The sequence below is a fragment of the Pseudomonas sp. B16(2017) genome (assembly GCF_002113205.1).
In the GTDB taxonomy this organism is placed as follows: Bacteria; Pseudomonadota; Gammaproteobacteria; order Pseudomonadales; family Pseudomonadaceae; genus Aquipseudomonas; species Aquipseudomonas pharyngis.
Window position 1 is genome coordinate 1 of the sequence record NZ_NEKA01000008.1, and the last position, 113004, is coordinate 113004.

General features: G+C 61.0%; 108 protein-coding genes, 6 tRNA genes and 1 pseudogene (1 of these 115 only partly in view). 87 read left to right on the plus strand and 28 right to left on the minus strand.

What is annotated here, in order from left to right; all coding sequences use genetic code 11:
• Positions 1–334 precede the first annotated feature (334 nt).
• From xopAW to CAG25_RS15240, 3 genes are all read right to left on the minus strand, one after another.
• Positions 335–1192, minus strand: a complete 858-nt coding sequence (xopAW, locus tag CAG25_RS15230; RefSeq protein WP_085612101.1) for a XopAW family type III secretion system calcium-binding effector — start codon at positions 1190–1192, stop codon at positions 335–337.
• A gap of 110 nt (positions 1193–1302) precedes the next feature.
• Positions 1303–2352, minus strand: coding sequence for a cell wall metabolism sensor histidine kinase WalK (locus tag CAG25_RS15235; protein WP_085612102.1), 1050 nt, complete (start codon positions 2350–2352; stop codon positions 1303–1305).
• The gene (locus CAG25_RS15240) at positions 2352–3101 is read right to left on the minus strand and encodes a response regulator (protein ID WP_064600917.1); all 750 of its coding nucleotides are present in this window, start codon (positions 3099–3101) and stop codon (positions 2352–2354) included. Before CAG25_RS15240 ends, CAG25_RS15235 begins: the two co-directional genes overlap by 1 nt.
• Before the next feature lie 295 nt (positions 3102–3396).
• Between CAG25_RS15240 and pyrF the strand changes: the two genes are divergently transcribed.
• Positions 3397–4095, plus strand: coding sequence for an orotidine-5'-phosphate decarboxylase (gene pyrF / locus CAG25_RS15245; RefSeq protein WP_007960372.1), 699 nt, complete (start codon positions 3397–3399; stop codon positions 4093–4095).
• 52 nt (positions 4096–4147) lie between these two features.
• Here pyrF and CAG25_RS15250 read toward each other — a convergent pair whose 3' ends face one another.
• Positions 4148–5152: an NADP-dependent oxidoreductase gene (locus tag CAG25_RS15250; RefSeq protein WP_085612103.1), complete on the minus strand. Its 1005-nt coding sequence runs from the start codon at positions 5150–5152 to the stop codon at positions 4148–4150.
• Between the two features lie 228 nt (positions 5153–5380).
• Here CAG25_RS15250 and CAG25_RS15255 point away from each other — a divergent pair, with 228 nt between their 5' ends.
• From CAG25_RS15255 to CAG25_RS29130, 4 genes and pseudogenes are all read left to right on the plus strand, one after another.
• Positions 5381–6142: an SDR family oxidoreductase gene (locus tag CAG25_RS15255; RefSeq protein ID WP_007917441.1), complete on the plus strand. Its 762-nt coding sequence runs from the start codon at positions 5381–5383 to the stop codon at positions 6140–6142.
• Between the two features lie 196 nt (positions 6143–6338).
• Positions 6339–7739, plus strand: coding sequence for a PLP-dependent aminotransferase family protein (locus tag CAG25_RS15260; RefSeq protein WP_085612104.1), 1401 nt, complete (start codon positions 6339–6341; stop codon positions 7737–7739).
• A 147-nt stretch (positions 7740–7886) separates the two neighbouring features.
• Positions 7887–8951, plus strand: a pseudogene (locus CAG25_RS29125) (HAMP domain-containing protein); the annotation flags it as partial.
• On the plus strand, positions 8949–9812 hold the full coding sequence (locus tag CAG25_RS29130; protein ID WP_371855248.1) for a methyl-accepting chemotaxis protein: 864 nt from the start codon (positions 8949–8951) through the stop codon (positions 9810–9812). The pseudogene CAG25_RS29125 and the gene CAG25_RS29130, both read left to right, overlap by 3 nt.
• Positions 9813–10453: 641 nt before the next feature.
• Here CAG25_RS29130 and CAG25_RS15270 read toward each other — a convergent pair.
• Positions 10454–11212, minus strand: coding sequence for a hypothetical protein (locus CAG25_RS15270; protein WP_011335462.1), 759 nt, complete (start codon positions 11210–11212; stop codon positions 10454–10456).
• A gap of 388 nt (positions 11213–11600) precedes the next feature.
• Here CAG25_RS15270 and CAG25_RS15275 point away from each other — a divergent pair.
• The 6 genes from CAG25_RS15275 to CAG25_RS15300 all read left to right on the plus strand — a co-directional run bounded on the left by CAG25_RS15275 (position 11601) and on the right by CAG25_RS15300 (position 12227).
• Positions 11601–11676: transfer RNA gene (locus tag CAG25_RS15275), tRNA-Glu, on the plus strand.
• A 2-nt stretch (positions 11677–11678) separates the two neighbouring features.
• Positions 11679–11754, plus strand: a tRNA-Gly gene (locus CAG25_RS15280).
• Positions 11755–11858: 104 nt separating this feature from the next.
• Positions 11859–11934: transfer RNA gene (locus tag CAG25_RS15285), tRNA-Glu, on the plus strand.
• Positions 11935–11937: 3 nt separating this feature from the next.
• A tRNA-Gly gene (locus CAG25_RS15290) sits at positions 11938–12013 on the plus strand.
• 60 nt (positions 12014–12073) lie between these two features.
• Positions 12074–12149 (plus strand) — tRNA-Glu (locus CAG25_RS15295).
• A gap of 2 nt (positions 12150–12151) precedes the next feature.
• Positions 12152–12227, plus strand: a tRNA-Gly gene (locus CAG25_RS15300).
• Between the two features lie 124 nt (positions 12228–12351).
• On the opposite strand, the gene CAG25_RS15305 is transcribed toward CAG25_RS15300, so the two are convergent.
• The 4 genes from CAG25_RS15305 to CAG25_RS15320 form a co-directional block, all read right to left on the minus strand.
• Positions 12352–14091, minus strand: coding sequence for a dipeptidase (locus CAG25_RS15305; protein WP_085612106.1), 1740 nt, complete (start codon positions 14089–14091; stop codon positions 12352–12354).
• Positions 14092–14285: 194 nt separating this feature from the next.
• Complete coding sequence (locus tag CAG25_RS15310) at positions 14286–14924, minus strand: LysE family translocator (RefSeq protein WP_011335460.1); 639 nt, start codon at positions 14922–14924, stop codon at positions 14286–14288.
• A gap of 1 nt (position 14925) precedes the next feature.
• Positions 14926–15696: a 2OG-Fe(II) oxygenase gene (locus CAG25_RS15315; RefSeq protein WP_064598593.1), complete on the minus strand. Its 771-nt coding sequence runs from the start codon at positions 15694–15696 to the stop codon at positions 14926–14928.
• A 90-nt stretch (positions 15697–15786) separates the two neighbouring features.
• Complete coding sequence (locus tag CAG25_RS15320; protein ID WP_085612107.1) at positions 15787–16413, minus strand: hypothetical protein; 627 nt, start codon at positions 16411–16413, stop codon at positions 15787–15789.
• A gap of 90 nt (positions 16414–16503) precedes the next feature.
• Between CAG25_RS15320 and CAG25_RS15325 the strand changes: the two genes are divergently transcribed.
• On the plus strand, positions 16504–17499 hold the full coding sequence (locus CAG25_RS15325) for a LysR family transcriptional regulator (RefSeq protein WP_085612108.1): 996 nt from the start codon (positions 16504–16506) through the stop codon (positions 17497–17499).
• 57 nt (positions 17500–17556) lie between these two features.
• On the opposite strand, the gene CAG25_RS15330 is transcribed toward CAG25_RS15325, so the two are convergent.
• Positions 17557–17964 carry a PA2817 family protein gene (locus CAG25_RS15330; RefSeq protein ID WP_007950758.1) on the minus strand — a complete coding sequence of 136 codons (408 nt, stop codon included), beginning with the start codon at positions 17962–17964 and terminating at the stop codon, positions 17557–17559.
• Positions 17965–18038: 74 nt separating this feature from the next.
• The gene (locus CAG25_RS15335; RefSeq protein WP_085612109.1) at positions 18039–20486 is read right to left on the minus strand and encodes an acyl-CoA dehydrogenase; all 2448 of its coding nucleotides are present in this window, start codon (positions 20484–20486) and stop codon (positions 18039–18041) included.
• Between the two features lie 248 nt (positions 20487–20734).
• On the opposite strand from CAG25_RS15335, the gene CAG25_RS15340 reads away from it, so the two are divergent.
• The 4 genes from CAG25_RS15340 (at position 20735) to CAG25_RS15355 (ending at position 23903) form a co-directional block, all read left to right on the plus strand.
• A complete protein-coding gene (locus tag CAG25_RS15340; protein WP_085612110.1) occupies positions 20735–21394 on the plus strand; it encodes a transglutaminase family protein in 660 nt (219 codons plus the stop codon).
• 43 nt (positions 21395–21437) lie between these two features.
• A complete protein-coding gene (locus CAG25_RS15345; RefSeq protein WP_085612111.1) occupies positions 21438–22061 on the plus strand; it encodes a glutathione S-transferase family protein in 624 nt (207 codons plus the stop codon).
• Positions 22062–22194: 133 nt separating this feature from the next.
• The gene (locus CAG25_RS15350) at positions 22195–23127 is read left to right on the plus strand and encodes an ABC transporter ATP-binding protein (RefSeq protein WP_085612257.1); all 933 of its coding nucleotides are present in this window, start codon (positions 22195–22197) and stop codon (positions 23125–23127) included.
• Positions 23124–23903: an ABC transporter permease gene (locus CAG25_RS15355; RefSeq protein WP_085612112.1), complete on the plus strand. Its 780-nt coding sequence runs from the start codon at positions 23124–23126 to the stop codon at positions 23901–23903. The genes CAG25_RS15350 and CAG25_RS15355 overlap by 4 nt, the downstream gene beginning before the upstream one ends.
• 54 nt (positions 23904–23957) lie before the next feature.
• Here the strand turns inward: CAG25_RS15355 and CAG25_RS15360 are convergent, their stop codons facing one another.
• The gene (locus tag CAG25_RS15360) at positions 23958–24476 is read right to left on the minus strand and encodes a DUF2062 domain-containing protein (RefSeq protein WP_085612113.1); all 519 of its coding nucleotides are present in this window, start codon (positions 24474–24476) and stop codon (positions 23958–23960) included.
• Positions 24477–24612: 136 nt separating this feature from the next.
• On the opposite strand from CAG25_RS15360, the gene CAG25_RS15365 reads away from it, so the two are divergent.
• The 12 genes from CAG25_RS15365 to CAG25_RS15420 all read left to right on the plus strand — a co-directional run bounded on the left by CAG25_RS15365 (position 24613) and on the right by CAG25_RS15420 (position 36065).
• Positions 24613–26856 (plus strand): DNA internalization-related competence protein ComEC/Rec2, encoded by a 2244-nt coding sequence (locus CAG25_RS15365; protein ID WP_085612114.1) that lies wholly within the window; start codon positions 24613–24615, stop codon positions 26854–26856.
• Between the two features lie 78 nt (positions 26857–26934).
• Positions 26935–27570: a MotA/TolQ/ExbB proton channel family protein gene (locus CAG25_RS15370; protein ID WP_163976130.1), complete on the plus strand. Its 636-nt coding sequence runs from the start codon at positions 26935–26937 to the stop codon at positions 27568–27570.
• Positions 27567–27995: a biopolymer transporter ExbD gene (locus tag CAG25_RS15375; RefSeq protein ID WP_039770694.1), complete on the plus strand. Its 429-nt coding sequence runs from the start codon at positions 27567–27569 to the stop codon at positions 27993–27995. Before CAG25_RS15370 ends, CAG25_RS15375 begins: the two co-directional genes overlap by 4 nt.
• On the plus strand, positions 27995–29005 hold the full coding sequence (gene lpxK, locus CAG25_RS15380) for a tetraacyldisaccharide 4'-kinase (RefSeq protein WP_085612115.1): 1011 nt from the start codon (positions 27995–27997) through the stop codon (positions 29003–29005). Before CAG25_RS15375 ends, lpxK begins: the two co-directional genes overlap by 1 nt.
• A gap of 24 nt (positions 29006–29029) precedes the next feature.
• On the plus strand, positions 29030–29215 hold the full coding sequence (locus tag CAG25_RS15385) for a Trm112 family protein (RefSeq protein ID WP_003179363.1): 186 nt from the start codon (positions 29030–29032) through the stop codon (positions 29213–29215).
• Positions 29212–29976, plus strand: a complete 765-nt coding sequence (kdsB, locus tag CAG25_RS15390) for a 3-deoxy-manno-octulosonate cytidylyltransferase (RefSeq protein WP_039770692.1) — start codon at positions 29212–29214, stop codon at positions 29974–29976. The genes CAG25_RS15385 and kdsB overlap by 4 nt, the downstream gene beginning before the upstream one ends.
• Complete coding sequence (locus CAG25_RS15395) at positions 29976–30440, plus strand: low molecular weight protein-tyrosine-phosphatase (protein WP_085612116.1); 465 nt, start codon at positions 29976–29978, stop codon at positions 30438–30440. The genes kdsB and CAG25_RS15395 overlap by 1 nt, the downstream gene beginning before the upstream one ends.
• Entirely contained in the window at positions 30437–31456 is a 1020-nt protein-coding gene (gene murB, locus CAG25_RS15400; protein ID WP_085612117.1) for a UDP-N-acetylmuramate dehydrogenase, read from the plus strand. Before CAG25_RS15395 ends, murB begins: the two co-directional genes overlap by 4 nt.
• Positions 31457–31703: 247 nt before the next feature.
• The gene (locus CAG25_RS15405; RefSeq protein ID WP_039770687.1) at positions 31704–32174 is read left to right on the plus strand and encodes a (2Fe-2S)-binding protein; all 471 of its coding nucleotides are present in this window, start codon (positions 31704–31706) and stop codon (positions 32172–32174) included.
• Positions 32171–34492 carry a xanthine dehydrogenase family protein molybdopterin-binding subunit gene (locus CAG25_RS15410; protein ID WP_085612118.1) on the plus strand — a complete coding sequence of 774 codons (2322 nt, stop codon included), beginning with the start codon at positions 32171–32173 and terminating at the stop codon, positions 34490–34492. The genes CAG25_RS15405 and CAG25_RS15410 overlap by 4 nt, the downstream gene beginning before the upstream one ends.
• Complete coding sequence (locus CAG25_RS15415) at positions 34492–35472, plus strand: XdhC family protein (RefSeq protein ID WP_085612119.1); 981 nt, start codon at positions 34492–34494, stop codon at positions 35470–35472. The genes CAG25_RS15410 and CAG25_RS15415 overlap by 1 nt, the downstream gene beginning before the upstream one ends.
• Positions 35469–36065 (plus strand): nucleotidyltransferase family protein, encoded by a 597-nt coding sequence (locus CAG25_RS15420; RefSeq protein WP_085612120.1) that lies wholly within the window; start codon positions 35469–35471, stop codon positions 36063–36065. The genes CAG25_RS15415 and CAG25_RS15420 overlap by 4 nt, the downstream gene beginning before the upstream one ends.
• Positions 36066–36132: 67 nt before the next feature.
• Here CAG25_RS15420 and rne read toward each other — a convergent pair whose 3' ends face one another.
• Positions 36133–39366 (minus strand): ribonuclease E, encoded by a 3234-nt coding sequence (gene rne, locus CAG25_RS15425; protein WP_085612121.1) that lies wholly within the window; start codon positions 39364–39366, stop codon positions 36133–36135.
• Positions 39367–40065: 699 nt separating this feature from the next.
• On the opposite strand from rne, the gene rluC reads away from it, so the two are divergent.
• From rluC to sppA, 3 genes are read left to right on the plus strand one after another with little or no spacing between them, the layout of a single operon-like run.
• The gene (rluC, locus tag CAG25_RS15430; protein ID WP_039770677.1) at positions 40066–41028 is read left to right on the plus strand and encodes a 23S rRNA pseudouridine(955/2504/2580) synthase RluC; all 963 of its coding nucleotides are present in this window, start codon (positions 40066–40068) and stop codon (positions 41026–41028) included.
• The gene (locus CAG25_RS15435) at positions 41015–41677 is read left to right on the plus strand and encodes an HAD-IA family hydrolase (protein WP_085612122.1); all 663 of its coding nucleotides are present in this window, start codon (positions 41015–41017) and stop codon (positions 41675–41677) included. The genes rluC and CAG25_RS15435 overlap by 14 nt, the downstream gene beginning before the upstream one ends.
• Positions 41678–41701: 24 nt before the next feature.
• Positions 41702–42691, plus strand: coding sequence for a signal peptide peptidase SppA (sppA, locus tag CAG25_RS15440; RefSeq protein WP_085612123.1), 990 nt, complete (start codon positions 41702–41704; stop codon positions 42689–42691).
• A gap of 46 nt (positions 42692–42737) precedes the next feature.
• Here the strand turns inward: sppA and CAG25_RS15445 are convergent, their stop codons facing one another.
• Entirely contained in the window at positions 42738–43316 is a 579-nt protein-coding gene (locus tag CAG25_RS15445; RefSeq protein ID WP_085612124.1) for a nucleoside triphosphate pyrophosphatase, read from the minus strand.
• 106 nt (positions 43317–43422) lie between these two features.
• Between CAG25_RS15445 and CAG25_RS15450 the strand changes: the two genes are divergently transcribed.
• From CAG25_RS15450 to CAG25_RS15580, 27 genes are all read left to right on the plus strand, one after another.
• A complete protein-coding gene (locus CAG25_RS15450; protein WP_003204262.1) occupies positions 43423–43950 on the plus strand; it encodes a YceD family protein in 528 nt (175 codons plus the stop codon).
• Between the two features lie 13 nt (positions 43951–43963).
• Positions 43964–44146 (plus strand): 50S ribosomal protein L32, encoded by a 183-nt coding sequence (gene rpmF / locus CAG25_RS15455; RefSeq protein WP_003179396.1) that lies wholly within the window; start codon positions 43964–43966, stop codon positions 44144–44146.
• 4 nt (positions 44147–44150) lie between these two features.
• Positions 44151–45161, plus strand: a complete 1011-nt coding sequence (gene plsX / locus CAG25_RS15460) for a phosphate acyltransferase PlsX (protein WP_085612125.1) — start codon at positions 44151–44153, stop codon at positions 45159–45161.
• A gap of 125 nt (positions 45162–45286) precedes the next feature.
• Positions 45287–46225 carry an ACP S-malonyltransferase gene (fabD, locus tag CAG25_RS15465; RefSeq protein WP_007950787.1) on the plus strand — a complete coding sequence of 313 codons (939 nt, stop codon included), beginning with the start codon at positions 45287–45289 and terminating at the stop codon, positions 46223–46225.
• A gap of 16 nt (positions 46226–46241) precedes the next feature.
• Positions 46242–46985 carry a 3-oxoacyl-ACP reductase FabG gene (gene fabG / locus CAG25_RS15470; RefSeq protein WP_007950790.1) on the plus strand — a complete coding sequence of 248 codons (744 nt, stop codon included), beginning with the start codon at positions 46242–46244 and terminating at the stop codon, positions 46983–46985.
• 196 nt (positions 46986–47181) lie between these two features.
• Positions 47182–47418, plus strand: coding sequence for an acyl carrier protein (acpP, locus tag CAG25_RS15475; RefSeq protein ID WP_003175607.1), 237 nt, complete (start codon positions 47182–47184; stop codon positions 47416–47418).
• A gap of 108 nt (positions 47419–47526) precedes the next feature.
• Positions 47527–48771, plus strand: coding sequence for a beta-ketoacyl-ACP synthase II (gene fabF, locus CAG25_RS15480; RefSeq protein ID WP_041475396.1), 1245 nt, complete (start codon positions 47527–47529; stop codon positions 48769–48771).
• Complete coding sequence (pabC, locus tag CAG25_RS15485) at positions 48771–49586, plus strand: aminodeoxychorismate lyase (RefSeq protein WP_085612126.1); 816 nt, start codon at positions 48771–48773, stop codon at positions 49584–49586. The genes fabF and pabC overlap by 1 nt, the downstream gene beginning before the upstream one ends.
• Positions 49587–49589: 3 nt before the next feature.
• The gene (gene mltG, locus CAG25_RS15490) at positions 49590–50771 is read left to right on the plus strand and encodes an endolytic transglycosylase MltG (RefSeq protein ID WP_085612127.1); all 1182 of its coding nucleotides are present in this window, start codon (positions 49590–49592) and stop codon (positions 50769–50771) included.
• A 19-nt stretch (positions 50772–50790) separates the two neighbouring features.
• Positions 50791–51423 (plus strand): dTMP kinase, encoded by a 633-nt coding sequence (gene tmk / locus CAG25_RS15495; protein WP_007950797.1) that lies wholly within the window; start codon positions 50791–50793, stop codon positions 51421–51423.
• Complete coding sequence (locus CAG25_RS15500; RefSeq protein WP_085612128.1) at positions 51416–52399, plus strand: DNA polymerase III subunit delta'; 984 nt, start codon at positions 51416–51418, stop codon at positions 52397–52399. The genes tmk and CAG25_RS15500 overlap by 8 nt, the downstream gene beginning before the upstream one ends.
• 42 nt (positions 52400–52441) lie before the next feature.
• On the plus strand, positions 52442–52798 hold the full coding sequence (locus CAG25_RS15505) for a PilZ domain-containing protein (protein ID WP_039770657.1): 357 nt from the start codon (positions 52442–52444) through the stop codon (positions 52796–52798).
• 15 nt (positions 52799–52813) lie between these two features.
• On the plus strand, positions 52814–53599 hold the full coding sequence (locus CAG25_RS15510) for a TatD family hydrolase (protein ID WP_085612129.1): 786 nt from the start codon (positions 52814–52816) through the stop codon (positions 53597–53599).
• Positions 53600–53940: 341 nt separating this feature from the next.
• Positions 53941–54579: a TetR/AcrR family transcriptional regulator gene (locus CAG25_RS15515; protein WP_007950805.1), complete on the plus strand. Its 639-nt coding sequence runs from the start codon at positions 53941–53943 to the stop codon at positions 54577–54579.
• 138 nt (positions 54580–54717) lie between these two features.
• Positions 54718–55686 carry a GTP 3',8-cyclase MoaA gene (locus CAG25_RS15520; protein WP_039770652.1) on the plus strand — a complete coding sequence of 323 codons (969 nt, stop codon included), beginning with the start codon at positions 54718–54720 and terminating at the stop codon, positions 55684–55686.
• Between the two features lie 121 nt (positions 55687–55807).
• On the plus strand, positions 55808–56413 hold the full coding sequence (locus CAG25_RS15525; RefSeq protein WP_085612130.1) for a DUF4823 domain-containing protein: 606 nt from the start codon (positions 55808–55810) through the stop codon (positions 56411–56413).
• A 15-nt stretch (positions 56414–56428) separates the two neighbouring features.
• A complete protein-coding gene (locus tag CAG25_RS15530; RefSeq protein WP_085612131.1) occupies positions 56429–56989 on the plus strand; it encodes a DUF1285 domain-containing protein in 561 nt (186 codons plus the stop codon).
• A 102-nt stretch (positions 56990–57091) separates the two neighbouring features.
• A complete protein-coding gene (locus tag CAG25_RS15535; protein ID WP_007950814.1) occupies positions 57092–57808 on the plus strand; it encodes a FadR/GntR family transcriptional regulator in 717 nt (238 codons plus the stop codon).
• 25 nt (positions 57809–57833) lie between these two features.
• Complete coding sequence (locus CAG25_RS15540) at positions 57834–58709, plus strand: SMP-30/gluconolactonase/LRE family protein (protein ID WP_085612132.1); 876 nt, start codon at positions 57834–57836, stop codon at positions 58707–58709.
• Between the two features lie 270 nt (positions 58710–58979).
• Complete coding sequence (locus CAG25_RS15545; RefSeq protein ID WP_011335425.1) at positions 58980–59798, plus strand: SDR family oxidoreductase; 819 nt, start codon at positions 58980–58982, stop codon at positions 59796–59798.
• A gap of 144 nt (positions 59799–59942) precedes the next feature.
• On the plus strand, positions 59943–60947 hold the full coding sequence (locus tag CAG25_RS15550; RefSeq protein ID WP_064598531.1) for a substrate-binding domain-containing protein: 1005 nt from the start codon (positions 59943–59945) through the stop codon (positions 60945–60947).
• Positions 60948–61003: 56 nt separating this feature from the next.
• A complete protein-coding gene (gene araG / locus CAG25_RS15555; protein ID WP_085612133.1) occupies positions 61004–62548 on the plus strand; it encodes an L-arabinose ABC transporter ATP-binding protein AraG in 1545 nt (514 codons plus the stop codon).
• 12 nt (positions 62549–62560) lie between these two features.
• Positions 62561–63529, plus strand: a complete 969-nt coding sequence (gene araH, locus CAG25_RS15560; protein WP_011335422.1) for an L-arabinose ABC transporter permease AraH — start codon at positions 62561–62563, stop codon at positions 63527–63529.
• A 118-nt stretch (positions 63530–63647) separates the two neighbouring features.
• Entirely contained in the window at positions 63648–64361 is a 714-nt protein-coding gene (locus CAG25_RS15565) for a GntR family transcriptional regulator (RefSeq protein WP_085612134.1), read from the plus strand.
• Entirely contained in the window at positions 64358–65356 is a 999-nt protein-coding gene (locus CAG25_RS15570; protein WP_085612135.1) for an ADP-ribosylglycohydrolase family protein, read from the plus strand. Before CAG25_RS15565 ends, CAG25_RS15570 begins: the two co-directional genes overlap by 4 nt.
• 218 nt (positions 65357–65574) lie before the next feature.
• Positions 65575–67041, plus strand: coding sequence for a cytosine permease (locus CAG25_RS15575; protein WP_085612136.1), 1467 nt, complete (start codon positions 65575–65577; stop codon positions 67039–67041).
• Positions 67034–67963: a PfkB family carbohydrate kinase gene (locus CAG25_RS15580; protein WP_085612258.1), complete on the plus strand. Its 930-nt coding sequence runs from the start codon at positions 67034–67036 to the stop codon at positions 67961–67963. The genes CAG25_RS15575 and CAG25_RS15580 overlap by 8 nt, the downstream gene beginning before the upstream one ends.
• Positions 67964–68023: 60 nt before the next feature.
• Here the strand turns inward: CAG25_RS15580 and CAG25_RS15585 are convergent, their stop codons facing one another.
• From CAG25_RS15585 to CAG25_RS15600, 4 genes are all read right to left on the minus strand, one after another.
• Positions 68024–68404 carry a Rho termination factor N-terminal domain-containing protein gene (locus CAG25_RS15585; RefSeq protein ID WP_085612137.1) on the minus strand — a complete coding sequence of 127 codons (381 nt, stop codon included), beginning with the start codon at positions 68402–68404 and terminating at the stop codon, positions 68024–68026.
• 88 nt (positions 68405–68492) lie between these two features.
• Positions 68493–68747, minus strand: coding sequence for a hypothetical protein (locus CAG25_RS15590; protein ID WP_011335416.1), 255 nt, complete (start codon positions 68745–68747; stop codon positions 68493–68495).
• Positions 68748–68799: 52 nt separating this feature from the next.
• A complete protein-coding gene (locus tag CAG25_RS15595) occupies positions 68800–69144 on the minus strand; it encodes a hypothetical protein (protein ID WP_085612138.1) in 345 nt (114 codons plus the stop codon).
• Positions 69145–69226: 82 nt separating this feature from the next.
• Complete coding sequence (locus CAG25_RS15600; RefSeq protein ID WP_143492939.1) at positions 69227–69889, minus strand: HD domain-containing protein; 663 nt, start codon at positions 69887–69889, stop codon at positions 69227–69229.
• Between the two features lie 117 nt (positions 69890–70006).
• Between CAG25_RS15600 and CAG25_RS15605 the strand changes: the two genes are divergently transcribed.
• From CAG25_RS15605 to CAG25_RS15645, 10 genes are all read left to right on the plus strand, one after another.
• On the plus strand, positions 70007–70486 hold the full coding sequence (locus CAG25_RS15605) for a GNAT family N-acetyltransferase (protein ID WP_041475599.1): 480 nt from the start codon (positions 70007–70009) through the stop codon (positions 70484–70486).
• A 159-nt stretch (positions 70487–70645) separates the two neighbouring features.
• Positions 70646–71308, plus strand: coding sequence for a hypothetical protein (locus CAG25_RS15610; RefSeq protein ID WP_085612140.1), 663 nt, complete (start codon positions 70646–70648; stop codon positions 71306–71308).
• Positions 71305–71799, plus strand: a complete 495-nt coding sequence (locus CAG25_RS15615; RefSeq protein ID WP_085612141.1) for a PAAR domain-containing protein — start codon at positions 71305–71307, stop codon at positions 71797–71799. The genes CAG25_RS15610 and CAG25_RS15615 overlap by 4 nt, the downstream gene beginning before the upstream one ends.
• A gap of 7 nt (positions 71800–71806) precedes the next feature.
• Complete coding sequence (locus CAG25_RS15620) at positions 71807–72547, plus strand: alpha/beta fold hydrolase (RefSeq protein WP_085612142.1); 741 nt, start codon at positions 71807–71809, stop codon at positions 72545–72547.
• The gene (locus CAG25_RS28405) at positions 72540–73034 is read left to right on the plus strand and encodes a hypothetical protein (RefSeq protein ID WP_143492941.1); all 495 of its coding nucleotides are present in this window, start codon (positions 72540–72542) and stop codon (positions 73032–73034) included. Before CAG25_RS15620 ends, CAG25_RS28405 begins: the two co-directional genes overlap by 8 nt.
• A gap of 168 nt (positions 73035–73202) precedes the next feature.
• On the plus strand, positions 73203–74192 hold the full coding sequence (locus CAG25_RS15625; RefSeq protein ID WP_085612143.1) for a 2-dehydro-3-deoxygalactonokinase: 990 nt from the start codon (positions 73203–73205) through the stop codon (positions 74190–74192).
• A 19-nt stretch (positions 74193–74211) separates the two neighbouring features.
• Positions 74212–74832, plus strand: a complete 621-nt coding sequence (locus CAG25_RS15630) for a 2-dehydro-3-deoxy-6-phosphogalactonate aldolase (protein WP_085612144.1) — start codon at positions 74212–74214, stop codon at positions 74830–74832.
• Between the two features lie 48 nt (positions 74833–74880).
• A complete protein-coding gene (dgoD, locus tag CAG25_RS15635; RefSeq protein ID WP_007950849.1) occupies positions 74881–76029 on the plus strand; it encodes a galactonate dehydratase in 1149 nt (382 codons plus the stop codon).
• A 208-nt stretch (positions 76030–76237) separates the two neighbouring features.
• A complete protein-coding gene (locus CAG25_RS15640; protein ID WP_085612145.1) occupies positions 76238–77548 on the plus strand; it encodes an MFS transporter in 1311 nt (436 codons plus the stop codon).
• Between the two features lie 60 nt (positions 77549–77608).
• Positions 77609–78412 carry an IclR family transcriptional regulator gene (locus CAG25_RS15645; RefSeq protein ID WP_007950852.1) on the plus strand — a complete coding sequence of 268 codons (804 nt, stop codon included), beginning with the start codon at positions 77609–77611 and terminating at the stop codon, positions 78410–78412.
• 4 nt (positions 78413–78416) lie between these two features.
• On the opposite strand, the gene CAG25_RS15650 is transcribed toward CAG25_RS15645, so the two are convergent.
• Positions 78417–79469 carry an NAD(P)-dependent alcohol dehydrogenase gene (locus CAG25_RS15650; RefSeq protein ID WP_011335405.1) on the minus strand — a complete coding sequence of 351 codons (1053 nt, stop codon included), beginning with the start codon at positions 79467–79469 and terminating at the stop codon, positions 78417–78419.
• Positions 79470–79660: 191 nt separating this feature from the next.
• Between CAG25_RS15650 and CAG25_RS15655 the strand changes: the two genes are divergently transcribed.
• Positions 79661–80551, plus strand: coding sequence for an AraC family transcriptional regulator (locus tag CAG25_RS15655; RefSeq protein WP_085612146.1), 891 nt, complete (start codon positions 79661–79663; stop codon positions 80549–80551).
• A gap of 66 nt (positions 80552–80617) precedes the next feature.
• Here CAG25_RS15655 and CAG25_RS15660 read toward each other — a convergent pair whose 3' ends face one another.
• Entirely contained in the window at positions 80618–82282 is a 1665-nt protein-coding gene (locus tag CAG25_RS15660; protein WP_085612147.1) for an electron transfer flavoprotein-ubiquinone oxidoreductase, read from the minus strand.
• Between the two features lie 525 nt (positions 82283–82807).
• Between CAG25_RS15660 and CAG25_RS15665 the strand changes: the two genes are divergently transcribed.
• From CAG25_RS15665 to CAG25_RS15710, 10 genes are all read left to right on the plus strand, one after another.
• On the plus strand, positions 82808–83557 hold the full coding sequence (locus CAG25_RS15665) for an electron transfer flavoprotein subunit beta/FixA family protein (RefSeq protein WP_007950859.1): 750 nt from the start codon (positions 82808–82810) through the stop codon (positions 83555–83557).
• Between the two features lie 2 nt (positions 83558–83559).
• On the plus strand, positions 83560–84504 hold the full coding sequence (locus CAG25_RS15670; protein WP_085612148.1) for an electron transfer flavoprotein subunit alpha/FixB family protein: 945 nt from the start codon (positions 83560–83562) through the stop codon (positions 84502–84504).
• A gap of 79 nt (positions 84505–84583) precedes the next feature.
• Positions 84584–85420 (plus strand): ABC transporter substrate-binding protein, encoded by an 837-nt coding sequence (locus CAG25_RS15675; protein ID WP_085612149.1) that lies wholly within the window; start codon positions 84584–84586, stop codon positions 85418–85420.
• 9 nt (positions 85421–85429) lie between these two features.
• A complete protein-coding gene (locus tag CAG25_RS15680; RefSeq protein ID WP_172829501.1) occupies positions 85430–85786 on the plus strand; it encodes a DUF4398 domain-containing protein in 357 nt (118 codons plus the stop codon).
• Complete coding sequence (locus tag CAG25_RS15685; protein WP_064598489.1) at positions 85783–86595, plus strand: OmpA family protein; 813 nt, start codon at positions 85783–85785, stop codon at positions 86593–86595. The genes CAG25_RS15680 and CAG25_RS15685 overlap by 4 nt, the downstream gene beginning before the upstream one ends.
• A 201-nt stretch (positions 86596–86796) precedes the next feature.
• Positions 86797–88236 carry a PLP-dependent aminotransferase family protein gene (locus CAG25_RS15690; RefSeq protein WP_039770612.1) on the plus strand — a complete coding sequence of 480 codons (1440 nt, stop codon included), beginning with the start codon at positions 86797–86799 and terminating at the stop codon, positions 88234–88236.
• 74 nt (positions 88237–88310) lie between these two features.
• Positions 88311–88784 carry a translation initiation factor 2 gene (locus CAG25_RS15695; RefSeq protein WP_085612150.1) on the plus strand — a complete coding sequence of 158 codons (474 nt, stop codon included), beginning with the start codon at positions 88311–88313 and terminating at the stop codon, positions 88782–88784.
• A 166-nt stretch (positions 88785–88950) separates the two neighbouring features.
• On the plus strand, positions 88951–89205 hold the full coding sequence (locus tag CAG25_RS15700) for a YkgJ family cysteine cluster protein (RefSeq protein WP_085612151.1): 255 nt from the start codon (positions 88951–88953) through the stop codon (positions 89203–89205).
• A 41-nt stretch (positions 89206–89246) separates the two neighbouring features.
• The gene (locus CAG25_RS15705; protein ID WP_085612152.1) at positions 89247–89852 is read left to right on the plus strand and encodes an START domain-containing protein; all 606 of its coding nucleotides are present in this window, start codon (positions 89247–89249) and stop codon (positions 89850–89852) included.
• 313 nt (positions 89853–90165) lie between these two features.
• Positions 90166–92259: an LTA synthase family protein gene (locus CAG25_RS15710; RefSeq protein ID WP_064598484.1), complete on the plus strand. Its 2094-nt coding sequence runs from the start codon at positions 90166–90168 to the stop codon at positions 92257–92259.
• A gap of 61 nt (positions 92260–92320) precedes the next feature.
• Here CAG25_RS15710 and CAG25_RS15715 read toward each other — a convergent pair whose 3' ends face one another.
• On the minus strand, positions 92321–92479 hold the full coding sequence (locus CAG25_RS15715) for a DUF3309 family protein (RefSeq protein WP_169432680.1): 159 nt from the start codon (positions 92477–92479) through the stop codon (positions 92321–92323).
• Positions 92480–92735: 256 nt separating this feature from the next.
• Between CAG25_RS15715 and CAG25_RS15720 the strand changes: the two genes are divergently transcribed.
• The 3 genes from CAG25_RS15720 (at position 92736) to csrA (ending at position 94272) form a co-directional block, all read left to right on the plus strand.
• The gene (locus CAG25_RS15720; protein ID WP_064598482.1) at positions 92736–93551 is read left to right on the plus strand and encodes an SDR family oxidoreductase; all 816 of its coding nucleotides are present in this window, start codon (positions 92736–92738) and stop codon (positions 93549–93551) included.
• A 64-nt stretch (positions 93552–93615) separates the two neighbouring features.
• A complete protein-coding gene (locus CAG25_RS15725; RefSeq protein WP_007950874.1) occupies positions 93616–93948 on the plus strand; it encodes a YnfA family protein in 333 nt (110 codons plus the stop codon).
• Between the two features lie 138 nt (positions 93949–94086).
• The gene (gene csrA, locus CAG25_RS15730; RefSeq protein ID WP_039770603.1) at positions 94087–94272 is read left to right on the plus strand and encodes a carbon storage regulator CsrA; all 186 of its coding nucleotides are present in this window, start codon (positions 94087–94089) and stop codon (positions 94270–94272) included.
• 6 nt (positions 94273–94278) lie between these two features.
• Here the strand turns inward: csrA and CAG25_RS15735 are convergent, their stop codons facing one another.
• The 4 genes from CAG25_RS15735 to CAG25_RS15750 form a co-directional block, all read right to left on the minus strand.
• Positions 94279–94506: a YheU family protein gene (locus tag CAG25_RS15735; RefSeq protein WP_003192759.1), complete on the minus strand. Its 228-nt coding sequence runs from the start codon at positions 94504–94506 to the stop codon at positions 94279–94281.
• 59 nt (positions 94507–94565) lie between these two features.
• A complete protein-coding gene (locus CAG25_RS15740; RefSeq protein WP_007950879.1) occupies positions 94566–95756 on the minus strand; it encodes an osmoprotectant NAGGN system M42 family peptidase in 1191 nt (396 codons plus the stop codon).
• A 61-nt stretch (positions 95757–95817) separates the two neighbouring features.
• Positions 95818–97563, minus strand: a complete 1746-nt coding sequence (gene ngg / locus CAG25_RS15745) for an N-acetylglutaminylglutamine synthetase (RefSeq protein WP_085612153.1) — start codon at positions 97561–97563, stop codon at positions 95818–95820.
• Between the two features lie 3 nt (positions 97564–97566).
• On the minus strand, positions 97567–99339 hold the full coding sequence (locus CAG25_RS15750) for an N-acetylglutaminylglutamine amidotransferase (RefSeq protein ID WP_085612154.1): 1773 nt from the start codon (positions 99337–99339) through the stop codon (positions 97567–97569).
• Between the two features lie 296 nt (positions 99340–99635).
• Between CAG25_RS15750 and CAG25_RS15755 the strand changes: the two genes are divergently transcribed.
• Positions 99636–104462 carry an NEL-type E3 ubiquitin ligase domain-containing protein gene (locus CAG25_RS15755; RefSeq protein ID WP_085612155.1) on the plus strand — a complete coding sequence of 1609 codons (4827 nt, stop codon included), beginning with the start codon at positions 99636–99638 and terminating at the stop codon, positions 104460–104462.
• 18 nt (positions 104463–104480) lie between these two features.
• Here the strand turns inward: CAG25_RS15755 and mnmC are convergent, their stop codons facing one another.
• Positions 104481–106460: a bifunctional tRNA (5-methylaminomethyl-2-thiouridine)(34)-methyltransferase MnmD/FAD-dependent 5-carboxymethylaminomethyl-2-thiouridine(34) oxidoreductase MnmC gene (gene mnmC, locus CAG25_RS15760; RefSeq protein ID WP_085612156.1), complete on the minus strand. Its 1980-nt coding sequence runs from the start codon at positions 106458–106460 to the stop codon at positions 104481–104483.
• A gap of 172 nt (positions 106461–106632) precedes the next feature.
• Between mnmC and pap the strand changes: the two genes are divergently transcribed.
• Together pap and CAG25_RS15770 are read left to right on the plus strand one after the other, a co-directional pair.
• Positions 106633–108147, plus strand: coding sequence for a polyphosphate:AMP phosphotransferase (pap, locus tag CAG25_RS15765; RefSeq protein WP_085612157.1), 1515 nt, complete (start codon positions 106633–106635; stop codon positions 108145–108147).
• Between the two features lie 102 nt (positions 108148–108249).
• The gene (locus CAG25_RS15770) at positions 108250–109434 is read left to right on the plus strand and encodes a thiolase family protein (protein WP_085612158.1); all 1185 of its coding nucleotides are present in this window, start codon (positions 108250–108252) and stop codon (positions 109432–109434) included.
• 109 nt (positions 109435–109543) lie between these two features.
• Here CAG25_RS15770 and CAG25_RS15775 read toward each other — a convergent pair whose 3' ends face one another.
• On the minus strand, positions 109544–109738 hold the full coding sequence (locus CAG25_RS15775; protein ID WP_064598468.1) for a DUF6316 family protein: 195 nt from the start codon (positions 109736–109738) through the stop codon (positions 109544–109546).
• Between the two features lie 214 nt (positions 109739–109952).
• Here CAG25_RS15775 and CAG25_RS15780 point away from each other — a divergent pair, with 214 nt between their 5' ends.
• Complete coding sequence (locus tag CAG25_RS15780; protein ID WP_085612159.1) at positions 109953–110912, plus strand: DMT family transporter; 960 nt, start codon at positions 109953–109955, stop codon at positions 110910–110912.
• A 122-nt stretch (positions 110913–111034) separates the two neighbouring features.
• Here CAG25_RS15780 and CAG25_RS15785 read toward each other — a convergent pair whose 3' ends face one another.
• The gene (locus CAG25_RS15785) at positions 111035–112429 is read right to left on the minus strand and encodes a class II fumarate hydratase (RefSeq protein WP_074688044.1); all 1395 of its coding nucleotides are present in this window, start codon (positions 112427–112429) and stop codon (positions 111035–111037) included.
• A gap of 193 nt (positions 112430–112622) precedes the next feature.
• Between CAG25_RS15785 and CAG25_RS15790 the strand changes: the two genes are divergently transcribed.
• Positions 112623–113004: the 5' portion of a DUF2059 domain-containing protein gene (locus CAG25_RS15790; RefSeq protein ID WP_007950895.1), read on the plus strand. The gene runs 137 nt beyond the window's last position; 382 of the gene's 519 nt are visible here — the first part of the coding sequence; it begins with the start codon at positions 112623–112625; the stop codon falls past the right edge of the window.

Here is a 113004-nt window from a genome sequence, read left to right on the forward strand (position 1 = left end):
TGTCGTAGCGCTTGCCTAAATTGGACATTGTTATGCACCTTCACCCTCTTGAATGAACGAGTCAATCAACAAGGGCGACAGGTAGCCTGACACAGAGGGAGCGCCTAAAAAAGTAAGCAAAAAACGCTCGCCCCGGCGTTCGGCCCTCGCAGGCTCGGGTTCCTTCGCTCCGGCGTCCTTCCGGGGGCATCGACTTCGTCGATGAGTTCGGCTTCGCCAAACGGCACTGCGTGCCAATCCCCGGATGAACACCTCCACTCAGCCTTCCGAAGGGGCGGGTGGATCAAGATCAAGAGCTTTGTCGAGCTAACGCTCATCCTGGTTTTGGATTACCTCAAGTCGCCACATTCAAATACTTGCCCACCGACGCGGTGCTTTCGAGCGAGTACTGCTTGCTCAGATTGGCAATCATCCGGTTCAGCGCTTCGGTGGTGGTTTGAGTATTGCTGGCGGTCTGTTCGTCATCCGGGCGTTCGCGACCTGCATGCAGTGCAGCTTTCAGTTCGTCGCTGCTGACGCCTGCGCTGCTGTCGCTGTCCAGAACCTTGAGCAGAGCGGCGGCGGTGTCGGTGTTGTTCGATGAGTTGCTGTCGCTGGCTTGCAACGCACTGCTCAACTCGGTGGCGGTGACGCTGCCGTCGCCGTCTGCATCGAGTTGGCTGAAGAGTTCGTCGCTGGAGGCTTGTGGGGGCGGGGGTGGCGGTGGGGTGAGGCTGGCGGCGAGTTCGTCCTGGCTGACGACGCCGTCTTCGTTTTTGTCCAGGGCCGAGAAGATTTTGCTGCTGTCGGCGGTGCTGCCGGCGCTGGTCAGGCCGTTGCTCAGTTCGTCGCTGCTGATGGCGCCGTCGCCGTCGGCGTCCAGGGCGCTGATCAGGGCGTCGGCCAGTTCGGTGTTGGGGGCCTGGTCGCCTGGGGGGGGTGGCGGTGGGGCCATGGCGGTCATTTCTTCGGCGCTGAGGCTGCCGCTGGCGTCGCTGTCCAGATCGCCGAATTGTTTGCTCAGACTGACCAGCAGGCCGTCGTTGGACTTTTGCGACAGGGCGCTGCCCAGTTCGTCCTGATCCACCGCGCCGTCGCCGTTGCTGTCGAGCTTGGCGAACAGTTCCTTTTGCAGCTGCTGGCTGCGGGCGTTCTGGGTGGAGGTGCTGCTGGTGCTGGTATAGCTCGTGTAGTTGCTGACGCTACCGATCATCGGGCTCACTCCTTGGACTGGAAAACCGGTGGGTGTACCGGCTTATGCAGCCTCAAGGTGCAAGGTGTCGTGGGTATGTGAGGTTTGTACCGGCCGGTACACAGTCAAACTCAGTGGCGAGGCAGTTGGATCACGGCGGTCAGGCCGCCGCCGGGGGTTTCTGCCAGGGTCAGTTGTCCGCCCTGGCGCTGCGCCGCTTCCCGGGCGATGGTCATGCCCAGGCCGACGCCGCCGGAGTTGCGGTTACGTGAGCCTTCGAGGCGGAAGAACGGTTCGAACACGGCTTCACGCTTGTCCGCCGCGATGCCCGGGCCGTGGTCGATGACGCGGATCAGCAGTTGTTCGCGCTGGTCTTGCAGTTCGATGTGCGCTTGGCCGGCGTAGCGCAGGGCGTTGTCCATCAGGTTGTTGATGCACGAGCGCAGGGCCATCGGTTGTACCTGCAACGGGGCGCAGTGGCCGCTGACCTGAACGTCGGCGCCTTGATCTTGGGCGTTTTCGCACAGTGATTCGACCAGCGCCTGCACGTCCATCAACTGCAAGGCCTCGCTGGTGCGCTGTTCGTGCAGGTAGGTGAGGGTGGCGTCGAGCATGCCGATCATGTCGTCCAGATCCTGGCGCATCTGGCCCTGCAGTTTGTCGTCGCTGATATTTTCCAGACGCAGTTTCAGTCGCGACAGCGGGGTGCGCAGGTCGTGGGAGACGGCGCCGAGCATCCGCGCCCGTTGCTGCACCTGTTCGCGGATGCGCTGCTGCATCAGGTTGAAGGTGTACGCAGCCTGCCGTGCTTCCCGGGGGCCGGTTTCGTCCAGTGGCGGGCTGTCGAGGTCTTCGCTCAGGCGCTCGGCCGCATCGCTCAGACGCTGGATCGGTCGGGTCAGCAGCTTGGCGCCGTACCAGGCGGCGATGATCAGCGAGATGAACTGGAAGGTCAGCGGCACGATCGGCCCGCCGAACCAGGGGCGCGGTGGACGGGGCGGGTAGCGTGGATCCTGAGCCGGCTGTTGACCGTCGAGGTTTTGCGAGAACTCCGGCGGCGGTGGCGGGGGCGGTGGGCCGTAGAGGCGGAACCAGGCGAAGGCCAGCAGGTGCGCCAGGACGATCGCCACCAACAGCATGCCAAACAGGCGGCCGAACAGCGTGTCGAAGCGCGCCCGCATCAGCCGATGTCCCGGGCGTCGAACAGGTAGCCTTCACCACGTACGGTCTTGATCAGTTGCGGGGCTTTCGGGTCGTCGCCGAGTTTTTGCCGCAGACGCGAGACCAGCAGGTCGATGCTACGGTCGAAGGCTTCGATCGAGCGGCCACGGGCGGCGTCCAGCAACTGTTCGCGGCTGAGCACCCGGCGCGGGCGTTCGATGAACACCCAGAGCAGGCGGAATTCAGCGTTGGACAGCGGCACCACCAGACCATCGTCGGCGATCAACTGGCGCAGGACGCTGTTCAGGCGCCAGTTGTCGAAGCGAATGTTCGCACGCTGTTCGCTGCGGTCGTCGCGCACCCGACGCAGAATCGTCTGGATCCGCGCCACCAGTTCCCGGGGTTCGAACGGTTTGGCCATGTAATCATCGGCGCCCAGTTCCAGGCCGATGATCCGGTCGGTGGGTTCGCAGCGGGCGGTGAGCATCAGGATCGGGATGTCCGATTCAGCGCGCAGCCAGCGGCACAGCGACAGACCGTCTTCGCCGGGCAGCATCAGGTCGAGCACCACCACGTCGAAATGTTCGGCCTGCATCGCCTGGCGCATGGCCGCGCCGTCGGTGACGCCGCTGGCGTGAATGTTGAAGCGGGCCAGGTAGTCGATCATCAATTCACGGATCGGCACGTCATCGTCGACGATCAGCGCGCGGATGTTCCAGCGCTTGTCGTCTTTCTGTTCGTCGTTCACGGAGGCTTGGGAGTTGTGCATGAGGCTGTTCATCTGCCAGTAGGCCGCCAACCACAAAGATAGGCTGCGAGGTTGTGGTTTCAGCATAGGCGTCCGGCCGTGAGGCGGGAAGGGCTGCTGTAAGGACTTGTTGCGGCTGGCGAGGCTAGCGCGGGCGCATGTTGTCGGCGTGTCGGTTGTGTATCGGGTTCGACACAATACCCTGCAAGGCTATGCTGATCACGGTTGGCGCGACGATTTACCGATCATCGGGTGCCGCGCCGCCGCCGGTTCCGCTACAATGCGCGCCGATTTCGACTTGCCTGAGAGCCCATCCATGTCCGCCTGCCAGACTCCTATCATCGTCGCCCTGGATTTCCCTACCCGTGACGCCGCACTGAAGCTGGCCGACCAGTTGGACCCGAAACTGTGCCGGGTCAAAGTGGGCAAGGAACTGTTCACCAGTTGCGCCGCGGAAATCGTCGGCACTCTGCGTGACAAGGGTTTTGAAGTATTCCTGGACCTGAAATTCCACGACATTCCCAACACCACGGCGATGGCGGTCAAGGCCGCGGCCGAGATGGGCGTGTGGATGGTCAACGTTCACTGCTCCGGCGGCCTGCGCATGATGGCGGCCTGCCGCGAAGAGCTGGACAAGCGCAGCGGTCCGCAGCCGTTGCTGATCGGCGTGACCGTGCTGACCAGCATGGAGCGTGAGGATCTGGCGGGTATCGGTCTGGACATCGAGCCGCAGGAGCAGGTGCTGCGTCTGGCGGCGTTGGCCGAAAAGGCCGGGATGGACGGTCTGGTGTGCTCGGCGCTGGAAGCCACTGCGCTGAAAACCGCGCATCCATCGCTGCAACTGGTGACCCCGGGAATTCGTCCGGCGGGCAGCGCCCAGGACGACCAGCGTCGCATCCTGACCCCGCGTCAGGCGCTGGATGCCGGTTCCGACTATCTGGTGATCGGCCGTCCGATCAGCCAGGCGGCGGATCCGGCCAAGGCACTGGCCTCGGTGGTTGCCGAACTGGCCTGAGCGAACAGCTGAAGAAACAATGAAGGGAGCCCGATGGCTCCCTTCATTGTTTTCAGACCTTCAACACCAGCTTGCCGAAGTTCTCGCCGCTGAACAGTTTGCCCAGGGTCTCGGGGAATGTTTCCAGGCCTTCAACGATGTCTTCCTTGCTCTTGAGTTGACCTTTGGCCATCCACCCGGCCATCTCCTGGGCGGCACTGGCGTACTGCGCGGCGTAATCCATCACCACGAAGCCTTCCATCCGCGCGCGGTTGACCAGCAGCGACAGGTAGTTGGCCGGGCCTTTGACCGCTTCCTTGTTGTTGTACTGGCTGATCGCGCCGCAGATCACCACGCGTGCTTTCAGGTTGATACGGCTGAGTACGGCGTCGAGGATGTCGCCGCCGACGTTGTCGAAATACACGTCCACGCCTTTCGGGCATTCGCGTTTGAGACCGGCCAGCACGTCTTCGCTCTTGTAGTCGATGGCACCGTCGAAGCCCAGTTCATCGACCAGGAATTTGCACTTGTCCGCGCCGCCGGCGATGCCGATCACCCGGCAGCCTTTGATTTTGGCGATCTGCCCGGCGATGCTGCCGACCGCGCCCGCGGCACCGGACAGCACCACGGTGTCCCCGGCCTTCGGCGCGCCGACATCGAGCAGGGCAAAGTAGGCGGTCATGCCGGTCATGCCCAGTGCGGACAGATAAACCGGCAGCGGTGCCAGTTTCGGATCGACCTTGTAGAAACCTCTTGGCTCGCCGAGGAAATAATCCTGCACGCCAATGGCACCGTTGACGTAGTCGCCGACGGCAAACCCCGGATTGTTCGACGCGACGACTTTACCTACGCCCAACGCGCGCATGACTTCGCCCAGACCCACCGGCGGAATGTAGGACTTGCCTTCGTTCATCCAGCCGCGCATGGCCGGGTCGAGGGACAGGTATTCGTTCTTGACCAGAATCTGCCCTGCCGCCGGCTCGCCGACCGGTACTTCCTGATAGGTGAAGGTCTCGCGGGTGGCGGCGCCCACTGGGCGTTTGGCGAGCAGGAACTGGCGATTGGTCTGGTTGGTCATGACAGGCACTCGAATTGAATGAAGCCTTGTTGATAGACCTTCATGAGCGATGCCGCAAGGTTGGCTCACGGGGCGAATGCAGGCTGATCCAGTACGGTGATAGTGCAGGCCTGGGTTTCATCACTGCGATTCATGCAAGCCTAACCGGCCTTCTGATAGTGCTGACGTCACTCAGGCCCCTGTGGCTATGCTGCCTTCATCCATTCCCCCGCATTCGAGGACATAACAATGAGCATGACGTTTTCCGGTCAGGTAGCCGTCGTCACTGGCGCGGCCAACGGCATCGGCCGCGCGACGGCCCAGGCATTCGCCGCCGAAGGTCTGAAAGTGGTGGTGGCTGATCTGGATGCGGCCGGGGGCGAGGGCACCGTGGCGCTGATTCGTACAGCCGGTGGCGAAGCGACCTTCGTGCGCTGCAACGTGACCGTCGAAAGCGAAGTGAAAAATCTGATGGACGAGGTGATCAATACCTACGGCCGTCTCGACTATGCCTTCAACAACGCCGGGATCGAAATCGAGAAGGGCAAACTGGCCGAAGGCTCGATGGACGAGTTCGACGCGATCATGGGCGTCAACGTCAAGGGTGTCTGGCTTTGCATGAAGTATCAGTTGCCGTTGCTGCTGGCGCAGGGCGGCGGGGCGATCGTCAACACCGCGTCGGTGGCTGGATTGGGTGCCGCGCCGAAGATGAGCATCTATGCCGCCTCCAAGCACGCGGTGATCGGTCTGACCAAGTCGGCTGCGATCGAATACGCCAAGAAGAAAATCCGCGTCAACGCCGTCTGCCCGGCGGTGATCGACACTGACATGTTCCGTCGCGCCTATGAAGCGGACCCGAAAAAAGGTGAATTCGCCAACGCGATGCACCCGGTCGGGCGCATTGGCAAGGTCGAGGAAATCGCCAGCGCCGTGCTGTATCTGTGCAGCGACGGAGCGGCTTTTACCACCGGCCATTCGCTGGCCGTGGATGGCGGCGTGACCGCCTTCTAAGGTGGCGTCGACCGAGACAAAAAATGACCCGCCCACCGGCGGGTTTTTTTTCGCCTCGGGAGCGGTTCCGTGAGTCCGCTAAACAATGTGTTTCAAATGGTGAGAACGGAGGCTTTTGGCGGTTTTGTCGCACAGCCTCAAGGGCGTGGCTGTGATTTACTGCCGCCAGCAAAAACGGACAGGAGTTTGCGTGCTCATGGAATTGAGAATTGACCGACAGGCAATGGTGCCGGTCGTACAGCAGATTGTTGACGGGTTGACCGAGTGGATCATGCAGGGGCAGGTGCCGCCGACGACGCGTCTGCCCTCCGTGCGCGAGATCGCACGGTGCAATCTGCTCAGCCAGTCCTGCGTCATGGAGGCTTGCGAGCGGCTGGTGGCGCAAGGGGTTCTGGCCTCGCGTCAGGGCTCGGGATTCATGGTGGCGGCTTCGTCGCCTGGTTGCTGCAAGGCGATCGATGGCTCCGGGTGTGAGGGGGATCGCACCGGGGGCGATCCGGCCCTCCGATGGCGCGGCGGTTTGACGCTGGGGAGTGGCGTCCTGCCAGAGAGTTGGCGCGAGCCCGATGATCTCGGCTATGCGATCCGCGAGGTGACGCGCGCCGACATGGCCAGCCTGTTCAACTACAGCACGCCTCTTGGGCTGCCGGCGTTGCGCGAACAGATTGTCAGGCGCCTCGGATTGCTGAATATCAAGGCTGCTGACGAGCAGGTGATGACCACCGCCGGCGCCAGCCACGCACTCGACCTGATCGTGCGGACCTTGTTCAAGGCCGGTGATTGCGTCGTGGTAGAAACCCCCGGTTATGCGCCGCTGTTCGATCTCCTGCGCTTGCATGGCGTGCGCATGCTGGAGGTTCGCCGCATGGCGGGCGGGCCGGATGTCGAGGCCCTCGAGGCGTTGCTGCAGCAGTTCCGACCCTCGGCGCTGTTCATCAACAGTCATCATCACAATCCCACGGGCAGTTGCCTGGTGCCGGCGGTCGCCCGACGCATCCTGCAGCTGAGCAGGATCTACGACCTGCGGCTGATCGAAGATGATGTCTACGCTGACTTGCACAACGGCAGCGGCACTCGCCTGGCAGCGCTGGATGACGAGGGGCGGGTCATTTACGTCGGCAGTTTTTCCAAGACCCTGAGCAGCTCGCTACGGGTGGGTTTCGTGCTGGCCGATGGCGAGCTGGTCGAGCGGATGGCGCGGGTCAAGATGATCAGTTGCATGGGGACCCCAAGGTTCTGCGAGGCGGTGCTGGCGGGGATGCTTGCCAGTGGTGCCTATCGAAAACTGGTACAGCGTCAGCGTCAGCGGCTTTCCACTGATCGTGCGGCCGCTCTTCAGGCGCTGGAAGACGCTGACTGGGAGGTGTTCGGCAAACCCACGGGCGGCCTGTTCATCTGGGCACGTTCGCCAGTGGCCGATGAGGCGCGCCTGCGCAGGCATGCTCTGCGATGCGGTGTGCAGTTGTCCTGCGCAACGTCGTTCAGTCCCAGTGGCGAAGCCTGCGACTGGCAGCGGATCAACGTGGCTTACGCCTGCGATCCCCGGGCACGGCAGTTTTTTCGCGATACAGCCATGGATCGACCTCGAACGTTCTGAAAACGACGCGTGCGTAGCTTTTTGCCATTATTCCGACGCCAGAGACTTGTGCTGGTTCAAGGCCGTTGCGAATCTTCGACAACAGACTATGGCAGGGGACTACGCGCAATGATTTCGGCCGTGCAAGGACGTTTTGCCAACCTCGGTATGGCAAAAAAACTGGGTATCGGGTTTGTGCTGGTGTTGCTGCTGACCGCACTGGTAGCTGCCATTGGCGTCTGGTCCCTGCAAACCATCAGCCAGCGCTTCGATGGCCTCAAGCAGATGTCATCGCTCAACAGTGGCCTGCTAAAGGTGCGGCTGCTGGAGCAGGACTACGCCTTGCACGGCAACCCGAAAACCGTCGAGGCCTTGCACGAAGGTGTCGACGGTCTGATCGCCATGGCCAATGGGCTCAAGGCGCAATCGGCGGCGAACGTGCCGGTGATGAGCGACGTCGAACAATCACTGATTGCCTATCGCAAGGCGTTCGATGAGTTCGTCTCGTTGTCCCAGGCCAAGGACCTGGCGCTGGAAATGGCCAGTTGGTCGGTGTCCAGCGTTGCCAACAATCTCGATGTGTTGCAGGCCGGTCTGGCCGACGACGGCGCGTACACCCTGAAAGACAGCGAGGGCAAAGACGGGGCGCAATTCATCGAGCAGGCCGGCCAGGTCAGTCAGGTCTCACGGTTGATGTTGCAGGCGATGAACGAGGCGCGGGTACGCCTGGATCAAAGCCGCAAGGGCGATGACAGCGCAGGTCAGGGCAATATCGAGCAGGCTGCGCAAGCCCAGGCGCAAGCCGAGCAGCTCAAGTCCACGGTCAAGGACGAAGGCTATCTGACGGTGCTCAATGAAGTGTCCGGGCACATTGCCGGTTTCAGCGACAAGCTGGCCGAGTACACCGGGTTGCTGGCCCAGGAAAAGACCGTCTATCAACAGCTGCACCAACGGGCCGACGAAGTCGTGGCGCGGGTCCAACAGGCCTATGTTGCGCAAGACGGCGCCATGCAGAGCGAACTGAAAAAGAATTCGGTGCTGATCATCGGCTCATCGGCGCTGGCGTTGCTCGTCGGGCTGATTGCGGCGTGGGTGATCACCCGGTTGATCGTTGCACCGTTGCGCAGCGTGATTCACGTGGCGCAACAGATTGCGGCCGGTGATTTGAGCGCAACGATCGAGGTATCGCGCCGTGATGAAATCGGTCAATTGATGCTGGCCATGCAGCAGATGGGCGCGGGCTTGAGCACGATTGTCAGCGGGTTGCAGGCGGGTATCGAACAGTTGGCCAGTTCGGCGCAATCGCTGTCGGCGGTGACCGAGCAGACCAACCTGGAGGTCAGCAGCCAAAAAGAGGAAACCGAACAGGTGGCGACGGCGATGAACCAGATGACCGCCACCGTTCACGATGTGGCGCGTAATGCCGAAGAAGCGGCGCTCGCGGCGCAGACCGCTGATGGCAAGGTCGAAAGCGGCCAGCAGGTGGTGCGCCAGAGCATGGCGCGGATCGAGCAACTGGCGGATTCGGCGACCTCGGCCAGTTCGAGCATCGAAAGTCTCAGTGCGGAAATCCAGAACATCGGCACGGTGCTGGAAGTGATCAAGAGTGTCGCCGAGCAGACCAATCTGCTGGCGCTCAACGCGGCGATCGAAGCGGCGCGGGCGGGCGAGCAGGGCAGGGGCTTTGCGGTGGTCGCCGATGAGGTGCGGGCGCTGGCGCGGCGCACGCAGCAGTCGACCGAGGAAATCGAGCGGCTGGTCAGTGCCTTGCGTTCGGCGGCGCATTCGTCGGTGCAGCAGATTCAGAGCAGTGGCGAACTGGTGAAACTGGCGGTGAGCGATGCGTTGCAGACCGAAAGCGCCCTGGGGAGTATTGCGGCGGCGGTTTCGTTGATTCAGCAGATGAACCAGCAGATTGCGGCGGCGGCCGAGGAGCAGAGTTCGGTGGCCGAGGAGATCAATCGCAGTGTGACGAGTATTCGGGCGAGTGCGGATCAGTCTTCGATTGCCATGCGCGGGAATGCGGCTTCCAGTGTTGAGCTGGCGCAGTTGGGGAGTGAGCTTCGGGGGATGGTGGGGCACTTTCGGCTTTGACCTTGGCGGCCTTTGGGCCGACCAGGTTCCCGTTTTATTGCGTTCATATCCGTTTCTGCGGGTGCTGCCGCTGGCGGTTTCGCCCTTACGGCGACTCCCTTTGGCAAACGCCCCAAAGGAAGCAAAGGTCTAGGCCCCGGCGTTCGGCACCTCGCTGTGGCTCGGCGTTCCTTCGTTCCGGGATTCATCCGGGGGCATCGCCTACGGTTTGCTTCGCTGCACCTCCTCTCGATGCATGCGGCTTCGCCGCACGGTCGCTGCGCTCCCACCCCCGGATGGATCCCTCCACTCAGCCTTCCGATGGGGCCGGCACGTCAAAAGCCTTACTCGAGCTAACGCTCATCGTGTTGAGTGGTGGGAAGCCAAAGCCAAAGCAGAAGCAAGAGTAGAAGAAGCATAGGATTCAGAAGGTGCAGCAGGTGCAGCAGGTGCAGTAGAGTGAGTTGAGTTGCATGCGTTTCAACCTGAGTGCGACTCGGTATTTCACGTCGGCGTATCTCCCCCAATCACCTCGGTCAGTCCGCTCTCACTCCGGGCGGTCCGACGTTTCGGGAGGGCTAGGGTGAGGGCGCTTTTGATTTTGATCTTCTCCGCGGGCAATAAAAAAGCCACCTCCCGGTGGCTTCTCTCTCCGACTGCACTCAGTCGTAAATCACTTTCTTCTTCCAGTCCGCATCAGCCTCGACATCTTTGAGGCCGGCAGTCAGTTGGTTTTCTTCGCCTTCGACCGGGGCGATCTTGTCCATGACCTGGGCGTTGGCGCGGGCCAGGAGTTTTTCCAGGTATTGGAGTTGTTCGGCGTAGATTTGCGGGTCCTGCTGTTTGCGCAGGTATTGCACGCCGCGTTCGAAGGCGAGGCGGGCCTGGCCTGGCTGGTTTTGCTGGAGGGCGTGTTGGCCGAGGTTGTTGAAGAACTCGATGTGCAGCAGCACGAGGATGTGGCGTACTTCGCGGATCCAGTGTTTGGCTTCGTTCGGTGGCAGGAAGCCGTCCTGCGCGGCGCGGGTGATCTGGCCGTGGAGGGCTTCGAGGAGGAAGCGGACGTCCTTGGCCTTGGCTTCGGTCTGGATCGGTGCCGGCGGGTTGTTGACCGGGATCGATTCGCCCTGGGCGACCAGGGCGCTCAGTTCGGTGATGCGGGCCTTGGTGGTGGCGCTGGTCTTTTCCAGGTTCAGCAGGCGCTGGCAGACGTTCAGCTCGAGGCGAGTCAGCAGCAGTTTGAGGGCCGGGGTCATGAACTGGCCGGGGAAGGTTTCGGTCAGTTCGCCGCAACGGCGCAGGCGGTCGTTGAGTTCGACCTTGGTGCGGGCCTTCTCCAGTTTGGTGTTTTCCACCACATGGTTCATGTAGCCAATGGCGATCAAGATTGCGATCCCGGCTATGACTAGCAGGGTGATCATGAGTGGTGTCACCGGTAAGACCTCTTTATAGGGTTCGCGTGCGAGTGTAGTGGCTTGGCATACAGGAGCCTAGCGCCGCTCGACGGGTTTGGATCGGCGAAGCTGAATCTGTATCGGCCAGGAACCGGCTTATATAAATGCTGGCCCTTGGGGTGCAGATTGCCATCACCTGTGCCGTGGACTATAACGCCTTGGCGAGTGTCGGAATATAGGCGTCAATCGCCGGGCGATGCAAAAGCCGGAAACGGTGCGTAAAGCAGGTCGAAGTCATTGATTTAAATAAATTTATATCTGGGGGTTGACGACCTTTCAATCCATCCATAGAATGCGCGCCACTTGCAGCGTAAAGCACACAGCGAAACGCGGCAGGGAGTGAATGTTGTAGTGTGTCCCCTTCGTCTAGTGGCCTAGGACACCGCCCTTTCACGGCGGTAACAGGGGTTCGAGTCCCCTAGGGGACGCCAATGCGGGAATAGCTCAGTTGGTAGAGCACGACCTTGCCAAGGTCGGGGTCGCGAGTTCGAGTCTCGTTTCCCGCTCCAATTTTAAACAGCAACGCTTTCGGGCGGTGCTGAGTGAAACCAGAACCCAATCTTCGGAGGCGGATCTGGACACCGAAACACACACCATGTGTTCCGGGTAGCGTGTCCCCTTCGTCTAGTGGCCTAGGACACCGCCCTTTCACGGCGGTAACAGGGGTTCGAGTCCCCTAGGGGACGCCATTTGCGGGAATAGCTCAGTTGGTAGAGCACGACCTTGCCAAGGTCGGGGTCGCGAGTTCGAGTCTCGTTTCCCGCTCCAAATTCAAAAAGCGCCGCTTTGCAAAGAGCGGCGTTTTTATTAGTGAAAGTTGTAGCCTGTGTCCCCTTCGTCTAGTGGCCTAGGACACCGCCCTTTCACGGCGGTAACAGGGGTTCGAGTCCCCTAGGGGACGCCATTGCGGGAATAGCTCAGTTGGTAGAGCACGACCTTGCCAAGGTCGGGGTCGCGAGTTCGAGTCTCGTTTCCCGCTCCAAATTCACAAAAACGCCGCTCAGTGATGAGCGGCGTTTTTGTTTGTGCGGTTTTTGTCAGGCAATAGAAAAGGACCTCGCGGTCCTTTTTTGTGGGCCCGCCAATGTGGCGAGCCCGGTACGCGATCAGAGCTTCGGCAATTGCCCGATGCGTCCCATCATTTCGGTGACGATCTGCAGGTCCAGCAGGAACTGGTCAACGGTCTTGAATTCGCCATCGGTGTGACCGGTGTACTTGACCTCAGGTCGCGCCAGGCCGAATTGCACGCCGTTCGGCAGTTCATGCACCGAGGTGGCGCCGGCCGAAGTGCCGAATTCGTGTTTCATGCCCAGGTTTTCGGTGGCCACGGCCAGCAGCGCCTTGACCCACTCACCTTCTGGATTGCGGTACATCGGTTCGGCGATCGAATAGTCGAAGTTGACCGCGACATGGGTCTTCTTGCTCCAGGCCGCCAGTTTGTCGGCGATTTCGCGCTTGAGCACTTCCGGCGACTTGCCCTTCGGCACGCGTAGGTTGACCGCGAGTTTGAAGGTTTTGTCGTCCATGCCGACGTAGGTCAGGGACGTGGTCAGCGGGCCCATGAAGTCATCGGCGAAGCCGACGCCCAGCTTGCCACCCTTGTAATCCAGGCCCCAGTTGTCGGCGGCGTAGTGGGCAGCGTCGGTGATGTGGTTGTGCTTGAAGGCGATCTTGCCGTCCACGCTGTGGATGAAGTCGAGCATGCGCGCGACCGGATTAACGCCGGATTCTGGCTCGGACGAGTGCGCGGAAACACCGGTCACGGTGAGTTTGACGTCTTTGCCATCGACGTTGGCGTTCACTTCGAAATCGCCGCCATTGCGCTTGGCGTATTCAGTGCCGGCCTTTTGCAGGCTGGCCGCCAGCTCGGCGGGTTTGTCAGTCACCAGCGTGACGACCGAAACCGATGGAATCTGGTTGGTCGCCAGGCCTCCGGTCATCGAGGCGATTTCCGCGCCTTTACCCTCGGCCTTGCGCTTGGCGAACTTGGCCATGACGGTGCCGTAGCCTTTTTCCGCAATCACTACGGGATAGCCGCCATCCAGTGCCAGGTTGTACTCGGGCGTCGGGTTGCGTTCGAAGTAGTAGGGAATCGCGTCACCGGTAGTTTCTTCGGTGGTGTCCACCAGCAGTTTGAAATTGCGCGCCAGTGGCAGCTTCTCTTCCTTGATCACCTTCATGGCATACAGCGTCACGACGATGCCGTTTTTATCGTCCTCGGTGCCGCGGCCGTACATGCGGTCGCCGATCAACGTGACCTTGAACGGGTCGAGTTTGGTGCCGTCCTTCAGCACCCAGTTTTCCGGCGTTACCGGCACCACGTCGGCGTGAGCATGAATGCCGACGACGTCCTTGCCGCTGCCGTCCAGGGAGATTTCGTAGACGCGGTTGTCGATGTTGCGGTAGTTCAGGCCGAAAGACTCAGCCAGATCCTTGATCTTGGCGGCGATCTTGATGAATTCGGGGTTGTCGTGCTGATCGACACCGTCCTTGCGGAAGGTCGGGATTTCCACCAGTTCGCGCAGGGTTTCCAGCGCAGCTTTGCCGTACTTCACGCGGGTGTACAGACCGAGCAGGCGATGGATTTCGTTTTGCTGTTCGGCGGTCAGCGTCTTGTTGTCGAGGAAGGCGCTGATGGCAGGGCGCAGATCGTCGGTCTTGCTCAGGTCGTTCTTGGCCAGATCACCGAGAAATGCTCTGAAGTCACTGACCTTTGCCTCATTGAAGGTCTTGAGAATGGTCGCGCTCTGCTGCTCGGTTAGGTTGGCTTGGGCTGGCAGCGTGACGGACGAAAGGCTGGCCAGAATCAGCGTCGACGCGGCCAGTTGCTTGAGTGAAAAATCCATTGCTAAGGGCATTCCTTTGCAGGCGATGAGAAGGAGTTGTCTGACCGATGCGTCAGACGGTCTCGCAAACTACCACCACACGAGCGTGCCCGGGAGCCCCCGGAGTGGGACGCGTCGCACAGAAATGCAAAAGCGGCGCAGAATCGAAAAAGCCCGTCCAATCTGTCTGAATCGGGCTTCTCCGATCAGCATGCTTACATCGACAGCACCAGACGCCCGGCAAACAGGATCAGAATCACCCCCATGCTGCGCTCGAACCAGTGGCCCATGCGCATGAACAGCACGCGCACTTTGCTGCTGGAAAAGAACAGCGCGACGATCACGAACCACAACGCATTCACCCCGCACATCCACAACCCGTACAGGGCCTGGATTTGCAGCGGCGTGCTGGCGCTGATGATCGTGGTGAAGATCGCCAGGAAAAACAGCGTGGCCTTGGGGTTGGTGGCGTTGGTCAGGAAACCGGTGGAAAACGCCTTGAACAGCGATTGCTCGACCAGTGGTTCGTCACTGGTCTTTTCGCCTTCCATTGTCGTCTTGGGTTTGCTGCGGATCAGGCTGACGCCCAGATAAAGAATGTAAGCACCGCCGACCACTTTGGCGACGGTCAGCAACCACGGCGTGGTGTGCATCAAGGCGCCGACGCCCAGCAGGGTGTACAGCACGTGCACGGAAATCCCCGCGCCGATGCCCAGTGCCGTGCAGATGCCGACCAAACGACCGAAGCGCACACTCTGGCGGATGGTCACGGCGAAGTCCGGGCCGGGAGCGACCACGGCCAGAAAGTGGATGGTGGCCAGCGCCAGAAACTCGCCCAGATAATTCGATGTCATTTCAGCTCCAGAAAGTCAGGGGTGAGGCATTGCCGCGATAGCCGACAAAAAACGAAAGGCTCAAGCGCGGATCGGCCACGCCCGGCGTTACCGAGTGCATGCGACGCGAATTGAACATGATGAAATCCCCCGGTTCCGGGCGAACTTCGAGGGCGGGCGGGCCGAGCAGTGCCGGGTCGATGCCGTAGCTGTCGCCGCGCATTTCGTCGAAGCGGTCCGGGGAAATGTCGTCTTCCCACATCTGCAACGCGCCGCCTTCGGTCGGCATGTTGAGGTAGACGTTGCAGGCAAACTGCGCCTCCAGGCTGCGGGCCTGAAAACTGTCCGGGGCGTCCTTGGCGAAGATGTCGTGGTGGGCCAGAAAGCACACTCCCGGTTTCACCACGCGGGACAGGCCGACGTACATCTTGCGACCGTAGAGGTTTTCCAGGTGGGCACCCGCCGGCCAGGATTCGTCGAGCATGCAGCGCAAGGTATCGACCGGCGACGAGTAGGGTGCGCAACGGTTACGTAGTTCGGCGATGTTGCTGGTGGCGCGCTCGAAATAATCTTCGATCAGCAGCGGCTGGTTTTCCGCCTCGTAGAACGCCATGCCGATGCGGCCGATGCTCGGCGCGTTGATGTAGCCCTCGAAGCCGGGGGCGAGGATCTTGTCGCCAATCTGGATTGCCTGCGCCTGGGGCAGAAAGCCTTTGAAGCGGATGGCGAGGACTTCTTCGTTGGCCAGTTTTTTTATGCACGTCTCATCGAGACGCTCGACGTCAAGCATCATGGTTTCAGGTCCATCTATCGAATAGTCAACGGAACCGGCGAACGCGGTTCCCCCGGCGTCGGACGCTGCATCTGGCAGCGTCCGAAATCCTCAATCCACGCTGTAGTGGACGGACAACGTGCCTTTCTTCTGCGAAAGGGACGCGATCGTGACTGTGCCCAAATCCTTCAGGCTGCGTACATGGGTGCCACCGCAGCCATAGGCTGGCAGTTCACCGAAACCGATTTCCCGCGCGCCTTCGCGCAGGGACGTCAGGCGTGGCAGGTCGTGTTCGATCCATTGCCCGATGCCGTATTGAACGGTTTGCGCATCGACTTCCTGGGCCGAATCTCCGGGTTTGAATTGAACCCGGCCCTCGTCCGGCCAGTGGTGCGCCTTGATCGGCATCCAGCCCATGGCCTGGACGAAGTGGCCGATCAAATGTCCGGCAGAGTGCATGCGGGTGTTGAAGCGGCGGCGTTCTTCGTCGACGCGAATCTGGGTCATGCCCAGTGGCACCGGCTGATCGACAAAATGAATGATCCGGTCCGGTTCCTGGACGACGCGCAGAACCTTGCTTTCGCCAATCCAACCGGTATCGCAGGGTTGGCCACCGCCCTGGGGATGGAAAAGCGTGGCGCGCAACACAACGGCGAACTCGTTCTGGTGGGGCGTGCAGTCGAGGACTTCCACATTGGCCTTGAGGTCATCACTATGGAAAAAGAGGCGAAGCGTCATATTCCATGCCCTTATTAAAGTTTCTTTTTTAATTATATGAATCGTGCAATAACGTGATAATCCGTTCAAACATCAAAGGACTGTTGCGCTGTGAGCATAAATCTTCCCCTGCCGCTGCTTGGTGAGATGGCGATTTTCGTCAAAGTCGTCGAGACCGGCAGTTTCTCCGAAGCCGCTCGCCAGTTGGGCTCATCGCCCTCGGCAGTCAGTCGCAGTATTTCCCGGCTGGAGAAAGCGCTGGCCACGCGGCTGCTGCAACGCACCACGCGCAAACTGCGCTTGAGCGATGGCGGGGAAGAGGTGTTCAAGCGCTGCCAGGAAATGGTCAGCGCCGCCAAGTCGGTGATGGAGATCAGCGGCCAGTTCACCCACGAAGCCGAAGGTCTGGTGCGGGTCAGCGTGCCGAAAGCGGTTGGGCGCTTCGTGATTCATCCGCACATGCCGGAATTTCTGCGGCGCTATCCGAAGGTCGACGTGGAGCTGTTGCTGGAGGACCGCCAGGTCGATCTGATCGATGACCATGTCGACCTGGCCATTCGCATCACGGATCGTCCACCGGCCGGACTGGTGGGACGACAACTGCTGACCATCGACCATTTGCTCTGCGCGACGCCGCAATATCTGGCTGAACACGGGACGCCGACTCATCCCCACGACTTGCTCAACCACAGTTGCATTTACCTGGGCGAGACCCCGAGTGATGCGCGCTGGAAATTCAAAAAGGGCACCAAAGCCGTTACCGTCGGCGTACGCGGCCGGTATGCCGCCAATCACACCGGCGTGCGTCTGGGGGCCGTGTTGCAGCACATCGGCATTGGCAGCCTGCCGTATTTCACCGCCCGTTATGCGCTGGAGCAGGGGCTGATCGTGCAGGTGTTGCCGGACTGGACGTTCCTGGCCTCGTACCACGGAGGATTGTGGTTGCTGCACTCGCCGACACGTTATCTGCCGCCGAAGCTGCGGGTGTTCATCGACTATCTGGTGGAATGCCTGGAGAAAGAGCCGACCCTGAGCAAGCCGGGGAAGTCTGGCGGTGCGAAACCGTTGGCCGAGTACGAATTGCCCGAGAGTGAAGGGTTGCTTTGATTCCATAAAAAAGGCCCGCATGGATCACCATGCGGGCCTTTTCATTACCGGGGAAAATCAGTGCTTGCTGTCCTGGGCGGACATCGCCAGCAGCTGTTTTTCCTGGTTCCAGTCGAACGGTTCGTCGTTCTGTTCGGCTTCGTAGCGGCGTTCTTCCAGCGCCTGATACATGTCGATTTCTTCGTCGGACAGGTAATGCAGGCAGTCGCCGGCGAAGAACCACAGCAGATCCCGCGGGATCAGGTGGGCAATTTGCGGGTAACGGGTAATCACTTGAGTCAGGATGTCCTGGCCCAGGTATTGGCTTTCGATTGGCTCGATCGGCAGTGACGCCAGCAGTTCGTCGAAACGCTCCAGGAACAGGGCATGGCTTTCTTCGGGAACCTGATCGGCCTCACCTACGGCGACCAGGATACTGCGCAGATGGTCGAGCAAAACCAGATGATCGGCAACGACGTTGGACACGAGATAAGTCCTCAAGAGCAAAACGGGCGCGGGAGTATAAAGCGCCCGCGCCCGTTTTTCACTGATTGAAGGGATCAGCGGATTTTGCCTTCCGCGGGTTTGAGTTGCTCCTTGTCGAAATCATCGACATCGATCACCTTGCGCCGCGCCGCTTCGGCATCACGCAGGGTCTGGGCTTCCACGGCCTGCAACACCCCGGCTTTCAGTGCCGCATCGATGGCGTGTTCACCAGCTACCGGTTTGACCTGACCGCTCTTGAGCGACGAGTGCAATTTCTTGTGCAGCGGTTGCGCAGCGTTCAGTTGATCGCAGGCGTGTTGCAGCGCACCGACTGCATCATCGGTCGATTGCGGGCGATAGCAGCCGGCAAGCAGTTCTTCCAGCGCTGGATCGCCCTTGGCCCGGCCGATGACTGCAGCCACCTCGGCACCGAGTTTGTCCGAAGGCCCTTTGTGACGGCGGCCGAACGGGAACACGATCACGCGCAACAGGCAGCCAAAGACTCGGTTCGGGAAGTTGGTCAGCAGTTCATCCAGCGCCTTTTCCGACTGGCCGAGGCTTTCCTCCATGGCCCATCTGAACAGCGGTTCCATGTACGCCGGGGAATCGAGGTCGTGATAACGCTTGAGCGCCGCCGACGCCAGATACAGGTTGCTCAGCACATCGCCCAATCGTGCTGACAATCGCTCGCGGCGTTTCAGTTCGCCGCCCAGCAACATCATGCTCAGATCGGCAAGCATGGCAAAAGCGGCAGCCTGACGGTTGAGCGCACGGAAATAGCCCTGGCTGAGCTTGTCGCCCGGTGCATGTTCGAAATGGCCGAAGCCAAGGTTCAACACCAGGGTGCTGGCGGCGTTGCTCACGGCAAAGCCGATGTGCTTGAGCAGCAGGCCATCGAATTCCTTGAGTGCCTGATCCTTGTCCTCGCGCCCGGCGAGGGCCATTTCCTTGAGGACGAACGGATGGCAGCGGATGGCGCCCTGGCCGAAGATCATCAGGTTGCGCGAAAGAATGTTCGCGCCTTCCACGGTGATGAAGATCGGCGCGCCGTTCCAGCTGCGACCCAGGTAGTTGTTCGGGCCCATGATGATCGCCTTGCCGCCGTGTACGTCCATGGCGTGGCTGATGCACTCGCGACCGCGTTCGGTGAGGTGGTACTTGAGGATCGCCGACAGCACGGAAGGTTTCTCGCCCAGATCCACCGCGTTGGCGGTCAGCATCCGCGCGGCGTCCATCATCCAGGCGTTGCCGCCGATCCGCGCCATGGCTTCCTGAATGCCTTCGAATGCTGACAGCGGCACGTTGAACTGCTCGCGAATCTGCGCGTACTGCCCGGTCACCAGACTGGTGAACTTGGCCGCGCCGGTGCCCACTGCCGGCAGCGAGATCGAGCGCCCGACCGACAGGCAGTTCATCAGCATCATCCAGCCTTTGCCGAGCATGTCCTGGCCGCCGATGAGGAAGTCCAGCGGGATGAATACGTCCTTGCCGGAGTTCGGGCCGTTCATGAACGCAGCGCCCAGCGGCAGGTGGCGACGACCGATTTCCACGCCGGGAGTGTCGGTCGGGATCAGCGCGAGGCTGATGCCGAGGTCTTCCTTGTCGCCGAGCAGGTGATCCGGGTCATAGGCCTTGAAGGCCAGGCCAAGCAATGTCGCGACCGGGCCGAGGGTGATGTAGCGTTTTTCCCAGTTTAGGCGCAGGCCGAGGGTTTCCTGACCTTCCCATTCGCCTTTGCAGATGATCCCGGTGTCGGGCATGGCGCCGGCGTCGGAGCCGGCAAGCGGGCCGGTCAGCGCAAAACACGGAATGTCGTCGCCCCGGGCCAGCCGTGGCAGGTAATGATTGCGTTGTTCGTCTGTGCCGTAATGCAGCAGCAGTTCGGCCGGGCCGAGGGAGTTGGGCACCATCACAGTGGAGGCGAGGTCGCCGCTGCGGGTCGCCAGTTTCATTGCCACCTGGGAGTGGGCGTAGGCGGAGAAACCCTTGCCGCCGAATTCCTTGGGGATGATCAGGGCAAAGAAACCGTGTTCCTTGATGTGAGTCCAGGCTTCCGGCGGCAGGTCCATCGACTGGCCGATCTGCCAGTCGGTGACCATGGCGCAGAGCTCTTCGGTCGGACCGTCGATGAACGCCTGTTCTTCTTCACTCAGTTGCACTTTGGGATAGGACAGCAGCTTGTCCCAGTCCGGACGGCCGCTGAACAGTTCGCCGTCCCACCACACCGTGCCGGCGTCGATCGCGTCGCGCTCGGTCTGCGACATCGGTGGCAGGGTTTTCTGGAACCAGCCGAACAGCGGCGCGGTGAAGTGTTTGCGGCGCAGGTCAGGCAACAGCAGCGGGGCGGCGACCAGGGCCAGCACCACCCAGAAAATCAGCAGCAACCAGCCCGGTGCGTGGCTGAAAATTCCCATCGCCAGCAGGTAAGCGGCAACGATGCCCAGTGCCGGCAGCGGGGCGATGCGCCGGTGGGCCAGATACGCCACGCCGACGATCAGAACCAGTATCCACAACAACAGCATATTTAATCCTCCGTGAACCAGGGCGAACCGACCCTCCAGAGCTTAGACGGCATCTGCAAAACGGGGCGGTCAGAGCAAGGTGATTGAAATCGTGGGAAACCCCGGATGTCTTTTGTAGGTTCGGTGGGCAACACGCGTGGGAAATCGTTCGCCGCTTCCGCGTCTTTACGTGCATGTTTGGCCGAAACGTCGTTATCTCTGTGCTGAACCTCTCGCTAGACTCGGGGCTCAATCAGGAGAATGTCGTCATGCACGAGTATCTGAGCCCCGGCCGCTTCATCGATAGTGACCACCCCTCGGTGGTGGAGTTCGCCGAGCAGCACCGTGGTGCCAGTCGCGATCCGCTCGCGCAGGCGATCAGTCTTTATTACGCCGTGCGCGAGGCGGTGCGTTACAACATGTACACCTTCAGCCGCGACCCGCAGACCTTGCGCGGCAGCTACGCGCTGGCGGCAGGTGAAAGTTATTGCGTGCCCAAGGCCACGTTGCTCGCCGGTTGCGCGCGCCATTGCGGGATCCCCGCACGCATTGGTCTGGCGGATGTGAAAAATCATCTGTCGACGCCGCGTCTGCTTGAACTGCTGAGAAGCGAAGTGTTCGCCATGCATGGTTATACCGAGCTGTTTCTCAATGATCGCTGGGTCAAAGCCACACCCGCGTTCAACCAGAAACTCTGCGAAATGTTCAACGTTGCGCCGCTGGAATTCGACGGCATGAACGACAGCGTTTTTCACTCGTACAACAGCGATGGCGCGCTGCTGATGGAGTACCTGGTCGATCACGGCCAGTTCGCCGATGTACCGGAATCTTTTTTCTTCGAACATCTGCAGAAATGTTATCCGCACCTGTTCAACGATCAGCAGACGCCACTGTCCAGTGACATGCGCGGTGATGTCGGCAGTCTCTGATCCGGCGTATGCTGCCTGCCCATTCACTGGAAAAGAGGCGGTCATGCTGAAGATCTGGGGTCGCAAGAATTCGTCGAATGTCAGAAAGCCGTTGTGGGCTGCCGAGGAGCTCGGGCTTGCCTACGAGGCCATCGATGCCGGTGGCGCGTTTGGTGTGGTCGACACGCCGGAGTACCGGGATATGAACCCGAACGGGCGGGTGCCGGTGATTCAGGACGATGGTTTCGTGTTGTGGGAATCGAATGCCATCGTGCGTTATCTGCTGGCAAAACATGCGGCCGATACTTCGTGGTATCCGACGGATCCGCAGACCCGCGCCACCGCTGACAAGTGGATGGACTGGACGACTTCCAGTTTTGCCGGACCGTTTCGCACAGTGTTCTGGGGCGTTCTGCGTACCCCGGCAGACAAGCAGGACTGGCCGGCCATCCACGCGGCGATCAAGGAATGTGACGGCTTGCTGGCGATGGCCGATCAGGCACTGAAGCACCAGCCGTATCTGTCCGGGAGTGAAATCGGCATGGGCGATATCCCGCTCGGCAGTTTCATTTATGCCTGGTTCGAGATGCCGATCGAGCGCGCGCCACAACCGAATCTTGAAGCCTGGTACGCACGGTTGAAGCAGCGTCCGGCGTATCAGAAAGCTGTCATGACCGCGTTGACTTAATACCTACTATCGACACACTTGACTGTACTTGTGCGGCGACGGCAAGCACCATTGCGCTCGAGCGCTGCGGTTGTCTTCCTCGCCGCCGGCCTTTTATCAGTCCTTTTTTCTTCACTGGGTGCGTAAATCCGATATGAGTTCCGCTCTGTCCATCCGGCAGCTAACCAAAACCTACGGCAACGGGTTCCAGGCCTTGAGTGGTATCGATCTGGACGTCGCCGAAGGTGACTTCTTCGCCTTGCTCGGCCCCAACGGCGCCGGCAAATCCACGACCATCGGCATTCTCTCGACCCTGGTCAACAAGACCAGCGGCACCGTGAATATCTTCGGCCACGACCTGGACAAGAACCCGGCGGCGCTCAAGCGCTCGATCGGCGTGGTGCCCCAGGAGTTCAACTTCAACCAGTTCGAAAAGACGTTCGACATCGTCGTGACCCAGGCCGGTTACTACGGCATTCCGGCGAAGATCGCCAAGGAACGCGCCGAGCAGTACCTGACCCAACTCGGCCTGTGGGACAAACGCGATGTGCCGTCACGTTCGCTGTCCGGCGGCATGAAGCGGCGTCTGATGATCGCCCGGGCGTTGGTGCATGAACCGCGTCTGCTGATCCTCGACGAGCCGACTGCCGGCGTCGACATCGAACTGCGCCGCTCGATGTGGACGTTCCTCACCGAACTGAACCAGAAAGGTATCACCATCATCCTCACCACCCACTACCTGGAAGAGGCTGAGCAGTTGTGCCGCAACATCGGCATCATCGACCACGGCACCATCGTCGAGAACACCAGCATGCGTCAGTTGCTCGGACAGCTGCATGTGGAAACCTTCCTGCTCGACCTGAAGAGCGATCTGGCGGTTGCGCCGCAACTGGTCGGCTATCCGGCCCGGCTGGTGGACGCTCATACGCTGGAAGTCCAGGTCGACAAGTCCATGGGCATCACCGCGCTGTTCGGCCAACTGGCCCTGCAGAACATCGAAGTGCTGAGCCTGCGCAATAAAACCAATCGCCTCGAGGAGCTGTTCGTGTCCCTGGTGGAGAAAAATCTGTCGAAGGTGGCGGTATGAGTTCCGAGCTGCGCCCCAACCTCGTTGCCCTTAACACCATCGTTTACCGCGAAGTCAGACGCTTCACCCGGATCTGGCCGCAGACCCTGCTGCCGCCGGCGATCACCATGGTTCTGTATTTCGTGATCTTCGGTAACCTGATCGGCCGGCAGATCGGTGACATGGGTGGCTTCACCTACATGGAGTACATCGTGCCGGGTCTGATCATGATGTCGGTGATCACCAACTCCTACGGCAACGTGGTGTCGAGCTTCTTCGGCAGCAAGTTCCAGCGTTCCATCGAAGAGTTGATGGTGTCGCCGGTTTCACCGCATACGATCCTGATCGGCTACACCCTTGGCGGCGTACTGCGTGGCTTGATGGTGGGCGTCATCGTGACGATTCTGTCGTTGTTCTTTACCAGTCTGCAGGTGCATCACCTGGGCGTGACCGTTCTGGTGGTGGTGCTGACGGCGACGATCTTCTCGCTGCTGGGCTTCATCAACGCGGTGTTTGCGCGCAACTTCGATGACATCTCGATCATCCCGACCTTCGTGCTGACCCCGCTGACCTACCTCGGTGGCGTGTTCTACTCGATCACCTTGCTGCCGCCGTTCTGGCAGACCGTGTCGCTGGCCAACCCGGTGCTGCACATGGTCAACGCCTTCCGTTACGGCATCCTCGGTGTGTCGGACATCCGCATCGGTATCGCGATCACTTTCATGCTGGTGGCGACCGTGGCGCTGTATTTCGGTTGCGCACGGCTGCTGGTGAGCGGGCGCGGAATGCGTACCTGATTTCTTCAATGCTGCAATGAAAAACGGCCTCCCACAGTGGAGGCCGTTTTGCATTCAGCGCATGCGACTTTTCTTGCGCCGCGCCCATTGCCGGGCCACCCACCAGCGCCAGTACAGCATTACCAGACAGTAGGCGAGGGCGCCCAGTGCCAGCCCGACCACCACCGAACCCAGCAGGAACGGTTGCCACAGGGTCGAAAGCTCGCCGCTGATCCATTCCCAGGTCAATTCGTCTGGAAGTGTGCGGGCGGGAACATCCATCAGCCAGGCCCCGACTTGATAGGTGCAGAAGAACACCGCCGGCATGGTGATCGGATTGGTCAGCCAGACCAGGCTGACGGCAATCGGCATGTTGCCGCGCACCATGATCGCAAGGACGGCGGCCACCAGCATTTGCGCGGGAATCGGCAGGAACGCGGCGAACAAGCCGACGGCCATGGCGCGGGCCACCGAGTGTCGGTTGAGGTGCCAGAGGTTCGGGTCATGCAGCAACGTGCCGAGAAAGCGTAAGGATTTGTGTTCCCTGATGCTCGTCGGATCGGGCATGTAACGTTTGAATAAGCGCCGGGGCATAAGGCTTCTCGGTCGGTTAAGGCGGCAAGTATGTCTGGATTCTACGAACCGCCCATTCAGACTTTGTGACAATTGATAACGACGCCCGTGCCCCGCAACCGCTATGCCTGAAGGTGGGACTCTCAAGGACGGGCTTATGCGCACAGGGATGATGGCGCTGGCGGTCGGTCTGCTGGCAGCGGTTTTTTTACCGGCCTTGCCGCCGGTCGGGTTATTGCTGGTGTTGCCGTGGGTGGCGCTGATGCTGCTGCCGTTTCGCAGCTATCCACTGGCGTTTTTACTGCTTGGATTCGCATGGGCGGGATTCAACGCGCAACTGGCGTTGAATGATCGACTGCCGTCCCGGCTGGATGGCGAAACGCGCTGGATGGAGGGCCGGGTCGTCGGCTTGCCGCAGAGTGCCGAGGGCGTCGTGCGGTTTGAGCTGGCCGATGCGCGCTCGCGTCACGAGAAGCTGCCGTCGCTGATGCGCCTGGCCTGGTACGCCGGGCCTGAGGTCAAAAGCGGCGAACGCTGGCGATTGGCGGTCAAGCTCAAGCGCCCCGGTGGCTTGCTCAATCCGGATGCGTTCGATTACGAGGCCTGGCTGCTGGCGCAACGCATTGGTGCTACCGGGACGGTGAAGGATGGCCAGCGTCTGGCGCCAGCGCAGTGGGCCTGGCGCGACAGTATTCGCCAGCGCCTGCTTGCCGTTGACGCCCAGGGTCGTAACGGCGCCTTGGCCGCGTTGGTGCTCGGCGATGGTTCCGGCCTCAGTCGCGAAGACTGGCAGATCTTGCAGGACACCGGCACCGTGCATCTGCTGGTGATTTCCGGCCAGCACATCGGGCTGTTGGCAGCGTTGATGTACGCGCTGGTCGCCGGGTTGGCCCGATTCGGATTTTGGCCGCTGCGTTGGCCCTGGCTGCCCTGGGCGTGCGGTCTGGCATTCACGGCGGCGCTGGGTTACGGCTTGCTGGCCGGATTCGATGTACCGGTGCGGCGGGCCTGCGTGATGGTTGCGCTGGTGCTGCTGTGGCGTTTGCGCTTCCGCCACCTCGGTGCATGGTGGCCATTGCTGCTGGCCTTCAATGGCGTGTTGTTGATGGATCCGCTGGCCAGCTTGCGTCCGGGGTTGTGGCTGTCTTTCGCGGCGGTGGCTGTGTTGATCTTCACCTTCGGCGGCCGTCTGGGGCCGTGGCGCTGGTGGCAAACCTGGACGCGCGCGCAGTGGTTGATCGCGATCGGCCTGTGCCCGGTGCTGCTGGCGCTGAGTCTGCCGATCAGTCTTAGCGGGCCGCTGGCCAATTTGCTGGCGGTGCCGTGGGTCAGTTTTGCGGTGCTGCCGCCGGCGTTGCTCGGGACTTTGTTGCTGTCAATTCCTCATGTCGGCGAAGGGTTGCTGTGGCTGGCCGGCGGACTGATCGATGGATTGTTCCGGGCGCTGGCCCTGATTGCCGGACGCTGGCCGGCGTGGGTTGCAGAATCGATGCCGGGCTGGATCGTGGCGCTGGGTTGCATCGGTGCAGTGCTGTTATTGCTGCCTCGAGGCGTTCCTTTGCGCCCGCTGGGCTGGCCGTTGCTGCTGGTGCTGGCATTTCCGCCCCGGGAGCGACTGGCCGAAGGCGTGGCGGATGTCTGGCAGCTTGATGTTGGCCAAGGGCTGGCGATTCTGATCCGCACGCGCCATCACGCCTTGCTGTACGACAGCGGCCCGCGCTTCGGCGATTTCGATGTCGGCGAGCGGGTGGTGTTGCCAGCCCTGCACAAGCTGGGCGTCGAGCGACTCGACCTGATGCTGCTCAGCCATGCCGATGCCGATCACGCGGGTGGTGCACTCGCCGTGGCGAAAGGACTGGCCGTCAGTCGGGTCATCAGTGGCGACCCGCCGGGTCTGCCCGAGGCGCTGAACGCCGAGGCCTGTGAAAGCGGTCGGCAATGGCAGTGGGACGGCGTTGCCTTTCATCTATGGCAATGGGCAGAAGCCCACGACAGCAACCAGCGTTCCTGCGTGTTGCAGATCGAAGCCAACGGCGAGCGGTTGCTGCTGACCGGTGACATCGACAGCGCTGCCGAACGGGATTTGCTTTACAGCGCACTGGCGGTTCCGACCCAGTGGCTGCAAGCCCCGCACCATGGCAGCCGCAGTTCCTCATCGATGGCCTTGCTCAAGGTTTTGCAGCCCCAGGCCGTGCTGATCTCCCGGGGGCAGGGCAACTCGTTCGGCCATCCACACCCGACGGTCATCGCCCGCTACCGCAAACAGGGAATACACATCCACGACAGCGCCGAACAGGGCGCCATTCATCTGCAACTGGGGCGGTTTCAGCCGGCCCGGTCGATGCGTCAACAACGCCGGTTCTGGCGCGCGCCGCCGTTGCCGGGGACGGAGTACCGTTGAGCACGGTCGTCGGGGCGACGGGTCTTTATCACGAACCGGTATGGTAAAGTGGCGCACTTTTTCGAGGGGGCTGTCACTGTGTGGGAATTGGTCAAATCCGGCGGCTGGATGATGTTGCCGATCATTCTGAGTTCCATCGCCGCCATGGCGATCGTCGCCGAGCGCCTGTGGACCCTGCGCGCCAGTCGCGTCACCCCTGAGCATCTGCTGGGTCAGGTCTGGGTCTGGATCAAGGACAAGCAGCTCAACAAGGAAAAACTCAAGGAATTGCGCGCCAACTCGCCGCTGGGGGAAATCCTCGCCGCAGGCCTGGCCAACTCCAAGCATGGTCGCGAGATCATGAAAGAGTGCATTGAAGAAGCGGCCGCCCGGGTCATCCACGAGCTGGAACGCTACGTCAACGCGCTGGGCACCATTGCCGCCATGTCGCCGTTGCTGGGTCTGCTGGGCACGGTGCTGGGCATGATCGATATTTTCAGTGCCTTCACCGGCTCCGGCATGACCACCAATGCTGCGGTGCTGGCCGGCGGTATTTCCAAGGCGCTGATCACTACCGCTGCGGGCCTGATGGTCGGTATTCCGGCAGTGTTCTTCCACCGTTTCCTGCAACGCCGCATCGATGAACTGGTGGTGGGCATGGAACAGGAAGCGATCAAACTGGTGGAAGTGGTGCAGGGCGACCGTGACGTCGATCTGGCCGGGGGCAAAGCGTGAAATTCCGTCGCAAGCCCCGGGAAACCATCGACATCAACCTCGCGTCGCTGATCGACGTGGTGTTCATCCTGTTGCTGTTTTTCGTCGTGACCACCACCTTCACCCGCGAAACCCAGCTGCGTGTCGACCTGCCGGAAGCGGTCAGCGGCTCGCCGGCCGAGGATCAGCAGGTCAAGCAACTGGACGTGGCCATCAGCGCCGAAGGCGTGTTCTCGGTGAACAACAGGATTCTGCCGAAAAACGATCTGGCGACGTTGATGGAAGCCATGCAGAAAGAAGCCAACGGCGACACCAATATGCCGCTGTCGATCAGTGCTGACGGCAAGGCTCAGCATCAATCCGTGATCACCGCCATGGATGCGGCCGGCAAGCTCGGTTTCAGCCATCTGCGCATGACCACGGTCGAGGCGGCGCCCAAATCCTGATGGCCATGTCCGATCGTCTGCTCGCCGCGTGGTATCAGGGGCACCCGGCCCTGACGCTGTTGCGGCCGCTGGAGTGGCTGTACCGCCGCGTGGTGGCGGGCAAACGTCAGCGTTTTCTCGATGGCGAAGGTGAGATCTACCAGTCGCCGGTGCCGGTGATCGTGGTCGGCAACATCACGGTCGGCGGCACCGGCAAGACACCGATGATCCTGTGGCTGATCGAGCACTGCCGACGCCACGGGCTGCGGGTCGGCGTGGTCAGCCGTGGTTACGGCGCCAAACCGGCGCAACTGCCGTGGCGGGTCGACGCTGAGCAGACTGCCGACATCGCCGGCGACGAGCCGTTGCTGATCGTGCAGCGCACCGGCGTACCGCTGATGATCGATCCCGATCGCAGCGCCGCCGTCAGAGCCCTGCTGGACAGCGAGCCGCTGGACCTGATCCTGTCCGATGACGGTATGCAACATTACCGCCTCGCGCGGGATCTGGAACTGGTGCTGATCGACGCTGCCCGTGGGCTTGGCAACCAGCGCTGCCTGCCCGCCGGCCCCCTGCGCGAACCGGTCGAGCGCCTGCAAAGCGTTGACGGTGTGCTGTTCAACGGCGCCCTTGAGGATCGCGACGGCGGTTTCGCTTTCCGTCTCAAGCCCTCGGCGCTGGTCAACCTGCGCAGCGGTGAACGCCGGCCGCTCGATCATTTTTCGCCCGGTCAGGCCGTGCACGCGGTGGCCGGGATCGGCAACCCGCAACGTTTCTTCAATACCCTCGAAGCGCTAGACTGGCGGCCTGTGCCCCACGCCTTCGCCGACCACGCCGAATACAGCGTGCAGGCCTTGAGTTTCACGCCGTCATTGCCAGTGGTGATGACTGAAAAGGACGCGGTGAAGTGCCGTGCCTTCGCTGCCGATGATTGGTGGTACCTGGCGGTCGATGCTGTGCCGTCGCCGGCCTTCGTGGCCTGGTTCGACACGCAGTTGATGCGCCTGTTGCCGGATCGTCTTTTGCCTTAATCCGTTTTTATCCAGGGAATGTTCATGGACACCAAATTGCTCGACATCCTCGCCTGCCCGGTCTGCAAAGGCCCGCTCAAGCTCAGCGCCGACAAGACCGAACTGATCAGCAAGGGCGCCGGTCTGGCGTACCCGATCCGCGACGGCATCCCGGTCATGCTGGAAAGCGAAGCCCGCACCCTGACCACCGACGAGCGTCTGGATAAATGACCACCGCCTTCACCGTTGTCATCCCGTCGCGTTACGCCTCGACCCGTCTGCCGGGCAAACCGCTGCTGGACATCGCCGGCAAGCCGATGATCCAGCACGTCTGGGAACAGGCGAGCAAAAGCAGCGCCAGCCGTGTGGTCGTGGCGACCGACGATGCGCGTATCGTCGAGGCCTGCAAGGCTTTCGGCGCTGAAGTGGTGCTGACCCGTGAAGATCACAACTCCGGTACCGATCGTCTGGCTGAAGTGGCGGCGAAGCTGGGTCTGGAGCCGGATGCCATCGTGGTCAACGTGCAGGGTGACGAGCCGCTGATCCCACCGAGCGTGATCGATCAGGTCGCCGCCAACCTTGCAGCCCACACCGAGGCGCGCATGGCCACCCTGGCCGAGCCGATCGAAGACGTGGAAACCCTGTTCAACCCGAACGTGGTCAAGGTCGTCAGCGACCTCAACGGTCTGGCGCTGACCTTCAGTCGAGCGACCCTGCCATGGGCCCGCGATTCGTTTGCCAAGAGCCGCGACGTGCTGCCGGAAGGCGTGCCGTATCGTCGTCACATCGGCATTTATGCCTACCGCGCAGGCTTCCTTCAGGACTTCGTGAGCTGGGGTCCGTGCTGGCTGGAAAACACCGAATCCCTCGAGCAATTGCGTGCCCTGTGGCACGGCGTGCGGATTCATGTGGCTGACGCGTTGATCGCGCCGCCGACCGGGGTCGACACCGCCGAAGACCTCGAGCGCGTCCGTCGCCTGCTGGAGGCCTGATGCGCGTTCTGTTCGTGTGCCTGGGCAACATCTGCCGTTCGCCCACCGCCGAAGGCGTGTTGCGCCACAAATTGCGCGAAGCGGGGCTGGCGAATCAGGTCGAAGTGGCCTCTGCCGGCACTGGCGACTGGCACGTCGGCAATCCGCCGGACAAGCGCAGCCAGGCGGCGGCCAAGCTGCGCGGTTATGACCTGTCGGCGCAACGCGCGCAGCAGGTCAGCCGCGCCGATTTCGCCAGCTACGACCTGATCCTCGCGATGGACAACAGCAACCTGCGCAATCTCAAGGCGCTGCAACCGTCCACCGGCAAGGCCGAGCTGGACTTGTTCCTGCGCCGCTACGAAGGTGAAGTCGACGAGGTGCCGGATCCGTATTACGACGGCGATCAGGGCTTCGAGCAGGTGCTGGATCTGATCGAGCGTGCCTGCGATCAGTTGTTGATTGAAGTGAAGGGGCGGTTATGAGTTTGCAGGTGCAACCGCAGGTTTCCCTGAAACCCTTCAATACCTTCGGCGTTGATGTGCGCGCACAGCTGTTTGCCGAAGCCCACAGTGACGCCGATGTGCGCGAAGCCCTGGCTTACGCGACTTCTCACAACCTGCCGTTGCTGGTGATCGGCGGCGGCAGCAACCTGTTGCTCACCGCGGACATCCCGGCACTGGTGCTGCGCATGGCCAGCCGTGGCATCCGTGTCATCAGCGACGACGGCAATCGTGTGGTGATTGAAGCCGAAGCCGGTGAGCCGTGGCACCCGTTCGTGCAGCACACGCTGGCGCAGGGTTTTTCCGGGCTGGAGAATCTCAGCCTGATCCCCGGCACTGTCGGCGCCGCGCCGATGCAGAACATCGGTGCTTACGGCGTCGAGATCAAGGATGTGTTCGCCGGCCTGACGGCGCTGGATCGCCAGACCGGCGAGCTGCGCGACTTCAGCCTGGAGGAATGCCGGTTCGCCTATCGCGACAGCGTGTTCAAGCAGCAGCCGGGGCGTTGGCTGATTCTGCGGGTGCGCTTCGCACTGGACCGAGTCGCGCATTTGCATCTGGAATACGGTCCGGTGCGTCAGCGTCTGACCGAGCAGGGCATCGAGCAACCGACGCCGACAGACGTCAGTCGAGCGATCTGCAGCATCCGCAGCGAAAAACTGCCGGACCCGGCGGTGCTCGGCAATGCCGGCAGCTTCTTCAAGAACCCGCTGGTGTCGGCGGCTGTGGTTGCACAGATCAAGGCGCAGCATCCGGATCTGGTGGCCTACGCGCAACCGGACGGGCAGATGAAACTGGCGGCCGGCTGGTTGATCGAGCGTGCCGGCTGGAAAGGTTTCCGCGAGGCCGATGCCGGCGTGCATAAATTGCAGGCGCTGGTGCTGGTCAACTACGGTGCGGCGACCGGGCTGCAATTGCTCGATCTGGCGCAGCGCATCCAGAAAGACATTTCAGAACGTTTCAATGTCGAGCTGGAAATGGAGCCCAACAGGTATTGAGGCTACGCTTTCAAGGCTGAACCCAAAGCCCTGCACTTATTTAAAAAGTGCAGGGCTTTTTTGTTAATCGCGGGTTAACGTAGCCAGCTAACGATACCAACCATTTGCTCCACCAAAGGCCCGGTGCAGACATTCCCGTCGGCACAAGAGAGCCTGATTAGCCTGAGCCGATCTGCGCGAACCACTACCGTCCCTGCGGTGGCAGATGGCTCGACCCCATAACCTCCAAGAATATGCGGGCGTGCCCATGATTACCCTGAAACTCAATGGTCAAGATCATCCACTCGATGTCACCGAGGACATGCCGCTGTTGTGGGCGATCCGCGACGTCGCCGGTTACAACGGCACCAAGTTCGGCTGCGGCATGGGGCTGTGCGGTGCATGCACCATTCATATCGACGGCGCGCCGGCGCGCAGTTGCATCACCCCGATCGGTTCGGTGGTCGGGCAGAACGTGACCACCATCGACAACCTGCATGCCGACCCGGTCGGTCAGATCGTCCAGCAAGCCTGGCTCGACACCGCTGTGGCCCAATGCGGTTACTGCCAGGGCGGGCAGATCATGTCCGCCACCGCGTTGCTCAAGACCAACCCGAACCCGAGCGACGAGCAGATCGAAGAAGCGATGGTCGGCAACATCTGCCGCTGCGGCACCTACAACCGGATCAAGACCGCGATCCGCCAGGCATCCACTCACCTGAAGGAGGCCAAGGCATGAGCCGTCTACCGAACGATTTCGCCCTGAGCAACCTGAGTCGCCGGGGCTTCCTCAAGGGCGTCGGCGCCACGGGTGCGCTGGTGCTGGCGGCGAGCTGGGGCTGGCAGGATGCGCTGGCCGAAGACAAGCCCAAGCAGTTCGGCGCCGATGGCATGCCCAACGGCTGGATCGACGATCCGAAGGTCTACGTCAGCATTGCCGCCGACGGCACGGTAACCGTGGTCTGCAACCGTTCGGAGATGGGCCAGGGTGTGCGTACCAGCCTGACCATGGTGGTCGCCGATGAACTGGAAGCCGACTGGGCGCACGTCAAGGTTCAGCAGGCGCCGGGTGATGAGGTGCGCTTCGGCAACCAGGACACCGACGGCTCGCGCAGCATGCGTCACTGGTACGAACCAATGCGCCGTTGCGGCGCCGCCGCCCGTACCATGCTGGAACAAGCGGCCGCCGCCCAGTGGAAGGTGCCAGTCGGCGAATGCCGCGCGCAACTGCATAAAGTCATTCACACGCCGTCCGGACGCGAGCTGGGTTACGGTGAACTGGCCGCTGCGGCCAGTGCGCTGACGGTGCCGGCCCGTGACAGCCTGCGGCTCAAGCAACCGTCGGAATTCCGCTACATCGGCAAGGAAGGCACCAAAGCCATCGACGGTGCCGACATCGTCAATGGCCGCGCGGTGTACGGGGCCGACGTGCATTTCGACGGCATGCTGTTCGCGGTCATTGCGCGTCCGGCGGTGTACGGCGGCAAGGTCAAGTCGGTGGACGACAGCGCCGCGCTGAAGGTGCCGGGCGTGCTGAAAGTCATCCAGATCGAACCCCGGCCATTGCCTTCGGAATTTCAGCCGTTGGGTGGCGTGGCTGTGGTGGCCAGCAATACCTGGGCGGCATTGAAGGGCCGTGAAGCGCTGAAAATCGAGTGGGATGACGGCCCGAACGCCACTTATGACTCGGTCGCCTATCGCAAGGAGATCGAAGCCGCTTCGCTGAAACCGGGCAAAGTGGTACGCAATACCGGCGACATCGACAAAGCCATCGCCGGTGCCGCCAGCACGCTGGAAGCCTCTTATTACTTGCCGCATCTGGCACAGGCGCCGATGGAACCGATGGTGGCCATCGCCCGTTACAAGGATGGCACTTGCGAAGCCTGGGCACCGAGCCAGGCGCCGCAGGTCACCCGTGAGCGGATCGCCGAACGCCTGGGGCTGCCATTCGATAACGTCACCTTCAACGTCACGCTGTTGGGCGGTGGTTTCGGCCGCAAGTCCAAACCGGACTTCGTCGTTGAAGCGGCCGTACTCGCCAAGGAGTTTCCTGGCAAAGCCTTGCGCGTGCAGTGGACCCGGGAAGACGACATCCACAATTCGTATTTCCACACGGTGTCCGCCGAATACCTCAAGGCCGGCGTGGGCAAGGACGGTTTGCCGTCCGCCTGGCTGCACCGCACGGTAGCGCCGAGCATTACCGCGCTGTTTGCGCCGGGCATGAATCACGAAGCTGCGTTCGAGCTGGGCATGGGTTTCACCAACATGGCCTACGCGATTCCCAACGTGCGCCTGGAAAACCCTGAAGCCACGGTTCATACGCGGGTCGGCTGGTATCGCTCGGTGTCGAACATTCCCCATGGCTTCGCAATTCAGAGCTTCGTCGACGAACTGGCGCACAAGGCCAAGGAAGATCCGCTCAAGTACCAGATCAAGTTGCTCGGCCCGGATCGGCAGATTGATCCGCGCACGCTCAGTGAAGAATGGAACTACGGCGAATCCCCCGAGCGTTATCCGATCGACACCGGGCGCATGCGCACCGTGCTCGAGACTGCGGCCAAGGCGGCGGGTTGGGGTCGTCAACTGCCCAAGGGTCGTGGCCTCGGATTGGCGGTGCATTACAGCTTCGTCACCTACGTGGCGGCGGTGATCGAAGTCGAGGTCAAGGACGACGGCACGCTGATCGTGCACAAGGCGGATATCGCCGTGGATTGCGGCCCGCAGATCAACCCCGAGCGCATCCGTTCGCAGTTCGAAGGCGCCTGCGTGATGGGCCTGGGCAACGCCGTGTGGGGCGAAATCAGCTTCAAGGACGGCAAGGTGCAGCAGGACAACTTCCATATGTATGAAGTGGCGCGCATGTCGTTGGCGCCGAAGGAAGTCGCGGTGCATCTGGTAACGCCGCCGGGCGAGGTGCCGCTGGGTGGCGTCGGCGAACCGGGCGTGCCGCCGATTGCGCCGGCGCTGTGCAACGCGATCTTCGCCGCCACCGGTCAGCGCATCCGTAACCTGCCGGTGCGTTACCAGTTGCAGGGCTGGCAGAAGGCGCAAGCGTGATGGACAGCGCCGATCTGAATGTCCTGCGCAGTGTGCTCGAATGGCGTCGCGCCGGGCAGCGAGTGATGTTGTTCAGTGTCGTGCAGACTTGGGGCACCGCGCCCCGGGCGCCCGGCGCAATGCTGGCGTTGCGCGAAGATGGCGTGGTGATCGGTTCGGTGTCCGGCGGTTGCGTCGAGGATGATCTGATCGCTCGGCTGCACGACGGGCGGATTCCCGCCAACGGGCCGCCGGTGCAGTTGATCACCTACGGCGTGACGCAGGAAGAAGCGGCGCGCTTCGGCCTGCCTTGCGGCGGCACCCTGCGCCTCACCGAGGAGCGGGTCGGCGATCCGGCGTGGGTCGCCGAGTTGCTGGAACGTTGCGAGGCTCACGAAATCGTCGCTCGTGAGCTGAACATCGGCACTGGCGAGGTGGTGTTGCGACCGGCCGGCAAGGCTGACACCTTGAGCTTCGACGGCCAGACCCTGCGTGCCATTTACGGTCCGCGCTGGCGCCTGCTGTTGATCGGCGCCGGGCAGTTGTCACGGTATGTGGCCGAGATGGCGCGGCTGCTGGATTTCGAAGTGCTGATCTGTGATCCGCGCACCGAGTTCGTCTATGGCTGGGAAGAGCAGCATGGACGTTTTGTCCCCGGCATGCCGGACGAAGCAGTGCTGAATATCCAGACCGATGAACGCACGGCGATTGTCGCGCTGACTCACGACCCACGGCTGGATGACATGGCGCTGCTCACGGCGCTCGACTCCAAGGCGTTCTACGTCGGCGCACTCGGTTCACGGGTCAACAGCCGCAAGCGTCGGGAAAATCTGGCTGAGCTAGGCTTGTCGGAAGCGGCCATCGCCCGTTTGCACGGGCCGATCGGTTTGCACATCGGCAGCCATTCACCGGCGGAAATCGCCCTGTCGCTGTTGGCGGAAATCGTCGCGATCAAGAATGGTGTCGAGCTCAAACAGAAGAAGACACTGGAGAGCGTATGAGCCGATCCATCGGAGTGATTGTGCTGGCGGCGGGCGAGGGCAGCCGCTTTCGCGAAGTGGCGGGTTCCGACAAGGACAAGCTGCTGGCCGATTGCACCGGGCGCGACGGTGCGGTGCGTTCGGTGATCGAGCAGGTGTTGGTCAACCTGCCGGCGAGTCTCGATCAGCGAGTGCTGGTGACGACCGAGGCGCGCCCGCAGGCGATGCGCATGGCGCAGGCTTATGGGTGTGACATTGTCTCGATCGAGTCCACGGGAATGGGCGACAGCATCGCGGCGGGTGTGGCGGCTTGCCCGGAGGCCGATGGCTGGCTGATTGTGCTGGGCGACATGCCGTTCATCCTGCCGTCGAGCATTGAGCGGGTCGTGGCGGCGATTGCCGAGGATTCCGTCAGCGTACCGACGTTGAATGGTGACTATGGGCATCCGGTCGGGTTTGGCCGCTCGTTCGCCGCAGGGCTGATGGCTTTGTCCGGTGACCGGGGCGCCAGACCGCTGTTTGCCCAAGGTCGGGTGATTGAAGTCGCGGTGGATGACCCGGGGGTGTTGTGGGATATCGATGTGCCGGATGCGCTGGTGTTCCCGCCCTCCTGATAAAACCTTGAGATATAAAAAAGCCCCGCCTGGATCACCAGGCGGGGCTTTTTAGTGGCTTTTGGAATCAGACGAGGGGTTTAGGCTCGTGTTCTTTTTCCTGGGCCTCTTCGTGTTGCTCGACCGCTTCCTGAACGGAGCGTGGTGCTTCGGCAATCACGGCTTCAACGGCCACTTCCTCGGCGACCGGGGCAGGAGCCGCCTCGACCACTTCGGCAGCTGGAGCAGCAGCGGCGGCAGCGGCAGCCAGCTCGGCTTCCTTCTGCAGACGCTCTTCTTCACGCTTGCGACGACGCACTTCACGCGGGTCGTTCGGCGCGCGGCCGCTTGGGGTCAGGGCGCTGACCGGAGCTGCTTCAACCACTGGCGCTGGTGCTTCGGCTACAACTGGCGCTTCAACCACAGGGGCTTCAACGACCGGTGCCGGTTCAGCAACAACTACTGGCTCGGCAGCCTTGGCTTCTTCAACAACAACATGCGCTTCAACCACTGGCGCTGGTGTTTCAGTGGCAGCCGGCTCGGCGACCCAGTTGAACGCGGTCTGTTCTTCGCGAACTTCACGCACGGTTTCGGTCACGGTTTCAGCGACGGTTTCGACAACCGACTGTTCAGCGACGGCTGGCGCTTCAAAGGACACAGCTGGTTCGGCAGCGACTTCAACCTGAGGCTGAGCTTCGCGAGCCGGAGCTACTTCGACTTCCGGAGCAGCAGGCGCTACGACCGGAGTGGTGGCTTCAACAACCGGCGCTTCTACTGGAGCAGTTTCCAGTGTTGCAGCGGTAGCGCGTTCAGCTTGCTCGTGGGCCTGAGCTTCAGCCGGAGCGCTGATCACGGTGCTGGCAACAGCAGCGGTAACAGCCAGACCAGCAGCCAGATCGGCAGTGCTTGGCGCCTGGGCGTTTTCGCCGGACTCGGACTCTTCCGAACCTTCGATCACGTTGCCATTGGCATCACGCTGACGCTCGCGACGGTTGCTGCGACGACGCTGACCACGGGAGCGGCGGCGTGGACGATCGCCTTCGGCGTTCTCCGAACCTTCTTCCGGCAGCTGCTCTTCGTTGGTGGTGATTTCTTCTTCAGCGATGGCAGCAGCGGCCTGTTCGGCGCGCGGCTGACGCTCTTCACGCGGAGGACGTGGCGCACGTTCTTCACGTGGCTGACGGGCCGGACGCTCTTCAGCGGTGGCGGCGGCAGCAACGGCCGGAGCGGCATCCAGAGGCTCGCGCAGTTCACGTACGCGTTCTTCACGCTCGCCACGTGGCTTGCGATCTTCACGCGGAGCACGTGGTGCACGTTCTTCACGAGGCGCGCGTGGTGCGCGTTCTTCGCGGGCTACCGGTGCTTCGTCACGGGATTCGCGTGGCTCGCGGACTTCACGTGGTTCGCGCGGTTGACGCTCTTCACGCGGCTCACGTGGGGCGCGCTCTTCACGCGGTGCACGCTCTTCGCGCGGCTTGCGCTCTTCATCGCGGCGACCATTACGGTTGCGGCTCTGCTGACGACCGTTGCGACGCTCTTCGTTGCGGGCCGGACGCTCGGTGGCTGGTTTTTCAACCACGACCGGAGCAACCGGCTCTTCCTTGGTGGCGAACAGGCTGACCAGCGACTTCACCAGGCCTTTGAACAGGCTTGGCTCTGGCGCGGCAACTGGAGCAGGTGCCGGGGCCGGAGCGGCGACTTCGGTCGGAACCGGAGCGTTGGCGCGGGCCGGAGCCGTCTTGACCGCGGCTTCCTGGCGAACCAGGGTGCGGGTCGCGGCGGCTGGCTGGACGTCTTCGACATCGGCGGCAGCGGCAGCGATTTCGTAGCTGGACTGGTTGGTCGCGGCTTCCGGGCTGTCGTCACGCAGACGCTGAACTTCGAAATGCGGGGTTTCGAGGTGATCGTTCGGCAGGATGACGATGCGGGCGCGGGTGCGCAGTTCGATCTTGGTGATCGAGTTGCGTTTTTCGTTGAGCAGGAACGCGGCCACCGGGATCGGTACTTGAGCGCGAACTTCGGCGGTGCGGTCTTTCAGGGCTTCTTCTTCGATCAGGCGCAGGATCGCCAGGGACAGCGATTCGACGTCACGGATGATGCCGGTGCCGCTGCAGCGCGGGCAGACGATGCCGCTGCTTTCACCGAGCGAAGGACGCAGGCGCTGACGGGACATTTCCAGCAGGCCGAAGCGCGAGATGCGGCCGATCTGCACGCGGGCGCGGTCGGCTTCCAGGCATTCGCGGACTTTCTCTTCCACGGCGCGCTGGTTCTTGGCAGGGGTCATGTCGATGAAGTCGATGACGATCAGGCCGCCGATGTCGCGCAGGCGCAACTGACGGGCGATTTCTTCGGCGGCTTCAAGGTTGGTCTGCAGGGCGGTTTCTTCGATGTCGCTGCCTTTGGTGGCGCGCGCCGAGTTGATGTCGATGGACACCAGGGCTTCGGTCGGATCGATGACGATGGAGCCGCCGGACGGCAGTTCGACGACGCGCTGGAAAGCGGTCTCGATCTGGCTTTCGATCTGGAAACGGTTGAACAGCGGAACGCTGTCTTCGTACAGCTTGATCTTGCTGGCGTACTGCGGCATCACCTGGCGGATGAAGGTCAGGGCTTCGTCCTGGGCTTCAACGCTGTCGATCAGCACTTCGCCGATGTCCTGGCGCAGGTAATCGCGGATCGCGCGGATGATCACGTTGCTTTCCTGGTAGATCAGGAATGGCGCGGAACGATCCAGCGAGGCTTCTTTGATGGCGGTCCAGAGTTGCAGCAGGTAATCGAGGTCCCACTGCATTTCTTCGCTGCTGCGGCCCAGGCCGGCAGTGCGCACGATCAGACCCATGTCGGCTGGAGCGACCAGACCGTTCAGCGCTTCACGCAGTTCGTTGCGCTCTTCGCCTTCGATGCGACGGGAGATGCCGCCGGCACGAGGGTTGTTCGGCATCAGAACGAGGTAACGACCGGCCAGGCTGATGAAGGTGGTCAGGGCTGCGCCCTTGTTGCCACGTTCTTCTTTTTCGACCTGAACGATGACTTCCTGGCCTTCGCTCAGGACGTCCTTGATGTTGACGCGGCCTTCAGGGGCTTTCTTGAAGTATTCGCGGGAGATTTCTTTGAGGGGCAGGAAGCCGTGGCGCTCGGAGCCGAAATCGACAAAGGCAGCCTCAAGGCTTGGTTCGATGCGAGTGATGCGGCCTTTATAGATGTTGGCCTTCTTCTGCTCGCGTGCACCGGATTCGATGTCCAGGTCGTAGAGGCGCTGGCCATCTACCAGTGCAACACGCAACTCTTCGGGTTGAGTTGCGTTAATCAGCATTCTTTTCATGTAGTACCGTCGGTTTCCGGGCTGCCGGAAACGGCGTTCGGCACACACGACTTCTCACGGTCGGTGTCAGGTGCGTCGGGAGTGGTTGGCCATTCCCGTGTCCAGCGATGTCCGGCCAATTGGGCCGTTATCGCGACGTACGCGTCCTGCTTGCTGTGGCTACTTAAGCACTCAGTCAGGAGGAGGAATCAACCGGTGGCTGTGGACGAGATGAAGCGTCTTGATAAAACCTGTTGCTACACAGTCCAGCGGTTGTGCATCTCCACCCTACACGTATCCCTGATAATTCGGGTGCTGCCGCGCGCAGAATCCGCAGCGGGTTGGCATTTACCGTGAGCTCCGAAAGGGGAGGTCACGCATCATGGCTAATTCAGGCGGTGTTTCCGGAGTCTTCGCTCGGGGTCATCCGCGGCTGACTGCACTTTGTGAACTGGCCGTGAATATGGCTCGCGTGGCGAGTGAAAACTCTGCTTTGCGGCGTGATTCAGGCCTCATGTCACCTGCGCTTGTTACAGCTGCAAACTCCACCGTTACGTAGCAAAAGCCCCGTAGGACGGCCTCGCGTCCTGGTGAATTGCGTTGGTCAGGGCCGGTTTTTGACCGTGGTTCCGCTGTCCAGGCCGCTTTTGGCGGCGTTCGCGACTATAGCAGCAATGATTAAGTGCTTCAATTCCATAAAAAATTGTTATTATCCGCGCCATGACGACTACTGCCCCTACGACTCCAGGCGTTCAACTGCTTGAGGTCTCGCCGGAATATGCCGGCCAACGAATCGACAATTTCCTCCTCGCCCGGCTCAAAGGCGTGCCCAAGACCTTGATTTACCGCATTTTGCGCAAAGGCGAAGTGCGCGTGAACAAAGGTCGGATCAAGCCCGAATACAAGCTGCAGGCCGGCGACATTGTGCGCGTGCCGCCGGTGCGCGTGCCTGAGCGTGACGAGCCGGTCCCTTTGGCTCAAGGCCTGTTGCAGCGCCTGGAAGCCTCGATTGTCTACGAAGACAAAGCCCTGATCGTGATCAACAAGCCCGCCGGCATTGCGGTTCACGGTGGCAGCGGCCTGAATTACGGCGTTATCGAAGCCTTTCGTCAGTTGCGCCCCGATGCCAAGGAGCTCGAGCTGGTTCACCGTCTCGATCGCGACACCTCCGGCCTGCTGATGATCGCCAAGAAACGCAGCATGTTGCGTCACTTGCATGCCGCGTTGCGCGGTGACGGTGTCGACAAGCGCTACATGGCACTGGTTCGCGGCAACTGGGCGACCTCGATCAAGCAGGTCCGTGCGGCGCTCGGCAAGAGCAATCTGCGCTCCGGTGAGCGCATGGTCGAGGTCGACGAGGAGGAGGGCAAGGAGTCTGTGACCGTGTTCAAGGTCCTGCGTCGCTTCGGCGATTTTGCCACTTTGATCGAGGCCAAACCGATCACCGGGCGCACGCACCAGATCCGCGTCCACACGTTGCACGCCGGACACTGCATTGCCGGTGACACCAAATACGGCGATGACGGTTTCAGTAAGGAAATCCGTGATCTGGGCGGCAAGCGCCTGTTCCTGCACGCCTACATGCTGACCGTGCCGCTGCCCGATGGCGGTGAACTCAAGTTGCAGGCACCGGTCGATGAAATGTGGGCCAAGACTGTGGAGCGATTGAGTGCGCCCATCTGATTACAAGCTGCTGATTTTCGATTGGGACGGCACCCTGGCCGATTCCATTCATCGGATTGTCGAGGCGATGCACTCGGCGTCCGGGCGTTCAGGTTTCGAGTTGCGTGATGATTTTGCCGTCAAAGGCATCATCGGTCTGGGCTTACCCGAGGCGATCCGCACGCTGTATCCGGAAATCAGCGATACCGAAATGACCTTGTTTCGCGAGTATTACGCCGATCACTACATCGCTGCAGAAGCCGTGCCTTCGCCGTTGTTCGAAGGCGTAGTCGAGTCGATGGCGTCCTTTCGCGAGCAGGGCTATCACCTGGCTGTCGCGACCGGCAAGAATCGTCGCGGGCTGGATCGGGTGCTCAAGGCCAATGGCTGGGAAGATTATTTCGATATCACCCGCGCAGCCGATGAAACTGCAAGCAAGCCGCACCCTCTGATGCTGGAGCAGATCCTTGCGCATTGCGGTGTGCGTGCCGAGCAAGCGCTGATGGTCGGTGATTCGTCCTTCGATCTGCTGATGGCGAGCAATGCGGGGATGGATTCGGTGGCGGTCAGTTATGGCGCGCAATCGATCGAATCACTGCAGCAGTTTGAGCCGCGACTGTCGATCGACCATTTTTCCGAATTGCACGCCTGGCTGGGGCAGCAGGCTTAATACGTTTTTGCTGGGGTGGATGGCATGACCGACGAATGGAAAGCACCGGCCAAGGCAACTGCCGACGACGGTGATGCGAAAAGCTGGAAGCTGCTGGAAAAGACTCTGCTGGCCGGCGTGCAGGAGCAGCGTCGTTCGCGGCGCTGGGGCATCTTCTTCAAGTTGCTGACCTTTGTTTATCTGTTTGTTGCGCTGATCCTGTTCACGCCGTTGATGGACATGGAAAAAAGCGCCACCCGCAGCGGCAACTACACCGCGCTGATCGACGTCACCGGCATGATTGCCGACAAGGAGCCGGCCAGCGCCGACAATATCGTCGGCAGCCTGCGCGCGGCGTTCGAGGACAAGAAGGTCAAGGGCGTAATCCTGCGCATCAACAGTCCGGGCGGCAGTCCGGTGCAGTCGGGTTATGTGTATGACGAGATCAAGCGCCTGCGCGGCCTGCATCCCGACACCAAGCTGTACGCGGTGATTTCCGATCTGGGAGCTTCCGGTGCCTATTACATTGCCAGTGCGGCGGATCAGATTTATGCCGACAAGGCCAGTCTGGTCGGTTCCATTGGTGTGACGGCGGCCGGTTACGGGTTTGTCGGGACCATGGAGAAGCTCGGTGTCGAGCGTCGCACTTACACCTCCGGCGAGCACAAGGCGTTCCTCGATCCGTTCCAGCCGCAGAAGCCGGAAGAAACGGCGTTCTGGCAGAGTGTGCTGGATACCACGCACAAGCAGTTCATCAACAGCGTCAAGCAGGGGCGTGGCGATCGCCTGAAGGACAAGGAGCATCCGGAGCTGTTCTCCGGGCTGGTCTGGTCTGGCGAGCAGGCGCTGCCATTGGGGCTGATCGATGGGCTGGGCAATGCCAGTTCGGTGGCGCGTGAGGTGATTGGCGAAAAGGAACTGGTGGACTTCACCGTTCAGGAATCGCCGTTCGACCGCTTCTCGAAGAAGCTCGGTGCCAGCGTTGCCGAGAAGCTGGCAATGTGGATGGGTTTCAACGGCCCGTCGTTGCGTTGATCGAATGCTGCAAGAAAGGCCGGCCTGAGGGCCGGTTTTTTGTGGGTCAGGGAATCTGTACGCCTTCGACCAGCAGCATGTCGATCAGGCGAATCAGCGGCAGGCCGATCAGGCTGGTGGCGTCCGGGCCTTCGGTGGACTGAAACAGGCTTACTCCCAGTCCTTCGGCCTTGAAGCTGCCGGCGCAGTCATAGGGCTGCTCGGCGTGCAGGTAGCGCTCGACGCAGGCCTGATCCAGTACGCGCATGTGCACGGCGAAGGGCACGCAGTCGACCTGGCAGTGGCCGGTCTGGCTGTTGAGCAGGGCCAGGCCGGTGAGGAAGGTCACGCTGGCGCCGCTGGCGGCCATCAGTTGTTCGCGGGCGTTTTCGAAGGTGTGCGGCTTGCCGATGATGCGCTCGCCGAGTACGGCAACTTGGTCGGAGCCGATGATCAGGTGGGCAGGGTGGCTGTCGGCCAAGGCTCGGGCCTTTTGTTCGGCGAGGCGCTTGACCAGCTCGATTGCCGACTCGTCCGGGCGATGGCTTTCATCGATATTCGGTGAGCTGCAGACGAACGGCAGGCGCAGGCGGCTGAGCAATTCTCGACGATAGGTCGAGCTTGAAGCGAGTAATAAAGGCAGCATTCGCATCTCCAGAGGCAGGCGACAGATTCTAGCGGAGCCGCGCAAGTGACGGACAGGGCACAATTTCCTTTGACATGGGTGGGTGCATCCCTATAATGCTGCGCCTATGTTGAATGACCCGATTCCACCTCACGTTGACCCGCGCAAATTGGCTGACCGTGGCACCACCCTTCAAGGTGAACTGCTGCTGGCCGATTTGAAGAGACTCTGCGACCCGCTTTCCGACGATGTCGGTACGGTGCAGGCAAAATTCGTTTTTGAACGAGATGAACGTAAATCTGTGGTGATCCACAGCTTTATCGACACCGAAGTCAAAATGGTTTGCCAGCGTTGTCTTGAGCTGGTCACCCTGCCGATCCACAGCGAATGCAGTTACGCTGTTGTGAAGGAGGGTGCGAATACCCAGTCGTTACCGAAAGGTTATGACGTGCTGGAACTGGGCGAAGATCCATTGGATCTGCAGTCACTGATCGAGGAGGAGCTTCTGCTCGCCTTGCCCATTGTGCCTGCTCATCATCCGGAAGAATGCCAGCAGCCGGCGGGAGCAGATGAGCCCGAACCGAGCGAGGACGAGGTAACGCGGTCCAACCCGTTCAGTGTATTGGCGCAGTTAAAGCGTGACCCAAACGTTTAGGAGTTAATCAATTATGGCTGTTCAGCAGAACAAAAAATCCCGCTCTGCCCGTGACATGCGCCGTTCGCACGACGCTCTCGAGGCTAGCACCCTGTCTGTAGAAAAAACCACTGGTGAAGTTCACCTGCGTCACCACGTATCGCCAGAAGGCGTATACCGTGGCCGTAAAGTGATCGACAAGGGCGCTGACGAGTAATCACTTGTCCGCTCAAGTCATCGCGATTGACGCAATGGGCGGGGACTTCGGTCCCCGCAGCATTGTTCAGGCCAGCCTTGCTTGCCTTTCTGCTACACCCTCGCTGCACCTGACCCTCGTCGGTCAACCTTCCCTTCTTGAAGAACTGATCACCGGCCAATCGGCTGCCGATCGCGCGCGCCTGACGATTGTCCCGGCGTCCGAAGTCATCACCATGGACGAAAAACCTGCCCAGGCCCTGCGTGGCAAGCCGGACTCGTCGATGCGTGTCGCCCTCGAGTTGCTGCGTGATGGCAAGGTCCAGGCCTGTGTCAGTGCCGGCAATACCGGGGCACTGATGGCCCTGTCGCGATTCGTGCTCAAGACCCTGCCGGGGATTGATCGTCCGGCCATGGTTGCCGCCATCCCCACCCAAAAAGGCTACTGCCAGTTGCTTGATCTCGGCGCCAACGTCGATTGCAGTGCCGAGCACTTGTTGCAGTTCGCCGTGATGGGGTCCGTGGCCGCGCAAACCCTTGGCATTGCCCGTCCGCGTGTTGCGCTGCTGAATATCGGCACCGAAGACATCAAGGGCAATCAGCAGGTCAAACTGGCTGCGACGTTGCTGCAGGCTGCACGGGGCATTAACTACATCGGTTTCATCGAAGGTGACGGCTTGTATCGCGGCGAGGCGGATGTGGTGGTTTGCGACGGTTTTGTCGGCAATATACTGCTCAAGTCCAGCGAAGGCCTGGCGACGATGATCGCTGCGCGTATCGAGGCCTTGTTCAAGAAAAACTTCGCTTCCCGTGCTGTCGGCGCTCTGGCGCTGCCATTGATGAAGCGTCTGCAGGCTGATCTGGCGCCGGCGCGACATAACGGCGCAAGCTTCCTCGGCTTGCAGGGGATTGTCGTGAAAAGTCACGGTTCGGCCGGGGTTCAGGGGTTTCAGAGTGCGATTCAGCGAGCGCTGATCGAGATTCAGGAGAATCTTCCCGAGCGCCTGCACGGCCGACTGGAGGATTTGTTGTCTTAGGCGTTTTCGTCGGACAATGCTTAAATGTGACCGCCCGGTTCAAAGGGCCATCCAACTGTCAGTTTCTTGCGTCCCTCTAGCGGGATGCCATTTTTCCGACGACAAGATCATTAGGGGCTTGTTACATGTCTGCTTCCCTCGCATTCGTCTTTCCAGGACAGGGTTCGCAGTCCCTCGGCATGCTGGCCGAGCTGGGCGCGCAACATCCACTGATCCTCGAAACTTTCAAAGAAGCATCCGATGCTCTGGGCTATGACCTGTGGGCACTGACCCAGCAGGGCCCGGAAGAGCTGCTCAATCAAACCGACAAAACCCAACCGGCCATTCTGACCGCTTCGATCGCCCTGTGGCGTCTGTGGCTGGCGGAAGGTGGCGCGCGTCCGGCCTTCGTTGCCGGTCACAGCCTGGGTGAATACAGCGCGCTGGTCGCTGCCGGCAGCCTGAGCCTGGCCGACGCGGTAAAGCTCGTCGAGCGCCGTGGCCAGTTGATGCAGGAAGCCGTACCGGCCGGGCAGGGCGGCATGGCTGCCATCCTCGGTCTGGAAGATGCTGACGTTCTCGCTGCCTGTGCCGAAGCGGCACAAGGCGAAGTGGTCAGCGCGGTGAACTTCAACTCCCCGGGCCAGGTAGTGATCGCCGGTGCCAAGGCTGCCGTTGAGCGTGCCATCGAAGGCTGCAAGGCCCGTGGCGCCAAGCGTGCCATGCCGCTGCCGGTCAGCGTGCCGTCGCACTGTGAACTGATGCGCCCGGCTGCCGAGCGCTTCGCCGAGTCCATCGCTGCCATCGACTGGCAGGCACCGCAGATCCCTGTGGTGCAGAACGTCAGCGCCCAGGTGCCGGCGGATCTGGAAACCCTCAAGCGTGATCTGCTGGAGCAACTCTACAAGCCGGTTCGCTGGGTTGAATCGGTCCAGACCCTGGCCGCCAAAGGCGCGACCAACCTGGTCGAATGTGGCCCTGGCAAAGTGCTGGCCGGTCTGAACAAACGTTGCGCCGAAGGCGTTTCGACTTCCAACCTCAATACCCCAGACGCTTTCGCTGCTGCTCGCGCAGCGGCTGTCTGAATCAGGAGAAGCTTGCATGAGTCTGCAAGGTAAAGTTGCACTGGTCACCGGCGCAAGCCGTGGCATCGGCCAGGCTATCGCACTGGAACTGGGTCGTCAGGGCGCCATCGTTGTCGGCACCGCGACTTCCGCTTCGGGCGCCGAGCGTATTGCTGCGACCCTGAAGGAAAACGGCATTCAGGGCGCAGGTTTCGAACTGAACGTCACCAGCGATGAATCGGTTACCAAGGTACTGGCGAGCATCCAGGAGCAATTCGGTGCTCCGGTGGCGATTCTGGTCAACAATGCCGGCATCACCCGCGATAACCTGATGATGCGCATGAAAGACGACGAGTGGTACGACGTGATCGATACCAACCTGAACAGTCTGTATCGCCTGTCCAAGGGCGTTTTGCGCGGCATGACCAAGGCGCGTTGGGGCCGAATTATCAGTATTGGCTCGGTGGTGGGTGCCATGGGCAACGCTGGCCAAGTAAACTATGCAGCCGCCAAGGCCGGGCTGGAAGGTTTCAGCCGTGCCATGGCGCGTGAAGTCGGTTCGCGTTCGATTACGGTCAACTCGGTAACCCCAGGGTTCATCGACACCGATATGACGCGCGAGCTGCCTGAAGCACAGCGTGAAGCCTTGCAGACGCAGATTCCGCTGGGCCGTCTGGGACAAGCTCAAGAGATCGCGTCCGTGGTCGCTTTTCTTGCATCCGACGGTGCGGCATACGTGACCGGGGCTACAATCCCGGTTAACGGCGGGATGTACATGTAATTCAAATGTGACGGATTGCTTCAAAAAAATGTCATACGAGCTGTCTAAAATCCGTTATAAAGCTGCAATCTATTTATAGGCAGAGGGGCGCAGGGTTTGAGGAGTGAAGCTTTCAGTTGAAAAGCTGAAAAGTCTTTCTATACACTTACCCACTGGCCAGCTGCCTGAATTTGTCCATTAGGAGTGAAAACAAGGTATGAGCACCATCGAAGAGCGCGTCAAGAAAATCGTTGCCGAGCAACTGGGTGTTAAAGAAGAAGAAGTGGTCAACACCGCTTCCTTCGTAGAAGACCTGGGTGCCGACTCCCTTGACACCGTTGAGCTGGTGATGGCTCTGGAAGAGGAATTCGAGACCGAAATCCCTGACGAAGAAGCTGAGAAGATCACTACTGTACAAGCTGCAATCGACTACGTTACTAGCCACCAGGCGTAATAGTTTGTAATCGTTGCTTGCTGTCATGGAAAAACCGCACTGCCATCATGGCGTGCGGTTTTTTCTTTAGGCCTGATGCAAAGTCGTCATTTGAAAAAGGAGAGTGCTGTGTCGCGTAGACGCGTCGTAGTCACCGGTATGGGTATGTTGTCGCCACTGGGCACGGATGTGCCGAGCAGTTGGCAGGGCATTCTGGCTGGCCGCAGTGGCATTGGTCTGATCGAACACACCGACCTTTCTGCCTATTCCACCCGCTTTGGCGGCTCGGTAAAGGGCTTCAATGTCGAGGAATACCTGTCGGTCAAGGAAGCGCGCAAGCTCGACCTGTTCATTCAGTACGGTCTGGCGGCCGGCTTTCAAGCCGTACGCAATGCCGGTCTGGAAGTCACCGATGCCAACCGTGAACGCATTGGCGTGGCCATGGGTTCGGGTATCGGCGGTCTGACCAACATCGAAGAAACCAGCCGCACCCTGCACGAGACCGGCCCGCGCCGGATTTCTCCGTTCTTTGTGCCTGGCTCGATCATCAATATGATTTCCGGTTTCCTGTCCATCCACCTGGGTGCACAGGGGCCTAACTACGCCATCGCCACGGCGTGTACCACCGGTACGCACTGCATCGGCATGGCGGCGCGCAACATCATGTACGACGAAGCCGACGTGATGATTGCCGGCGGTGCCGAGATGGCCGCGTGCGGTCTGGGCATGGGCGGCTTTGGTGCTTCCCGTGCGCTGTCGACCCGCAACGACGAGCCGACCCGCGCCAGCCGTCCGTGGGACAAGGGCCGTGACGGCTTCGTGCTGTCCGACGGCGCCGGTGCCCTGGTGCTCGAAGAGCTCGAACACGCCAAGGCCCGTGGCGCGACCATCTATGCCGAGCTGATTGGTTTCGGCACCAGTGGCGACGCCTTCCACATGACTTCGCCACCCGCCGACGGCGCCGGTGCGGCACGTTGCATCACCAACGCGCTGCGCGATGCGAAGATTAACGTCGATCAAGTGCAATACATCAACGCCCACGGCACTTCGACCCCGGCCGGCGACCTCGCTGAAGCCAACGCGATCAAGTCGGTGTTCGGTGATCACGCCTACAAGCTGGCGGTCAGCTCCACCAAGTCCATGACCGGTCACCTGCTCGGTGCGGCGGGCGCGGTCGAGGCGATCTTCAGCGTGCTGGCGATCAACAGCCAGGTGGCGCCACCGACCATCAACCTCGAAGAGCCGGACGAAGGCTGCGACCTCGATTTCGTGCCGCACACCGCGCGCAACATGGACATCGATGTCGTGCTGTCCAACTCGTTCGGATTTGGCGGTACCAACGGCACGTTGGCGTTCCGTCGGTTCGCCGGCTGATGGACTGCTGGGTCGACGGTCTGCCGGCTGACGCTCTGTCGCTGAAAGATCGCGGCCTGGCTTACGGCGACGGTCTGTTCGAGACCATCGCCGTGCGTGGCGGCCAGCCGTTGCTGCTGGATCGGCATCTGACGCGTCTGGCCGACGGCTGTGCGCGTCTGGCCATCGCAGCCGACATCGAGCGGGTTCGCCATGAGCTGCAATCCTATGCCGCCGCGATGGGCGAGGGCGTGCTCAAGCTCATCCTCACCCGTGGCGACGGATTGCGCGGTTATGCGCCGGATCCTTCGGCGCAGGGCCGACGCATTCTGCAAGGCAATCCTCCCGCCGCTTATCCAGCGGCCCACGCCGAACAGGGCGTTCGCCTGTTTCCTTGCAGCACGCGTTTGTCCAGACAGCCGTTGCTCGCCGGGCTCAAACACCTCAATCGACTGGAGCAGGTCATTGCCCGCGCCGAATGGCGGGACAGTGAGCACGCCGAAGGTTTGATGCTCGATCAGGCAGGTCGCGTGATCGAGGGAGTCTTCAGCAACCTGTTCCTGGTGCGTGACGGTGTGCTGATCACGGCGGACCTGAAACGTTGCGGCGTGGCCGGCGTGATGCGCGCAGAAATATTGTTTCAGGCCGAGTCCCTGGGCATTCCCGTGCAAATCACCGACATCCCCCTCGAACAGCTGCAATGGGCTGATGAAGTCTTTGTCTGCAACAGCGTGTATGGCGTCTGGCCGGTACGCGCCTGTGCTGCTCTGAGCTGGCCGGTTGGCCCGCTCACCCGTAAACTGCAAACCATTGCCCGCGCGCTACTGGATGCCTGATTCGTGAGACGTAAACTTTTGCTGCTGCTGGAAACCGGACTGGTTCTGGCAGGGCTGCTGTTGGGCGCCAGCGCCTGGAAGATTCATTCGGCACTGGAACAGCCCCTGAACATCACGCAGGAAGAACTGCTGGATGTGCCCAAGGGATCCACCCCGACCCGTACTTTTCTTGGACTCGAAGCCGATGGCGTCATCAAGGACGCGTTCTGGCTGCGGGTCTATTGGCGTTTCAACCTCGCCGGCACGCCGATTCACAGCGGTGAATACCGCATGCAGCCGGGCATGACCGTCAACGGCCTGATCGACCTGTGGAAGCGTGGCGATGTGGTTCAGTACAGCCTGACTCTGGTCGAAGGCTGGAATTTCCATCAAGTGCGCGCCGCGCTGGCCAAGGATGAAAAGATCGAACAGACCCTCAATGGTCTGAGTGACAGCGAGGTCATGGCCAAAATCGGTCACAAGGGTCTGTTCCCTGAAGGCCGCTTCTTCCCCGACACCTACCGCTTCGTGCGCGGTGTGACTGATACCGAACTGCTGAAAAAGGCCTTCGACCGCCTCGACGAAGTGCTGGCCAAGGAGTGGGAAAAGCGCTCCGCCGACGTGCCTTACACCGAGCCCTATCAAGCGCTGATCATGGCGTCGCTGGTGGAAAAGGAAACGGGCGTGCCTCAGGAACGTGGCCAGATTGCCGGAGTCTTTGTGCGTCGCATGGCGCTGGGCATGCAGCTGCAGACCGACCCGACGGTGATCTACGGCCTGGGCGACCGCTACAACGGCAAACTGACTCGCGCCCACCTCAAGGAAGCCACGCCGTACAACACGTACATGATTCCCGGCCTGCCGCCGACGCCGATTGCCATGGTCGGACGTGAAGCCATTCACGCGGCTCTCAACCCGGTGGATGGCACCAGCCTCTACTTCGTTGCCCGTGGCGATGGCAGCCACGTGTTCTCCGATGACCTGGACGCGCACAACAACGCGGTGCGCGAGTATCAGCTCAAGCGGCGCGCGGATTACCGCTCCAGCCCGGCGCCGACGACAGCGCCCGAGGCCGCTCCGGCAGCCGAGGAGGCGATACCTGCCGCCTCACCCGATACTGCACCGGAATCGTTGCCGCAGCCGCCTGCTCAAGCGCCTGCACCGACGCCGGAACCAGAAGCGTCCGCTCCCCAAAACACGCAATGACTTTGATTAAGGACTGCCTGTGACTGGCTTGTTTATTACCCTGGAAGGCCCGGAAGGCGCCGGCAAAAGCACCAACCGCGAATACCTCGCCGAGCGCCTGCGCGCCGCCGGTATCGAAGTGGTGCTGACCCGCGAGCCCGGCGGTACGCCGCTGGCCGAGCGCATTCGTGAGGTGTTGCTGGCCCCGGTCGACGAAGTGATGAACCCGGACACCGAGCTGCTGCTGGTGTTCGCCGCCCGTGCCCAGCATCTGGCTGAAGTCATTCGCCCGGCACTGGCCCGTGGTGCGGTGGTGCTGTGTGATCGTTTCACCGATTCGACTTACGCCTATCAGGGTGGCGGCCGCGGCTTGTCGCTGGAGCGCATCGCGGCGCTGGAGACTTTCGTGCAGGGCGATCTGCGTCCCGACCTGACGCTGATATTCGATCTGCCGGTGGAAATCGGCCTGGCCCGGGCCAGCGCCCGAGGTCGTCTGGATCGTTTCGAGCTGGAAGGCCGTGAGTTTTTTGAAGCCGTACGCAGTGCGTTCCTCAAGCGCGCGGAAGCCGATCCGGCGCGTTACGTGCGGATCGATGCCGGTCAGCCGTTGGCCAAGGTTCAACAATCGCTGGATACCCTGATTCCGAACTTGCTGGAGCTGAGCCGTGGCTGAGGCCTATCCGTGGCAGGACAGCCTCTGGCAGCAACTGGCCGGGCGCACTCAGCACGCTCACGCGTATCTGCTGCACGGGCCGGCCGGGATCGGCAAGCGTGCGCTGGCCGAGCGGCTGATGGCCAGCCTGTTGTGCCAGCGTCCGACGCCTGAAGCCTGCGGCGAGTGCAAATCCTGCCTGCTGCTCAAGGCCGGCAGCCACCCGGACAATTACATCCTCGAACCGGAGGAAGCGGACAAGGCGATCAAGGTCGACCAGGTGCGCGATCTGGTCAGTTTCGTGGTGCAAACCGCGCAACTGGGCGGGCGCAAGGTGGTGCTGATCGAGCCGGTGGAGTCGATGAACATCAACGCCGCCAACGCCTTGCTCAAGAGCCTTGAGGAGCCGTCCGGCGATACCGTGCTGTTACTGGTCAGCCACCAGCCGAGCCGGTTGTTGCCGACCATCAAGAGCCGCTGCGTGCAGCAGGCCTGCCCGCTGCCGAGCGAATCCATGAGCCTGCAATGGCTGGCTCAGGCACTGCCGGAATGTTCCGAAGACGAACGGGTCGAACTGTTGACCCTGGCCGCCGGCTCGCCGTTGGCCGCCGTCACTTTGCAGGGGCAGGGCGTACGTGAACAGCGCGCGCAGGTGGTGGAAGGCGTGAAGAAGCTGCTCAAGCAGCAGCAATCGCCGACGCAATTGGCCGAGGAGTGGAAAAACATTCCGATGCTGCGGCTGTTCGATTGGTTCTGCGACTGGTCGAGCCTGATCCTGCGCTATCAATTGACCCAGGACGAAGCGGGCCTCGGCCTGACCGACATGCGCAAGGTCGTGCAGTATCTGGCGCAGAAAAGTGCCCAGGCTAAAGTGCTGGATATTCAGGACTGGATTCTCGCCCAGCGCCAGAAAGTCCTGAGCAAGGCCAACCTCAACGCGGCGTTGCTGCTGGAAGCGTTGCTGGTGCAATGGGCGAGCTTGCCTGGCCAAAGATAAGAATGTGTACCTAGACTCTGAACATCAGCAGTGGAGGTCAACATGAATGAACCCGTCAGTCCGGGGCCGCGCAACGGCATCTTGTCCCTGACCATCAAGGACAAGTCGGTCCTCTACGCCGCCTACATGCCGTTCATCAAGAACGGCGGCCTGTTCATCCCGACCAACAAGAACTACAAGTTGGGCGACGAGGTGTTCATGCTGCTGAACCTGATGGACGAGGCGGAGAAGATTCCGGTGGCCGGCAAAGTCGCCTGGATCACCCCCAAAGGCGCGCAGGGCAACCGCGCGGCCGGCGTCGGTGTGCAATTCAACGATGGCGACAACACCGCCCGCAGTCGCATCGAAACTCATCTGGCCGGAGCCCTGAAATCCGACCGTCCCACTCATACGATGTAAGTTGCAGTCCTTTTTATGCTCGTAGATTCCCATTGTCACCTTGATCGCCTCGACCTCGCCGCTCACGACGGTTCCCTGGATGCCGCACTGGATGCGGCCCGCGAACGCGGCGTCGGGCATTTCCTGTGCATCGGCGTCAGCGCCGACAACGCGGCCGACGTTAAAGCCCTCGCCGAGCGTTACGACGATGTCGATTGTTCGGTCGGCGTGCATCCGCTGGATGTGCAGCCGGGCGCGGCGCCGGCGCTGGGCTGGCTGTTGCACGAGCTCAATCACCCGAAAGTGGTGGCGATCGGCGAAACCGGTCTGGACTACCACTACGAGCCGGAAGCCGCCGAGCTTCAGCAGGAGTCGTTCCGTCTGCACCTGCAAGCCGCGCAGCAGACCGGCAAGCCGGTGATCATCCACACCCGCGGCGCCCGCGCCGACACGCTCGAGTTGTTGCGCGAAGCCGCGTTGCCCCAGGCCGGTGTGCTGCATTGTTTCACCGAAGACTGGGACATGGCCAAGGCAGCGCTGGACATGGGTTATTACATTTCCCTGTCGGGCATCGTCACCTTCCGTAATGCCGATGCGCTGCGCGATGTAGCGAGCAAGGTTCCGGCCGATCGCCTGCTGGTGGAAACCGATTCACCGTACCTGGCGCCGATCCCGTATCGCGGCAAGCCGAACCTGCCGCAATACGTGCGGGAAGTGGCAGAGTTTCTGGCGATGCTGCGCGGCGAGAACTATGAGCGTTTTGCCGAGCAGACCACCGAGAACTTCAAGCGACTGTTTCCGCTGGCGAATGTAAAAGCCTGAATCGCAGGCAAAAAAAACCCGGGTTCTGGGGGGTGAATCCGGGTTAAGACCATTAGGAGTAAAACAAAGGCACGCGGTCCCTTGGTACCTTTACCGGCACGACACTTGGGGGAGATGTCGCCCGACAGTTCAAGTATTGATCAGTCTGGCGCCGAGTCCAGTTGGCTGGCCGGGGTTTTTAAACAAATTTGGAATACGTTCGCTTCGGTTATGTTCTCATTCCCCTCGAAACGTTCGTGAAATGAACAAGAAACACAGATATGGTCGGATGATCCGTGCATTTTTGCGCAAGTTAGGCATAATACGCGGCTTCGAATTTTGACCCCTACAGACCTTTTCTTATGCACAAAGAACCTCGTAAGGTCCGTGAGTTTCGTCGCCGCGAGCAAGAAATTCTCGATACCGCGCTCAAGCTGTTCCTCGAACAAGGTGAAGACAGTGTCACCGTCGAGATGATTGCTGATGCCGTGGGTATCGGCAAAGGCACGATTTACAAGCACTTCAAGTCCAAGGCCGAGATCTACCTGCGCCTGATGCTCGATTACGAGCGCGACTTGAACGAGCTGTTGCACTCGGCCGATGTCGACAAGGACAAGGAAGCGCTGTCCCGTGCCTACTTTGAATTCCGCATGCGCGACCCGCAGCGCTATCGCCTGTTCGATCGCCTGGAAGAGAAGGTGGTCAAGGGCAATCAGGTCCCCGAGATGGTCGAGGAGCTGCACAAGATCCGTGCCTCGAACTTCGAACGCCTGACGCTGCTCATCAAGGGCCGCATCAGCGAAGGCAAGCTCGAAGACGTGCCGCCGTACTTCCATTACTGCGCATCCTGGGCGCTGGTGCACGGCGCGGTGGCGCTGTATCACTCGCCGTTCTGGAGCAATGTGCTGGAAGATCAGGAAGGTTTCTTCCAGTTCCTGATGGATATCGGCGTGCGTATGGGCAACAAGCGCAAGCGCGACCCTGAAACGCCAAGCAGCTGAATCATTCAGTTGCCTTATGCGCCGTGTTTTTCGCTACATGGCGCAGTACCGCAGGAATATACTCAGGCATAGGGCTTGCTAAAACTTGAATTGTGAGTCAAGTTTTAGCCGCTCGATTTTCCATCGCCGGAGTGCTTCATGATCGTTGACCGTCAAGGCAGGCGTTTTCGCAATTTGCGGATCAGTCTGACTTCAGCCTGCAATTACGCCTGTACCTACTGCGTGCCCAACGGCAAGCGGCTGGTGGCTGCGCAGGATGAACTGTCGGCCGAGGCCATGGCACGTGGCGTAGCCTATCTGATCGAAGCCGCGGGCATCGAGCGCCTGCGCATCACCGGCGGCGAGCCGCTGGTCAGCCCCAAACTCGAATCTTTCATGAGCGCCGTCGGCAGGATGGGCCTGGAAGACATCAGCCTGACCACCAACGGCCAGCTCCTGGCGAAAAAACTTCCGTTGCTGGTCGATGCCGGCCTGCGGCGCATCAACGTTTCCCTCGATACTCTGGACGCCGGCGCGTTCCGCAGCATCGCCCGTGGCGGCGACCTGGCCACCGTGCTGGATGGCATGGATCAGGCCGCAGCGGCGGGGATGAAGATCAAGGTCAACATGGTGCCGTTGCGCGGGCAGAACCTCGACCAGGTGCTGCCGCTGCTCGATTACTGCCTCGAGCGTGGCTTTGAACTGCGTTTCATCGAGCTGATGCGCATGGGCCACCTGGCCACTGATTCCAACGCCTTCCTGCAGCAGTTCGTCAGCTTGCAACAGCTGCTGAGCCTGATCGGCGAACATTACGAGTACGCGCAAACCGACGCGCCGGTGGATGCCACGGCAGTTCGCTATGCGATTCCCGGTCTGGGCAATTTCGGCGTGATCGCCAACGAAAGCGTGCCGTTCTGCCGAACCTGTTCGCGCCTGCGCCTGTCGTCCACCGGATGGCTGCATGGCTGCCTGTCGTCGAGCAACCGCCACTACGTCGGTGACCTGCTCGACAAGCCGCGCCACGAGGCGCTGCCGGCGTTGCAACGACTGCTGGTCAAGGCGTTGGGCGACAAGCAGGAAGTCGCGTTCTCCGGTGGCGCCACCGTCATGAAGATCATCGGCGGCTAAGCATCCCGCCACAAAAAGTCCTGTTTCAAAGCGGATACCTGCACATTTCCAAGGACTGGCGCAAAAGCTGCATCCTACGGCCATTCGCCGGTTTTCCGTCACCGGCTTCTGGAGGATTAGGATGCGTAGCCTGGTTTTGCTGCTGGCCGTTTTTGCGCTGGGCGGCTGTATGACTGTCAGTGACATGGCCGAAGGGACTCGCTACCAGATGAGCGACGCGGGTCTGCTGGACCACAGCGACAGCCGTCGCGTAAACAATTTCCGCATTCAGCCGGATTCGTTCATCTACATCGCGCAAGGCTCGTTCGCGCCGCCGGGTGGTTCTTACCCGCGTCCCAACGTAGTGGCCGAAGAGGCCTTCAAGGGTTTCGTCGAATATTTCCCGATGGTCCGCCGCGCCCGTGCGCCGGAAGGCCTCGACCAGGCGATGGGCGAAGCCCGCGACGCCGGTGCGCACTACCTGCTGTACACCCGTTTCGCCAAGGCCGACGACCGCATCGGCAACTCCGATGAATGGCTCGATCAGGAAGCTGTGGATCGTCTCGGTATCGACGGTGGCGTGATTCAGATCATGTTGATCGAGACCAGCACCCAGTATTTGATTGATACTGCACGGATCAAGAGTCGTGGCGGTTTACTGACGTTCCACGACAACAAGCCCGAAGACCTGATCGGCCCACCGCTTGCGCAATACGCGCGTAGCCTGCTGGGCCTCGGGGACCAGTAATTCAAGGAGTGCGCCATGAGTGGACCGCAAAAAGCCAATGATCTGCTGGGGCAAATCCCCAAAACCAAAGGCTTGCCGCCGGTGCACTTGTGGAACCCGGATTTCTGCGGCGACATCGACATGCGCATCGCCCGTGACGGCACCTGGTACTACATGGGTACGCCGATCGGGCGCAAGCCGATGGTCAAGCTGTTCTCCACCATCATCCGCCGCGACGGCGATGATTATTTCCTGATTACTCCGGTTGAGAAGGTCGGGATCAAGGTCGATGACGCGCCATTTGTGGCGATTGCCGTCGAGGTGGAAGGCGAGGGTGAAGCGCAAGTGCTGCGCTTTACCACCAACGTCGATGAAACAACGGAAGCCGGCCCGGAGCATCCTATCCGGGTCGAGATCGATCCAGCGACGCAAGAACCTGCGCCTTACGTGCATGTCCGCACCAATCTCGAAGCGCTGATCCACCGCAACGTTTTCTACCAATTGGTCGAGATGGCAGTCAGCCGTGAAATCGATGGCCAGCGCTGGCTCGGCGTCTGGAGCGGCGGCGAGTTCTTCCGCATCGGCCTCGAACCTTAAAAAAACCGCAGTCTGTGAAAGCAGGCTGCGGTTTTTTGTCGTTGACTCTCAATCGTATGATGATTAGCGTAGGCACCCACAGCGAACGGCTTCGGGGTGTCCATGTCGAGCAGTTTTCACGCATCAACGGTTGACTGGCTGGGCGCCTGGATTGCTGCCGGCCAAGTGAAACCGGGGCAGGCGATCAAGGTCGAGGCCGATCTGGGCGAGCAACTCGGGGTCAGCCGCACCGTGATCCGCGAAGCCATCAAGACCCTGGTTGCCAAAGGCATGCTCGAAGTCGGGCCGAAGGTCGGCACGCGGGTGCTGCCGATCAAGCGCTGGAACCTGTTCGATCCGCAAGTGGTGGGCTGGCTGTCACGCAGCGGCTTGCCGGAAAATTTCGTCGATGACCTGCTCGACCTGCGCCGTACCATCGAACCGATGGCGGTGCGCTGGGCCTGCGAGCGGGCGACCGTCGAACAGGTGCAAGCGGTGCAGCAGGCTTACAACGCGCTGGAACGGGCGGTCGACAGCGGCATCGATTACAACCGCGCCGACCAGTTCTTCCACGAATGCATTCTCGCCGCCAGCCACAATCAATTCATCGAACAAATGGTGCCGGCCCTCGGTGCACTGCTTGCCGTGTCTTTCGAAGTCTCGGCGGCCGACCCTGACGAATTGCGCCGCACACTGCCCATCCACAAGGACATGGCCGACGCCATTGCCGCCCGGGATGCCGCGCGGGGGGTGTGGGCCTGCATGACCCTGATCGACAATGCCGACCTGGCCATCAAGCGGTTTTACCCGCAGGTGATGGCCGACAAAAAAGCCAGCTGACAAAAACAACAAGACAGGAGGTTGCATGACGTGGACTGCGGTGACAGAACATCGGGCGCAACTGGGCGAAGGCCCGTTCTGGGACGCACCAACCCAGGCGCTGTATTGGGTGGACATCGCCGGCCAGCAGGCGCTGCGGCTGATCGGGCAGAACGTGCAGATCTGGCAGATGCCGGAGCACGTCTCGGCGTTCATTCCCTGCGCCAGCGGCGACGCGCTGGTGACCCTGAGCAGCGGCGTCTATCGGCTCGATCTGGATTCCCCCGGACTTGAGCCGCGACTGACGCTGTTCTGCGTCGCCGACCCGCAACCGGGCAACCGCGCCAACGAGGCACGTTGCGACGGCCAGGGCCGCTTGTGGCTCGGCACCATGCAAAACAACATTGGCGAGCAGGGCGAGGATCTGCCGATCACCCGTCGTTCCGGCGGGCTGTTCCGCGTTGATCCGGATAAAAGGGTCACGCCATTGCTGCGCGGCCTGGGCATTCCCAACACGCTGCTCTGGAGCGACGACGGCACCACGCTGCTGTTCGGCGACAGCCTCGACAGCACCTTGTATCGTTATTTTATTCACACCGACGGCAACCTCGACACCGCCCAGCCCTGGTACAGCGCCGATCAGCACGGCTGCCCGGACGGTTCGGCGATGGACGCCGAAGGCTACGTGTGGAACGCCCGCTGGGACGGCAGCTGCCTGCTGCGCCTGACGCCGGATGGCCAGATTGATCGCAAGATCGACCTGCCGATCAGTCGCCCCACCAGTTGCGTGTTCGGCGGCGCTGACCTGAAAACCCTGTACATCACCAGCGCCAAAAGTCCGTTGAATCATCCGCTGGACGGCGCCGTACTGTCGCTGCAAGTGGATGTCGCCGGAAAGCTCTGCACGCGATTTGCCAGTTAAATCCCAAAATATGGGATGCAAAATTATATATTGAGATTATTTGGCGGTCGGGTTTATAGTCGGTCCCAGCAGTAACACGCACTCACACTTAAAAAGAACAAAACAGGTGAAGTGATGCAGCGAATTTCCATCGCACTCCATAGCGGAGTCAGCGCTTCGGGCCGTCTCGGTGCCGCGGCGTGCGCTCGCCTGTCTTGTTCCACAAGCCTTCCAGACCGGACATCGTCAGATGCCCGGTTTTTTTATGCTTTCGAACAGGAGTCCTGATTCATGGCTGAACCACTATCCTTGCCACCGGTGCCCGAGCCACCGAAAGGTGAGCGCCTGAAAAACAAGGTCGTGCTGCTGACCGGCGCCGCCCAAGGCATCGGCGAAGCAATCGTCGCGACCTTCGCCTCGCAGCAGGCCAAACTGGTGATCAGCGATATCCAGGCTGAAAAGGTCGAGAAAGTCGCCGCGCACTGGCGCGAGCAGGGCGCCGATGTGCAGGCGATCAAGGCCGACGTCTCGCGTCAGCAGGATCTGCACGCCATGGCCAAACTGGCCATCGAGCTGCACGGCCGCATCGACGTGCTGGTGAATTGCGCCGGGGTCAATGTGTTCCGCGATCCGCTGGAAATGACCGAAGAAGACTGGAAACGCTGCTTCGCCATCGACCTCGACGGCGCCTGGTATGGCTGCAAGGCCGTATTGCCGCAGATGATCGAGCAAGGCATCGGCAGCATCATCAACATTGCGTCGACCCATTCCACGAACATAATTCCCGGCTGCTTTCCGTACCCGGTGGCCAAGCACGGCTTGCTCGGGCTGACCCGAGCGCTGGGCATCGAGTACGCGCCGAAGGGTATTCGGGTCAACGCGATTGCACCGGGCTACATCGAAACCCAACTCAACGTCGATTACTGGAACGGCTTTGCCGACCCGCACGCCGAACGTCAACGGGCTTTCGATCTGCATCCGCCGAAACGCATCGGCCAGCCGATTGAAGTGGCGATGACCGCCGTGTTTCTGGCCAGCGATGAAGCGCCGTTCATCAATGCCTCGTGCATCACCATCGATGGTGGTCGCTCGGTGATGTACCACGACTGAGAAAAGCGGATTTCAGGCGGAAAGGTCCGCCTGAAATTCAATCATCATACGATATGACTATTGTCGTCATGATTCGCAGGAAACGCTTCGACCGCTTTAACGTTTTTCAAATAACGCTCAAGAAAAATAACAAGGAGTCTGCTTATGAAACGTCGTTTCGGGATTCGTACCCTGTGCAGTACCGCGCTGGCGGTTACTGCGTTCAGCCTGAGCAGTTCGCTGCTGGCCGCCGATCCGGTAAAGATCGGTTTCCTGGTCAAGCAGGCCGAAGAGCCGTGGTTCCAGACTGAATGGGCCTTCGCCGAGAAAGCTGCCAAGGACAAAGGCTTCGAGCTGATCAAGATCGCGGTGCCAGACGGCGAGAAAACCCTCTCGGCCATCGACAGCCTCGCGGCCAACGGTGCTAAGGGTTTTGTCATTTGCCCGCCGGACGTCTCCCTCGGCCCTGCGATCATGGCCAAGGCCAAGCTCAATGACCTGAAAGTGATCGCCGTCGACGACCGCTTCGTCGATGCCAATGGCAAATTCATGGAGGACGTGCCGTACCTCGGCATGGCCGCCTTCGAAGTCGGCCAGAAGCAGGGCGCCGCCATGGCCGCCGAAGCGAAAAAGCGTAACTGGGACTGGAAAGACACCTACGCGGTGGTCAACACCTACAACGAACTCGATACCGGCAAGAAGCGCACCGACGGCTCGATGAAGGCCCTCGAAGATGCCGGCATGCCGAAAGATCACATTTTGACTGCCGCCCTGAAAACCCTCGACGTGCCGGGCAGCATGGACGCCACCAACTCGGCGCTGGTCAAGCTGCCGAGTGCGGCGAAGAACCTGATCATCGGCGGCATGAACGACAACACCGTGCTCGGCGGCGTACGCGCCACCGAAGCCGCCGGGTTTGCCGCGGCCAATGTGATCGGCATCGGCATCAACGGCACCGACGCCATCGGCGAATTGAAAAAGCCTAACAGCGGCTTCTACGGTTCGATGCTGCCGAGCCCGCACATCGAAGGCTACAAGACTGCCGAGATGATGTACGAGTGGGTCACCACCGGCAAGGAACCGCCGAAGTACACCGCGATGGACGACGTCACCCTGATCACCCGCGACAACTTCAAGCAGGAGCTGGAGAAGATCGGCCTGTGGAACTGACGGCAGCGGCGGCCCGGGCAGCCGGGCCGCTTGAACGGTGTGATGAGGTGGCTTAAATGCACGCGCAAGTACAGACACAAGAACACAGTGCCAGCGGTAGCCTGCGTTTCAACGGGATCGGCAAGACCTTCCCGGGCGTGAAGGCGCTGGACGGCATCAGTTTCGTCGCTCACCCCGGGCAGGTTCACGCCTTGATGGGCGAGAACGGCGCTGGCAAATCGACCCTGCTGAAAATCCTCGGCGGCGCCTATATCCCGAGCAGCGGCGAGCTGCAGATCGGCGAGCGGACGATGGCGTTCAAGTCCACCGCCGACAGCATCGGCAGCGGCGTGGCGGTGATTCACCAGGAGCTGCATCTGGTGCCGGAAATGACCGTGGCCGAGAACCTGTTCCTCGGTCACCTGCCGGCCAGCTTCGGCCTGATCAATCGCGGCGCGCTGCGCCAGCAGGCATTGACCTGCCTCAAAGGCCTGGCCGATGAAATCGATCCGCAGACCAAGGTCGGACGCCTGTCCCTCGGACAGCGGCAACTGGTGGAAATCGCCAAGGCGTTGTCCCGAGGCGCGCATGTGATTGCTTTTGACGAACCGACCAGCAGCCTCTCGGCGCGGGAAATCGACCGCTTGATGGCGATCATCGGCCGGCTGCGCGACGAGGGCAAAGTGGTGCTCTACGTCTCCCATCGCATGGAAGAAGTATTCCGCATCTGCGACGCGGTGACGGTGTTCAAGGATGGCCGCTACGTGCGCACTTTCGAGGACATGAGCCAGCTGACCCACGATCAACTGGTGACCTGCATGGTCGGGCGCGACATTCAGGACATCTACGATTATCGCGGTCGCCCGCGCGGCGCCGTGGCGCTGAGAGTCGATGGCTTGCTCGGCCCGGGCCTGCGCGAGCCGATCAGTTTCGATGCGCACAAAGGCGAGATTCTGGGCCTGTTCGGACTGGTCGGGGCCGGGCGCACCGAGCTGTTTCGGCTGCTCAGCGGTCTTGAGCGCAACACCGCCGGACGCCTGGAATTGCGCGGCCATGAACTGAAGCTGCGTTCGCCCCGCGATGCGATTGCCGCCGGGATTCTGCTGTGCCCGGAGGATCGCAAGAAGGAAGGCATCATCCCGCTGGCCAGCGTCGCCGAGAACATCAACATCAGTGCGCGCGGTGCGCATTCGGGGCTCGGCTGCCTGCTGCGCGGGATCTGGGAGAAGGGCAACGCCGAGAAACAGATCAAGGCCCTGAAAGTGAAAACGCCCCACGCCGGGCAACAGATCAAGTTCCTGTCCGGCGGCAATCAGCAGAAAGCCATTCTCGGCCGCTGGCTGTCGATGCCGATGAAAGTCCTGCTGCTCGACGAGCCGACCCGGGGCATCGACATCGGTGCCAAGGCCGAGATCTACCAGATCATCCATAACCTGGCCGCCGACGGTATTTCGGTGATCGTGGTGTCCAGCGATCTGATGGAAGTCATGGGTATTTCCGACCGCATTCTGGTGCTGTGCGAGGGCGCCCTGCGTGGCGAAGTCAGCCGCGACCAGGCCAACGAATCCAACCTGCTGCAACTGGCTTTGCCGCGCCAACGCGCTGACGGCGTGGCGAACTGAGAGGTGACTATGATGACAACCCAAAACGAAACCCTGCCGACCGAGCGCAAACCTCTGGATATGCGGCGCTTCCTCGATGACTGGGTGATGCTGCTGGCGGCGGTGGGCATTTTTGTCGCCTGCACCCTGCTGATCGACAACTTCCTTTCGCCGCTGAACATGCGTGGCCTGGGTCTGGCGATTTCCACCACCGGGATCGCCGCATGCACCATGTTGTATTGCCTGGCGTCGGGGCATTTCGACTTGTCGGTGGGCTCGGTAATCGCCTGCGCCGGGGTGGTGGCGGCGGTGGTGATGCGTGACACCAACAGCGTGTTTCTCGGCGTCAGCGCGGCGCTGGTGATGGGCCTGATCGTCGGCTTGATCAACGGCATCGTGATCGCCAAGTTGCGGGTCAACGCGTTGATCACGACGCTGGCGACCATGCAGATCGTCCGTGGCCTGGCTTACATCTTTGCCAACGGCAAAGCGGTGGGCGTTTCGCAGGAATCGTTCTTCGTGTTCGGCAACGGTCAGTTGTTCGGTGTGCCGGTGCCGATCCTGATCACCATCGTCTGCTTCCTGTTTTTCGGCTGGTTGCTGAACTACACGACCTACGGGCGCAACACCATGGCCATCGGCGGCAACCAGGAAGCAGCGTTGCTGGCGGGGGTGAATGTTGACCGGACGAAGATCATCATCTTCGCGGTGCATGGCGTGATTGGTGCGTTGGCGGGGGTGATTCTGGCATCGCGGATGACTTCGGGTCAGCCGATGATTGGCCAGGGGTTTGAGCTGACGGTGATTTCGGCTTGCGTGCTGGGCGGGGTGTCGCTGAGTGGCGGGATCGGGATGATCCGGCACGTGATTGCCGGGGTGCTGATTCTGGCGATTATCGAGAATGCGATGAATCTGAAAAATATCGACACTTTTTATCAGTATGTGATTCGTGGGTCGATTTTGCTGTTGGCTGTGGTTATCGACCGTCTGAAACAGCGTTGAGATCAAAGTTCTTCTGACCCTCTCCTTCGGGGGAGGGTGCTTTCAACGCCACGCCTTCTGTCTCCTTCCCCAAAATATCCCTTGCCCGCCGCAACCCGTTTCGGTTATCACTTTGTACATGATTAGACAGGTACGATTTGACAAGAAACAACGGGTGGTCGACGAGCTCGTTCGACGCATCGAAAGCGGCCTCATGGAGGACGGTTTTCTGTTGCCCGGCGAGCATCAGTTGGCTCAGGAATTCAACGTCAGCCGTGGCACGTTGCGCGAAGCGCTGGCTGAACTGAAGCGGCGCAATTACATCGCCACGCAAAGCGGGGTCGGTTCCATCGTCACGTTTGACGGGGTAGTGCTCGACCAGCGCAGCGGCTGGGCCCAGGCCCTGGCTGACAGCGGGGCGATGATCAATACCGACGTGCTGCGTCTGGAAGCCGTGACGCGTGCGAATCTGCTTGCGCGTTTCGGCTCCGATCAATTCATTCTTCTCGAACGTCGCCGCCGTTCCAACGACGGCACGGCGGTGTCCCTTGAACGCTCTCTGATGCCCGCCAGCGGAGGCCTGGAAAGCCTGCCGCGAGTGGGCCTGATCGATAACTCCCTGACCATCACCCTGGCCGCCTACGGTTACATCGGCGAGCGCGGCGATCAGTGGATCGGTGCTGAACCGCTCAACGCCGTGGACGCCGAACTGCTCGGTCGTCCCGAAGGCACGGTGTTCCTCAAGGCATTGCGCACCACGTACGACCGGCAAAACCGTTTCATGGAACAGGTCGAAAGCCTGCTCGACCCGGTGCATTTCCGTCTGCACCTGCAATTTGGAGAATCGAAATGACCGCCCTCGACCGTGCCTTGGGCGCGTTTTATGGCCTTGCCCTGGGCGACGCGCTGGGCATGCCGACTCAATCCCTGAACCGCGAAACCATCAAGCAGCGCTTCGGCCAGATCACCGATCTGCAGGACGCCGGCCCCTTGCAACCGATTGCCGCGAACATGCCCAAGGGCTCGATCACCGATGACACCGAACAGGCGATTCTGGTCGGCGAGTTGCTGGTCGAAGGCAAGGGCCGGATCGAACCGGCGGTGCTCGCGCAACGGCTGATCGAATGGGAAGCCGAGATGCAGGCCAAGGGCTCGCAGGACTTGCTCGGCCCGTCGACCAAGCGTGCGATTGAAATGATCCTCGCCGGCCACTCGCCGGAAGAGGCCGGGCGCTACGGCACCACCAACGGCGCCGCGATGCGCATCACCCCGGTGGGCATCGCGGCGGATGTCGCCGACCCCGAGCGCTTCATTGCGGCGGTGGTGCAGGCCTGTCAGGTCACTCACAACACCACGCTGGGGATTTCCAGCGCGGCGGCGGTGGCGGCGGTGGTCTCGGCCGGCATCAACGGTCTGGATCTGGGTGAGGCGCTGAACCTCGGTCAGCAGATCGCCCAGCAAGCGGAATCGCACGGACACTGGGTGGCCGGCGGGCGCATCGCCTCGCGGATCAGTTGGGCGCGCAGCATCAGTGTCGAGAGCGACCCGGTGTTGCTCGCGGATCTGCTGTACGACGTGATCGGCACCTCGGTGGCCTCGCAGGAGTCGGTAGTGGTGTCATTCGCCCTCGCGCAGCAAGTCGCGGTCGGCGAAATGACACCGTTCGATGCGCTGTGCATGGCCGCGAGCCTCGGTGGTGACACCGACACCATCGCCGCGATTCTCGGTGCCATGCTCGGGGCCTGCCTGGGCTTGCAGAACTGGCCGGCACCGATGATCGAGACGGTGAAGGCCGTCAATGGTCTGGAGCTGGAACCGTTGGTGACAGGGCTGTTGGCCTTGCGCTGATTGAACTGACGCCATCGTCGGATCGCCGCCCGGAGCAAGCTCGCTCCCACAAGTACGGCGTTATCCCTGTGGGAGCGAGCCTGCTCGCGATGGACGCACCACAAGTCTTGAATATTCACCCGCAATGGATCGCGCAGACAGGCCCAGGAAGGGGCGGGATGTCTTGTCGTTCTGCGTCATTGCCACAACCACAATAAAGGCAAACAGGAGCATTTTTCATGAGTTCATCGAACGCCGGACAAAGCGCCGGGCAACTGGAAACCCGGGGCATCGAACCGGTGCCGGAGGGCGAGTGCAACGGCCATCCGCTGCAACTGTTCTGGGTCTGGTTCGCTGCCAACATTTCCATCCTCGGTCTGCCGCTGGGCGCCACGCTGGTGGCGTTTCGCGGCCTGGCGATCTGGCAGGCGATCATCGTCGCGATCCTCGGCGCTGCCGGTTCGTTCGCGGTGGTGGGGATCATCTCGATTGCCGGCCGTCGCGGTCGTGCGCCGAGCCTGACGCTGTCGCGGGCGATCTTCGGTGTGCGCGGCAATATCGGCCCGACGCTGGTGTCGCTGATGTCGCGCCTGGGGTGGGAAACCGTCAACACCACCACCGCCGCATTCGTGCTGCTGTCGTTGTGCTCGATCCTGTTCGGCTCGCCGGTGGAAGCCAAAAGCGCGCCGGTGCTGACCCTGATCTTCATCGCGATTTTCGTGCTGCTGACCCTGTCGGTATCCGGCCTCGGCCACGCCACGTTGCTGGTGATCCAGAAATGGGCGACCTACGTGTTCGGCGCCCTGAACATTCTGGTCGGCGGCTTCCTCTGCGCGACCATCGACTGGAGCGCGGTGTTCAACGCCACGCCGGCGCCGGTCAGCGCGATGATCATCGGCATCGGCACCATGGCCGCCGGCACCGGGATCGGCTGGGCGAATGCCGGCGCCGACATGTCGCGCTATCAGCATCGCAGCGTCAAAGCCGTGCGTCTGGTCGCGTCGGCGGCGTTCGGCGCGGGGATTCCGCTGGTGCTGCTGATCACCCTCGGTGGCCTGTTGTCTGTGGGCAACAACGACCTTGCTTCGGCGACTGACCCGATCGTAGCGATCCGCGACATGCTGCCGACCTGGATGGCCGTGCCGTACCTGATCACCGCATTCGGTGGCCTGCTGCTGTCGAACAACCTGTCGGTGTACTCCGCCGGCCTGACCACGCTGACCCTCGGCCTGAAGGTCAAGCGCGTGTACGCGGTGGTGGTCGACATCGTGGCGATCTTCGCCGGTTCGATCTACTTCATGCTGATCGCCGACAGTTTCTATGGTCCGTTCATTACCTTCATTTCCCTGCTGGCAGTGCCGATCACTGCGTGGGTCGGGATCTTCGTGGTCGACCTGATTCACCGTCACTACTACAGCCCGAAAGACCTGCTCGACGTCAGCCCGAGCAGCGCCTACTGGTACAGCGGCGGCATCGAGTGGCGTGCATTCGGCGCGTGGGCGATTGCCATCGTGCTGGGCTTCAGTTTCACCACCATCGGCACCACGGCTGAAAATGTTTGGTTCAAGGGCTTCCTGTCCGACTCCTGGCTGGGCCATAACGGCCTCGGCTGGATCGTGACGTTCGTGGTCGCCGGCGGCATTTACTTCGTACTCGGCGGGGCAAGAGATCGCCGCGCTGCGCAATCCGAGAATGCTCATGCCTAAGATGTTGCACACCGGCCAGGTCATCATCGACCTGGTCATGGCCGTGGAAGCGCTGCCGCAAATCGGCGGTGACGTGCTGGCGCAGTCCGCCAGTTTCGAAGCCGGCGGCGGCTTCAATGTGATGGCCGCTGCTGTGCGCAACGGCTTGCCGGTGGTCTATCTGGGTCGCCACGGCAACGGGCGTTTCGGAGATCTGGCGCGGCAGGCGATGAACGCCGAAGGCATCCGCATCGGCATCGACCAGCCTGCAGAGCGTGACACCGGGATCTGCGTGGCGCTGACCGATGCGTCGGCCGAGCGCAGTTTCATTTCCTACATCGGCGCTGAAGGCGAGGTCACGGCGGCGGAGCTGAACAGCGTTGCCGCCGAGTCGGGAGATTACGTCTACGTCAGCGGCTACAGCCTGCTGCACAGCGGCAAGGCCCAGGCGTTGCTGGACTGGACGCTGGCGCTGCCGAGGACAATCAACGTGGTGTTCGATCCGGGCCCGCTGGTGGAATCGCCGGATTCACCGATGATGCAGGCATTGCTACCGCGCATCGATGTGTGGACCAGCAACAGCGTCGAGGCGCTGCGTTTCACTGGCGCGGCGGACATCGAAACCGCGCTGGACCGCTTGGCCGTGCACCTGCCGCCGGAGGTGCTGATGGTCGTGCGCGACGGCCCGCAGGGTTGCTGGATTCATCAGCGCGGCGAGCGTCAGCATGTGCCGGGTTTCAAGGTGCAGGCAGTGGATAGCAACGGCGCGGGCGATGCGCATGCCGGGGTGTTTGTGGCCGGGCTGGCGCGAGGGTTGTCTGCGCAGAAAGCTGCACGGCGCGCCAACGCTGCGGCTGCATTGGCCGTTACCCGCTGGGGCCCGGCGACCGCGCCTGGCACTGCCGAGGTTGATGTGCTGATCAGCAAAAAATGCACTGACTGAACGATCGCAATCGCTGGCTTGCCAGCGATAAGGCCTTCAGCCGTTACATCCAGTCTGGACCTAGCCGGCTCTGCGCAACGCCGCAATCAACTCATCCTTTCGCATCGACGAACGCCCGGGAATCTTCCGCTCCCGGGCCTCCTTGCGCAGGCTGTCGACCGTCTGCACTTCGCGGGAAGCCTTGCTGTCGCGCGAATGTCCCTCACGACTCACCGCCGCGCGCCGTGCTGATTCCTTGCGATCCTCGGCCTTGGCATTGGCCGGTTTCCGACGCCCGGAACCTCCGGCCTTCTCGCCGCCGCCGGACTGTTTGTTCACTGTCGCCCAAGCGCGGGACTCGGCTTCATCCTTGGACATCCCTTTGTTTTGATAGCTGTCTTCAATGTGTTCGGCTTTGCGCTTCTGTTCTTCAGTGTATTTGGTTTTGCTTCCACGAGGCATGGCGAGTCTCCTGGTGGTTGGATGAATCTCGGTATGAACCGGCGCAGGCAATGCATTCGAACACTGCCTGCGCCAGTGACCGCAAGCGTCAGGTATCGAGTTTACGCGCCGCTTCCACACCCGCAGCGCTGAGCTTGATCGGCAGATTCAGCGAATGCTCTCCCGCTTCATTGCAAGTGATGTGTCCGTGGTGAATCAGTCCACGCTCCTGCAGGGCGGCGAGGGCACTGGCCACGACTTTCTCGCCGCGATAATTGTCCAGCACCTCTTTGCCGAGGCCGCTTGGGTGGGCATGCAACAGGCGGGTGAGGACTTCTTTTTCCAGGTTTTTATCGACGTTCATGGTTACCTCTTCAGGGAAGTGGATAAGACACGTTGCGTGGATGAAGCACGGATCACTGTCCTGCGCCTTCAGAGCCCGAACCACCCGTGGTGGTTTTCGAGCCGACGCCGGGACCAGCGTTGTCGGGGGCAGCCGGAGCGTCGGGGGTGTTCATGCCGCCCTGGCGTCCGGGATCGCTGCCCTGGGTACGAGGATCGGTTCCCGTGGCCGGTGGCTGATTGATCAGCGGTACACCCGAACCGTCGGTATTCATACCGGGGGCACTGTTGATGGCGGGGGCTTTTGGCTGGGTAACCGGATCGGTCGGCCCGGTACCGGCAGCGGTAGTCGAGGCGGCGAATACCGCCGGGCTGAGGAGGGTAGCGAATACGAGTGCAGTCAACCTTGACGAGATCATAGGGTGTCTCCAGTGATTGAAATCCTTACCTCCTTTTGGTCTGCCCTCGTGAAAGATTGGTGCCTGATGATCGACGAACGGTTCAGAAGGGCTGAGTGCTTTCGAGGCCGATCTCTTCCTTGAATTGGTCCATGAAACCTTTCAGGCGTTGATGACGGAGCTGTGCCAGACGTTGGCCGGCAACGGTCTGGAATCCGTCGGCGAGGTGCAGCAGTTTGGTCTGGAAATGGTCGAGGCAGAATCGCTTGTCGTCGTAGTCCCTTTCCCGGGCCTCGGGATCGTGCGGGTCGTACAGCGCGCTGCCCATGCGTCCGGCGGTGTAAAAGGTGCGGGCGACGCCGAGCATGCCGAGGGAGTCGAGACGGTCGGCGTCCTGCACCAGTCGCGCTTCGAGGGTGAGCGGGGCGATGTTGGCGGAAAAGCTGTGGGCCTCGATGGCGTGGGTGACAGCGTCGATATTGGCTTCGGGCCAATGCATGTTCGCCAGCACCTTCGAGGCTTTTTCCGCGGCCAGACGCGATGCCTGTGAGCGCAGCGGCGAGTTCTTTTTCACCGCCACACAATCGTGCAGCAGCACGGCTGCGAGCAGCACTTCAAGGTCGCCGCCTTCGTCGGCCTGCAAGGTGCGCGCGTTGTGCCAGACCCGTTGCAGATGCGACAGATCATGAGCGCCGTCTTCCGACGGTTCCAGCGCGTGGGGCAGCAGTGCGGCGGCGAGTGAGGCCAGTGGTTCGAATGCGTTCATGAAAATCCTTCAGACCAGTCAAAAATCCCTGTGGGAGGGTAGTGTTTGCTTTGCCATGTGACGAGCGCCGCGCGCCGCCTTAGTATGGCGTTTTCCTTTTTCCGACAAGGCCCGTCCATGACGATCGAAATCCGCCCGGCGACCCCCAGCGATGCACCGCAAATCCTCGCGTTCATCACTGAACTTGCAGACTTCGAAAAGGCCCGTCACGAAGTCATCGCCAGCGTCGCCGACATCGAGCGCAGCCTGTTCAGCGAAGGCGCCACGGCCCATGGCCTGATTTGCCTGCGCGACGGCTTGCCAATCGGTTTTGCGGTGTTCTTCTTCAGCTATTCGACCTGGCTGGGCAGCAACTGCCTGTACCTCGAAGACCTCTACATCACCCCGGAACAACGGGGCGGTGGCGCCGGTAAAACCCTGCTGCGCCACCTCGCGAAAATCGCCTGCGCCAACGACTGCGGCCGCTTCGAATGGAGCGTGCTGGACTGGAACACCCCTGCCATCGAATTCTACAAATCCCTCGGCGCCCAGCCGCAGGAAGAGTGGGTGCGTTACCGCATGGATGGCAAGGTATTGCGGGAGTTTGCCGAGGGCTGAACAAATAGTGGCAATCTGATTGCTGATTTGATTGTTCAAACCGCTCTAGTCCGGCATCCTACGCGCCATTTTTGCGCGCTCATGGACGACACCTGCAATGCCTCTGGCACTCTTTCTCCACGCCCGTGGAGCCTTCGCCGCGTCAACGAGTGACCGGCAATGAGCGGACTACGGGCGTCGATCCGCCTGTACGGCCTGGTCAAAAACCTCGGTTCAAGCGACAACCCGAACCGCCAACCGGTGGACATCCTCTGCACCGTCAACCGCCTCGGTGGCAAAGCCATCCGTGCGTTTGTCTCGCGCCTCGATGCCGAGCTGATGACGCGCAGTGCGGGCTTCGATGACTACCGCGTAATACCGCTGCGCACGTTCGATCCGAACGGATTCATTGATGCCCATCAAGGCTGGCTGACCCTGCACGTGTGCTGCGGTTTTGTCGCGCCTGCGGGGCAATCGATTTTCCACCAAGGCGGGCTGTTGCCGATGGGTTGGTACGTCTACTCGGAAACCGGCCGCTGGACAGCCGAGCGCTATCTGGATTTCGGCCCGCAAATGGCCGAGCTGCTGCAAACCACCTACGACCAGCATCGACTGACCGGCTACAACACCTGGCTCAACCAACTCGACGACGCCACACCTGCCGATCTGAACTGGTTTGCCGACGAAGCCTGGCAACAATTGCAAACCCTCACACCCCCGAACAGCCGCGAGCATTGTCACGCGCTGTTTGATTCCGTCGAAAACCGCTGGCGTTTCGCCGCGACTGATGTCGACCTCTATCAGCCACACCTGGAACCTCTGAAGCAAGGAGCTTTGAATTGAGTGGTAAACCCGCTGCACGCGTCACCGACCCAACCGCCTGCCCACTGCCAGGCCACGGTAACAACCCGATCGTCTCCGGCTCGCCGGACGTGTTCTTCGACGGACTCCCCGCTGCGCGCATGACCGATAAATCGGCGTGCGGCAGCCCGATAACCGGCGGTGTTTCCGCCACGGTCTTCATCAACGGCCTGAATGCCGCGATGCTCGACAGCACCGGCGGGCACGGCAATGTCGTGGTCGGTGGGTCGGGGACGGTGATTATTGGACAGAGCGGGGGAGGGGCGGCGTTTAGTGGGTTGTCGCCGATGCCGGTGCATTTCAATGATCGAATGCAGGTGATTAACGAAATTACTGGTGAGCCCATGCCAAATCACCCTTACGCGATTCAACGCGCTGATGGGAGCGTGGAGCACGGCGTAACCAATGACGCGGGCTTCACCCATACGGTGAGTTCGCATTTGCCTGAGTCGATCAAGCTGTTCGTGGAGTAGGAAAGATATGACCGCTGAAAATCCTGCTCTGAAAGGGTGTAAAAGACTGGTCGTGACCCACGACCTGACCTGCAAAACGGACGGAACAGTCAAGCAGGCCACGATCACTCCCAAAAAGATTGTTCTGTTTTTTGTGGGTGGTGCGGGTGATAAAGAAAGTTATTACGGCACAGGCCCCAATAATAACGTTGCTGACGTCATGAAGGTGTTCGTTAGGGATATGGAGGCTGAGGGTGTTTGTTCTGATAATTATGATGCCCACCATATTGGTTATAACTATTTTATTAGTGATGATGATCTGAAAAAGAATGTGCTGGAGAAAATTACTGATATGGCCACGCCTGTATATATCATTGGGCATAGCTTGGGCGGATGGAATGGTGCGCACCTGTCAGCTGTATTGACTGATAAGGGGTATCGAATTCCGTGTCTGGTTACACTCGATCCGGTTGGCGAAGGAAAAATCGTGTGGGGGGTTTCTAACATCTACCGTCAGGAGCCGAAGCCGAAGGCGGAATATTGGGTTAACGTCAGAGCCGATGCCAAAGACTGGAATTTTTCCGATCTCGTAGCCGATTTTGGAGAACAATGGGATATGAAAAGTGGGCCCAATATGAACGGGCGAGTGAATGTGAATCACGCCGATGCCTGGGTTATCTACACATCAGTCCTGCAAAGTGGCATCTCGGCCAGAGACGCTTTGATGCAGGTTGTTGTTACTCATTTTAAAGGACGGAAATGTGCGTAATATAATTTTATGTATAGCTTTCTTGCTTTGCACTTCCTGTGCGATGAATCATGGTAAGCCCATTGCTCATTTACAATACGTTGGTGTTGAACGTTATTTGGATAGGAACATTTATCAGGTGCGTTTTTCGTCTGATGTTGATGTTGTCAATCTTTTCAAATCAAAAATAAGCCAGACGCTGCTGTGTTCTTTTGAGGACGATTTTGATTTTTCGGCACCTCACTCTGCGGGTCGATATGGAGAGGGTTTTGTCGAGCCTGAAATTTCAAATGCCGGGCCGGTTTTCAGGGCGGATGTTTTATTTTTCGAAAGAAAAAACGATACCAGTGAAAAAATCATTGAAGGTGAGGCATTGAGGTCTTTATTAGTGGGCCGAGAGTCTATTGTCTGTAAGGTCAGAATTAATTCATACTCCTATAAAATATATTTGTCGGAGGACATGAAAGTTCCAACGGCAGATCTATTAAGAGAGATCGATAAGTTTTAAACGGGCTGCGATCCGTACGGACAGGCGGCGCTCGCTGCTCAGTTCGCTGTCCGGGTTTTAAAAAAGATGAATCCCAAAATATGGGATGCAAAATTACATATTGAGATTTAACGCCTGAGAGGTCTATAGTCCAGCTCACTCACTGCCAATAACAAAACAGGTGAAGCGATGCTGGCGCAATTGATCGCGCTCGATTGGGGGACGACCTCACTACGTGCTTACAAACTCGCGGCGGGCGGACAGGTGCTGGCGCAGCGTTCGCTGTCGTTCGGGATCATGCAGTTGCCGAAGACGCCACGGGTCATCAACGGTCGCGAATGCGCCGAGGGTTTTGAACTGGCGTTCGACGAGGCGTGCGGCGACTGGCTCGACGCGCAACCCGGCTTGCCGGTGATTGCCTGCGGCATGGTTGGCAGCGCTCAGGGCTGGCGCGAAGCGTCCTACCGCGATACGCCGGCCAACGTCGCCGATCTCGGAAAATCCCTGCAAACCGTTCGCAGTATTCGCGGTGTCGACGTGCACATCGTGCCGGGCGTGATTCAGCGTTCTACGCTGCCGAACGTGATGCGCGGCGAGGAAACCCAGGTCCTCGGCGTCCTGCAGAACCTGCCGGTCGAGGCGGGCAATGATCTGCTGATCGGCCTGCCCGGCAGTCATTCGAAATGGGTGGAAGTGGCCGACGGCTGCATCACCCGTTTCGACACCTTCATGACCGGCGAAGTGTTTGCCGTGCTCAGTGAACACAGCATTCTCGGCCGTACCCAACAGCACAGCGCGACGTTCGACGCCGACGCCTTCGATCGCGGCGTGCAGGTGGCGTTATCGGCGGAGGGCGAGATCGGCGTGCTGTCGACCCTGTTCAGCGCCCGCAGCCTGGGCCTGACCGGCGAACTCAGTGCCACCGCGCAACCGGACTATCTGTCCGGCCTGCTGATCGGCCATGAGCTGACAGCATTGGCCGCCGTACAACGACGCCGGCGCAACAGCAAACATCTTCCTTCGATCATCCTCATCGGCAACGCGCAGTTGTGCGCCCGTTACAGCCGGGCCCTCGACGCCTGCGGTTTCGCCCGGGTGACCCTGGCCGAGCAAGCCACCGAGCGTGGTCTGTGGCAACTGGCGCTCGCCGCCGGACTGATCGATTCCTCATCCCGTTAACCCTGACTGGAGGCCTGACATGCTCAAGCAAGCACTGGCGCAAAACGGTCTGATCGCGATCCTGCGCGGCCTGCATCCGCAGGAAGCCGCCGCTGTCGGAGAAGTCCTGTATGCGGCCGGATTTCGCGTCATCGAAGTACCGCTCAATTCCCCCGCGCCGTACGAAAGCATTCGCATCCTGCGTAAGACCCTGCCCGCCGATTGCCTGATCGGTGCCGGCACGGTGCTGACCCCGGAACAGGTCGAACGGGTGAAGGAGGCCGGCGGTCAGGTCATCGTCATGCCCCACAGCGATGTCAAGGTGTTGCGGGCCGCGAAAGCGGCGGGGCTGTACCTGTCGCCCGGCGTCGCCACGCCGACCGAAGCCTTTGCGGCGCTGGAGGAGGGGGCGGACATTCTCAAGCTGTTCCCGGCCGAACAGATGGGCCCGGCAGTGGTGAAAGCCTGGCTGGCGGTGTTGCCGGTCGGGACGATTCTGGCGCCGGTCGGCGGCATCACGCCGGACAACATGCAGGCGTTCATCGACGCTGGCGTCAAAGGCTTCGGCCTCGGGTCCGGGCTGTTCAAGCCGGGCATGACGACTGAGCAAGTGGCGGCCAATGCCAAGGTCTACGTGGCGGCCTGGAAAGCCCTTCGCTAAGACTTTTCCGGCGCTGCGTGCGCTGCATCTAACAAGAGAGACAAGCAGATGAAAATCACCAAACTCACCACCTTCATCGTCCCGCCGCGCTGGTGCTTCCTGAAAGTCGAAACCGACGAAGGTGTGACCGGTTGGGGCGAGCCCGTGGTCGAGGGCCGCGCCCACACCGTCGCGGCTGCAGTCGAGGAATTGTCCGACTACCTGATCGGCAAAGACCCACGCAATATCGAAGACATCTGGACCGTGCTGTATCGCGGCGGCTTCTACCGGGGCGGCGCGATCCACATGAGCGCGCTCGCCGGTATCGATCAGGCGTTGTGGGATATCAAGGGCAAGGCCCTCGGTGTGTCGGTCAGCGACCTGCTCGGCGGTCAGGTGCGGGACAAGATCCGCGTGTATTCGTGGATCGGCGGTGACCGTCCGGCGGACACGGCGCGGGCCGCGAAAGAGGCGGTGGGTCGTGGTTTTACAGCGGTGAAAATGAACGGCACCGAGGAGCTGCAATTTCTCGATACCTTCGAAAAAGTCGATCTGGCGCTGGCCAACGTTGCCGCCGTGCGCGATGCGGTGGGGCCGAACGTCGGCATCGGTGTCGACTTCCATGGCCGGGTGCACAAACCGATGGCCAAGGTCCTGATGAAGGAACTCGACCCGTACAAACTGATGTTCATCGAAGAGCCGGTGCTCAGCGAAAACTATGAAGCGCTGAAGGAGCTGGCACCGCTGACCAGCACCCCGATTGCCCTCGGCGAGCGGCTGTTTTCACGCTGGGACTTTAAACGGGTGTTGAGCGAAGGTTACGTCGACATCATCCAGCCCGATGCGTCCCACGCCGGCGGCATCACCGAGACCCGCAAGATCGCCAACATGGCCGAAGCCTACGACGTGGCGCTGGCACTGCACTGCCCGCTGGGGCCGATTGCACTGGCGGCGTGTCTGCAACTGGACGCCGCTTGTTACAACGCGTTTATCCAGGAGCAGAGCCTGGGCATTCATTACAACGAGAGCAATGACCTGCTCGACTATGTGAAGGATCCACGGGTGTTCGACTACGACAAGGGCTTCGTGAAAATCCCCAACGGCCCGGGCCTGGGGATCGAGATCAACGAGGAATACGTGATCGAACGCGCGGCGGTCGGCCACCGCTGGCGCAACCCGATCTGGCGCCATGCCGATGGCAGTTTTGCCGAGTGGTGAGTCGCTGATTTCCTGTCGCGAGATCGACGAACACTAAGAGAACCAAGAGATCGTTCCCACGTCGAACCGTCCGCGTGGGAATGCCTCAATGGACGCTCTGCGTCCGCTCTTGGGACGCAGAGCGTCCCGGCTGCATTCCCACGCAGAGCTTGGGAACGATCTCGCCAACAACTCCCGACCTCAATAAACATAAGAAGAGGCGCTCCCCATGCAACCGCAAACCCTCACCGGGCAAGCGACGTTAGTCACGCCCAGCCGCAAGCGATTTTTCATCATGGTGTTGCTGTTCATCACCGTGGTCATCAACTACCTCGACCGCAGCAACCTGTCGATTGCCGCCCCGGCACTGACGACGGATCTGGGCATCGATCCGGTACACGTCGGACTGATCTTCTCGGCGTTCGGCTGGACCTACGCCGCCATGCAGATCCCCGGCGGCTGGCTGGTGGACCGGGTGCCGCCACGCATCCTTTATAGCGTCGCACTGTTGCTGTGGTCGCTGGCCACGGTGATGCTCGGTTTCGCTGCCAGTTTCATCGCACTGTTCGTGCTGCGCATGGCGGTCGGTGCGCTGGAAGCGCCGGCGTACCCGATCAACAGCCGCGTGGTGACGACCTGGTTCCCCGAGCGTGAGCGGGCCACGGCCATCGGGTTCTACACCTCCGGGCAGTTTGTCGGGCTGGCGTTCCTGACCCCGGTGCTGGCGTGGCTGCAACATGAATTTGGCTGGCACATGGTATTTGTCGCGACCGGCGCGGTGGGCATCATCTGGGCGGCGATCTGGTACGCGGTGTATCGCGAACCGCGTGATTTCAAAGGCGCCAACCAAGGCGAAATCGACCTGATCCGCGAGGGCGGCGGACTGGTGGATATCGCGGCCGAAACTGCCAAGGTGAAGGCAAAATTCAGCTGGACCGATCTCGGCATCGTCCTCAGTAAACGCAAGTTGTGGGGGATCTATCTAGGCCAGTTCTGCCTGAACTCGACGCTGTGGTTTTTCCTGACGTGGTTCCCGACCTACCTGGTGAAATACCGCGGCATGGACTTCATCAAGTCCGGTCTGCTGGCGTCGCTGCCGTTTCTCGCCGCGTTCATCGGCGTGCTGTGCTCCGGGTTCTTTTCCGACTTCCTGATCCGTCGCGGCTGCACCGTCGGGTTTGCGCGCAAGCTGCCGATCATTGGCGGGCTGCTGATTTCCACCTCGATCATCGGCGCCAACTTCGTCGAATCGACGCCGTTGGTGATTGCCTTCCTGGCGTTGGCGTTTTTCGGCAACGGGCTGGCGTCGATCACCTGGTCGCTGGTCTCGACACTGGCGCCGGCGCGGTTGCTGGGCCTGACCGGCGGGGTGTTCAACTTCATCGGCAATCTGTCGGCGATTGCCACGCCGATTGTCATCGGCTTCCTCGCCAGCGGTGACTCGTTCGCGCCGGCGATCACCTACATCGCGGTTCTGGCATTGATCGGTGCTTTGTCCTACGTGCTGTTGGTGGGCAAGGTCGAGCGCATCGAGTTGTAGTCGGCTATGTCGGGCGACCATAATGCCGCCCGTTCCCTCGCTCAACGCTAAAGGCTGGATATGCAGGAAGACGCCCCAAAAACCGCCAAGGACGCCGCGCCGACTGGCACCCAAACCCTGCTTCGCGGGTTGGGTGTGGTGCAGGCCGTCGCCAGTGGCGCCCGCGATCTCAAAGAGATTGCCCGCCTGATCGGCACCACGCGCAGCACCACCCATCGTCTGGCCAGTTGTCTGGTGGACGAGCGCTACCTGCGCGTCGTGCCGCAAGTCGGTTATCTGCTGGGGCCGAAGTTGATCGAACTGGGTTTTCAGGCGCGTGAAGAATTGCCGCTGGTGACGTTGGCCGGGCCGTATCTGGACGAGTTGTCGGCGCTGACCGGCGACACCGTTCACCTGGGCATTCGTGAAGGCGACGAGGTGCTGTACCTGTTGAAGAATCCGGGGCGCAACGGCCCGGAAATGCGCTCGCGGGTTGGCCATCGCATGCCGCTGGCGCGAACCGGGATCGGCAAGGCGCTGATGCTGGATGACGCGCCGCAGGACTGGCAGCGCCTGTACGACATCAGCCTGCCGGCGGGTGGGAAAAGTCAGTTCTGGCCGCAGCATCCCCAGCAGTCGTGGGAGCAGCTGGAGCAACGGATGACCGAGTACGTGGCCGGCGGCTACGCGTTCGATCTGGAAGACAACGAACCGTCGATCCGCTGCGTGGCGGCGCCGATCCGCGACGCGAGCAAGCGCATCGTCGCGGCGATCAGCATCGCCAGCACGGTGCCGTACATGCCGCTGGAAAAAATGGCCGAGCTGATTCCCCTGATCAAAGGGGTCACGGCCCGGCTTTCGGCGGAGCTTGGCTTGAAGGTCTGAGGAATCAGAGCTTCAGAGTCGCCATGTCGATGACGAAACGATACTTCACGTCGCCGGCGATCATCCGCGCGTAGGCTTCGTTGATCTGGCGGATGTCGAGCATTTCGATGTCGCAGCTGATGTTGTGCTCGGCGCAGAAATCCAGCACTTCCTGGGTTTCGGCGACGCCCCCGATCAACGAGCCGGCCAGTACGCGACGACCCAGCACCAGTTTCGCGGCGTGGACCGGCGGATCGATCGGTTCGATCAGACCCACCAGAATGTGCACGCCGTCGAAGCGCAGGGTGTCGAGGTACGGGTTGAGGTCGTGCTGGACCGGAATGGTGTCCAGCAGGAAATCGAAGCGACCGGCCGCTGCTTTCATCTGTTCTTCGTCGGTGGACACGATCACGTGATCGGCGCCCTGACGACGACCTTCCTCGGCCTTGCTCGCCGAACGGGTGAACAGCGTGACTTCAGCGCCCATGGCCTTGGCGAACTTGATGCCCATGTGGCCGAGGCCGCCCATGCCGAGAATCCCGACCTTGTCGCCGGCCTTCACGCCGTAGTGCTTGAGCGGCGAGTAGGTGGTGATGCCGGCGCAGAGAATCGGTGCAGCGGCCGCCAGGTCCAGCTTCTCGGGGATGCGTACCACGAAGTGCTCGCTGACCACGATGCTGTCCGAATAACCGCCCATGGTGTTGCTGCCATCGACCCGGTCCGGAGTGGCATAGGTCATGGTCGGGCCTTCGAGGCAGTATTGCTCGAGGTTCGACTGGCAGGCTTCGCAGGTGCGGCAGGAGTCGACCATGCACCCGACGCCAACCAGATCGCCTACCTTGTGTTTAGTGACATTCGCACCGACGGCGGTGACTTTTCCGACGATCTCGTGGCCGGGCATCAACGGGTAAACGGCGATGCCCCATTCGTTGCGCGCCTGGTGGATGTCGGAGTGGCAGACGCCGCAGTACAGGATTTCGATGGCGACGTCGTCGGCCCGAGGGCTGCGGCGTTCGAACTTCATCGGGGCGAGGGGCGTGGTGGCCGTTTGAGCGGCATAGCCGATGGCGGTGTACATGTGAAACCTCGCAAAAGCAGTGACAAGTGAGGCGGCGCATTCTGGGCGCCGTCCGCTTGTCCGGCCATGGCGATTCCTCCGGGTGTCATGCCTAATCCTCCGGCATGCGGGGTTGATCGGTCGCATTGGCAAAAGGATCTGCGATGATGCTTTCATCCCTTTTTCCGTGATTTTTTCTGAAGAGCCACCCGATGCATTTGACCCGTCACCTTGATGCCAACGCCACCCTGGTTTCGCTGATCGAACCGCTGGCGCTGCGCGATGGTTACAGCCAGACCGGGCTGCCGGGCGTGCAGGTGTTGCGCGCCAGTTGCGACGTCGCCCGTGGCCCGCACATTTATGAGCCGAGCCTGATGATCATCGCCCAGGGCAGCAAATTGGCGTATCTGGGGCCGCGCACCATGGAGTACGGCGCCGGGCATTACCTGATCCAGGCCTTGCCGGTGCCGTTCGAGTGCGAGACCTATGCGTTGCCGGATGCGCCGTTGCTCGGCGTATCGGTGGCGATCGACCGGGTGCTGCTCGGCGAACTGGTGCTGGCCATGGGGCTGGCGCCGGGGCGGCATATTCCGGCGCAGACCCCGGAGTCGATGACGTCGGTGGTGCTCGACGATGACATGCGTGGTTGTGTCGAACGCTTGCTGCGTTGTCTGCACGATCCGCTGGAATGCCAGATTCTCGGCCCGGCGCGGGTGCGGGAGTTATTGTTCGTCGCGTTGCGCGGTCCCCAGGCTGATGTGCTGCGGGCACTGGTCGAGCAGCAGGGGCAGTTTGCGCGAGTGGCGGCTTCGATCAGTCATCTGCATGCGCATTACACCGAGCCATTGAATGTCGAGACATTGGCCGGTTGCGCGAACATGAGCGTTTCGACCTTTCACGAACACTTCAAACGCAGCACGTTGCTGTCGCCAGTGCAGTACCTGAAGCGTTTACGTTTGTTGAAGGCGCAGACGTTGTTGATCGCCGAAGGACTGGGCGTGGCGCAGGTGGCGCATCGGGTGGGGTATCAGAGCACGTCGCAGTTCAGTCGCGAGTACAAACGCTATTTCGAGCGCAGTCCAGGGGATGAGCGCGCGGCTTGATCTTTTACAAAACGCAGGCAACAAAAAGGCCCCCGTTTCGGGAGCCTTGATGTTCAGCGGTTCGACTTACATGTTCGGGTAGGTCGGACCGCCGGCGCCTTCCGGCGCAACCCAGGTGATGTTCTGCGAAGGGTCCTTGATATCACAGGTCTTGCAGTGCACGCAGTTCTGGGCGTTGATCTGGAAGCGTTTCTCGCCGTCTTCCTTGGTGATCACTTCATACACGCCGGCCGGGCAATAGCGCTGCGCCGGCTCGTCGTACAGCGGCAGGTTCTTGCTCAGCGGGATGGTCGGGTCGGTCAGTTTCAGGTGGCACGGCTGTTCTTCTTCATGGTTGGTACCGGAGATGAACACCGAGCTCAGCTTGTCGAAGCTGATCTTGCCGTCGGGTTTCGGGTAGTCGATCTTCTTGCAGTCGGCCGCGAGCTTGAGGCAGGCGTAGTCCGGCTTGGTGTCGTGCAGGGTGAACGGCAGTTTGCCGCCGAAGATGTTCTGATCCAGCCAGTTGAAACCGCCGCCGACGATGGCGCCGAACTTGTGGATCGCCGGGCCGAAGTTGCGGCTGGCGAACAGCTCCTCGTAGAGCCAGCTCTGCTTGAAGGCGTCGACGTAGGTGGTCAGCTCTTCGGTGCCGTCCTTTTCAGCGAACAGCGCGTCAGCCACGGATTCAGCGGCGAGCATGCCGGACTTCATCGCGGTGTGGCTGCCCTTGATCTTGGCGAAGTTCAGGGTGCCGAGGTCGCAACCGATCAGTGCGCCGCCCTTGAACACCATCTTTGGCAACGAGTTCAGGCCACCCTTGCAGATTGCGCGAGCGCCGTAACTGATGCGCTTGCCGCCTTCCAGATACTGCTTCAGTACCGGGTGATGCTTGAGGCGCTGGAATTCGTCGAACGGCGACAGGTAGGTGTTGCTGTAGGAAAGATCGACGATCAGACCGACCACCACCTGGTTGTTTTCCAGGTGATAGAGGAAGGAGCCGCCGGTGTTCTCGGTGCCCATGATGTCCATCGGCCAACCGGCGGTGTGCACCACCAGGCCTGGCTGGTGTTTGGCCGGGTCGATTTCCCAGATTTCCTTCAGGCCGATGCCGTAGTGCTGGGCGTCGGCGTCGCTGTCCAGGTTATAGCGCTTGATCAGTTGCTTGCCGATGTGGCCACGGCAGCCTTCGGCGAACAGCGTGTACTTGCCACGCAGTTCCATGCCCGGGGTGTACAGGCCTTCTTTCGGATGACCTTCGCGGTCGACGCCGAGGTCGCCGGTGATGATCCCGCGTACCACGCCGTTTTCATCGATAAGTGCTTCCTGAGCGGCGAAGCCCGGGTAGATTTCCACGCCCAGATTTTCCGCCTGCTGAGCGAGCCAGCGGCACAGGTTGCCGAGGGAAATAATGTAGTTGCCTTCGTTGTGCATGGTCTTGGGCACAAAGAAGTCAGGAATTTTCTGCGCGCTTTCGGCGTTTTTCAGCACGAAGATGTCATCGCGGGTGACGGGCGTGTTCAGCGGGGCGCCGAGTTCTTTCCAGTCCGGGAACAGTTCGTTCAGGGCCCGTGGTTCGAATACGGCACCGGACAGGATGTGCGCGCCGACTTCGGAGCCTTTTTCGACCACGCAGACGCTGATTTCCTTACCGGCTTCGGCGGCCTTCTGCTTCAGACGGCAGGCGGCGGACAGGCCAGCGGGGCCGGCACCCACGATGACCACGTCGAATTCCATGTATTCGCGTTCCACAGGCTATCTCCTACTCAAGGCTCAACAGTTTTTTTTCTAATTTGGAGGTTCGGTGTCGTATCCGTTATTGCCTTTACGTTAACGTCAAGGGTAATAATGGGCAAACCACCTTTCTCTCTAGGCGGCGCATTATATCTACACCACTCTAAGCGTCCAATACAAACGTTTGTTTGAATTGGCTCCAGCCCAGAGAAATCAAAGAAGCGCGGCTTATGACAGGGCATTTTGGCGTATTGACCAGAATGGGCGTTCCGGTCAAGATACGGGCGGTTTTGCGCTCGCCGTAGGCTGAATGGTGGTTTCAAGAGCACCTCTAAAGACAGGGCGTAGGCGGTAACCGGTGATGCGCAGCGCAAGTTTGGCGCGCAGTTTACACACCGCGAGGCGGCATGACTCGTCGGTCACGACTGACGAACGGTCATCCCGCTCAGCCGACGTTTTTAGAGGTGCCCTTGTGCCCGATGAGCATCAACCGCCAGGTTCGCCTAGGCGACTTTCTTTTCACCGGAGAGTAACGAGGAATCCATGAAGGTTCTTGTAGCTGTCAAACGCGTTGTGGATTACAACGTCAAGGTTCGCGTCAAGGCGGACAATTCCGGCGTAGACCTCGCCAACGTCAAGATGTCGATGAACCCGTTCTGCGAAATCGCAGTGGAAGAAGCCGTACGCCTGAAAGAAAAAGGCGTTGCGACTGAAATCGTCGTCGTCTCCATCGGCCCGTCCACCGCTCAGGAACAGCTGCGTACCGCACTGGCTCTGGGTGCCGACCGCGCCATCCTCGTCGAATCCGCTGAAGACCTGACTTCCCTGGCCGTGGCCAAGCTGCTCAAGGCCGTGGTCGACAAGGAACAGCCTCAGCTGGTGATCCTGGGCAAACAGGCCATCGACAGCGACAACAACCAGACCGGCCAGATGCTCGCTGCACTGAGCGGCTACGGTCAGGGTACTTTCGCCTCGAAAGTCGAAGTCTCCGGCGACAGCGTTGCCGTGACCCGCGAAATCGACGGCGGCGCGCAGACTGTCTCCCTGAAGTTGCCAGCGATCGTCACCACCGACCTGCGTTTGAACGAGCCGCGTTATGCGTCCCTTCCAAACATCATGAAAGCCAAGAAGAAGCCTCTCGAGACGCTGACTCCGGACGCTTTGGGCGTTTCCACCGCCTCCACCAACAAGACCCTGAAAGTCGAAGCGCCGGCTGCACGCAGCGCGGGCATCAAGGTCAAGTCGGTGGCTGAACTGGTCGAGAAACTGAAAAACGAAGCGAAGGTAATCTGATCATGACTATCTTGGTAATCGCCGAACACGACAACAAAGTGCTGGCTCCGGCCACCCTGAACACCGTGGCTGCTGCTGCCAAAATCGGCGGCGACATCCACGTTCTGGTTGCAGGCCAGGGCGCTGGCGCCGTGGCTGAAGCCGCTGCGAAAATCGCGGGCGTGAGCAAAGTCCTGAATGCTGACAATGCCGCTTACGCGCATCAGTTGCCGGAAAACGTTGCTCCGCTGGTTGCTGCTCTTGCCCATGAAGGCGCGGGCGCTGGCTACAGCCACATCCTGGCTGCCGCTACTTCCAACGGCAAAAACATCCTGCCGCGCGTTGCTGCCCAGCTGGACGTTGACCAGATATCCGAGATCATCTCGGTCGAAAGCGCTGACACCTTCAAGCGTCCGATCTACGCCGGTAACGCCATCGCTACCGTGCAATCGACCGCTGCGATCAAGGTGATCACCGTACGTGCTACCGGTTTCGACCCGGTTGCCGCTGAAGGTGGTTCGGCTGCTGTTGAAGCGGTTGCTGCTGCTCACAACGCCGGCACTTCCAGCTTCGTCAGCGAAGAACTGGCCAAGTCCGATCGTCCTGAGCTGACCGCTGCCAAGATCGTCGTTTCCGGCGGCCGCGGCATGCAGAACGGCGACAACTTCAAACACCTGTACGCCTTGGCCGACAAGCTGGGCGCTGCCGTCGGTGCTTCCCGTGCAGCGGTCGACGCAGGTTTCGTACCGAACGACATGCAGGTCGGCCAGACCGGCAAGATCGTTGCGCCACAGCTGTACATCGCCGTCGGTATCTCCGGCGCGATCCAGCACCTGGCCGGCATGAAAGACTCCAAAGTGATCGTTGCGATCAACAAGGACGAAGAAGCACCGATCTTCCAGGTGGCCGATTACGGCCTGGTGGCGGATCTGTTCGAAGCCGTACCTGAGCTGGAGAAGCTGGTCTAATCCGGCTGCTTCACTTATAAAGAGCCCGGCCTGTTGGTCGGGCTTTTTTTTGTCTGGGATTTGAGCGGGAGCGTTCGCCATGGATTTGCATCGTCGGTTGGGCTGCTCGTGGTTGCTGGGGCTGGCATTGTTGCCAGGCCTGTCGGTGGCGGCGGGCAAGTGCGAGCGGCTGGTCGTCACCGGCAGCCCGGATGCACCGCCGTACCTCTGGCAGGATCCGCAGAACCCCAAACAACTGATCGGTGCAAGTGCCGATCTGTTGCAACAGGTGGCCAAGGAGTTGGGGATCAAGGTCGATCTTTTGTACGCCGGCAAGCGCTCCCAGGCTCTCGACGAAGTGCGCAGCGGGCGCATGGACATGTTGGCCGACGCACCGCTGACCTTCAACGAGCTGGAAAACCTCGATTACATTCACCCGCCGTTGCTGGAAAACGATTACCTGGTGTGGACGCGCAAGGGTTCGACGCTGGTTTATACCGAAGCCAAGGACCTGCACGGGCATACCGGCGGCTTGTCGGAAAAGTCTCGAATGACCCCGGCATTTGGCGCTATCGCCGAGCAGCAATTGACCCTGACCCGTACGGCAAACCTGACCCAGGCGTTTCAGAAACTTCTGCTGGGCGAAGTGGAATATGTACTCGCCGGTCGCTACTCGGGCATGGCGGCCGCGCAGGCCTTGGGCATGGCCAACGATCTGCTGGCCTTCGAACAACCCATCGACCGGCCCGGTCTGTTCCTGGCGGTTTCGCACAACTCGGCCTGCAACGATCCGTGGTTGCGCGGACAGCTGGCCAAAAAGATGACAGAATTGCCCGCGTCCGGCCTGACGGAAGCCGCGCTGCAACGCAACATCGAGCGCTGGAAGGCGCAGCAGCAACAGCCGCCGCAACCACCTGTCAGCGCCCCAAAACAGTAGGGATTCTTAGTGAGTAATCGACTTCTTTTCGCGGCCATGGCCGTTCTGGCCCTGGCCGGTTGCGCCAGCGATCCTGCACCCAACGAACAAATGCGCCTGACCGAGCAGGCCCTTGAGCAAGCCAAAGCCGTGGGCGCCACCGCCGAAGACGTGCCGGAGATGAAACTGGCCGAGGACAAGTTCAACCGGGCCAAAGGCAGCATGGCGGGTGAGTCTTACAAGAATGCGCGGATGCGCTTCGAACAGGCCGAACTCGACGCACGTCTGGCGGAAGCCAAAGTCCTGACCCGCAAGAGCGAAGAGCAAGTGAACGTGCTCAACACCCGTATCGTCCGACTGCGCAAGCAACTGGGGGATGCCCAATGAGCCTGAAGTCCAAAACTCTCGGTGCTCTGATCCTCGCCGGTTGCGCCAGCCTTTATGGCTGCGCCGGTCAGCACAGCGAATCCGCATTGCAGCAGGCCAGCACCGACTTCCAGAAGGTCAAGGAAGATTCCAACGTGCTGCGTATCGCGCCGAAAGACGTGATCCGCGCCGGTGAGTCGCTGGCCCGTGCCGATCGTTTGTCGACGTACTGGGGCAGCGGCTCGGACGTGGTGCATTACGCCTATCTGAGTCAGCGCTACAGCGAAATCGCTCGTGAGCATACCAACCAGGTGCTCAACGAAGAGCGTGTGGCGAAGCTGGAACTTGAACGCCAGCGCCTGCAACTGGCCCTGCGCGAGTCCAAGCTGCTGAGTGTGCAACAGCAGGGTAAATGGCTGGAAGAACAGATCGTTGCACTGGCCACTACCCAAACCGACCGTGGCCTGGTGATGACCCTGGGTGACGTGCTGTTCGACACCGGTGAGGCCGAACTGAAAAACTCTGCCAACCGCGTGGTGCTGAAGATCGTGCAGTTTCTGCAACTCAACCCGAAACGCATCGTGCGGATCGAGGGTTACACCGACAGCACTGGCGGCAAGCAGGAAAACCTCAAGCTGTCCCGTGACCGTGCGCAGTCGGTAGCTGACGTGCTGACGGACCTGGGCATCGACGAAAAACGCATTCAGGTCGAAGGCTACGGTGATGAATATCCCGTGGACGCCAACGCTTCCGAGCGTGGGCGTGCGCAGAACCGTCGAGTGGAAATCGTGTTCTCCGACGAAAAAGGCCAGCTCGGCGCCGCCCGCTGAGGGTGGCGTTACTGGAAAGCCCGGGCTGTCAGGCAGCACCGGGTTTTTTTACGTCTGTCGATTACCTCACAAAGCAGTACAGATTTAACCGACACAGCACTGTATGGTTGACTAATATGGCAACTGTCCCAGTACACTTCCAAACTGTTCCGGTATTGTTTCACACAAGAATAAAACGCCCGTGAAATCGAGTGCTGCGTCATGACCAATCTCTTGCTCTACCAACGTATTGCTCAACAGCTGGCCGAAGATATCCGCCGTGGCGTCTATCAACCGGGCGAGCGCGTGCCTTCGGTGCGCAAGATGAGTTCGCAGCTCAACGTCAGCCATGCCACGGTGTTGCAGGCTTACGCCAACCTCGAGGATCAGGGCCTGATCCGTGCGCGGCCGCAGTCCGGCTACTACGTGCACCAGACTCCCGCACTGACGGCGCCCACGCCAGACATCGCCCGGGTCGAGCGGCCAGGCCTGGTCACCCGCAGCAGTATCATTCAGCAAGTGCTGGTCGAATCCCGTCGTGAAGGCGTGTTCCCGCTGGGGGCGGCGGTGCCGAGTGTCGATTATTTGCCGGTGCGGGCCCTGCATCAGCAGTTGGCCAAGGTCACCCGCTTTCACAGCCCTCGGGCGTTCAGCTACATGTTCAGCCCCGGTTTCGAGCCGCTGCGCCGGCAGGTGGCGATCCGCATGCGTGATGCAGGCGTGGTCGTTGACCCTTCGGAAGTGGTGATCACCCACGGCTGCGTCGATGCGTTGCAGATGTCGTTGCGGGTGCTGACCCGCCCCGGCGACCTGATCGCCGCCGAATCACCGACCTATTACGGTCTGTTGCAATTGGCCGACCTTCTGGGCCTGAAAGTCATCGAGATCCCCAGTGACCCCGCCACCGGCATGAGCCTCGAAGCCCTGCAACTGGCGGCCAATCAATGGTCGATCAAGGCGCTGGTGCTGACCACTCGCCTGAGCAATCCACTCGGTGGCACCATGCCCGAAGAGCGCCAGAAACAACTGCTGCGCCTTGCCTCGGACTTCGATATCCAGATCGTCGAAGACGACATCTATGGCGAGTTGATGTTCGAGCAGGGTCGCACCAAGTCGCTCAAGGCCTACGACCGGCTCGATCGAGTGATCTATTGCTCGAGTTTTTCCAAGACGTTATCGCCCGGTGTGCGCATCGGCTGGATGATCGCCGGCAAGTACCAGCAGGAAATCCAGCGCTTGCAGACTTTCAGCACCCATTCCGCGTGCAGCGTCACCCAAATGGCTATCGCGGCCTACCTGGAAAACGGCGGCTATGACCGGCATTTACGGTACATCCGCCAGGAATACCGGAAAAATCTCAGCGCATTCCAGCTGGCGGTTCAGCAGCACTTTCCCGAAGGCACACAGATGACCCGGCCGACCGGCGGATTCATTCTGTGGGTCAGCCTGCCGGGACGGGTCAACACCCAGGAATTGCACGTGCGGGCGCTGCAACAGGGCATCAGCATTGCGCCGGGGTTGATCTTCAGCAACACCGAACAGTTCAACCACTGCATCCGTTTGAATTGCGGCATCCCGTGGAATCGCGAGGCGGAACGGGCGCTGATGACCCTCGGCATGTTGGCCACCCAGCTCTGCCAGGAGATGGCCGGCGGATTTTGAACCAATGGCGGAGCTTGTCATGTGACGCCCAACAAGCGAGCATATGGCCCTCTGCCGTTAGCTTCGTTGGGTTCATGAAAGCGAAATTTTCTGCCGTCTGGATTGTGCTCTGCCTGCTGATGATGGGTCAGGTCCCTGGCGCCATGGCGGCTCAGGAAAAGACGCCGGCGACTGCCACGGCAAAAAAACCGGTCACGGCCAAGAAAACCGTTCAAGCGAAAAAAACACCGCAGAATAAGGCTGCTCCCGCCAAGAAGCGCGCCCCGGTAGCCTCCAAGTCGAAATCGGCGAAGGAGGTGGCCAAGACGCCGCTGCCGCCTGCGAAGCTCGATTTGAGCCTGCCGAAAGACATGGTTCAGGAGTTGAAACCTCCCGGTTCCGTGACGCTGCCCAAGCGCGATCCGGTCCTGCCGCAGATGTTTGGTGAAAAAAACAGCGGGTTCCAGCTCAACGGCCGTTTGCTCAGCAACGAAATGCAGCTGCAACTGCGCAATGAGGAGCGCCGCGAAGTCGAAGGCGCGGCACTGGATTTCGAGTTCAAGCAATAAATCGTCCCCATCGGTGACCCGCAGACCAGACGCTTTGTCGGAGACTGGTCAGTCACTTTCGTTTCTGCGTAAAAACCCCGGTTCAGGCAATTTAAAACAGCCGTTTAAGCGGTTACCCTGTTCCGCGTCCCTTTAACACATCGCCCGCTGCGAGGAACGCGTCGTCATGAAATGCCGTGAAGGCTGTGGCGCCTGCTGCATTGCCCCTTCCATCAGTTCGCCGATTCCAGGCATGCCCGATGGCAAACCTGCCGGTGAACGCTGCGTGCAGTTGTCGGTCGATAACCTGTGCAACGTTTTCGGCCGACCGGAACGTCCGGCGGTCTGTTCAGGATTCAAGGCCGATCCCGAAGTCTGCGGCAGCAGCCAGGAAGACGCGATCAGACTGCTCGGCTGGTGGGAGCAGATGACGGCGGCGTAATGTGTCAAACGAACGGAACTTCAACAATAAGGAATAAGACTATGGGTTCGCTGCATCGTATCGCTGTGTTGTGTGGTTTGACTGCCGCGCTGGCCACCTCGGTTGCCCAGGCTGAAGACTGGAAAGTCGCCAAGAACGAGGACGGCATCAAGGTCTCCCTGAGCGAAGTGCCGGGTTCGGACTACAAGTCTTATCAGGGTGTGACCGTGATGAAGACCACCATTGCCAAACTGCGCGCCTTGCAGGAAGACGTGTCCGGGGCCTGCGCATGGATTCACGAGTGCAAGACTCAGAAACTGCTCAAGCACGAAGGCGACCAGAGCTGGACCTACACCCAGTTCAATACGCCATGGCCGGTTACCCCGCGCGACTCCATCCTGCATGTCACCACCGTTGAAGGTGCCGATGGCAGCCTGACCCGTAATCTGGAAGGCGTGCCGAAATACCTGCCTGAAGAAAAGGGCTTTGTGCGGGTCGCTCAGGTCAAAGGCTTCTGGAAGTTCGTGCCAAAGGGCGATCAGGTTGAAGTGACCTATCAGGTTCACACCGAGCCGGGCGGCAGCGTGCCTTCCATGATCGCCAACAAGTTTGTGGTCGACGCACCGTTCAATACCCTGAGAGCCTTGAAAGAACGCGCCGAGAAGTAAACATCGCGTTCATCTGTAAACGCCCCGAAGAACTCGGGGCGTTTTGTTTTCCAGGTTTATTGTGTTTCCGAATATGCGTTGAACGAAATTTTCACAAAGTCTCCAAGACAATTCGCCCGCGCTGTTTGTACCTGTCCCGCGGCGCTGTGCCTTGAATGAAAGTGTCCGGCAGCGGGTACTAATCAATGGCAATGCCGCCGGTGATCGTGCAACATTTGCGCTCCGCGCAAGCCCCGGGGCCTGGAATGGCCAACAGAGGGCAGGGCGCAGCTGAATTTTTGCAACTTCAACTTCCAATGGGTCCTAAAACGACATGGCAAACCCGGACGCCCTGAGTCAGCAGCGATCTTCCAGTCGCCTGCTGCAACCGACCGTCAAATCGCATCTGGCCTACACGCTTCTGTGCGCGCTGGTCATGATGGTGATGTTTTCCGTGCTGCGCCTCGCGCTGCTGGTCTACAACCGCGAGATGATCCTCGACACCCCGGCCTCGACTTTCCTCGAAGCCTTCGCCAACGGCCTGCGCTTCGATATTCGGCTGGTGGTGTACGTCTGCATTCCGCTGGTGCTGGCGCTGTTCAGTGCCCGGGCCATGGCGGCGCGCGGGTTCTTCCGTCTGTGGCTGACCGTTGCTTCGAGCATCGCGCTGTTCCTCGGCCTGATGGAGATGGACTTCTATCGCGAGTTCCACCAGCGCCTCAACGGCCTGGTGTTCCAGTACGTGAAGGAAGACCCGAAAACCGTGATGAGCATGCTCTGGTACGGTTTCCCGGTGGTGCGCTACCTGCTGGCCTGGGCCGTGGGCACGCTGATCCTGACCCTGGCATTCAAGGGCGCCGATCGTCTGACCCGTCCGCGTGGCCCGTTCAGCGGTGGCAACGTCGGCACCCGTCAAGTGGCGCCCTGGTATGCGCGTCTGGCGGTGTTCGTGGTGTGCCTGCTGATCTGCGTGGTGGCGGCTCGCGGCACCCTGCGTCAAGGCCCGCCGCTGCGCTGGGGTGACGTTTACACCACCGATTCGAACTTCGCCAACCAGCTCGGCCTCAACGGCACGCTGTCGCTGATCGCGGCGGCCAAGGACCGGATGGGCGAGGATCGTGACAACATCTGGAAAGCCACGCTGCCGCAGGATCAGGCGCAGAAAGTGGTGCGCGAGATGCTGGTGATGCCGGACGACAAACTGGTGGATGCCGATATTGCCGCCGTGCGTCGTGAATACACGCCGCCTGCCGACAAGACCCTGCCGATCAAGAACGTCGTCGTGATCCTGATGGAAAGCATGGCCGGTCACTCGGTGGGCGCACTGGGCGCGCCGGGCAACATCACGCCGTACCTCGACAAGCTGTCGAAGGAAGGCCTGCTGTTCGACCGTTTCTTCTCCAACGGCACCCACACCCACCAGGGCATGTTCGCCACCATGGCGTGCTTCCCGAACCTGCCGGGTTTCGAATACCTGATGCAGACCCCGGAAGGCAGCCACAAACTGTCCGGCCTGCCGCAGTTGCTCAGTGCGCGTGACTATGACGATGTCTACGTCTACAACGGTGACTTTGCCTGGGACAACCAGTCCGGTTTCTTCAGCAACCAGGGCATGACCAACTTCGTCGGCCGTAACGACTTCGTGAACCCGGTGTTCTCCGATCCGACCTGGGGCGTGTCCGACCAGGACATGTTCGACCGTGGTCTGGTGGAGCTCAAGGCGCGGGAAAACGGCAAGCCGTTCTACGCGCTGCTGCAGACCCTGTCCAACCACACGCCGTACGCCTTGCCGACTCCATTGCCGGTCGAACGCGTCACCGACCGTGGCCCGCTCAACGAGCACCTGACCGCCATGCGTTACGCAGACTGGGCGCTGGGCCAGTTCTTCGAGAAGGCTCGCAAGGAGCCGTACTTCAAGGAAACCCTGTTCGTCATCGTCGGCGACCATGGTTTCGGTAACGAGCGTCAGATCACCGAAATGGACCTGGGTCGCTTCAACGTGCCGATGCTGATGATCGCACCGGGCATCCAGGAAAAATTCGGTACCCGTGACCACACCGTGGGCACCCAGATCGACATCGTGCCGACCATCATGGGTCGCCTCGGTGGCGAAGTGCGCCATCAGTGCTGGGGCCGCGATCTGCTGAACCTGCCGCAGGGTGACACCGGTTTCGGTGTGATCAAGCCGTCGGGCAGCGAGCAGACCACTGCCATCGTCACCGCTGACCAGATCCTGGTACTGCCGAAAGAGAAGGAAATGGCGCCGAAGATCTACCAGTACCAACTGGGCGCGAATCCTTCTGCTGAAATCATTCCGGATGCACCGCGCACTGCCGAGCTGAAACTCAAGCTCGAAGCGTTTCTGCAAACGGCCACCAAGAGCCTGATCGACAATACCGCCGGTGTGGTTAACGGCAAGCCGGACTGATCAGTCGGCACAATAAAAAAGAGGCCCTTCACAGGGCCTCTTTTTTTTGTCGGTCAAACAGTCATATCCGACCGAGTAACAACAGCACCAACAGGACTACCAGCACTACGCCGATAATGCCCGAAGGGCCATAACCCCAACTTCTGGAGTGCGGGAAGACCGGCAGACCACCGATCAGCAACAGGATCAGGATGATGATTAGAATTGTGCCCATGTCTATTTCCTTGTTGATAGTGTCTGTGAAGTCTTGGTGTTCAAGGGCAGCTGGAAGTTGAACTAAATCCAGCCGGCTTACAAATTCCGACTGGTGCGCATGAAAGAAAATTCAATGTTTTTTTAAGGTATTTGGCTCGCTCGCTTATTTCGTTTGTTGTCGCGGTTTGCCCTCGCCATTCAGCAATCTGATGGAGCGTGGGTCGCTGCGTATCCTTCGCTACACTCCGCGCATCTTCCCCGGAACAACAAGGCTGTCTGCTATGCAAAATCGCATGATGATCACTGGCGCGGGCTCTGGCCTGGGTCGCGAAATCGCGCTGCGCTGGGCGCGTGAAGGCTGGCAACTGGCCTTGTCCGACGTCAGCGAGCCCGGTTTGCAAGAGACCCTGAAACTGGTTCGTGAGGCCGGCGGCGACGGCTTCATCCAGCGCTGCGACGTGCGCGATTACAGCCAGCTGACGGCGTTCGCCCAGGCCTGCGAAGTGAAACTTGGCGGCATCGACATCATCGTCAACAACGCCGGTGTGGCGTCGGGCGGGTTCTTCAGCGAGTTGTCGCTGGAGGACTGGGACTGGCAGATCGCGATCAACCTGATGGGCGTGGTCAAGGGCTGCAAGGCATTCCTGCCGCTGCTGGAGCAGAGCAAGGGCAAGATCATCAACATCGCCTCGATGGCCGCGCTGATGCAGGGCCCGGCGATGAGCAACTACAACGTGGCCAAGGCCGGAGTGGTGGCCCTGTCGGAAAGCCTGTTGATCGAACTGGCTCAGCAGGAAATCGGTGTGCATGTGGTCTGTCCGTCGTTCTTCCAGACCAACCTGCTGGACTCTTTCCGGGGCCCGACGCCGGCGATGAAAGCCCAGGTCGGCAAGTTGCTGGAAAGTTCGCCGATCACCGCCAGCGACATTGCGGACTACATCTACCAGCAAGTCGCGGCCGGCGAGTTCATGATCCTGCCCCACGAACAAGGGCGCATGGCCTGGGCGCTCAAACAGAAAAACCCGCAATTGCTGTACAACGAAATGACCGCGATGGCCGAGAAGATGCGCGCCAAGGCCAAACAGAACAACGGCTGAACTTGCCCGGGGTTCGTCGCATCGTTAGGGTGGCCGCAACAGTCACCCTGACGAGATGTCTTGCATGCTCAACTACCTGTGGTTTTTTCTCGCCGCGCTGTTCGAAATCGCCGGCTGTTTCGCGTTCTGGATGTGGTTGCGCCAGGGCAAGAGCGCCTTGTGGGTGATCCCGGCACTGATCAGTCTGACTCTCTTTGCGCTGCTGTTGACGCGCGTCGAAGCGACCTACGCCGGTCGCGCCTACGCCGCTTATGGCGGCATCTACATCATTGCTTCGATTGGCTGGCTGGCGGTGGTCGAGCGCATCCGCCCGTTGGGTTCGGACTGGATCGGTGTGGCGCTGTGTGTGATCGGGGCCAGTGTGATCCTGTTCGGGCCGCGGTTTTCCGCGAGCTGAATCTTGCAGGCCTGAAGGAAACGTCTGAAGGCTTGCGCGCCTTGGCGCGTAGGGAATGACTGAATTGCCCGGCATGCATTGTAGGGCGCTCGAAAGCCGCGCATCTTCAAGGCTCGCAAACCTTGAAGGACACCTCCCATGCTTGTACTCAGCCGTGTTGTCGGGGAACTGATTTCCATCGGCGACAACATCACTTTGCGCGTTCTGGCGGTCAACGGCTCCAGCGTGCGGTTCGGCGTCGAAGCGCCGGAGCAGATCGGCGTGCATCGCGCCGAGGTCTACGAACGGATCCAGCGCAAACAGGCCAGCGGCAAGGGCCGCTGACCGTTTTCAGTCGAACAGGTGCTTGGGCACGTCGTGCTTGAGCATCAACTGGCATTGCTCGCTTTCCGGATCGAAAACGATCAGCGCCTGGCCTTTGGTCAGCGCCTGGCGAACCCGCAGTACGCGGGTTTCCAGCGGCGTGTCGTCACCGTTGTCGGTACCGTCACGGGTGACGAAATCCTCGATCAGGCGGGTGAGGGTGTCGACTTCGAGCGCGTCGTAGGGAATCAGCATGGGCACCTCGGCTAAATCAATGTCGGGATGCTACGGCGAATGATCGCCGAGGGCCAGACTCAACTGTCCGAACGCTGCCCCACCAGGCTGTCCACCGACGGCACACGGGTGTCGCTCTCCATCTGCGTCTCGTGCTCGATCTGATGACTGAAGCGATCCAGTGACCCGGTGGCCGGTTGCGCATCGCTGGCGAACACCGGCGGACTCAGAATGTACGCCCCCAGCAAGCGACTGAGCGCCGCGAGGCTGTCGATGTGCGTGCGTTCGTAACCGTGGGTCGCGTCGCAGCCGAAGGCGAGCAGGGCGGTGCGAATGTCGTGACCGGCGGTGACCGCCGAGTGGGCGTCACTGAAGTAATAGCGGAACAGGTCGCGGCGCACTGGCAGTTCGTGCTCACCCGCCAGACGCAACAAATGCCGCGACAAGTGATAGTCGTACGGGCCGCCGGAATCCTGCATTGCCACGCTCACCGCGTGTTCGCTGGAGTGCTGGCCCGGCGCGACCGGGGCGATGTCGATGCCGACGAATTCGCTGACGTCCCACGGCAACGCCGCCGCTGCACCGCTGCCGGTTTCCTCGGTGATGGTGAACAGCGGATGACAGTCGATCATCAGCTCCTGACCGCTGTCGACGATGGCTTTCAGCGCGGCCAGCAGCGCGGCGACACCGGCCTTGTCGTCCAGATGTCGGGCGCTGATGTGGCCGCTTTCGGTGAACTCCGGCAGCGGATCGAAGGCCACCACATCGCCAACGCTGATGCCCAGCGAATCGCAATCGGCGCGGGTCGCGCAGTAGGCGTCCAGACGCAATTCGACGTGGTCCCAACTGATCGGCATCTCGTCCACAGCCGTGTTGAATGCATGCCCGGAAGCCATCAGCGGCAACACGCTGCCGCGAATCACGCCGTTGTCGGTGAACAGGCTGACGCGACTGCCTTCGGCGAATCGACTTGACCAGCAGCCCACCGGCGCCAGGGTCAGGCGGCCGTTGTCTTTCACCGCGCGCACGGCGGCGCCAATGGTGTCCAGGTGCGCCGATACTGCGCGGTCGGGACTGTTTTTCTTGCCCTTGAGGGTGGCGCGGATCGTGCCGCGACGGGTCATCTCGAAGGGAATGCCGAGCTCCTCCAGACGCTCGGCGACGTAACGCACGATGGTGTCGGTGAACCCGGTGGGACTGGGAATGGCGAGCATTTCCAGCAGGACTTTTTGCAGGTAGTTCAAATCTGGTTCGGGAATTTGGGTGGTCATGGAAACTCCTGTTGCGGGGCGTCATTCGCGCGTTCAACGCGGGAATGACGCTGAAGAGAGATCAAACGGCCGGCTGACTGTGCGGAAACAACAGATCGACAAACCGCTCCGCCGTCGGTTGCGGCTCGTGGTTGGCAAGACCCGCCCGCTCGTTGGCTTCGATGAACACGTACTGTGGTTGATCCGCCGCCGGCACCATCAGGTCGAGTCCGACCATGGGTATTTCCAGGGCGCGGGCCGCACGCACGGCGGCCTCGGCCAAGGTCGGATGCAGAATCGCCGTGACGTCTTCCAGCGTGCCGCCAGTGTGCAGATTCGCCGTGCGCCGCACGAACAGATGCTCACCGGCCGGCAGGATGCTGCTGTAGTCGTAACCGGCTGCGTGCAGGGTGCGCTGGGTTTCGTGATCCAGCGGAATCTTGCTTTCCCCGCTGGTCGCCGCCTGCCGGCGCCGACTCTGGGCTTCGATCAGGGCGCCGATGGAATGATGGCCGTCGCCGACCACTTCCGCCGGCCGGCGGATCGCCGCTGCAACCACCTCGAAACCGATCACCAGAATCCGCAGGTCGAAGCCTTCATGGAAGCTTTCGAGCAATACGCGAGTGTCGAACTGTCTGGCCGCTTCGATGGCCTGCTGCACTTCCTCGATGGTCTGCAGATCCACCGCCACGCCTTGGCCCTGTTCGCCATCCAGCGGTTTGACCACCACTCGCTGGTGTTCATCGAGGAACGCCAGATTGTCGTCCGCGTTCCCTGCCAGCTGCTGCGACGGCACATTCAACCCGGCGGCTTTCAACACTTTGTGGGTCAGGCTCTTGTCCTGGCACAGGTTCATGCTGATGGCGCTGGTCAGGTCGCTCAGTGATTCGCGGCAACGCACCCGGCGCCCGCCATGACTAAGGGTGAACAGCCCGGCATCGGCGTCATCCACTTGCACGTCGATGCCGCGTCGATGGGCTTCCTCGACGATGATCCGCGCGTAAGGGTTGAACTGCGCCTCCGGGCCGGGGCCAAGAAACAGCGGCTGATTGATGCCGTTCTTGCGCTTGATGGCGAACGTCGGCAGGTTGCGAAAACCGAGTTTGGCGTAGAGGTTTTTCGCCTGGCGGTTATCGTGCAGCACCGACAGATCGAGATAGCTCAAACCCCGGCTCATAAAGTGTTCGATCAGATGACGCACCAGCACTTCGCCGACCCCGGGGCGCGAACACTGCGGATCGACCGCCAGGCACCACAGGCTGCTGCCGTTTTCCGGGTCGTTGTAAGCCTTCTGGTGATTGAGGCCCATGACGCTGCCGATCACCGCGCCGCTGTCGTCGTCTTCCGCCAGCCAGTACACCGGGCCGCCCTGATGGTGCGGGGTGAGCAGGGTGGCGTCGATCGGCAGCATGCCGCGCGCCTGATACAGCTGATTGATCCCCTGCCAGTCCGCGTCACTTTGCGCACGGCGAATGCGGAAGCCACGAAACACGCGGGTGGCCTGACGGTAATCGCTGAACCACAGGCGCAGGGTATCGGACGGATCGAGAAACAGCTGGGTCGGTTCCAGGCCGAGAATCTGCTGCGGCGCGGCGACGTACAGAGCAATGTCGCGCTCGCCTGGTTGCTCGTTGAGCAGTTCCCGGGCAAGGCTGGCTGGATCGGGGAAGGTGTGCCCGATGAGCAATCGGCCCCAGCCGCAATGCACCGCGATCGGTTCGGCGGCAGGCTCGCTGCCATCTTCGGCCAGGCGCGCCTGCAAGCGTTCGTAGGACGGCGTCTGACCGCGCAGCAGGCGTTGGCTGTAAGCCGTGGCGTGAGGTTTCATCGATCAGATTCCTTGTTCGCTGAGCCACAGGTTCAAAGCCGCCAGTTGCCACAGCTTGGAGCCGCGCAACGGGGTCAGTTGGCCTTGTGGATCGGTCAGCAATTTATCGAGCATCACCGGGTTGAACAGGCCGCGATCCTGACTCGGATCGAGCAGCAGTTCGCGCACCCAGTTCAGGGTATCGCCCTGCAAATGCTTGAGCCCCGGCACCGGGAAGTAACCTTTCTTGCGGTCAATCACTTCACTGGGGATGACCAGTCTCGCGGCTTCTTTCAACACCTGCTTGCCGCCGTCCGGCAGTTTGAACTGGCCCGGAATGCGGGCCGACAATTCCACCAGTCGATAGTCGAGAAACGGCGTGCGCGCCTCCAGGCCCCAGGCCATGGTCATGTTGTCGACGCGTTTGACCGGGTCGTCCACCAGCATCACCGTGCTGTCCAGGCGCAGAGCCTTGTCGACCGCCGCATCGGCGCCAGGCTGTGCGAAATGTTCCTTCACGAAGTCGCCGGCGGCGTCATTGGCAGTCAGCCATTTCGGCTGCACGGTCGCGGCGTAATCGTCGTAGCTGCGGTCGAAGAACGCCTGGCGATAGGCCGCATATGGATCGGCCGCGCCGTCGACTTGCGGATACCAGTGATAACCGGCGAACAACTCGTCGGCTCCCTGGCCGCTTTGCACAACCTTGCAGTGCTTGGCCACTTCGCGGGACAGCAGATAGAAGGCGATGCAATCGTGGCTGACCATCGGCTCGCTCATGGCGCGGAACGCGGCGGGCAATTGCTCGATGATCTCTTTTTCGTCGATGCGCAGTTGATGGTGCTGGGTGCCGTAGTGTTTTGCGATCAGGTCTGAGTACTGAAACTCGTCACCGCGCTCGCCCCCGGCATCCTGAAAACCGATGGAAAAGGTCGACAGGTTCTCCACGCCGACTTCGCGCAACAGGCCCACCAGCATGCTCGAATCGACACCGCCGGAAAGCAGCACGCCGACATCCACCGCTGCCCGTTGGCGGATCGCCACGGCTTCGCGGGTGCTGTCGAGCACGCGGTCACGCCAGTCTTCCAGGGTCAGGTTTTTCTCGTCGTCGTGTGGTCCGTAGGGCAGGGTCCACCAGGTTTTCTGCTCGGTGGTGCCGTCCGCTTCAATGCGCATCCAGCACGCTGGCGGCAGCTTTTCGATACCGGCCAGCAAGGTGCGCGGCGCAGGTACCACGGCGTGGAAATTCAGGTAATGGTTGAGCGCCACCGGATCGAGGATCGGGTTGATGTCGCCGCCCTTGAGCAAGGCCGGCAGGGCCGAGGCAAATCGCAGGCGCTGGCCGGTGCGCGACAGGTACAGCGGCTTGACGCCGAGACGGTCGCGGGCGATGAACAGGCGTTGGGCATCACGCTCCCAGATGGCGAAGGCGAACATGCCATTGAGTTTCGGCAGCAGCGCTTCGCCCCAGGCGTGATAACCCTTGAGCAGCACTTCGGTGTCGCCGCCGGAGTAGAACGCATAACCGAGCGCTTCGAGTTCGGTACGCAATTCAGGGAAGTTGTAGATCGCGCCGTTGAAGGCCAGGGACAGGCCCAATTGGCTGTCGATCATCGGCTGCGCCGAGCCGTCCGACAGGTCCATGATTTTCAGGCGTCGATGGCCCAGGGCAATCGGTCCCTGGGCGTGGAAGCCCCACGCGTCGGGGCCGCGAGGCGCCAGGTGATGGGTGATTCGCTCGATGGCTGCAAGGTCTGCAGGTTGTTGATCAAAACGTAACTCGCCAGCTAATCCGCACATATGGTCCTTACCGGTTTTTCCGTTGGGGAGGGTGTCGCTGCACCGCGCCGAAATGGCCGGTACCCAGAAACTGACCCGGCTCGGATGTGGGAGTTTTAGAACGATCGGTTATAAGCGGTTCGGCCTGACCGATGGGCCATTAGCTTTCCGCTTGGGTTTATGGGTAGTAGATACATATTGAAAACATGCGGATGTCTGCTTGTTTGCCGGCCTGATCACGTAGTTTTTCGTGTTTTTTTTACGCAGGCAGGATCGTTAAGGTAATGGTTCCAAAGTGCGATAAAGGAATATTGCCCATGTCGAATACGCAGTCGGATACTGCGACACCGCTGACCCAGGAACAGATACTGGTTTTTTTGCTGGAAGCCACCGGCGATCTGGATACTGCCCAGGCCTTGCAGAAAACCCTGCCTTCCAGCCTTCTGAAAGCTTCTAGCTCCACATTCGCTGCGCTGGACCAGACCGCGCGTGATTTACACGCCGCTCAGGCCAGGGTCGACGCCGATCTTGGCCGCTTGCAACCCGTGAACAGCTTTTGCGCCGCGCTGTTGAGCAGTGCCCTGAAAGCTCGCTGGCCAGTGCAGTTCGATGTCGAAAAAGACTATCTGGAGCTGCCTGGGGAGTACTGTGGTTGCGAGCCCGTGACGCCGCCCGGCGGAGGATCGCCGGTCACGCCGCCGGCAACGCCGACTCTTCTGGAAGCGGCGATGCAGAACTTCACGGAGCGGGAGGCGCAGGACGATTTTTTCCCCGCCGGCAGTGTGGTGCGCATCTCTGGCCAGCCTGCTGGGATTGCGGGCCTGACACCCTCCGCATTCGCCGAACTTTGTCGCGAGCTCGATCTGGGGAAGCACTACCAACAGCATTTTCAACAGGTATTCGGTATCACGGAGGTTGACGGTAAACCGGTTGCCACCGGTCCCATGGTCCGCAACATCACCGACCTGAAAAAACAATTGCTGCAACTGGATCTGCATCTGGCGCTGTTGAATGCCCACATCAGTCAGGACGCATACGAAAGCCTGGAGCGCCTGCTCGAGGCCGGCGGTAGCGCCGATGCCAGAAGCCTGAATTACCAGGGGCGGCCGTTGATCATGCAAGGCATCGAACTGCTCGACTGTTGCATTTGGGGCGTTGTGGTGTTTTCCGAGCGCTCGGTCGAGTCGGACCCGGATCAATGGTGCCTGGTTTACATGCCCGGCGCGCCCTCTCAACCGTTGTACGAGTACGCGAGTTTCTCGGCGTTTCTCGTGTACCTGGAATACCAATTGGGGGTGGCCAGTTACAGGAGCTACTTCACTCATTGCATCGGCGAGGTCGACAAGGCGGATTTCTTCAAAAACTTCGCGGACGCTCGCAGCCTGGGTCGTGCCAAATATTTGCCGATAACCGTGTCGTTGCTCGACTTCATGCACCAAAGCCATATCGGCAAACTGCAGATCGATGCCCGCGCGCTCGCCGTACCGACTGCCGATGTGGATGAAGAGGCGCGCAAGAAGCGCCTGCTCGAGTATCTGGAAATCGGTCTGACGGTTGCCAATGTGGCCGGGATTTTCGTGCCGGTCGTAGGGCAACTGATGATGGGGGTTGCCGTGGGGCAGATGCTGGCGGAAGTTTATGAGGGCGTTGAGGACTGGTCGCGGGGAGATCGTGAGGAGGCGTTTTCGCACCTGCTCAGCGTTGCTGAAAACATTGTGCTGATGGTCAGCGTGGGGGCCGGTATCAAGGGCCTGAAAACACTGGCAATCAAGACGGTGCGCAAGCATCCGGATTTCTTCCAGCCGTTCACGGCCATATTGGACCGTGACGGTCAGCCTCGTTTGTGGAAACCGCAGCTACTCGGTTATGAACAGCCGCTTCCGACAGGTGCCGAACCTGATACTGCAGGCTTGTTCCGGGCGAACGGCAAGCAGTTTGCCCATTTCGACAATCGGGCTTACGAGGTAGCGCTGGAGCCTGCATCCAATACCTGGGAAGTCCGACACCCTGTGCGTGCACAGGCTTATCAGCCGGTATTGAAGCGCAATGATCGCGGAGGCTGGCGTCATGACTTCGAACAGACCGAGCGATGGAGCGGAGCGTACACGCTCAAACGCACTGATCCTGGTCTTGAGGGCTGGGAAGACAGTCGTCTGGAGATGGCCCGTCGGTTGACCGACACCCGGATCGATGAGCTGCATCGCCTGAGCGATGACAACCGGCCGCTGCCTTCCCGCTTGCTGGACATGATCGAACGTTTTGGAATCGAGCGCAGAGTGCGCGAATACATTGCCGCCATGGAGCGTGGCGAGGCGAGCGATCCGCGTTACGTCAACGAACAGCTGCATGCTTTACCCCGGCTTGCGAACTGGCCGGCCGATCGCTACATCAAAGTCGTGGATGAACAAGGGCGGATCACCGCGACCTACCCGCCCGGATCGATCGACGACGATACCGTGAGCGTCATTGTGAAGCATGCGCAACTGGAGAAGGGCGAGTTGCTGCAAGCGGTCGTCGATGTTCTGCCTCCCAAAGAGGTGGAGGCCTTGGTGGGGGCTGACGTGGCCCCGGCCGACACCAGTCAGCAGTTGGCGAAAGTGATCGGGGCGGCGATCAAGGCCGATCGAAGGTCGACTTTCGACCATCTCTACAGCCGATACGATCAAGACGTTGCCGGAGAATTGCTCAAGTTGCGCAGGGCCTTTCCCGATTTGCCGGTGCGCTCCGCCCGGGAGCTGCTCAAACGCACGCCGAGCATTGAACGGATGCACCTGCGCAGCACCGGGCGGGTGCCCATGGGGTTGGCACAACGGGCGCGTCAGGCTTTGAGCGATGGGCGAGTGGATCGGGCATTGGCAGGTTTTTACCTGGCCGACATCGCCAATGCCGATACAAGGAAACTGGCGATCCGGTTGCTACCCCGTCTCGCAGGCTGGGATCCCGAGTTTTATCTTGAACTGCGGGCGAAATCCTTGAGCGGTCAGCTCCTGGAAACGCTGGGCGAAAAACCGCTGGTTACGTCGAGTTCATGCACGCTGGTCAGACTCGACAATGGTTACGAGGTGTTTGGCAGCGACAGGAAGTCACTCGGCAGGATCGCGGCCGGGCCGGAAGATCTCTATCAGGCGATTCTCAAAGGTCTTTCAGCGCAGCAGCGCAAGGCCATCGGATTTGTGCAACCGACGCCGGAAAATGGCGGGCGCCTGCGCGGCAAACTGTTGGAGAGTGCTCTGGATGAACGTGAGGCATGCGCCCGGGTATTGGCAGGTGGTCAGTGGCAAACGGAGACCGCCGAGCCTGTGTGCACGCCTGCCGACTCTCCCGCCGGGTCGAACACTCATTCGCGTCGTTTATTGCGGCAGGTGAAAAAGCTCTATCCCTTGTTTACCGACGTACAAGCCAATGAGTTTCTTGACCAGTTGGGCAGCGACCATCTGACCAGGGCGATCCGGGTTCGGCAGTTGCGAGAGGATCTGAGCCGACTGCAGGGCGTGATGGATACCTGGATCCAGGATGAGGCAGCCATGAAGGTCCTGGGCGGTGATCTGAACGAAATTCGTGAATGCCGGCAAATCGTTGCGTTTGAAATCGAAGACTGTTTTCGCCGTTTGATCTCCCTGCCCGATGACGCCGGGCGTCTCGTCTATGGTTTGAAGCTCGATGGCATGCGCTTCGGCAAGTTTCCGACCTTGCCGGTCGGTTTGACCTTTGATCATGTCAGGCAATTGTCTCTGCAAGACATGTTGCTGGACGACGATGCCGCTTATTTCCTCAAAGCGTTCACGAACGTCGAGTCCCTTGAACTGGATCGCAATCAGATCACCCGGTTGCCCGAGATCATTTCGCATATGCCGAACCTCAGGCGGCTGAGCCTGGCCGGCAATCGGCTTCAACTGACCGAGCACGCCCTGGTGAAGCTGGCCGGGTTGCGCACCTTGCAAAGTCTGAATCTGAGCGGGAACCCCCTCGGCGCCACGGTGGATGTCCGCAACCTGTTCGATCTGACTTACCTCTCCTTGCGCAATACCCGCGCCACGGAGCTGCCAAAAGGCCTGCAGTTTCTACCCAATCTGGATCGGGTGGATCTGCGGGATAACGAAATCCGTGATCTGCCTGCCTGGCTTTTTGAAACGCCCAGACGCTTCAGTGAAACGATCAATTTGCGGCGTAACCCGATTTCCGATGTCAGCAGAACTTACCTTGAAAACTACCGCACGACGGTCGGCGTCGGCATGGGTTACCTGGATAACGATATCGCGCGACTGGACGAAAACCAGGCACGTTCGATCTGGCTGACCGGGACGGGAGGAAGCGAGGGCTCCCGGCATCTGCAGATGTGGAACGCACTCAAGGATGACCCAAGGGCCGAAGGCCTGTTCGCGCTGCTGGCGGAGTTGGGCAATTCCGCCGAGTCAGCCAATGTGCGCGAGGATATGCACCGGCGGGTCTGGACGGTTCTGGACGCAACGCAGACCGATGCCGAATTGCGGGAGCAGATTTTCGATCTGGCGGCCAACCCGATCAATTGCACGGACAACGCGGCGTTGAACTTCAGCCACCTGGAAGTTGCAGTGCACGTCCACCATGTGACCCGTGGTCCCAGGGGGCAACGCCCTTCGACGAAGGCGCTGATGAGGCTGGCGAGAGGACTGTTTCGGCTGGAGCAGATTGACCGGATCGCCGCGGAACACGCGCAGGTCCATGCGGCACCTGACCCGCTGGAAGTGACCCTTGCCTACCGCTCCGGTCTGGCGCAGGCACTCGAATTGCCCGGGCAACCTTCGCACATGCATTACGCCTCACTCGCGGAGGTGACAGGGGCGGATCTGGTGGAGGCTATCAATCGAATCCAGACTGCCGAATTGTCTCCCGAGTGGCTGGCGTTTCTGGTTCGCCAGCCTTGGTGGAACGAATACATGAAAAGCAGTTTTGCCCAACAGTTCGACGATGCGCGCGCGCCTCACCAGGAAGAAGCCCTGGCGTTGTTCGAGAAAGCCGAAGAACTCAGCTCGGCCGACTATCTCAGCGAAATGAACCTGTGTGCCGCCCGGCAGGAACAGACGGAAAGCGCCTTGCTCGAGCGGTTGACCGAGCAAGTGCTACGACTGGTCGAGGGCAATATTTGCCTGTTGCCCGGTGGTTGATTCCAATCCCGGATTCGGTCATTTGCCCCGGATCAGCCACCGCAAGGCAAACCGGTTCGGATGACACGCCTCTGCGACACCTCTGGGCAGGGGCAGCGGTTCGTTGTCCAGCCAGGCTGCCAGCAGTTCACCGGACAGTGGCGCGGTGATCAGCCCCCGGGAACCGTGGCCACTGTTGACGTACAGACCGTCCAGCCATGGGCAGGCAATGTCCGGCACTTGCCGGGCATCCTTGCTCAAGGCGCGATAGGCCTCGGTGAAGGCTTCGCGATCGGCGAGCGGGCCGACGATCGGCAGGTAATCGGGGCTGGTGCAACGGAAGGCTGCCCGGCCCTGGAGACTTTCGGCGTCGAGCTCGCTGACGTGCAGGCGCGCGACCAGATCGGTGGAGATATCTTCGAGCATCGCCAGATTGCCCAGATGTTCGGCGGTGGTCGGGGTCAGGTCGTCGCTGTTGAAATCGAAACTGGCGCCGAGGGTGTGCTCGCCCAGGCGTGCCGGTGCGACGTAACCTTCGGCGCACACGACGCTGGTCAGCGCCTGGCTTTGCGTGGTCTGCGCGAGGCGGGTGATCTGCCCGCGAATGCGCTTGAGGGGCAGGTCGGCGCTCTGGGGGAAACGCTTGATGTCGGCGGCGCCGGCCAGCACCACGACGGGCGCTGTTGCGATCAATCGCTCACCGTCGAAGGCTTGCCACTGACCGTCGATCTTGCGCAGTTCAACGGCCTCCAGATGGGTAAGCAGCGTGACGCCCGGTTGTGCGGATTGCGCCTGACACAACGCCGGCGGATGCACCCAGCCGCCCTCGGGGTAATACAAACCGCCATGAGCCAGACCGATCCCGGCCCGGGCCTGTGCCTCGAGTTGATCGAGCCATTGCAACAGGTCTTCGGGAAACGCGGCGGCCAGTTGCGCCTGACGTTCGCGTTCCTTTTCGTTGAACGCCAGTTGCAGCACGCCGCAGTCGTCCCAGTCGGTGCCGCGTTGCAGATTTTCCAGCAGGCGACGGGTGTAGCCGAAACCGCTGACGATCAACTGCGACAACGCCGTGCCGTGGGCGGACAGTTTCAGGTACAGCACGCCTTGCGGATTGCCCGAGGCTTCCTGCGCCACCGCGTCATGCCGTTCCAGCAGACTGACCTGCCAGCCCCGCGCCGCGAGGCTGGCCGCCGTGGCACAGCCGGCCAGGCCGGCACCGATCACCAGCGCACGACGCTCTCCAGTGAAAGGCGCCGGGCGGGCGAACCACGGTTTGTCCGCCGCGGGTAAAGGAACGTCCTGCGGCCAGCCGAGAAATTCGCCGCGCAGGATCTCCCATTTGTGGCCGATGCCCGGCGTGCGCTTCATCTTGAAACCGGCGGCGTTGAGCAGTCGGCGCACCCAACCGGTACTGGTAAAGGTGCTGATGGTCGAGCCGGGCGCCGCCAATCGCGCCAGTTCCGCGAACAGTTCGGCAGTCCACATCTCCGGGTTTTTCGCCGGGGCGAAACCGTCGAGAAACCACGCGTCGATCTGGCCATCCAGTTGCGGCAACTGCTCCAGCGCATCACCGATCAACAGGGTCAGGGTCACGCGACCGTTATCCAGAACAATGCGCTGGAAACCCTGATGGATTGCCACGTAATGCTTGAGCAACTGATCGGCGAATTGCTTCAAGTCGGGCCACAACGCCAGCGCCCGCTGCAGGTCGGCAGGGCTCAACGGAAATTTCTCGACACTGACGAAATGCAGCCGCGCACCGGGCACCGCGTGCTGTTCGAACAACTGCCAGGCACAGAGAAAATTCAGCCCGGTGCCGAAGCCGGTTTCACCGATCACCAGTCGCCCACCCGCCGGCAGTGCGGCGAAGCGCTCGGCCAGACGGTTCTGTTCGAGGAACACGTAGCGGGTTTCATCCAGCCCCGACTGGTCGGAAAAATACACATCGTCGAACACTCGCGAACGCGGGCGTCCCTGGTCATCCCAGTCGAGTTGGGCGTGGGGCAATACAGGTTTCATGGCAGGCTCGGCAACGGCAAGGCGGCCATTCTAGCCGATCACGCAGGCGGCGCTTGATCCATGGCAAGCCTTGCCGACGATCACTCAAGGACAATCCGCCGCCGGCGGGAATTTCTGTGCCGCGTCAGAGCCCAATCCGCTAGTCTTGCTGAATCCTGGAAGGAGCCGTCCCATGTTCGAATCCGCTGAAATCGGTCACGCCATCGACAAAGACACCTACGAAGCCGCCGTGCCCGCCCTGCGTGAAGCCTTGCTCGAAGCCCAGTTCGAGTTGCAGCAGCAGAAGCGTTTCCCGGTGATCATTTTGATCAACGGCATCGAAGGCGCCGGCAAGGGCGAGACGGTCAAGTTGCTCAACGAGTGGATGGATCCGCGCCTGATCGAAGTGCGCACTTTCGACCAGCAGACCGATGAAGAGCTGGCGCGGCCACCGGCCTGGCGCTACTGGCGGATGCTGCCGGCCAAGGGGCGGATGGGGATTTTCTTCGGCAACTGGTACAGCCAGATGCTGCAGGGCCGGGTGCATGGTTTGTTCAAGGATCCGCGACTGGATCAGGCGATTGCCGGCGCCGAGCGCATGGAAAAGATGTTCTGCGATGAAGGCGCGCTGATCTTCAAGTTCTGGTTCCACCTGTCCAAGAAACAGATGAAGGCGCGGCTCAAGGCGTTGGCCGACGACCCGCTGCACAGCTGGCGCATCAGCCCGCTGGACTGGCAGCAATCGCAGACCTACGACAAGTTCGTCAAATACGGCGAACGCGTGTTGCGCCGCACCAGTCGCGATTACGCGCCGTGGCATGTCATCGAGGGTGTCGACCCGCACTACCGCAGCCTGACGGTCGGCAAGATCCTGCTCGAAGGCCTGCAAAATGCCTTGAAGCGTCCCGATGTGCATCCCCATGAGGTCAACGCTGCACCGCTGGGGACTTCCGTCGACCAGTTGAACCTGCTCGACAGCCTCGATCTGACCCAGCGTCTGGACAAGAAAGACTACGAAGAACAATTGATCACCGAGCAGGCAAGGCTGTCGGGGCTGATGCGTGACAAACGCATGCGCCGGCATGCGCTGGTGGCGGTGTTCGAAGGCAACGATGCGGCGGGCAAGGGCGGTTCGATCCGTCGGGTGGCGGCGGCGCTCGATCCGCGCCAATACAGCATCGTGCCGATTGCCGCGCCGACCGAAGAGGAACGGGCGCAGCCGTATCTGTGGCGGTTTTGGCGACATATTCCGGCGCGGGGCAAGTTCACCGTGTTCGACCGCTCGTGGTATGGCCGGGTGCTGGTGGAGCGGGTCGAGGGCTTTTGCAGCACTGCCGACTGGATGCGCGCTTATGGCGAGATCAATGATTTTGAGGAGCAACTGGCCGACGCCGGGGTGATCGTGGTCAAGTTCTGGCTGGCGATCGACAAGGACACGCAGATGGAGCGCTTCCAGGCGCGCGAAGAAATCCCGTTCAAGCGCTTCAAGATCACCGAAGACGACTGGCGCAACCGTGACAAGTGGGACGCCTACCGTGCCGCCGTGGGCGACATGGTCGACCGCACCAGCACCGAAATCGCGCCGTGGACCCTGGTCGAGGCCAATGACAAGCGCTGGGCCCGGGTCAAGGTGTTGCGCACGATCAACCGGGCGCTGGAAGACGCTTTCGAGAAGTCCGACAAGCGAGCCAAAAAGCACAAGGACTGAACCGATGGGCCCGCATACGCGAGGTGAATGATTGTCGCGGTCGGCGATGGGGGGGACTTATGCTCGGTCCACTCTCAACCGACTGCAACAATGAGGTATGCCATGCGTGAAGTGGTGATCGTCGACAGCGTACGGACCGGCCTGGCCAAGTCCTTTCGCGGCAAGTTCAACCAGACCCGTCCCGATGACATGGCGGCCCATTGCGTCAATGCGTTGCTCTCGCGCAACGACATCGACCCGGCCAGCGTCGAGGATTGCATCGTCGGCGCCGGCTCCAACGAGGGCGCCCAGGGCTACAACATCGGCCGCAACGTGGCGGTGCTCTCGCAATTGGGCACCGGCACCGCCGGCATGACCCTCAACCGTTTCTGTTCTTCGGGGTTGCAGGCGATTGCGATTGCCGCCAACCAGATCGCGTCGGGTTGCAGCGACATCATCGTCGCCGGCGGCGTCGAGTCGATCAGCCTGACCCTGAAAAGCGTCAACACCGATCACCTGATCAATCCGTTGCTCAAGCAGCAGACGCCGGGCATCTATTACACCATGGGCCAGACCGCGGAAGTGGTGGCGCGCCGTTATGGCGTCAGCCGCGAGGCGCAGGATCGCTACTCGCTGCAAAGTCAGATCCGCACCGCTCAGGCGCAGGCAGCAGGGCTGTTCAACGATGAAATCGTGCCGATGACGGTGAAGTACCGGGTTGAAGACAAGAACAGCGGTGAAGTGCAGATCCTCGATGGCATCGTCGACCGCGATGACTGCAATCGTCCGGACACCACCTATGAAAGCCTTGCCGGGTTGAAACCGGTGTTCGCCGAGGACGGTTCGGTGACCGCCGGCAACTCGTCGCAGTTGTCCGATGGCGCCTCGATGACGCTGGTGATGAGCCTGGAAAAAGCCCTGCAACTGGGGCTCAAGCCGAAAGCGTTTTTCCGCGGGTTTACCGTCGCTGGGTGCGAGCCTGACGAAATGGGCATCGGCCCGGTGTTTTCGGTGCCAAAGCTGCTCAAGGCCAAAGGCCTGCAGGTGGCGGATATCGATCTGTGGGAATTGAACGAAGCGTTTGCCTCGCAGTGCCTGTACGCCCGTGATCGTCTGGAAATCGACAACGAGAAGTACAACGTCAACGGCGGCTCGATTTCCATCGGCCACCCGTTCGGCATGACCGGGTCACGGCAGGCCGGGCATCTGGTGCGCGAGTTGCAGCGGCGCAATCTGCGCTACGGAATCGTGACCATGTGCGTGGGCGGGGGGATGGGGGCGACCGGGTTGTTTGAAGCTGTGCGTTAAACCCTGAAAGATGTGTGTTTGATCCATCGTTTTCGCGAGCAGGCTCGCTCCCACAGGTAACCATGCTCTCCTGTGGGAGCGAGCCTGCTCGCGAATGGGACAACCGGTTCTACCTGCCAGAATCCAGAAGCTGCATCCGCGCGATGTAGGCCTTTATTTCCTGCTCGGCTTTCTCGTGGCTGTCGAACGGCCCTTCGAGGGTGTTTTCCCGGGTGCTGAAATACAGTTCACCGTTGACCCGGCACACGCGGTCGCTGCGAAAGTGCGTGGCGGGGGCGGTGTCCTGGGCGCGCATGCCTAACATGACGGGTCTCCTTGGTGAGTGATGTCCCGGGCTGGATCCAAGAAGCTTATGCCTGAACCACTTACCTTGCCCGGCCGGCCGATCAACGGCCCATCGTCAATTTTCTGCTGCGACCTGCACAGTTTCATTTGCGGCTGGAGCGCAACTGTCCCTGTGTCGCGCAGGGTCTGTGCGCCTAGAATGAGCGCTTCTGTCTCTGGCGCTTGGGGTTCTCATGCACGTTTCATCGGGTCGTTGGGTGTACGGCATGTTCCTGGCGTTATTGACGGCGTTTCTCTGGGGAATCCTGCCGATCAAGCTCAAGCAGGTGCTGGTGGTGATGGACCCGGTCACGGTGACCTGGTTTCGCCTGCTGGTGTCCGGCGGCTGTCTGTTCATTTATCTGGCCGCGACCAAACGCTTGCCGAGCCGCAAGGTGCTCGGGCCGAAGGGCGGCTGGCTGGTGCTGATGGCGGTGCTCGGGCTGGTGGGCAATTACGTGCTGTACCTCATGGGCCTGAACCTGCTCAGCCCCGGTACTGCGCAACTGGTGGTGCAGATGGGGCCGATCATGTTGCTGATCGCCAGTCTGTTTGTGTTCAAGGAACGCTTCAGTATCGGTCAGGGCATTGGCCTGGCGGTGCTGTTGATCGGTTTTGCTTTGTTCTTCAATCAGCGTCTGGCGGAATTGCTCACCTCTTTATCTGATTACACCGCCGGTGTGTTGCTGGTGCTGCTGGCCTCGACTGTCTGGACTTTCTATGCGCTGGGCCAGAAGCAATTGCTGACGGTGTGGAATTCTTTACAGGTGATGATGGTGATCTACCTGTTCTGCGCCCTGTTGCTGACGCCTTGGGTGCATCCGCTTGAGGCACTGTCGCTGAATCCGTTGCAGGGCTGGCTGCTGCTGGCGTGCTGCATGAACACCCTGATCGCCTACGGCGCGTTTGCCGAGGCGCTGGCGCATTGGGAAGCTTCGCGGGTCAGTGCGACGCTCGCGATCACGCCGTTGGTAACGTTCGGTGCGGTAGCGGTGGCGGCGGGTGTGTGGCCTGAGTATGTGCATGCCGAGCACATCAATCTGCTGGGGTATGGCGGGGCGGTGCTGGTGGTGCTGGGTTCGGCACTGGTGGCGCTGGGGCCTTCGCTGATTGCCGGGCTCAAGGCCCGGCGGATGCGCATGGCGGCAGGTTAACCGAGTCATCGTTATTCGCGAGCAAGCCCGCTCCCACTTTTAACCGCATTCCTCACAGGGGATCGCGGTCAAATGTGTGAGCGGGCTTGCTCGCGAAGACTGACTTACTGACGCTGAAGATCTCAGCCCTTGGCACCGGCCTCGATCATGTTTTCCGGCCGCACCCAGGCATCGAACTCTTCATCGGTCAGGTAACCCAGCTCCAGCGCCGCCTCACGCAAGGTTTTGCCTTCGCTGTAGGCCTTCTTGGCGATTTCCGCCGACTTGTCGTAGCCGATGTGCGGGTTCAGCGCCGTCACCAGCATCAGGCCGCGTTCCAGATGCTTCGCCATGACTTCGGCATCCGGTTCAAGCCCGGCGATGCAGTGCTGCTGGAAGTTGCTGCAACCATCGGCCAGCAGGCGGATCGATTGCAGCAGATTGTGGATGATCACCGGTTTGAACACGTTCAGTTGCAGGTGACCCTGGCTGGCGGCGAAGCCGATCGCCACGTCGTTGCCCAGCACCTGACAGGCGAGCATCGACAACGCCTCGCACTGGGTCGGGTTGACCTTGCCGGGCATGATCGAACTGCCCGGTTCGTTGGCCGGCAGGCGCACTTCGGCAAAACCGGCGCGTGGGCCGGAACCCAGCAGGCGCAGGTCGTTGGCGATTTTCATCAGCGCCACGGCGAGGGTTTTCAGGGCACCGGACAGCGTGGTCAGTGGCTCATGGCCGGCGAGGGCGGCGAATTTGTTTGGTGCGGTGACGAACGGCAGGCCGGACAACGCCGCCAGTTCAGCGGCAATCGCTTCGCCGAAGCCGTGGGGCGAGTTAAGCCCGGTGCCGACGGCCGTGCCGCCCTGCGCCAGTTCGCAGACCGCCGGCAACGCTGCGCGAATCGCCCGTTCGGCGTAATCCAGTTGCGCTATGAATCCGGAGATTTCCTGGCCGAAGGTGATCGGCGTGGCGTCCATCATGTGGGTGCGGCCGGTCTTCACCAGTTTCATGTGCCGCGCCGACAGCTCGGCCAGACCGCCCGACAGCTCGGCGATGGCCGGCAGCAGTTGGCCCTGCACCGCTTGCGCGGTGGCGATGCTCATGGCCGTGGGGAAGCAGTCGTTGGAGCTCTGCGAGCGGTTGACGTGATCGTTGGGGTGCACCGGCGTCTTGCCGCCGCGTGGGTTGCCGGCCAGTTCGTTGGCGCGGCCGGCGATCACTTCGTTGGCGTTCATGTTGCTTTGCGTGCCGCTGCCGGTCTGCCAGACCACCAGCGGAAACTGGTCGTCATGCTGGCCGTCGAGTACTTCGTCGGCGGCCTGTTCGATCAGGCGGGCGATGTCGGCAGGCAGGTCGCCGTTGCGGTCGTTGACCCGGGCCGCGGCTTTCTTGATCAGGGCCAGGGCGTGCAGTACCGGCAATGGCATGCGTTCCTGACCGATGGCGAAGTTGATCAGCGAGCGTTGCGTCTGAGCGCCCCAGTAAGCGTCGTCCGGGACCTCGATCTGGCCCAGGCTGTCGGTTTCGATACGGCTCATCGTGCACACTCCTGTTGGTCTGTTTGCGCAGTTTAGGCCTGTGTCGGCCCGGGTGGTTCCATCCGGTCGATTGTTGACCGGCAAATCCCCGCCAATCAAGCGCGGCAAGGGCCGGGGGTTGAGCCGCAGCGTTATTCAGGCGCAGAATGGTCGCCCTTGGGGTTTTACCTCGCCTAGCTGAAAAGGAAACTCGATGACTCGTCTTCGTGCCATCTGTACCGCGGTTGCCCTGGTCTGCGCCAGCGGCCAGGTGCTTGCCGATACCGCCAGCCACAACGCCAGTGCCGAAGCTTTCCTGACCCTGGCACACGCTGACAAGCTGGGCACTCCGGTGTACATGCAGGTTCAGCAGATGTTCGCCCAGCGTTTTGAACAGACCAAGGCGCCGGAATCCAAGAAAGCCGTACTGGATACCTACCAGGCCAAGGCCAACGCCGCTCTGGATCAGGCCATTGGCTGGAACAAGCTGAAGCCGGACATGGTCAAGCTCTACACCAGCAACTTCAGCGAATCCGAGCTGAAAGACCTGGTCGCGTTCTACCAGTCGCCACTGGGCAAGAAAGTCCTGGAGAAAA

Coding starts and splice junctions, on each gene's coding strand:
- xopAW (WP_085612101.1), bottom strand. CDS start 1,192: ATGATCGGTAGCGTCAGCAACTACACGAGCTATACCAGCACCAGCAGC.
- CAG25_RS15235 (WP_085612102.1), bottom strand. CDS start 2,352: ATGCGGGCGCGCTTCGACACGCTGTTCGGCCGCCTGTTTGGCATGCTG.
- CAG25_RS15240 (WP_064600917.1), bottom strand. CDS start 3,101: ATGCACAACTCCCAAGCCTCCGTGAACGACGAACAGAAAGACGACAAG.
- pyrF (WP_007960372.1), top strand. CDS start 3,397: ATGTCCGCCTGCCAGACTCCTATCATCGTCGCCCTGGATTTCCCTACC.
- CAG25_RS15250 (WP_085612103.1), bottom strand. CDS start 5,152: ATGACCAACCAGACCAATCGCCAGTTCCTGCTCGCCAAACGCCCAGTG.
- CAG25_RS15255 (WP_007917441.1), top strand. CDS start 5,381: ATGAGCATGACGTTTTCCGGTCAGGTAGCCGTCGTCACTGGCGCGGCC.
- CAG25_RS15260 (WP_085612104.1), top strand. CDS start 6,339: ATGGAATTGAGAATTGACCGACAGGCAATGGTGCCGGTCGTACAGCAG.
- CAG25_RS29130 (WP_371855248.1), top strand. CDS start 8,949: ATGGGCGCGGGCTTGAGCACGATTGTCAGCGGGTTGCAGGCGGGTATC.
- CAG25_RS15270 (WP_011335462.1), bottom strand. CDS start 11,212: ATGATCACCCTGCTAGTCATAGCCGGGATCGCAATCTTGATCGCCATT.
- CAG25_RS15305 (WP_085612106.1), bottom strand. CDS start 14,091: ATGGATTTTTCACTCAAGCAACTGGCCGCGTCGACGCTGATTCTGGCC.
- CAG25_RS15310 (WP_011335460.1), bottom strand. CDS start 14,924: ATGACATCGAATTATCTGGGCGAGTTTCTGGCGCTGGCCACCATCCAC.
- CAG25_RS15315 (WP_064598593.1), bottom strand. CDS start 15,696: ATGATGCTTGACGTCGAGCGTCTCGATGAGACGTGCATAAAAAAACTG.
- CAG25_RS15320 (WP_085612107.1), bottom strand. CDS start 16,413: ATGACGCTTCGCCTCTTTTTCCATAGTGATGACCTCAAGGCCAATGTG.
- CAG25_RS15335 (WP_085612109.1), bottom strand. CDS start 20,486: ATGCTGTTGTTGTGGATACTGGTTCTGATCGTCGGCGTGGCGTATCTG.
- CAG25_RS15340 (WP_085612110.1), top strand. CDS start 20,735: ATGCACGAGTATCTGAGCCCCGGCCGCTTCATCGATAGTGACCACCCC.
- CAG25_RS15345 (WP_085612111.1), top strand. CDS start 21,438: ATGCTGAAGATCTGGGGTCGCAAGAATTCGTCGAATGTCAGAAAGCCG.
- CAG25_RS15350 (WP_085612257.1), top strand. CDS start 22,195: ATGAGTTCCGCTCTGTCCATCCGGCAGCTAACCAAAACCTACGGCAAC.
- CAG25_RS15355 (WP_085612112.1), top strand. CDS start 23,124: ATGAGTTCCGAGCTGCGCCCCAACCTCGTTGCCCTTAACACCATCGTT.
- CAG25_RS15360 (WP_085612113.1), bottom strand. CDS start 24,476: ATGCCCCGGCGCTTATTCAAACGTTACATGCCCGATCCGACGAGCATC.
- CAG25_RS15365 (WP_085612114.1), top strand. CDS start 24,613: ATGCGCACAGGGATGATGGCGCTGGCGGTCGGTCTGCTGGCAGCGGTT.
- lpxK (WP_085612115.1), top strand. CDS start 27,995: ATGGCCATGTCCGATCGTCTGCTCGCCGCGTGGTATCAGGGGCACCCG.
- CAG25_RS15385 (WP_003179363.1), top strand. CDS start 29,030: ATGGACACCAAATTGCTCGACATCCTCGCCTGCCCGGTCTGCAAAGGC.
- kdsB (WP_039770692.1), top strand. CDS start 29,212: ATGACCACCGCCTTCACCGTTGTCATCCCGTCGCGTTACGCCTCGACC.
- CAG25_RS15395 (WP_085612116.1), top strand. CDS start 29,976: ATGCGCGTTCTGTTCGTGTGCCTGGGCAACATCTGCCGTTCGCCCACC.
- murB (WP_085612117.1), top strand. CDS start 30,437: ATGAGTTTGCAGGTGCAACCGCAGGTTTCCCTGAAACCCTTCAATACC.
- CAG25_RS15405 (WP_039770687.1), top strand. CDS start 31,704: ATGATTACCCTGAAACTCAATGGTCAAGATCATCCACTCGATGTCACC.
- CAG25_RS15410 (WP_085612118.1), top strand. CDS start 32,171: ATGAGCCGTCTACCGAACGATTTCGCCCTGAGCAACCTGAGTCGCCGG.
- CAG25_RS15415 (WP_085612119.1), top strand. CDS start 34,492: ATGGACAGCGCCGATCTGAATGTCCTGCGCAGTGTGCTCGAATGGCGT.
- CAG25_RS15420 (WP_085612120.1), top strand. CDS start 35,469: ATGAGCCGATCCATCGGAGTGATTGTGCTGGCGGCGGGCGAGGGCAGC.
- rne (WP_085612121.1), bottom strand. CDS start 39,366: ATGAAAAGAATGCTGATTAACGCAACTCAACCCGAAGAGTTGCGTGTT.
- rluC (WP_039770677.1), top strand. CDS start 40,066: ATGACGACTACTGCCCCTACGACTCCAGGCGTTCAACTGCTTGAGGTC.
- sppA (WP_085612123.1), top strand. CDS start 41,702: ATGACCGACGAATGGAAAGCACCGGCCAAGGCAACTGCCGACGACGGT.
- CAG25_RS15445 (WP_085612124.1), bottom strand. CDS start 43,316: ATGCTGCCTTTATTACTCGCTTCAAGCTCGACCTATCGTCGAGAATTG.
- CAG25_RS15450 (WP_003204262.1), top strand. CDS start 43,423: ATGTTGAATGACCCGATTCCACCTCACGTTGACCCGCGCAAATTGGCT.
- rpmF (WP_003179396.1), top strand. CDS start 43,964: ATGGCTGTTCAGCAGAACAAAAAATCCCGCTCTGCCCGTGACATGCGC.
- fabD (WP_007950787.1), top strand. CDS start 45,287: ATGTCTGCTTCCCTCGCATTCGTCTTTCCAGGACAGGGTTCGCAGTCC.
- fabG (WP_007950790.1), top strand. CDS start 46,242: ATGAGTCTGCAAGGTAAAGTTGCACTGGTCACCGGCGCAAGCCGTGGC.
- acpP (WP_003175607.1), top strand. CDS start 47,182: ATGAGCACCATCGAAGAGCGCGTCAAGAAAATCGTTGCCGAGCAACTG.
- pabC (WP_085612126.1), top strand. CDS start 48,771: ATGGACTGCTGGGTCGACGGTCTGCCGGCTGACGCTCTGTCGCTGAAA.
- CAG25_RS15505 (WP_039770657.1), top strand. CDS start 52,442: ATGAATGAACCCGTCAGTCCGGGGCCGCGCAACGGCATCTTGTCCCTG.
- CAG25_RS15510 (WP_085612129.1), top strand. CDS start 52,814: ATGCTCGTAGATTCCCATTGTCACCTTGATCGCCTCGACCTCGCCGCT.
- CAG25_RS15515 (WP_007950805.1), top strand. CDS start 53,941: ATGCACAAAGAACCTCGTAAGGTCCGTGAGTTTCGTCGCCGCGAGCAA.
- CAG25_RS15520 (WP_039770652.1), top strand. CDS start 54,718: ATGATCGTTGACCGTCAAGGCAGGCGTTTTCGCAATTTGCGGATCAGT.
- CAG25_RS15525 (WP_085612130.1), top strand. CDS start 55,808: ATGCGTAGCCTGGTTTTGCTGCTGGCCGTTTTTGCGCTGGGCGGCTGT.
- CAG25_RS15530 (WP_085612131.1), top strand. CDS start 56,429: ATGAGTGGACCGCAAAAAGCCAATGATCTGCTGGGGCAAATCCCCAAA.
- CAG25_RS15535 (WP_007950814.1), top strand. CDS start 57,092: ATGTCGAGCAGTTTTCACGCATCAACGGTTGACTGGCTGGGCGCCTGG.
- CAG25_RS15540 (WP_085612132.1), top strand. CDS start 57,834: ATGACGTGGACTGCGGTGACAGAACATCGGGCGCAACTGGGCGAAGGC.
- CAG25_RS15545 (WP_011335425.1), top strand. CDS start 58,980: ATGGCTGAACCACTATCCTTGCCACCGGTGCCCGAGCCACCGAAAGGT.
- CAG25_RS15550 (WP_064598531.1), top strand. CDS start 59,943: ATGAAACGTCGTTTCGGGATTCGTACCCTGTGCAGTACCGCGCTGGCG.
- araG (WP_085612133.1), top strand. CDS start 61,004: ATGCACGCGCAAGTACAGACACAAGAACACAGTGCCAGCGGTAGCCTG.
- araH (WP_011335422.1), top strand. CDS start 62,561: ATGACAACCCAAAACGAAACCCTGCCGACCGAGCGCAAACCTCTGGAT.
- CAG25_RS15565 (WP_085612134.1), top strand. CDS start 63,648: ATGATTAGACAGGTACGATTTGACAAGAAACAACGGGTGGTCGACGAG.
- CAG25_RS15570 (WP_085612135.1), top strand. CDS start 64,358: ATGACCGCCCTCGACCGTGCCTTGGGCGCGTTTTATGGCCTTGCCCTG.
- CAG25_RS15575 (WP_085612136.1), top strand. CDS start 65,575: ATGAGTTCATCGAACGCCGGACAAAGCGCCGGGCAACTGGAAACCCGG.
- CAG25_RS15580 (WP_085612258.1), top strand. CDS start 67,034: ATGCCTAAGATGTTGCACACCGGCCAGGTCATCATCGACCTGGTCATG.
- CAG25_RS15585 (WP_085612137.1), bottom strand. CDS start 68,404: ATGCCTCGTGGAAGCAAAACCAAATACACTGAAGAACAGAAGCGCAAA.
- CAG25_RS15590 (WP_011335416.1), bottom strand. CDS start 68,747: ATGAACGTCGATAAAAACCTGGAAAAAGAAGTCCTCACCCGCCTGTTG.
- CAG25_RS15595 (WP_085612138.1), bottom strand. CDS start 69,144: ATGATCTCGTCAAGGTTGACTGCACTCGTATTCGCTACCCTCCTCAGC.
- CAG25_RS15600 (WP_143492939.1), bottom strand. CDS start 69,889: ATGAACGCATTCGAACCACTGGCCTCACTCGCCGCCGCACTGCTGCCC.
- CAG25_RS15605 (WP_041475599.1), top strand. CDS start 70,007: ATGACGATCGAAATCCGCCCGGCGACCCCCAGCGATGCACCGCAAATC.
- CAG25_RS15610 (WP_085612140.1), top strand. CDS start 70,646: ATGAGCGGACTACGGGCGTCGATCCGCCTGTACGGCCTGGTCAAAAAC.
- CAG25_RS15620 (WP_085612142.1), top strand. CDS start 71,807: ATGACCGCTGAAAATCCTGCTCTGAAAGGGTGTAAAAGACTGGTCGTG.
- CAG25_RS15625 (WP_085612143.1), top strand. CDS start 73,203: ATGCTGGCGCAATTGATCGCGCTCGATTGGGGGACGACCTCACTACGT.
- CAG25_RS15630 (WP_085612144.1), top strand. CDS start 74,212: ATGCTCAAGCAAGCACTGGCGCAAAACGGTCTGATCGCGATCCTGCGC.
- dgoD (WP_007950849.1), top strand. CDS start 74,881: ATGAAAATCACCAAACTCACCACCTTCATCGTCCCGCCGCGCTGGTGC.
- CAG25_RS15640 (WP_085612145.1), top strand. CDS start 76,238: ATGCAACCGCAAACCCTCACCGGGCAAGCGACGTTAGTCACGCCCAGC.
- CAG25_RS15645 (WP_007950852.1), top strand. CDS start 77,609: ATGCAGGAAGACGCCCCAAAAACCGCCAAGGACGCCGCGCCGACTGGC.
- CAG25_RS15650 (WP_011335405.1), bottom strand. CDS start 79,469: ATGTACACCGCCATCGGCTATGCCGCTCAAACGGCCACCACGCCCCTC.
- CAG25_RS15655 (WP_085612146.1), top strand. CDS start 79,661: ATGCATTTGACCCGTCACCTTGATGCCAACGCCACCCTGGTTTCGCTG.
- CAG25_RS15665 (WP_007950859.1), top strand. CDS start 82,808: ATGAAGGTTCTTGTAGCTGTCAAACGCGTTGTGGATTACAACGTCAAG.
- CAG25_RS15670 (WP_085612148.1), top strand. CDS start 83,560: ATGACTATCTTGGTAATCGCCGAACACGACAACAAAGTGCTGGCTCCG.
- CAG25_RS15675 (WP_085612149.1), top strand. CDS start 84,584: ATGGATTTGCATCGTCGGTTGGGCTGCTCGTGGTTGCTGGGGCTGGCA.
- CAG25_RS15685 (WP_064598489.1), top strand. CDS start 85,783: ATGAGCCTGAAGTCCAAAACTCTCGGTGCTCTGATCCTCGCCGGTTGC.
- CAG25_RS15690 (WP_039770612.1), top strand. CDS start 86,797: ATGACCAATCTCTTGCTCTACCAACGTATTGCTCAACAGCTGGCCGAA.
- CAG25_RS15695 (WP_085612150.1), top strand. CDS start 88,311: ATGAAAGCGAAATTTTCTGCCGTCTGGATTGTGCTCTGCCTGCTGATG.
- CAG25_RS15700 (WP_085612151.1), top strand. CDS start 88,951: ATGAAATGCCGTGAAGGCTGTGGCGCCTGCTGCATTGCCCCTTCCATC.
- CAG25_RS15705 (WP_085612152.1), top strand. CDS start 89,247: ATGGGTTCGCTGCATCGTATCGCTGTGTTGTGTGGTTTGACTGCCGCG.
- CAG25_RS15710 (WP_064598484.1), top strand. CDS start 90,166: ATGGCAAACCCGGACGCCCTGAGTCAGCAGCGATCTTCCAGTCGCCTG.
- CAG25_RS15720 (WP_064598482.1), top strand. CDS start 92,736: ATGCAAAATCGCATGATGATCACTGGCGCGGGCTCTGGCCTGGGTCGC.
- CAG25_RS15725 (WP_007950874.1), top strand. CDS start 93,616: ATGCTCAACTACCTGTGGTTTTTTCTCGCCGCGCTGTTCGAAATCGCC.
- csrA (WP_039770603.1), top strand. CDS start 94,087: ATGCTTGTACTCAGCCGTGTTGTCGGGGAACTGATTTCCATCGGCGAC.
- CAG25_RS15735 (WP_003192759.1), bottom strand. CDS start 94,506: ATGCTGATTCCCTACGACGCGCTCGAAGTCGACACCCTCACCCGCCTG.
- CAG25_RS15740 (WP_007950879.1), bottom strand. CDS start 95,756: ATGACCACCCAAATTCCCGAACCAGATTTGAACTACCTGCAAAAAGTC.
- ngg (WP_085612153.1), bottom strand. CDS start 97,563: ATGAAACCTCACGCCACGGCTTACAGCCAACGCCTGCTGCGCGGTCAG.
- CAG25_RS15750 (WP_085612154.1), bottom strand. CDS start 99,339: ATGTGCGGATTAGCTGGCGAGTTACGTTTTGATCAACAACCTGCAGAC.
- CAG25_RS15755 (WP_085612155.1), top strand. CDS start 99,636: ATGTCGAATACGCAGTCGGATACTGCGACACCGCTGACCCAGGAACAG.
- mnmC (WP_085612156.1), bottom strand. CDS start 106,460: ATGAAACCTGTATTGCCCCACGCCCAACTCGACTGGGATGACCAGGGA.
- pap (WP_085612157.1), top strand. CDS start 106,633: ATGTTCGAATCCGCTGAAATCGGTCACGCCATCGACAAAGACACCTAC.
- CAG25_RS15770 (WP_085612158.1), top strand. CDS start 108,250: ATGCGTGAAGTGGTGATCGTCGACAGCGTACGGACCGGCCTGGCCAAG.
- CAG25_RS15775 (WP_064598468.1), bottom strand. CDS start 109,738: ATGTTAGGCATGCGCGCCCAGGACACCGCCCCCGCCACGCACTTTCGC.
- CAG25_RS15780 (WP_085612159.1), top strand. CDS start 109,953: ATGCACGTTTCATCGGGTCGTTGGGTGTACGGCATGTTCCTGGCGTTA.
- CAG25_RS15785 (WP_074688044.1), bottom strand. CDS start 112,429: ATGAGCCGTATCGAAACCGACAGCCTGGGCCAGATCGAGGTCCCGGAC.